The organism is Streptomyces sp. NPDC018000, assembly GCF_044328025.1.
In the GTDB taxonomy this organism is placed as follows: Bacteria; Actinomycetota; Actinomycetes; order Streptomycetales; family Streptomycetaceae; genus Streptomyces.
Map to the genome: position 1 here is coordinate 286,824 of NZ_JBIRGM010000005.1, position 97,899 is coordinate 384,722.

Below are 97,899 nucleotides of genomic sequence, written 5' to 3' on the forward strand. Positions count from 1 at the left end.
GCGGATCTGGCTGGACACCCGCGGCACCGCGGCCCACATGGGCGAGCTGCTGGATGTGCATCCGCAGACGGTCCGCTACCGGATGCGCAACCTCGAGTCCATCTTCGGCGAGCAACTGACGGACCCCGTGGGCCGGTTCTCCACCGAGGCCGTGCTGCGCGCGCTCCAGCTGCGGTCCCGGGGTGACAGATCCCCCCTGTGAGTCGGCTTTCAGCCGGATCACGGAGCTCACCGGGAGTCAACTTACTTATGGGTAAGGCGAAATAGCCGATCACTCTCAAACGGTTGCCACACGGAGACGTTCTCAACGAGAAACCCGGAAGTGCGTCCCGTACACATGGGGAAGTCGGCCGCCCGCCTGGCGGCCACACCGAGAACCACCTCCTGGCCAACCATCCGAGAGGGCCCCATGACCGCCTCACACCTCCTCGTCCCCGTGCCGATCCCGGACCGGGTCGCCGCGTTGATCGGATCCTGCATCCCTCCGCACATCGTGCAGGCGGAGTTCGATGCCGAATGCGCCGCGCGCGAGGTGCGCAGGTTCCGTGGCCCACGGCTCTGTGTCGAGGACCAGACCGACCGCGAGCAGGCGCTGGCCGAGCTGGCCCGTGCCAACAAGATCCTCGCCGCCCACCACCCCCGACTGCCGGTGCGCCCCGCGGGCTCCTGGTGACCCATCCACAATCCAGCGGCCGGTGATCGCGCGGGCGATCTCCGGACGCCGCATCCACTGATCACTCCCGGCACGGGGTTCCGGGCGCGGCCTGTTCGCGCGCGCCCGGCAACTTCGGCCCCACGCACCCCTTATATAACGCAGTCGGCCGGGGCATGATCAACCGGTGAGAGTGTGACCGGCGCACGGGGGCGCGTCGACCACGACATCATCCGCGAGCCCCTCAGGGAGCTTCCATGCGACGGACCACCTTCTCCTCGCTGACAGTCGCCGTGACACTCGCCGCGGCGCTGTTGACCGCCGCGCCCGCCTCCGCAGAGACCGCAGCGCCCGGAAGGACGGACTGGGTGCCCGCACCCACCCCGCCGACCGACCAGCCGGCCGGTGCCCGCTGCGACTTCCCCATCCACACCGAACCGATCGTCGACCAGGTCGTGCGGCAGGTGCTGGCGACCCATCCTGACGGAAAGCCCAAGGAGGTCGCGTACAAGGGTGATCTCGTCGTCCGGGTCACCAATACCGACACCGGCGCCTTCCACGACGTCGATGCCGGTGGCAGCACGATCATCGAAATCGGCACCGACGGTTCGCAGCTCTGGCACACGATCGGACCGGTTCTCGTCGGCGTCGGCGAGAACAACGGCAATCTGCCGCGCGGCGAGTACCGCATCGACGGCGTCTACACCCTCGCCATCAGCCCCACCGGGTACAGGACGCTGCGCATGGCCCACGGGTCCACGGACGACATCTGCAGGCGCATCGGCTGATCGTCGCCCCGGCCGGAGACCCGGGTGAACCGTACCGGCTACCGCCGCATCCGGGTCGCCGACCGTCCGGGTGGCGGAGCCTGTACGGGAGGCGTTCATGACCCGTATGAAGGCTTCCGCACGGGATCTGCCGGCCTGACGACACGTCCGGCCGTCCCCCACATGCGGGAGGCTGGGGCCGGTGTGAGGGTGCAGACGTGACTACTGCCAGCGAGACCACCCCCGCCGCGCAGAGTGCCGTCGCGCCGCCCGTACTCGATCCGCGCCGCCGGAACATCGTCTTCGCGACGATCGTGCTGGGGATTCTGCTGGCAGCCCTGGACCAGACGATCGTCGGCACCGCACTGCCGACGATCGTCTCGGATCTCGGCGGCGCCGCGCATATGTCCTGGGTGGTGACCGCGTATCTGCTCGCCGAGACGGTGGCAACGGTCCTGGCCGGCAAATTCGGCGACCTGTTCGGCCGGAAGATCATCTTCCAGCTGTCGGCGATCATCTTCATCACCGGTTCGTTCCTGTGCGGTCTCGCGACCAATATGACGCTCCTGATCGTCTGGCGCGGGGTGCAGGGCATCGGCGCGGGCGGGCTGATGGTCACCTCGATGGCGCTGATCGCCGATGTGATCCCGTTGCGCGAGCGGGGCAAGTACCAGGGTGCGATGGGTGCCGTCTTCGGAGTGTCGACGGTGATCGGGCCATTGCTCGGCGGGCTCTTCACCGACCATCTGAGCTGGCGCTGGGCGTTCTACGTCAATGTGCCGATCGCGATCGTGGTGGTCATCGCCGCCGCCCGGACGATCCCGTCGGTGAAGGCGGCCGGGCGGCCCGTGATCGACTATCTGGGCATCGCGATGGTCACGGTCGGCGCGAGCGCACTGATCCTTGCGACGAGCTGGGGCGGCAATGAGTACGCATGGGGTTCGCCCGTCATCATCGGTCTCTTCGCGGGCGGAGTCGTCGCGCTGGCGATCTTCTGCTTCGTGGAGTTCCGGGCGAAGGAACCGATGCTGCCGATGCGGCTGTTCCGGAATCCGGTGTTCACCGTCTGCTCGGTCCTGAGCTTCATCGTGGGCTTCGCGATGCTCGGCGCGATGACCTTCCTGCCGACGTATCTGCAGTACGTGGACGGGGACTCGGCGACCATTTCCGGGGTACGGACGCTGCCGATGGTCGTCGGGCTGCTCGGCGCCTCGATCTTCAGCGGCAACATGGTCTCCAGGACGGGCCGGTACCGGATCTACCCCATCATGGGCTCACTCATCATGGCGGTCGGGCTGTTTCTGCTCTCCCGGATGGGCCCGGACAGCGGGGTGTGGCGGGAGTCGCTGTACATGCTGGTGCTCGGCGTCGGCATCGGGCTGTCCATGCAGGTACTGACGATCGCCGTGCAGAACACGGTGGACTACTCGGATCTGGGTACGGCGACGTCGGGCGTGACGTTCTTCCGTACGCTCGGCAGCTCCTTCGGAACAGCGGTGTTCGGCACGATCTACGCCAATGCGCTGAAGCCGAATCTGACCGACGGCGTCGCCGCGGCGGCGCGGGCGGGCGGCGACCCCGCGGTGCTGACAAAGGCCGCACAGAGCCCGGAGAGGCTGCACCGTCTGCCCACCGCACAGTCCGCGCCACTGGCCCAGGCGTACGCCGACACGCTGCACACCGTGTTCCTCTGGACGGTGCCTGTCGCGGTCCTGGGGTTTGTCGTGGCGCTCTTCCTGAAGCAGATGAAGCTGCTGGACACGGCACGGGTCGGCTCGACGGACATGGGCGAGGGCTTCGCCCAGCCCAGCGACGGCGACTCGGCCAAGGTTCTGGCATTCACCGTGGCCAAGATCCTGCGCGGAGCGGGTCGGGACACGGCCCGGCGGATCGTCGCGGAATCGGACACCCGGCTGGACATGGCGGGGGCCTGGGCGGTGATGCAGGTCGAGCTGTTCACCCGGATGGTCGGCCATGCGGGTCTGAACCTGATCGCGGCCCGGCACCGGGTTCCGCCGGAGGTGCTGGTGCCCGTCTTCGACCGGATGATCGAGGAGGGCTATCTCACCGGTGACGGTCATCTGTTCACGCATACGGCCGCCGGGAGGCGGGAGGCCGCAGCGATCAACAACGCGTGGGCGCGGTGGCTCAATGAGCGCCTGGACGAACACGGGAAACGCCCGGACGACCAGCAGCTGCGCGCGGCGGTGGATCTGATCGCCAAGCGGTTGCTGGCGGAGGACCTCACGCAGGAGCTCTCACCGGAGATGTCGCAGGCGGCGGCCGCCATCTGAACGGGTCCGGTCATTGCGCGACCGGGTCAGTCGGCGAAGACCGCGGTCGAGTACACCCAGGCGCCCTCTGACCGGACGAAGCGGCTCTTCTCGTGGAGCGAGTCCGGCCGTCCGTTGTCCGTGTAGTGCGCGCGGAAGGTGACCGTACCCGTGGTGTGGAAGGCGCTGCCGTCCGTCGTGTCCAGGATCTCCAGCCGCACCCAGCGCATCCCGGGATCGAATTCGACGGCCGGCGGCCGGGTGTCGGGGTGCCAGGTGCGGAGCAGATACGTCTCGTCCCGGACGACGAATGCGGCATACCGGGACCGCATCAGCGCCTTGCAGGTCGGCGCGGCGACGGTCCCGGCGTGCAGGCGGCCGCAGCAGTCCGCGTAGGTGGCGGGCAGACCGCACGGGCACGGCGACTGCGCGGTGATCGCGGAAGGCCGCGCCCCTGCGGTGGCGGACCGCCTCGGTCGTGTGGTGCGTCGTGACATGCGTCCATTGTCACCCGTGGTCCGGCCGGCTCGGCGGGCCGGGGTGAAACGACGGCGGTATTCGCTGGGGGTCAGTCCGGTGCGGCGGCGCAACTGCGTCCGCAGATTGGTCGCCGTACCGAGTCCGCCGGCGCGGGCGACCACGTCGAGGCATTCCTCGCCTCGCTCCATCAGCCGGCGGGCGAGGGTGATGCGGCGTTCCGTCAGCGGGCTGCGGCGCTGCGGATTCGGGTGAAAAGGCGGCGGATTCAGGTGAGAAGGAAGTCCGCCTGGCCGGACTTGGCCCCCTGGATGAAGGCGGCTATCTCATGGTGGGAGTAGATCAGGGCGGGGCCGTCGGGATCGGCGGACTGGCGCACGGCGACTCTGCCGTCGGACAGCTTCATGGCTTCGACGCAATTGCCTCCGTTCCCGCCACTCCACGGCTTGTGCCAGCCCTCGGAGCCGAGTTCGGCGGCGGGCATGCCGTTGTATATGGGGTCCATCACAGCTCCTTGCGGAAGTCCCGGAGGATTTCCTTCGTGCGTTGTGCAGTTGCGGCTTGAGCCGCCATGCGGTCCATGACTTCGAGGTAGGAGGCCACCTCGGGGCGCGCGTCGAAGTAGACGGCTCCGGTCAGGTACTCGCTGTAAACCATGTCGGGGAGTTCTGGGACGCCGAAACGGAAGAGGACGAAGGGGCCGTAGGTGCCCGGATGGTGACCGGTCGAATATTCCGCGATCTGCAGCGTCACATGGGGCATCTCGGCCGCTTCGAGCAGCCGGTCGATCTGCCCGCGCATGGCGTCGGCGCTGCCGACGGGACGGCGCAGCACCGTCTCGTCCATCACCACCCACAGCTTTGGGGAGTCGGGTCTGGTCAGCAGGGACTGGCGCTCCATCCGCAGCGCCACATGGCGCTCGATGTCCTCGGGCCTGGTCTGGCCGACGGCTCCGGTGCGCAGCACCGAGCGTGCGTAGTCCTCGGTCTGCAGCAGTCCGGGGACGAAGTGCGGCTCGTACATGCGCAGGAGGCTCGCGGCGCCCTCCAGGCTGACGTACATGCTGAACCAGTCGGGCAGTACATCGTGGAAGCGCTGCCACCAGCCGGGTTTATTGGCCTCCTCGGCAAGCTCCACGAAGGCGTCGGCCTCGTCGTCGGCGATCCCGTACGCCTTCAGCAGCAGCTGGACATAGGGGATCTTGAGAGCGACCTCGGCAGTCTCCATCCTGCGTATCGTCGCAGGTGCGACGCGCAGCACCTTGGCGGACTGGTCACGGTTCAGACCGGCACGCTCCCGCAGTTCCTGCAGGCGCTTGCCGAGAACGACCTGACCCACGGTCGGGGCGGACCGCGGTTCGCTCACTTCAGACCTCCCGATGCGCTGTTTGCCAGCAGTGTGCCATGGGCGGGCCACCCAGAACACTGCCACTCTGAATTTTTCAGAGTGCCCCTTGCCAAGTGTTCTCGACAGGGGGAGAGTTGGTGAGTGAACCAGTTCACGTAGTCACGGCCGCCCTCATGTGCGTGGGATCGCGGAGTGTGACGCAGCCCCCACTGTGAGGAATCGGTTGTGGCACCTGGCAGTACGCTTATCCCCCGGCTCATGGATCTCAGCCCCGGGACGGAAGCGCTCCGGTACTGCTTCGCGCTGCCTGCGCATCCCAAGTCGGTGGCCGGTGCACGGCGACTGACGAGGGCTCGGCTCGACAAGTGGCGGCTGGACGAGGACACGCACGAGGCGGCGATCCTGATCGTCTCGGAACTGGTCACCAACGCGGTCATGCACACCGAGAGCGCTCGCGTCGTGTGCGAACTGCACTGCCTCGGCAGACGGCTGCGGATAGCCGTACAGGACCAGGGACACCAGCCCGGCGGGCCGCAGCTGTGCCGTACCGCCGATGACGAGCACGGACGCGGCCTGCTGCTCGTCGACGCGATGAGCAGCTCCTGGGGTTTCCGCGACGCGGGCAACGGCTCGGGCCGCATCGTCTGGGCAGAACTGCCGCAGGGCTCGGAGCGGTCATGTTGAAGAACGCAATCTCCCATTTGCTCGGAGTGCGCCGCTCCCGTGAGCCCCAGCGCGCCGCCGGCACGGGCACGGTGCAGCTGCCGCTGCCGCCCGCGCTGTCGGCGAACCTGGGCTGCGACGCGGTGGGGGTGCCGTCCCGGTACGGCTTCCGGCTGATGTCTCATCTGCCACGCACGGGCTGCGTCTTCGCGGATGCCGACCGCTGGTGGTGGATCGTTCCTGCGGGCTCCGACCTCGATCTGGACTGGCCCGCGCAGGCCGCCTATGTGAAAGGGGCCTGTGTTCCGGCCGTACGGCCACGGCTGATTCACCAGCCCGACAACCGCACGCCGTACACCCCGCCCATCCCGCTTTTCCTGATGGTGTGCCAGGTCACCGGTGTGACGCCGTCGTGGGCACCGTCCGGCGGCGCACGCGCCATCTCCGCTCCCTGACCCAGTCCGGCCGCCGAGCTGTCGACGCCGCATCCGGCGGGCTCGCCCGGCAGTGGGCTTTCGACGGTTGACGTGCTGCTTCACCCACCGGACACCCCGGTCACGCTGCGTTGTCAGTGGTCCGTTCTACTGTGGCACCACTGATCGAAAAGCCCGCGGCAGGCGGGCTGTCCGGGTGTGAAGGGGGCGGGATCGTGCGCCGCTGGGAGTACGTCGAGGGCAGTGCCTCGAAGTTCTGGGAGACCGAGGCCGAGGGTGCCGTGGTAACGGTGCGCTACGGGCGGTGCGGGAGCGACGGGCGTACGCAGACGAAGGAGTACGCATCGGCCGAGGCCGCGTCGGCGCAGGTCCGCAAGGCGATCGCGGAGAAGGAGAAGAAGGGGTACCGCGAAGTGGGGGTGTCGGCTTCGGGCGCCGCAACGGCCACGGAGGCTGCCGCGGCGACTGTGACCGCGCCGGGCGTGGTTCCCGAGGCGGCCACTGCTGCGCTTCTTGAAGCGGACACTCCCACTCTGCCCGACGAGGACACCTTCGTTCTTCCCGCCGGCTGGCGGCGGATGCTCCACCCCCGGCGCGGCGGGGTGAGCCGGGTGCCCGTCAAGGCGCGGCAGGAGGCACTCGACACGGTCGAGGAGCGGATCGCCGAAGAGGCCGCCTGGATCCAGCAGTTCGTGGACGCGCCGCGTTCGGATGCCGAGCTGGCGGACCATCTGCGGGCGCATGTCGCCGGAAACCCTTCGCCGGTCGGAGCGGCCGTTCTCGCCTCGGTCGTCAGGCTTCCCGTACCCGACTCCGTGTGGGCGGACCACTGGTCCGAGCGCTACGGTCTGCCGTTCGCCGCACGTGCCGCGGTCGAGCTGTTCTCGGTCGACGCCGACTGGCAGAACGACCGCCACCGGCGGAGCGAGCCGCGGCTGGAGGTGCTCGCAGGCCCGCGTCACGCGTACTGGGCGAGGGATCGCCGCTTGCCGATGGACCGGGTTCGTGCGCTGCTCGCAGCGGCCGACGAGGATACCTACCGGGCGACGGTCGAGGCCCTGGCCGGATCTCGCACCGGCGCCCTGCGCAAGATCATCGTCTCCTATCTGGTACCGAGTGAGACCGACTGGGTCGACGACCTCTGCACGGATTCCGGAGTGCGCGGGGAGCGGGACCGCACTCTGCGTGCCATGGTGTTCAGCTCGCTGAACTCTGCCGACCAGATGGCGCGGTTCCCCCACCGGGCGGACTTCACCGACGGCGTCGCGTTCATCGCGACGGTCGCCGAAGGCATCGGACCGGCGATCGCTCCTCTCCTGGCCGACTCCCTCAACGGCAACCACTACTACGCCGACGACGTGAAGCTCGTCGCCAACTCCCTGGTCGAGTTCCCCACCGACGAGGCCTTCCTCGCTCTTCTGGCCCATGCGGACTCGAAGCATGTCCGCTCGGCTCTTCTCGACGCCATGCGCCGTTATCCGGTGCGTGCGGTGCGGCTGCTGGCCGCCGAGGCACGCGGCAGCTCGGCCCCGCCGTCCAGCCGGACGCTGCTGCGCGGTCATATCGGCGCCCACCACGAACTGGTGTCGCTCGCTCTCGGGGACCTGGACGCCGAGGTCGTGGAGGTCGTCGAACCGCTGCTCAACCCGGCGGATCTGATCGCCGATGCATCCGTGGACGCCCTGCCGGGCGTGCTGACGGCGCCACCGTGGTCCCGGCCCCGCACCCGGGTCAAGGCCGCGGTCGTGACAGGGCTGAGCGCGGTGTCCGAGCCCTCGCTGAAGTGGCTGCCCGAGGAGCAGGCCGCATGGGCCGCCACCTCCTCCTGGTACACGACCAAGCGCGACAACAGTGACTGGGAGAAGGACACCGCCACCCTGCACCGCGACTTGAGCCTGGGCGACCTGCGGTCGGCATGGGTCTTCGTCCACGGTCCCGAGGAGCTGGTCACTCCGCTGCTCGCCACCTGGGATCCGACCGACCTGTGGGACGGCGTGGACACCCTCAAGCCGATCGCCGCCCGCTTCGGCCTCACGGCACTGCCGCTGCTGCTGCGCGCCGTGCCCCGGCAGCCCAGTGCGCTCGCCCCGCTTCTGCTCCCGTTCGTCGATGTGCAGGTCGCCCGGCACATGGCGGACTGGTCGGCGCGGCTCAAGTCCACTGCGGCGACCGCCCGTTCCTGGTTCGTCCGGCACGGCGTCGCGGCCGCCTCGCTCCTGGTGCCGGACGCCGTGGGCAAGCCGGGCACCGCGCGGCGCGCCGCCGAGCAGGCACTGATGCTGATCGCCACGGTGCACGGCGACACCGTGGTGCGCGATGCCGCCCGGGCATACGGCCCGGAGACGGTGGCCGTGGTGGAGGCGCTGCTGGCCACGGACCCGCTGGAGCGGGCACTGCCCGCCAAGATGCCCGTCCTGCCGGGCTGGGCGGAGCCCTCGCTGCTGCCCCAGATCGTGGTCCGGTCCGGCGGTGCGCTGCCGGTGCAGTCGGTGCGCCACGCCCTGACGATGCTGGCGCTGTCGAAGCCCGGCGAGGTGTACCCGGGGGTCCCTTCGCTCGTCGAGACGGCCGATGCCGCTTCGCTCGCCGACTTCGCCTGGGCCCTTTTCGAGCAGTGGCAGCTGGCCAATCTGCCCGCGAAGGAGTCGTGGGCGCTGCACGCGCTGGGACTGCTGGGCGACGACGAGACGGTCCGCCGACTCACACCGGTCATCAGGGCCTGGCCCGGTGACGGCGCGCACCACCGGGCGGTGGAGGGCCTTGATGTACTGGCGTCCATCGGCACCGACGTCGCCCTCCTGCATCTGCACGGCATCTCGCAGCGGGTGAAGTTCAAGGCGCTGAAGGCACGCGCCCAGGAGAAGATCGCCGAGGTCGCCGCGGGTCTGGGGCTGACCGGGGAACAGCTCTCCGACCGCCTGGTGCCGGACTTCGGTCTGGACGCGGACGGTTCGACGGTCGTCGACTACGGCACCCGTTCGTTCACGGTCGGCTTCGACGAGCAGTTGCGGCCCTACGTGCTGGACGGTGACGGCAAGCGTCGCAAGGATCTGCCGCAACCGGGCGCCCGGGACGACGCCGAGCTCGCCCCGGCGGAGCGCAAGCGGTTCATGGCGCTCAAGAAGGATGTCCGGACGATCGCCTCCGACCAGGTGCGCCGGCTGGAAGCCGCAATGGTGACCGGGCGTTCCTGGACGGCCCAGGAGTTCCAGGAACTGTTCGTCGGACATCCGCTGCTGTGGCATCTCGTACGCCGACTGGTGTGGCTGAGCGAGACGGACGACGGCGTGCGCACGGCGTTCCGGGTCGCGGAGGACCGTACGTTCGCCGACGCGGAGGACGATGTCTTCGCCCTGGCCGACGACGCGACCGTGCGGCTCGCGCACCCGCTGCATCTCGGGGCGGAACTGACCACCTGGTCCGAGGTGTTCGCCGACTACGAGATCCTTCAGCCGTTCGCGCAGCTCGGGCGTACCGTATACGGGCTGTCCGAGGAGGAGACGGCGGGTTACCGGCTCACCAGGTTCGAGGGCCTCAAGGTGCCGACCGGGAAGGTCCTGGGGCTGGAGCGGCGCGGCTGGGAGCGCGGTGTGCCGCAGGACGCCGGAGTGGAGCGCTGGATCTCCAAGCGGCTGACCGACGACTGCTATCTGGTGATCGCCCTGTACGAGGGCATCGCGGTCGGAGTGGTCGACATGTTCCCCGACCAGATCCTCGAAACGGTCTGGCTCGACAGCCGTCCCAATGATCACTGGGACAGCCGCAGCCACCCGTTCCGTTTCTCCGACCTCGATGCGGTGACCGTGTCCGAACTCCTCGGCGACCTGACGGAACTCACTGAGGGCGTCGCATCATGACCGTACGGAACGAGACGCGCGTCGAAACACCGGACGGCGGTCCGGCTGCGGTACAGCGGCCACCGGCCGAGGTGCGGTACGCCGAAGAGCTGGCCGCGCTGCGGGCCGACGACCGTGATCCGCGGCCGCCGGGCTGGGAGTTGAGCCTGCGCGCTGCGCGCCGCTTCATCATCGGTGACGCGGACGCGGGTGTCAGCCGGAAGTTCGTCGGCAATCCCTCGCTGGTGGACAGGGCACTGGTCACGCTGGCGACGAACCGTGGGCTGATGCTGGTGGGGGAACCGGGCACCGCCAAGTCGCTTTTGTCCGAACTGATCGCGGCAGCGGTCAGCGGGGACTCGACGCTGACGGTGCAGGGTGGCGCGGCCACCACCGAGGACCAGATCAAGTACGGCTGGAATTACGCACTGCTGGTCGCCGAGGGGCCCTCCACCCGCTCACTCGTCCCGGCTCCGATGCTGCGCGGCATGGCGGAGGGCAGGCTCGTGCGGTTCGAGGAGATCACCCGCTGTCCGCTGGAGGTGCAGGACTCGTTGCTGTCGCTGCTCTCCGAGCGGGTGGTGGCGATACCCGAACTGACCGGACCGGACGGCATGGTATTCGCCCGGCAGGGGTTCAATGTCATCGCGACGGCCAACACCCGGGATCGCGGCGTCAATGAGATGAGTGCGGCGCTCAAGCGGCGTTTCAACTTCGAGACGGTGTTCTCGATCCCGGACCTGGACACCGAACTGGCGCTCGTCGAGGCGGAGGTGACCACTCTGCTGCGGCGTTCGGGAGTGGAGCCGCCGCCGGACCGGGACGTGCTGGAGGTCCTGGTCGGTACGTTCCGGGAGCTGCGTGCGGGGGCCGGCGAGAAGCGCGGACCCGGTGGGGGCCCGGACCGTCCTTCGGCGGTGATGAGTACCGCGGAGGCCGTCTCGGTCGCCCATGCCGTGGGGGTGCGCGGCTGGTTCCTGCGCGGCGAGCCGGGCAGTGCCGCCGATGTGGTGGCGTGTCTGGCGGGGACGGCGGCGAAGGACAGCCCGGAGGACCTGGCCCGGCTGCGCCGCTATCTGGAGCAGCAGGTGCCGCGCCGTCGTAGCCCGGCGTGGCAGGCCCTGTACGACGCACGCCATCTGCTGGCCGACTGATGCCCGCGGTGTTCCTGGGGGTCCGTCACCACTCCCCCGCCTGCGCACGGCTCGTCGAGCGGACCATCGAGGAGCTCCGGCCCGCCCAGGTGCTGATCGAGGGGCCCGCCGAGATGAACGGACGGCTGGACGAGCTGCTGCTGGGGCACGAGCTGCCGGTCGCGGTGTTCAGCCACTACCGCGATGACCGGCGGTCCGCGACGTCCTGGGCGCCGCTCTGCGACTACTCGCCCGAATGGGTCGCTCTGCGGGCGGGGCGGGCGGCCGGTGCGGAGGTCCGTTTCATCGATCTGCCGGCCTGGCACCCGGCGTTCGCCGAGCGCACCAACCGTTATGCCGATGCGGAGGCCCGCTACGCGGAGGCGACCGAGCGGCTGTGCCGGCACTTCGCGGTGGACTCCTCGGACGCCCTGTGGGACCGGCTGTTCGAGGTCGAGCCCGACGACGGCCTCGCCGAACGGCTCGATGCGTACTTCGCGCTGGTCCGCGGTGATGCGGAGGCCGATGCGAGCGACCGGGCCCGCGAGACGTACATGGCGGCGTGGGTCCGGGCGGCGGTCGCCGTGGCCGGGGACCGGCCGGTGCTGGTGGTGACCGGCGGCTTCCACCAGCCCGCGCTGCGGGCGCTCACCGAGTCCGGTGGCGAGAGCGATGCGAGCAGTGACGGCTGGGAGCGGCGCATGGACGGCTGGCCGGAGGTGCCCGCCCCGCCGGGCGGGGCCATGGCCGGGAGCTTCCTCGTGCCTTACTCCTTCCGGCAGCTGGACGCCTTTGGCGGGTACCAGTCGGGGATGCCGTCTCCCGGCTACTACCAGCAGGTGTGGGAGGCGGGCCCCGAAGCCGCGGCGGACGGTCTGCTGCGCGTGGTCGTCGAACGGCTGCGGGCGCGTAAGTACCCGGTGTCCACCGCCGATCTGATCGCCGCGCGGAGTCTGGCCCAGGGGCTCACGGCGCTGCGCGGCCATCCGCGCCCCGCCAGGGTCGATGTGCTGGACGGTCTGGCGGGCGCCCTGATCACGGACGACCTGGACCGCCCGCTCCCATGGACGAGCCGGGGCACGCTGTCGACGGGTACGCATCCCGCGGTCGTCGAGATGGTGGCGGCCTGCAGCGGCGACCGTACCGGGCAACTCCATCCCGGCACTCCGGCGCCGCCCCTGGTTCACGATGTGGCGGCGCAGCTGGCCGGGCTGGCGCTCGACGGCGGCCCCGATGCCTCGTACCGCCTCGATCTCACGGACGCGGCCGATCTGGAGCGCAGCCGGGTGCTGCACCGGCTGCGGGTGCTGGGGATTCCCGGTCATGGGCGGACCGCCGGTCCCGAGCACGGAATCGACCCGGTCTTCACCGAACGCTGGGAGGCGCAGTCCTTCTCCGGGCGCGAGGCCGCGCTGGTGGAGGCGGGGGCGTACGGCGCGACCCTGACGGAGGCGGCAGCGGCCGCGCTCACCGAGCGCACGCGGGACGCCGCGGCCGAGGCCGATGACCTGGCCCGGACGCTGTTCGACGCCGTGCTGTGCGGGATGGACGGGTTCTCTGAGCAGCTGCTCGGCAAACTTTCCTCCCGTGCAGCCGAGTTGAAGAACGCCGGATCGCTCGGAGACATACTCTCCACAGCCCTCGGGCTGTGGCGGCACGACCGGGTGTTCGGGGTGGCGCACGGTCCGCTGCTTGCCGCTGTGATCGACGGAGCGACGGGTCGGTTGCTGTGGCTTCTCGAGGGGGTGCGCGGCGCGTCGGGGGTGGACTTCCCTCGTCTGCGGGCCGTGGTCGCGGTGCGGGACGCGCTGCTGCACGCGCCGGAGTTGCTCTCTGTCCCGCGGGAGACGGCGGCCGCGATCGCATGGCGGATCAGCGGCGATCCGGAAGCACCCGTCGATCTGCGCGGAGCCGCGTTCGGGCTGCACCGGGCCCTGGCGCAGGTTCCGGGCCCCTCCGGGGACCCGGCCGAAGCGGTGCGTGCGGTCGCGACGGCCGGCACGGATGCGCTCGGCGACTGGCTGGCCGGGCTGTTCTCTCTCGCCCGCGACGAGGTGACGGGCGCGGTGGGGAACGAGGGCGGGGACGAGGGTGGCGGTGGCGCGGAGTCACTGATCGATGTGCTGGACAGCCTGGTCTGCTCTCTGCCCGACGACGAGTTCCTGTCGGGTCTGCCCGCTCTGCGTCAGGCCTTCGCGTTCTTCCCGCCACACGAGCGCGGCCGGATCGCCGGTCGTCTGCTGGAACGGCGCGGGGTACGCGGCTCGTCGCGTTCCCTGCTGCGGACCACCCAGGACCCGCTGCTGATCGCCCGGGCCCGCTCTCTGGAGGAGTCCGTGTCCCGACTGCTGGCCCGCTATGCACTGGGAGCCACTCCATGACCACGCCCGAACACGTCCCCGGCAGGGCGCCCGCGCCCGGAGAAGGCGCCGACGCTGCTCCCGACGCGGGGCTGGAACGCTGGCGGCTGGTCCTCGGTTCCCCTGCCGAACGGCATACAGGACCGCTGGGAGCGGGCAACGCCGGCCGGGATGCCGCACTCGACTGGCTCTACGGCCGCGACCCCGACCTCGCCGGACGCGGTGTGCGCCGCTCCGGCGCCCCCCGCAAGGGAGGTGACGGCCCGTCCGCCGTGACCGCGGTCGACTGGCTCGACGACATCCACCGGCTCTTCCCGAAGGAGACCATCGAGCGCCTGGAGCGGGACGCCGTCGAGCGGTACGGCATCCAGGAGATCGTCACCGATCCCGCGGTGCTGGAGCGGGTCGAGCCGAGCCCGACGCTGCTGCGGGCCGTGCTGCGCACCAAGCACCTGATGAATCCGCAGGTGCTGCGACTGGCCCGGCGCATCGTCGAGTCGGTGGTGAAACAGCTCCTGGCCAAGCTCCAGCCGGAGATCCGCCGGGCCTTCCACGGAACCCGGTCCCGTAAGCCCAGCCGGGTGCCACTGGCCAGGGACTTCGACTTCCGGCAGACCGTACGGGCCAACCTCGCCCACTACCAGCCGGCCGAGCGTTGTCTTCTCATCGAGCGCGCCCACTTCCACTCCCGCAGCCAGCGCCATGTGACGCAGTGGCAACTGATCCTGTTGGTCGACCAGTCGGGTTCGATGGCCGGATCGGTGATCCACTCGGCGGTGACCGCCGCGTGTCTGTCGGGCCTGCCCGGTCTCAAGACGCACCTCGTCGCCTTCGACACCCAGGTGGTGGACCTGACCGCCGATGTGACCGACCCGGTGGAGTTGCTGATGGGGGTCCAGCTGGGCGGCGGCACCGACATCGCGCGGGCCGTGGAGTACGGCGCGGGTCTCGTGGAGAATCCGCGGCGCGCGATCGTCGCGCTGATCACCGATTTCTACGAGGGCGGCGACCCCTACCGGCTGCTGCGCACGGTGCGGGCGCTGGTGGAACAGGGCAGCACCGTGCTGGGGCTGGCCGCTCTCGACGAGGACGACAACCCCGAGTACGACCGTGAGCTGGCTGGGCGGCTCGCCGCGGCCGGGGCGCACATCGGGGCGATGACGCCGGGCCGCCTCGCCGAGTTCGTCGCCGAGAGGCTGGGCCGATGACCGACACGACGAACGGCGCCGTCGCCGCACGACCCGATCTGCTTGCCCTGACTCCGGACACGCTCGCGGCACTGGCCAACCGCGGCCTGGTCAAACGGGCCACGAAGGAGCTGGACGCGGGCACGGTGCCCGCTCCGACGACCGACCCGGACACCACGGTGCGAGCCCGCTTCGACGACGGCACCACCACGGCGCTGCCGCCCGGTACGGGTCTGGACGACGGCGACTGCAGCTGCGCCGCACCGGGAGTGTGCCGTCACCTCATCGCCCTGGTGCTGGCCTATCAGCGCCGGGCCGAGGCCGAGACGGACGGCGCCCCCGCCCCCGTCGTGGACTGGTCCCCCGGGAGCACCGACGACACAACCCTCACCGATGCCGTCGGCGCCCGTCCACTCGCCTCGGCCCGCCGCACCTTCGAGCGGGGTTACGCCGCCCTTGTGCACCGCCCGTCCCCCGACCACCCCGAGCCCTGGGTCGCACTCCCCACCTGCACGGTGCGGTTCCCGGTCCCCGGCGAGATCGCGTACGCCCTGACGGATGCGGCGGCCGCGCTGCGCGGCGAGGTGGTGGCGCTCGCGGTATGGGCGTTCCGGGCCGCCGACGCAACGGGGACCGACGAGCGGTCCGTCCCCGTCCAGGTCGGCGGACGCGCCACCGCCGCGACCACGGCCGGGCCCGCGCTCGACGCGGCCGTCGAGCTGGCCGAGGAGCTGCTGGCGGAGGGCGTGGCCCATGTCGGACCGGTCCATGGCGGAGCCCTGGCACGGGCAGGTGCCGGGCTGGCCGCAAAGTCGCTGCACTGGCCCGCTGGTGCGCTCGCCGAGTTGACGGACCAGCTCACGGCGTACGCCGACCGCAACGCCCACTACCGCCCGGAGCTGGTTGCCGCCCTGGTCACCGAGTTGTACGCCCGTCGACGGGCCGCCGCGCTCCCTGGCGTACTGGGTACCGGCGAAGCCGGGGACACCCCGCTGCGCCGGGTCCGGCTCACCTCGCTCGGCTGCCGTGTCCACGGCACGCCACACTCCCTGATCTCCGAGGTGTATTTCGCTCATCCCGGTGCGGGCACCGTCCTCGTCCTCCGCAAGACCTGGACAGCTGCCGAGGGCAAGGAGCTCACCGGCCACCGGCTGTCCACCCGCCGCGTCCTCGCCACGCCGCTGAGCTCACTGGCCACCGGAAGCGTGGTCAGCGAGAGCGTGCGGCGCACGCCGAGCCGCGCGCTGACGATCGCCCGGGGCCGGCTCGGCACGACGACCATCACGCCTGTCGGCACCGCCTGGACGGAGCTTCCGGAACCCTTGCTCGTGCGGGATCTGTCCGCGCTGGCGGCGGGCTGGGAGGGCCGGCCGCCCCGGCTGATCCGGCCGCGGGTCGAGGCTGAGGCGGTCCATGTCGTGGCGCTGTCACAGGTGGAGAGCGTCGGTTACGACCCCGCCGAGCAGCGCCTCGAAGCCGTCGTGCGCGATGCCTCGGGGACCCGTGCGCTGGTGACGTCGGACTACCGGCCTCAGTGCCCCGGTGCGTTGGACGCCCTGGCCGACGCGCTGAAGGGCGGCGCCACCCATGTCAGTGGTTCGGTGCACCGCTCCGGCAGCGGAATCCGGATCGATCCGGTCGCGGTGCTGACCCCGGCCGGGGTGGTCGTCCCCGATCTCGCCCCCGATGACGGTTCCGCAGCGTTGACAGCGGCGGTGCACCGTTCCTCCGATCCGCTGACGGCGGTTCTGGACGAGGCGGTATCCGCCATGTCGGCGGTGCCGCACAGCGGACTGCGCCATCTGAACAGTCCCGCCCGCTCCCGTATCGACGAGGCGGCGACGGCGCTGTCACGCACCGGTCTGGCCCGGGCCGCGACCCTCCTGCGCGCCTTCCTCGACGCTCTGGACGACGGGGCCGCGCCGAACCCGGAGGGCATCGCCGCCCGTTCCGACGCATGGCTGGAAGCCCAGCTCCACTTGCTGGTCAGCAGCGAACTCCGCTTCTGCCAACCGGGCTTCGCCGCCACGCCGGGATCGCCGAACGGCACCTGACACCGGCCGCCGAACGCGAGGACCTCGTCGTCGCTCGGTGTCGGCCATCCGGAGCTCATTACCAGGACCGCCCGCTATCCGACGGCACTCCAGCAGTACGAGACCGGACCGCGCGACACTCTCGCCCAGGTCAAGCTCACTGTCTGCACGTCGTGGCGTGGGGCGGGCCGGGTTTCTTCGCCGCCGGACGTTGAAGACCAGGCTACGCGCGGTTCAGATAGGCGAGTCGGGGATGGACCTTCGTGTACCCGTCGAGAAGGCGTCCGGCCACGGTCACCGAGTCGACCAGCGGGTGCAGCGCGAAGGCCTTCACGGCAGCGGCGCGTGAGCCGCTGTCCGCCGCGTCCAGTACCGCGCGCTCGACGGCCTTGACCGCGGTGACCAGACCGACGGCGTGGTACGGAAGCGGGTCGACGGCGACGGGACGGGCGCCGTTCGCGTCGACCATGCACGGCACCTCGATGACAGCGTCCGCGTCGAGCACGGAAAGCGTGGTGCGGTTGCGGACGTTGAGGATGAGCGAGGTCCGTTCGTTGCGGGCGACGGCCCGCATGAGGGCGAGCGCCACCTTCTCGTAGCCACCGGACTCCAGATCGCTCTCGTCCCGCTCGCCGACTCCGGCGGCCTCCCGGTTCTCCGCCATATAGGTGGCTTCGCGTTCGGCGCGGGTGCGGTCCCAGATCGCCAGTGCGGGGGCGGCCGGATCCTTCACCCGGGCGTAGAAGCTCTCCTGCTGCTCGCGGAGAAAGGCGCCGCGGGTCCGCTCGGCGTCCTGGTAGGCGCGTACGGCTTCCCGGTTGAAGTAGTAGTAGTGCAGATACTCGTTGGGGATGGCGCCCAGCGACTGCAGCCAGTCGACGCCGAAGAGTCTGCCTTCCTCGAAGGAACCGAGGAGTTCCGGGTCCGCCAGCAGCCGCGGGAGTTCGTCGCGGCCGTCGACATTCAGTCCGCGGACCCAGCCCAGATGGTTGAGGCCGACGTAGTCGATCCGGGCCCGGTCGGGGTCGGCGCCGAGCACCCGGGCGATACGTCGGCCGAGGCCGACCGGGGAGTCGCAGATGCCGATGACCCGGTCGCCCAGGTAACGGGACATGGCCTCGGTGACCAGGCCCGCCGGGTTGGTGAAGTTGATGACCCAGGCGTTCGGCGCGAGTCGCGCGATGCGCTGCGCAAGGTCGACGGCGACGGGCACGGTGCGCAGCCCGTACGCGATGCCGCCCGCCCCGACCGTCTCCTGGCCGAGTACGCCTTCGTCGAGGGCGACCCGTTCGTCGGCTGCCCGTCCTTCGAGGCCGCCGACGCGGATCGCCGAGAAGACGAAGTCGGTGCCGCGCAGCGCCTCGTCGAGCTCGGTGGTGGCGGTGACGGCGGGCGCGTCCGGGACGTTCGCGGCCTGTTCGCCGAGCACCCGGGCGATGGCGGTGAGCCGGTCCACGTCGGTGTCGTAGAGGGTGACTGCGGACACGCGGCCCTCGGCGTGATCGGCGAGCAGCGCCCCGTACACGAGTGGCACCCGGAATCCGCCGCCGCCCAGAATTGTCAGCTTCACGCTTCCGCATGGTACGTGGGCGGGCCCGGACGGGGCCCGAGCGACTTCGGGCTGCAGCTCTCCCCCGGCGCCGACAGCACCCGGCCCGGTGGCCGCGGGCCTGCGGATCCGCGGCCACCGGGCCGGTGATTCGTCGCGCCCGGGCCCCGGCGGACGGGTCGGGTCAGTCGCCGCTCCACCAGCGCGAAACGGCCCGCCACAGCCTCGCCGGTGCGGCTTCGCCGCGCTGCTGCGGGATCCGGCCGGCGGCGGACTGCCCGGCGGACGTGCCCCCGGACTCGCCGGAGACCGTCGCGGTGGACGTCACACCAGACGCACCAGACGCACGAGACGCACCAGACGCACCACCAGTCCCACCTGTCATACCCGTCGAGGCAGGCGCCGGTGCCGCACCGGGAGTGCGTCCGGGTGCGGTGGCGGTGCGCCGGACCGTGGGCTGCGCCTCCCAGTCCTGGCGCGGCGGGTTCGGCCTCCCCATGGACGGCGGTTCCTTGTCGTCCTGCGGCGTACGCGCGGCAAAGTCCGCCGGAAGCTGCACCAGGTGCCGGCTCATGATGTTCCCGATCCAGCTCAGCTCGCTCTCGTCGACGGCGAGTTCGAGGTCGGGGAGCCGCATCAGCAGGGCGTCGACACCGACGTCCGCGATGGCGCGTCCGATGTCCTGCCCGGGACATTCATGGGGGCCGCCGCTGAACGCGAGGTGGGCGCGGTTGCCGTCCATGTCGGCGCCCAGGTCGGGCCGTACCACCGGATCGGTGTTGGCCGGTGCGATGCCGACGATCAGGGCGTCGCCCGCTCTGATGTGCTTACCGCCCAGTTCGGTGTCGCCGACGGCCCAGCGGCCGAAGACCGCGGTGAACGGCGGTTCGTCCCACAGGGTCTGCTCGACCGCTTCGGGCACCGTCATATGGCCGCCGCTGAGCCTGGCGCGGAAGCGGGGGTCGGTGAGCACCATGCGCAGGACGTTGGCGATCAGGTTGGTGGTCGCCTCGTAGGAGGCGATGAGGATCAGCCGCAGATGCTCGCTGACCTCCCGGTCGTTCATTCCTGCCGGATGTTCGACGAGCCAGGTGGCGAAGTCGTCCGCGGGTTCGCGCCGGCGGCGTTGGACGAGCCGGGTCAGCGCCTCGAGGACGTAGGCGTTGCTCGCGATCGCGGTCGCCGTGCCGCGGGTCATGTCGCGGGCGGCCTGCACCATCCGGTCGTTGTACTCCTCGGGCATGCCGAGGATCGCGCACATCACCATCATCGGCAGCCGCTCGGCGAACTGGCTGACCAGGTCGACGCGGCCTTCCTGGCAGAAGTCGTTGACGAGCCGGTTGCTGTAGCGGTTGACATGGCGGCGCACCCCGCGGGTGTCGATGCGGCCGATGCTGTCGGTGACCGCGCCGCGCTGGCGTTCATGGGTGGCACCGTCGGCGAAGACACAGACCGGCTGCCACGTGAAGATCGGGGCCAGCGGGTGGTCCGGTGCGACGGTGCCGTCCTGCAGGGCCCGCCACCGCCGGGAGTCACGGGAGAACTGCGAGGGGGTACGGGTCATGTGCAGGTTCTCGCTGTGCCCGAGGACCAGCCAGGCGGGTACGTCTCCGTGCAGCAGTACGGGGGCCACGCTGCCGTGTTCGGCGCGCAGCTTGTCGTACAGCCCGTGTGGGTCCCGCTCGGCCTCCGGGCCGTAGAACCGGCGTAGTCCGCCTGGGCCGGTACCGAGGCCGTGTGCCGGGCACTCGGGGGGCGGAACCGGCCCCTGTGCCGCTCCGGGCTCGTAGTGGAATGGAGTTGTCACGATCGCTCCAGGGATCAGGTTTCCAAGGACCAGACGGATGGGACGCGCGGGGGTGTGCTGCGGTCAGGCGAGCGGGAGCGCCAGACTGTGCAGATAGCGCATCAGCGTCATCAGTACGTCGCGGCTGGAGGCGCGCAGCCGGGCGTCGCAGTCGATCACCGGTACCTCTTCGGGGAGGTCCAGGGCGGCACGCAGCGCCTCGACGGGGTGCTTCGGGGCATCGGGGAAGGTGTTGACCGCGACGACGAACGGCACGCCGCGCTCCTCCAGCCGCCCGATGACGTCGAAACTGACTTCGAGGCGGCGGGTGTCGATGAGGACCACCGCGCCGAGGGCGCCTTCGAACAGGCCGTTCCACAGGAACCAGAACCGTTCCTGGCCCGGGGTCCCGAACAGATAGAGGATCAGTTCCTCACTGATGGAGATCCGGCCGAAGTCCATGGCGACGGTGGTGGCGGTCTTGCTCTCCACCCCGAAGTTGTCGTCCACGCCGACTCCGGCCTGGCTCATGGTCTCTTCGGTGGTCAACGGCCGGATCTCGCTGACGGATCCGACCATGGTCGTCTTGCCGACCCCGAACCCTCCGACGATCACGACCTTCACCGCGGCTGCCGCCGTGGCGGGAAGGACGTCCTCGCGCCGGGGGCCGGTGATCGTGTCAGAGCTTCTGAAGTCCATGCATCACCGCTTCGAGAAGGGACCTGTCCGGGAGAGTGGCGCGGACGATGGGCGCGCGCGATTCGATGAGTTCGGCCGCGAGGAGTTCCGTGAGGAGCGAAGTCACCACGCTGAACGGCAGACCGAGGTACGCCGAGATCTCGGCGACGGACAACGGCGCCTGACAGAGCCGCAGGATCGCCGCCTGCTCGGGCTGGACCGTCGGCGTCGGCCGGGCCTTCGCGACGACCATCGTGACCAGGTCGAGCGATGCCCGCTCGCTGCCGTCGGGATCGCCGGTGATCACGTACAGCCGTTCCGGGTCGCTCAGTTCCGGATCGGTCTCTCGGCGTTCTCGTCGAGGAGAATTCATCCGGACTGCCCGTCATGGCGCGGCGGGCTCGTCAAGTGGGCACCGATCCTGACGACCATGTCGCGCATGCGCGAGCCGACGAGCCCCGCGTCGACCGTCTCGCCGGCAAGGACCGCGAGGTACGCTCCGGTTCCTGCAGCCATCAAGTAGAAGAATCCGCCGGTTACTTCGATGACGACGAGGCGCATGAGACCGTCGCTGTAAGGGATTTCGGAGGCGACAGCGGCAGCCAGGCTCTGCAGCCCTGCGCAGGCAGCTGCGAGGCGGTCGGCGACATCGGGGTCGCCGCCGTGCTGGGCGATGCGCAGACCGTCGGCGGAGAGCACCACGATCTGGTGGATGTCCGGCACGTCATCGGCCAGTTGCTTGAGCATCCAGTCCATATTCCCTCGCTGCTGGATCACTTCAGGTCTCCCTTGTCCCAGGCATCGTCAGAGTCTTCGTCGGTCTTCGGCTCCTGCGGCACGCCGTTGACGGCGTTGGTGAAGGCCTCCAGCCAGAGTCCGGGGGGCTGCGCCTTGCCGCTGTCGTTCCCCTGACCGTGACCGTTGGTATGGCCGCCGCGCTGTCCCGCGGCGGGGTCGACCGACTGTGCGGGAAGGTTGTGCGAGCCCAGGGGGGCGCGGCCGCGGCTGCGGCGTTGCGGGAGACCACCCGCGGTCCACTCGGTCACCACGGGGACGTCGTCCTCCATGGCGGCCGCGGGGACGACCGGCCGGGTGACGGGTGCGACCGGCCCGGTGGCCGGGCGCTGAGCCACCGGGGTGCGGGGCTTGCGGCGTGCCGGCACGACGTGCTTCATGGCCTCGTGGTCGATGTCACTGGTGGGCCTCGACGTGGCACCGATGCCGTGGGCGATGCCGGGAGCGGGTCCGGTGGTGATCATGGCGCGGGGCACGATGAGCACGGCGCGGACACCGCCGTACGCGGACTGCCGCAGCGAGACCTGGAGGTCGTACATCCGCGAGAGCCGTCCGACGACTGCCATGCCGAGTCGCGGGGATTCGCCGAGGTCGTTCATGCTGGAGCCGGCCTGCGCTCTGGCGAGCATGTTCTCGGCCCGCGCGCGGGCCTCCTCGCTGAGCGAGACGCCGCCGTCCTCGATCTCGATGGCGATGCCGGTCTGCACCTCGACGGCGGTGACGTGCACCCTGGTCTGCGGCGGCGAGTAGCGGGTGGCGTTGTCGAGGAGTTCGGCGCAGGCGTGGATGAGCGGTTCGACGGCCGTGCCGATGATGGCGACCTTGACGATCGAGTGCAGATCGACGCGCGGGTACTCCAGGATCCGCGACATGGCGCCGCGCAGCACACTGAACAGTGGTACGGGCTTGGGCCATTGGCGACTGGGACGGGCGCCGCCGAGTACCGCGATGGAGTCGGCGAGACGGCCGATCAGCGCCGTGCCGTGGTCGATGCGGAGCAGGTCGTCGAAGACGTCGGGGTTGCGCCCGTGGTGCTCCTCCATCTCCCGCAGTTCACTCGCCTGGCGGTGGACGATGGCCTGGACGCGCCGGGCGACGTTGACGAACGCGCGCTGCGCGGAGTCACGCATCGCCTCTTCGTTGTCGATGATGTTCAGCACCGTGTAGACGAGGGTGCGCTGGGCGTCGGGCAGATTGCGGTACAGCTCGTCCGCGTCGACGACGTCCCGGAGTACCTCTTCGGGCGAATTGCCCACGCGCAGCCGGTGGATGGCGGCCGGCAGGAGCTCCTTGCTGATCCGCACGGTCTCGTCGTCGTGTGTGGCGATGCGCCGCTCCAGGTCGACGAAGCGCCTTTCGTACACCGCGCGCTGGATACGCAGATCGCGCGCCCGGCGGGCGAGTCGAACGGTGAGTGCGGCAACCACGGCGGTGGCGAGCGCGCCGTAGCAGACGAGTGGTGTCCGCGCGGCCTCGGAAACCAGCGCCACCGCGGCGGCGGTCGCGCCGCCCATCAGGAGCACGGGCAGCAACAGGGCGCGAAAGAGTGGGGCTTCTCGTTCGATCGGCGGTGATTCAACACGAACCATCTAAAACCTCTGGCGGTTGATTCGGGAGGTATACGCGCTTGCAGGACACTCAGGAACAAGCGCTCGAATTCATATCAACTCGACTTCACTGCGCGTGAGTTTAGTCAGATCGAATCAGTGCTTCGGCACATTCACCCAACGCCCTGCGCGAGCACTCCCGCGGTAATACACTCACGAGATTTCGCACGTACCGCCTCCGAACATGCACAGAGAGTGACGGATCGGATGAATTCACGAGCCAGAGCATCTTCCGTACCGCACAGAGGGACATTTCCGAGGATTCACGGAAAGTCGACTCGAACACTCTTGCGTAAGTAGTACAGAAGATGAGGAAGCATCCGAACGACCCGATCCCAGGATCAAGCAATCCTGTTCCGCATTGAGGGGCAAGGGCACATGTGATCGAAGAGGATCAAAAGGAGTACGCACCGCGCCCATGCCGCCTCTGGCGGCCGGATGCCGCTCTCCCGGAGGACGACGGAACAGGTCTGCGCCCCCCCACTCGTTCAGGATTCCCAGAGGTCGGTGCTGTGGGCGTCCACCAGGGCGACGATGCGGGCGAGGGCGTCGTCGGCGGGCTGCGGTTCATGCCGGCGTCCGTCGCGCAGGCGCAGGGCAACATGGTCGTCGGCGGCTTCCCTGGCACCGATGACGGCTTGGTAGGGCACCAGGCGGCCTTCCCGGATGCGGGCCCCCAGGGTGCCGCGATCCGGTCCGGCGATCTCGGCCCGTAGCCCGAGGCCGGTGCACCGCCGGGCGAGCGCCTCGGCATTCGGCAGCTCGGCTTCGGAGACCGGGAGCGGCCGAGCTTGCGGTGGTCGTGCATGACGGTCTCCTCGCGGTCGTCGGACGAGTGACCGCAAGGCGAAGCCCCGGGGCACTCGCCCCGGGGCTTCGGACTGAACAGCTGTCAGCGCGCCGGGACACTCTCCGGCGTCGTCGTCATGGCAGCGCGCTTCATGCGGCGGACGTTAGCAGCAACGCACCGATGTCCGCGCGGATTTATTTCCGGTGCCGCCGGCCCTGCGGTGCGGCCGGTCCCCCGGTGCGGCCGGCCCCGACCGCGGACCAACCCGGTGGAGTCCCGGCCCCCGGTTCAGCGCCGGGCGCCGCCGATGCGTCCCTCCAGCTGCACCAGCAACTCGCTGAGCTGGGCGCTGAGCTGGGTACGGGACTGCTCGTCGAGACCGGACAGCACCATGCGTTCGTACGCCAACTGCCTGGGCAGCAACCGGTCGACCAGGTCGCGGCCCTCCTCGGTGAGGCGGACGTGGGCGACGCGGCGGTCGCGGGCGTCGCTGCGTCGGTCGACCAGCCCGCGCTCCTGAAGGACCCGCAGACGCTTGGTGACGGCGGCGCCGGAGGAGAACGTCTCCCTGGCCAGCTCGCCGGGGGTGAGTTCGCGGTCCGTCCGGCGTACGGCACCGAGCAGGTCGAACTCGGCGCGGGTCAGGCCGGCGGCGCGCAGCGGGGCGTCCTCCGCCTGCTGGAGCAGGGCCGCGCAGCGGTTGATACGACCGATGAGTTCCATCGGTCCGGTGTCCAGCTCCGGGTTGACGGCCTGCCACTGCCGCACAACCGAGGCGACGATGTCGTCGGTCACACCGCTCCGTTCTCCTGGGCAGGGGCGATCAGCCCCTGCCGTGTTGCTGTCGCCGCGAGCGTACGGTGTCCGGCCTGCTCGGCCGCGAGGACCTGTTCCCGGGGCAGAGCGCGCTGCCACCATTCGCCCGCTGCGGTGTCATCGGCCTCGCGCAGCTCGACGAGCGATCCGGTCAGCCTGCGACGGGCGGCGTCGAGGGCGGCGGGCGTGGGCTGCGGGGCGGCGAGCGTGTGCAGGGCGTGGGCGCGGGCCCGGTCGGTGGCGGCCAGGGCCTTTTCGAGGCGTCCGGCGGCCCGGCGGTTGGTCACCAGCATGGCGGCGAGGATGCCCACCCCGGCGCCGATCACGGTGTCCAGCAGCCGGTCGCCCATGAGCTCACCGGCCGGATAGGTGCCGTCGAACTCCAGGACCAGCAGGGCCATCGGCGTGACGGCGATGGAGCCGAGCCAGTAGTTGCGGGTGATCAGGGCCTCGGCCGCGAAGCCGAAGAACAGGCAGCAGCCGATGAGGGCCAGCGGTCCAGTGCGGCTGACCGGGAGGACGGCGGCGAAGACGAGGACACCGAGCAGATTGCCGAGGGTGCGCTGGAGGGCCCGGTTCCAGGACAACGTCACATTGGCCTGGTACAAGGAGGCGGCCGTGACGATCGCCCAGTAGGGCCGGCCGACGCCGGCCGCCTGGGAGACATATCCGGCCATGGCGCAGCCGATCAGTGCACGGGCGCCGATGGGGAGCAGCGGGGAACCCGGACCGAGGCTGCGCAGCAGTGCGCGACGGGCGTCGCGGCGGCTTCCGGTGCGCCGGGCGGCCCGTTCGGCGTCGATACCGAACAACTCATCGGAAGTGCCGGGGACGGGCGGCGGGGTGGGGACGGGGCCGCGGGCACGGGTCTGCCGGGCCCAGGCGCGGAGCCGTTCGGGGTCGGAGGCGGGATCGGGGGCATCGGCGGGAGCGATCGGCGAAGCGCCATGGGCGCCTGCGGCGAGGGCGGCCTCGGCGTGGACGACCAGACGTTCGAGAGCCCGGCGTACGGGGGTGGGGCTTCCGGCGTCGAGCAGCGCCTGCCAGGCCGCGTGCACGGCCGCGACCACGGCGCGCCGAGTGCGGTGGCCGGGGTCGGTGACGTATGCCGCGGCCGCGTCGAGTGCGCGGGCGGTCGCCCGGCGCTCAGGTCCCTCCCGGCGGATCAACGCGGGGCCGACCACGACCAGCCAGGAGAACATGCCCGCGGCCAGGGTCAGCGCGAGATGGCCGGGAACCTGGCCGAGGTGCTGCGGGGCAAAGAGTGCGGCCGAGGTGACGAACGTGAAGATCACCGGTCCGGGCGGGCCGATGCGGGTGGCGTCGCAGAGCATCTTCTGTCCGGCGGCGAGCAGTGCGGCCACCGCGATCAGCACGGAGACCGATCCGGTGAGCGAGGCCGCGACGAGGGATATCGCCATGCCCACGACCATGGAGACAACGACCCCCGCGACGGCTCGGGCGCGGCGGGCGTAGGGCAGGTTGTGGCCGTACAGCGCACAGAGCGAGCCTGCCATCGTGTACATCACGAGGTCGAGCCGGTCGATGGCGAGCAGCAGCAGATCCGGTACGGCGGTGGCGACGACCACGCTCAGCGCCGGCTTGAACCACATGTCCGAGGGCCGGGCGAGGCGCAGGGGGGCTGCCAGCGGGAGCCTTCGGACTGAGGGCTGCCGGGATCGGATGGTTGTATCACTCACTCAAATAATTTACCAGGTATTACACCTGTAAAACAATTTCTGCGGCGATGCCGGAACCGCGGCACCGATGGCCGCCCCCTCCACGAGCCCATAGCGTTCAACTGCACGAGGACAGACAGCCATAGGTCGATGCATTCCGAAGGAAACCGAATGAACCTCACCGAACCGGTGCCCGGCGGTCCCTGCTGGATCGAGCTGAGCACCCCCGACATCCCGGCCGCCAAGTCGTTCTACGCGGCACTCTTCGGCTGGCGCTCGGAGACCGACCCGCGTGAGGAGGCGGGGGGTTACACCATGGCGCACCTCGGAGATGCCCGAGTGGCCGCACTGAGTCCGGTCTACCAGCCGGGACAGCCGCCCGCCTGGACGGTCTCGTTCGCCAGCCAGGACACGGACGCCACGGTCGAGAAGGTGAGGTCGGCGGGAGGCTCGCTGCTGGTCGGTCCGATGGACGTGTTCGACCAGGGCCGGTTCGCGGTGGTGGCGGATCCGTCCGGTGCCGTGTTCTCGCTCTGGCAGGGCCGCGCCTTCGCCGGTGCCGAGCGGCTGAACGCGCCGGGAGCGCTCGGCTGGGTCGAACTCGTCACCCGTGAGGCCGATCCGGCGCTCGCTTTCTATCCCGCGGTCTTCGGATGGACGGTGAACACCGCTTCGGAGAGCTACACGCAGTGGGGCGTGGCCGGCGAGGACTTCGGCGGCATGCTGGTCATGGACGACAGGTTCCCCCCGGAGGCGCCACCCAGCTGGCTGCCGTACTTCGCCGTGACCGACGTCGACGTGACGGCGGCCACCGCTCAGGGGGCGGGCGGTGAACTGCTGATGCCGCCGACGAGCATTCCCGACGGGCCGCGGATCGCGGTGGTACGGGATCCGCAGGGAGCGGTGTTCGGTATTTACCGGGCGGGCGACCAGGGCTGAACCGGTTCTTGGAGCACAGCTGATGTACGAGAGCGATGCCGGACTGCTCGCCCCCGGACGGGCCGGCTCCCCCGCGGAGACGGCCACCGGCGACAGCGCCTTTCTGCAGGCGATGCTCGACGCCGAGGCCGCGCTCACCCGCGCCCAGTGCGACTGCGGGCTCGCTCCCGCCGAGGCGGGGCGGGCGGTGACCGCGGCGGCCGAGGCGAGCCGGTTCGATGTACGGGATGTGGCGCTGCGCGCACGTGCGAGCGGCAATCCGGTCACGCCGCTGGTCGTCGACCTGGTCGCCGCGGTGGAACAGGACGTCCGGCCGTATGTGCACCGCGGCGCCTCCAGCCAGGACATCCTCGACACGGCCGCCATGCTGGTCGCCGCGCGGGCCCTGGCGCCGATGCTCGACGATCTGGCGCGGGCCGCGGACGCGGTGGCACGGCTCGCCGTCGCACATCGCAACACCCCGATGGCCGGCCGCACGCTCACCCAGCACGCCGTGCCGACCACCTTCGGGCTGAAGGCCGCGGGGTGGCGTGTACTGATCCTCGACGCACGGGACCGGCTGTCGGCCGTACGGGAATCGCTTCCCGCGCAACTCGGCGGCGCGGCAGGAACATTGGCCGCCTTCAATATCTTCGCGCCCATCGATGAAGCCGATTTCGCCGACGGCGACGGCAGGGGGCTGACGGTGCTCCAGGCATTCGCGAACGAACTCGGTCTGGCCGAGCCGTTGTTGCCGTGGATCGGTCTTCGTACCCCGATCGCCGATCTGGCGGGTGCGCTCGCCTTCACCGCGGGTGCGCTCGGCAAGCTGGCGGCCGATGTGCTCACCCTGTCCCGTACCGAGATCGGCGAGGTCACCGAGGGAAGGGGCGGTGGTTCGTCCACCATGCCGCACAAGGCCAACCCGGTGCGCGCCACGCTGATCGCCGCGGCCGCGCGTCGCGCCCCGGGCCTGGCGGCGACGCTGTACGGCTCGCTCGCCGCCGACGACGAGCGGCCTGCCGGGCCCTGGCACGCCGAGTGGGAGCCGCTGCGCGAACTGCTGCGGCTCGTGGGCGGGGCCGCGCACGACGCCGCCGAACTCACCGACGGTCTGCGCGTCGTCCCGTACGCCATGCGGGAGAATCTGCAGCTCACCGACGGACTGATCGTCTCGGAGCGGCTGGCCGCCGTGTTCGCCGAACGGATCGGCCGCGAGCGCGCCCAGGAGGTCCTGGTGAGCGCCGCCGCCCGGGCCCGTGCGGAGGCCACGGATCTGGCCGACGTGCTCGCCGACGTACTGGAGGAGGAGCCCGAACTCGCCGGTCTCGACCTTACGGATCTGACCGAACCCGCCCGGTACACCGGCTGCGCGGGCCCCCTCACCGACCGTGCGCTGGACCGTGGATGACCGCGCTCACCGTCCTCGGCATCACGATCACGCGGGTGGCTGCGGACACGGCCCCCGCCCGATCGGAGATCAGCCGACAGGCTCTCAGCCGCCCGCCGGCCCCAAAGGCTCACCAGCTCACAGGACTGATCGCACAAGGGATCACATAGGCTCGGATCCCATATGAAGAGCAACCTCACACCGTTGGGGCCCAAGGCCGACAAGGACACCGTGCGCCGGAGCAACCTCAGTCTGGTGCTGCGGGCCGTCCGTGACGAGGGTGAGGCGACCAGGGCCGGGGTCGCCGCGCGGGTGGGGCTGACCCGGGCCGCGGTGTCCTCGCTCGTCGAGCAACTCATCGACATCGGGTTCCTCACCGAGTCCGGCAAGACCTTCAGCGGCCAGGCGGGTCGCCCCGGGACCGCGCTCAAAGTGGCGCGCACGGGGCCTTCCGGGCTCGGTGTGGAGGTCAACATCGACTACGTGTCGGTGTGTGTCGTCGATCTGGCGGGCACCGGCCGGGTACGGCTCACCGAGCACCTCGACAACCGCGGCGCACCGCCCGCGGAGGTGCTGGGGCGGGCCGCCGGGATCGCGGCACGCACCCTGGAGTCGGCGCGCGAGCAGGAACTGTTCCCGGTCGGGGTGGCGCTCGCCCTGCCCGGCCTGGTCTCCGGCGGTGCGGTGCACCAGGCGCCCAACCTGGGCTGGAACCAGGTTCCGGCCGGCGAACTCTTCGCCGCGGCGCTCGCCGCCGAACGGCCCTGTCGCGAGGCGCTGCCGGTGAGTTCGGAGAACGAGGCCAATCTGGCGGCGCTGGCCGAACTCTGGTTCGGCGGACTCGACACGGCCCGCAGTTTCCTCTATCTGACGGGCGAGATCGGCGTAGGTGGTGCCCTGGTCGTCGACGGTGAACTCCTGCGCGGGGCGCACGGGTTCGCCGGCGAGATCGGGCATGTGGCGGTGGACCCGGAGGGACCGCGATGCCGGTGCGGCTCGCGCGGCTGTCTGGAGCAGTACGCGGGACAGGCGGCGCTCCTGGGGGCCGCCGGGATCGAGCAGTCCGGCAGCGGCTCCGGGGTGGCGGAGCTGGAACGGCGCGCCCGGGCCGGGGACGAGCGGGCGGTGGCCGCTGTCGCGGAGGCCGGCCGGATGCTGGGGCGGGTGCTGTCCGGGACAGTGAATCTGCTCGACCCGGACGCGGTGGTGCTCGGCGGGATGTACCGGAACCTGATGCCGTGGCTGTCACCGCCCGCCGAGGAGGAGCTGAGCGGCCGGGTGGTGTCCGGGCTCTGGTCCCCCGGGAGCGGCCGTCTGCGCGCCTCGTCCGTCGCGGGTGACGCGGCTCGGGGCGCTGCGGCGCTGGTGATGACGGAGGTACTGGCCGACCCGGTGGCCTACGCGGACGGCCGGGAAGCCGGCTGATCCTCCCCGCTGCGAACGCGAGAGGGTGTGGGCCGAAGGACCTGGTGTCCGGTCCACACCCGTGGCCCCGCGTCACCGCGGGCCGAGATCAGCGGACCCCGAGCAGGTGGTCCATCGCCAGCTGGTCCAGGACCTCGAACGCCATGCCTCGCTCCGCCGCCGCGTTCACGTCGAACTCCTCGGACGCCGACCGGTCGGCCAGCAGCCCGGCCACGCCGTCCTCGGCGGTGGGTCGGGCCAGCTCGTCGAGCCGGGACGCGCGCAGCGCCTCCCGCACGGCGGGGTCGGCGCGGAAGGCGGCGGCGCGCTCCTTGAGGATCAGGTAGTTGCGCATGCAGCCCGCGGCCGAGGCCCAGACGCCGTCGTAGTCCTCGGTCCGCGGCGGCTTGAAGTCGAAGTGCCTCGGGCCCGCGTAACCGGCCGTCTCCAACAGGTCGACGAGCCAGAACGCCTGGCGCAGGTCACCGGCGCCGAAGCGCAGGTCCTGGTCGTACTTGATGCCGGACTGACCGTTCAGGTCGATGTGGAAGAGCTTGCCCGCCCACAGCGCCTGCGCGATGCCGTGCGGGAAGTTCAGCCCGGCCATCTGCTCGTGCCCGGTCTCCGGGTTGACGCCGACCAGCTCCGGGCGCTCCAGACGCTCGATGAAGGCGAGCGCGTGACCGATGGTCGGCAGCAGGATGTCGCCGCGCGGCTCGTTCGGCTTGGGCTCGATGGCGAACTTCAGGTCGTACCCCTGCTCGGTGACGTAGTCGCCGAGCAGGTCGAAGGCTTCCTTCATACGGTCGAGGGCGACCCGGATGTCCTTGGCGGCGCCGGACTCGGAGCCCTCGCGGCCGCCCCAGGCCACATAGGTGGTGGCGCCGAGCTCAACGGCAAGGTCGATGTTGCGCAGGGTCTTGCGCAGGGCGTAGCGGCGTACGTCCCGGTCGTTGGCGGTGAACGCGCCGTCCTTGAACACCGGGTGGGTGAAGAGGTTCGTCGTCGCCATGGGGACGACGAGTCCGGCTGCGTCCAGCGCCTGCCGGAACCGCTTCACGATCCCTTCGCGCTCGGTGTCCGTCGAGCCGAACGGGATCAGGTCGTCGTCGTGGAATGTCACACCGTATGCACCGAGCTCCGCGAGCCGCCGCACGGAGTCGACCGGGTCGATCGCCGTGCGGGTCGCATCGCCGAAGGGATCGCGCCCCTGCCAGCCCACCGTCCACAGCCCGAAGGTGAACTTGTCGTCGGGGGTGGGTGTGAAGCGTTCCGTCATTGCCTGGCCGCCTTCGGTGCTGTCGGGTTCCATGACCGGCCTAAGGGCTGTCCCCTATTTGTTTATGGTCATGACTAATCATGCACGGAGTGCGCCGGTCCCGTAACCCCTCATGGTCGGAAATCCGGAGAGATCGCTATACCCGGCGGACCCGATCGCGTAATTTGTTTTTCGTACGATCAAAACCCCGTGGCGGCATCCCAGCAGCCACGCCCTGGAGCGATGCGCGCCCCGCAGCCGTCTCCCTGCTTCCATCTCCCGCGCCGCAGGAACGAGGTCACCCATGCCGCCGCGTACCGTCGTCATCGGTGTGGACAGCTCCACCCAGTCCGCCAAAGCCGCCTTCGTCGACGCCGGGACCGGCCAACTGCTCGCCGCCGGCCGGGCACCGCATGCCGTCACCGGCGGGGCAGGGGCCCGCGAGAGCGATCCGGAGGTGTGGTGGCAGGCGTTGCGCGACGCCGTCGCCGCCGGACTGAAGGAGTCCGGCGTCGCCGCCTCCGCCGTGACCGGTATCGCGGTCGCCGGGCAGCAGCACGGGCTGGTCGTCCTCGACCGGGCGGGGCGTCCCCTGCGTCCCGCGATGCTGTGGAACGACACCCGCTCCGCCCCGCAGGCAGCCGCCCTCACCACGGCACTGGGCGGGCCCGAGGCCTGGACCGCTCGGACCGGATCCGTGCCGGTGGCCTCCATCACCGCGTCGAAGTGGCAGTGGCTGCGGGAGAAGGACCCGGAGATCGCCGCCGCGGCCGCGGCCGTCCGCCTCCCCCACGACTTCCTGACCGAACGCCTCGCGGGCACCGCCGTCACCGACCCCGGTGACGCCTCGGGCACCGGCTGGTACTCCACAGCGACCGGTGCGTACGACCCCGAACTGCTCGAACTCATCTGCTTGGACGCCGCGTTGCTGCCCGAGGTGGCCGAGACCGGCGCGGCCCGCATCGGCTCGCTGACCGCCGAAGCGGCCGACGCTCTCGGCCTGCCCGCCGGAATCGCCGTGGCCGCGGGCACCGGGGACAACATGAGCGCCGCCGTCGGCCTCGGCCTGGGCGGCGCCGGACTGCTGGACCACCCCGTCCTCAGCCTCGGCACCTCGGGAACGGTCTTCGCCGCCTCCCGTACACGGCCCGCGTCGACGGCACTCGCCGGCTTCGCCGCCGCGGACGGTACGTACCTCCCGCTGGCCTGCACCCTCAACTGCACGCTCGCCGTGGACAAGGTGGCCGCACTGCTCGGCCTGGAGCGCGACGACGCAGTCCCCGGCGGCGAGGCGGTGCTCCTCCCCTACCTCGACGGCGAACGCACCCCCGATCTGCCCACCGCCTCCGGCCTGCTCACCGGGCTGCGGCACGACACCACACCACAGCAGCTCCTCGGCGCCGCCTACGAGGGCGCGGTCTTCACCGTGCTGCGTGCCCTCGACGAGCTCCTGCGGGCCTGCGGTCTCGACCCGGCCGACCCCGAGGTGGCCGCCCGTCCGCTGCGCCTGATCGGTGGTGGCGCCCAGGGGCACACCTGGGTGGAGACGGTACGGCGGCTCTCCGGCCGGCCGCTGATCGTACCCGGGAGCGGCCAACTGGTGGCAATGGGCGCGGCCGCGCTGGCCGCCGCGGCGGCAACCGGCGAGGACCCGGTCGCGATCGCCGCCGGCTGGAACACCGACGAGGACACGCAACTTCCCGCCGTCCAGCGGGACTCGGCAACCTGGGAGCGGGTCGGCTCGGCGCTGGAGCGGGCCGCGGGCCCACTGCTGGGCGGGGCCTGACAGCCGTACACCCCACACACTCCGAACCTCTGCACAGCGCTCAACGCCATGCCGACCCCACACCGCGCAAGGGGCACTGACTGGCTGCCATCTCCCCTCGACCGGCCCGGGCGACGGGCCTCCGACTGCCTCCGGACCGGTTTGGGCAAGCGAAGCGATCTTCACTAGTATCCGGCGATGATCATAAGAAGAAGGCTGACGGTCGGGGTGGGCATCCTGCTCGCCACCCTGACCGCCGGACTCGGTTCGGCGCTTCCCGCCGCTGCCGGCGAAGCCCCCACCAAAGCCTCCCCCAAGGTCGAGTTGGTGCTCGACGTCAGTGGCTCCATGCGGACGCGTGACATCGATGGCCAGTCCCGGATGGCCGCGGCGAAGCAGGCGTTCAACGAGGTCCTGGACGCGGTGCCCGAGGAGGTGGAGCTCGGCATCCGGACGCTCGGCGCCGACTACCCGGGCGATGACCGGAAGGTCGGCTGCAAGGACACCAAGCAGCTCTACCCGGTCGGCCCGCTGGACCGCACCGAGGCGAAAACCGCAGTCGCCACCCTGGCCCCCACCGGCTGGACCCCGATCGGCCCGGCCCTGCTGGGCGCCGCCGACGACCTCGAAGGCGGCGACTCCACCCGCCGGATCGTGCTGATCACCGACGGCGAGGACACCTGTGGCCCGCTCGACCCGTGCGAGGTGGCACGTGACATCGCGGCCCGGGGCATCCACCTCGTCATCGACACACTGGGCCTGGTGCCGAATACGAAGATCCGCGAGCAGCTGACCTGTATCGCCGAGGCCACCGGCGGCACCTACACCGCCGTCCAGCACACCGATGAACTCTCAGGCCGAGTCAAGCAGTTGGTCGACCGGGCCGCCGAGCCCGTCGTCACACCGGTGGCGACCGAGGGCGCGGACCGCTGCTCCACGGCACCACAGCTCGAGGCCGGCCTGTACACCGACCGGGAGAAGATCGGCGAGCACCGCTGGTACCGGGTGGATGTGCCGCCCGGTCAGGAGTTGCGCGCCTCGGTGAGCGTCTTCGCGGACCGTGCCGTGAACAATGACTACGGCGTGCTGCTGCGGGCGGTGACCGTACACGGCCGCGAAATCGTCCGGGGTTCGGAGTCGGGCACCGGCCGCACCGATGCGATCTCCTCCGGCCTGCGTTACCCGAAGCCCGAGCAGGACGACACGGACAGCGGTGACAAGCCCGCCGCCGAGACCGTGTGCCTCCAGGTCAGCAACTCCTTCTCGGCCCCCGCCTCGGTGAAGACCACGCCGGGCATGCCCCTCGAGCTGACCGTGGACCTGGTGGACGCCCCGGACGACGCGGCCGATGTCGCCGCGTTCGGTCTCGGCCGCGGCTGGTGGCTGGTGGGCGTACTGGTTCTCACCGGACTGGTCGCGGGTCTGCTGACCGGCTGGCTCTCGCGCTGGCGCATCGCCGTCTGGAGGACCAACTGATGCGTACGACACGTGTACTCGCGGGTGCGCTGCTGTCCGGCCTCGCCCTGCTGACCTCGGCGGGCGTCGCCGCGGCCGACGCCCCGTCGGCGAGCCCGAGCCCGAGCGCCTCGGACGGCGGGTCCGGCCCCACCGAGGCCGGCACCACTTTCCGTACGGCCACTGCGATCCAGCAGAACCAGCGCGCCACCGCCGGGGCGTCCACGGGCGACTACCTGTACTGGGTGTTCCCCGCCGACGCGGGCCAGCGCGCCACCGTCAAGGCGAAGATCACCCTGCCGGAGAGCGCCACCCGGCACGGCGCGTCGACCTGGCAGGTCGATGTGTACGACGGGCTGCGGCGCCGTCAGGCCTGCATGTACGGCCGCCAGACCGGGAAGGCGGCGGCCGACGCGTCGGCGGTCGAGCTGACCTGTGTGCTGCGGACCGTCCGCGCCTGGTCCGAGCCGTGGGCCAACGACCCGCTGCCGGGCAGCTACTACGTACGCCTCACGGTCGTCGACCTGCCCTCGGCGGACCTCGGTCTTCCGGTGCAGACCGAGGTCGAGGTCACGACGGCCGACAAGGGCGGCGCCGCGGATGTGGACGGCACTCTCGCCGAGCCGCTGGTCCCCGGTGCCTCCTCCGTCGAGCAGGCCTCGGACACGAGTGGCGACGACCGGCCGGCCGAGGTCGCGCTCGGCAGCGAGCCGGAGGACGGCTGGGCCTCCGGCTGGTGGACCGATCGCTGGCTGTGGACGGTCGGCGGCGGAGTACTGGGGGCGCTCGCGGCCGTCTTCGGCTACTCCCTCACGCGCGGCAACGGCCGCCCGTCCCGGGTCCCGCCGGGCGTGTGACCCGCACGAGGTGGATCCGGGGTGGGGGCATGGGTACGTGCGCCCCCACCCCGGCCCGCTGGCTCAGCCTGCGATCAGGGCCGGATCGCTCGTACCCGCCTCGCCCGTCTCTACGTGTCCGGCAAAGCGGCGCAGGAACGTGGTATCCGTGTCGGAGACCACCGAGATGTCGTACCAGCGGCTGCTCCCCCGCAGGTCCACCGAGTGGTTCACGGTCGCGCCCGCCCGTACCGTGAACGTCTGCACAGAACCGCCGTAGGCGTCCCGCAGTGTCAAATGAACGTCTCCGGTACCGGTGTGAGTCATCGTCAGGTCAAGATGCCCATTGCCGGCGTTGTGACGGGCGGTCACCTCGGGCCCTGCTGCCTTGCCGGGCCCTTTGAAGGTACGAAGGAAGCCGTTCGGACCGTACACGCTGAGGTTGGTCACTCCGTTGGAGTAGGCCGTGTTCCACGCGTCGAAGATCGACTTGCCGGCCTCGGTGGTGTACGTCCACGGTCCGTCGGTACGGTTCGCTGACGTCACCAGGAACTGTGCCCCGGCCGCGGCGCCGCCGCTGAAGGTGAGACCGTACTTTCCGGTCGCCGGATTCGCCGAGCCGTCCACGTACGGCGCGTAGGGCAGCGGCCGGGTGGGCCGGGAACCCGGTTCCTGTTTGGGAACACTGCCGACGGCGGGCGGCACGGGCACATAGTCGGGATGCCGGTTGCGGTCCGGCGGCAGGTACCCGTCGGTGGAGGGGAGGGCGACGGGGGCGGTATCCGTACGGCGGAAGTCGAACGCGGAGGTGAGGTCACCGCAGATGGTGCGTCGCCAGGGCGAGATGTTCGGTTCCTTCACCCCGAAACGTCGCTCCATGAACCGGATGATCGAGGTGTGGTCGAAGACCTCGGAGCAGGAGAACCCTCCCGTGCTCCACGGCGAGACGACCAGCATCGGAACGCGCTGCCCCAGACCGTACGGGCCTGCAAGGTACCTGATGTTGCCCGCGAAGTAGTCGGCGGAGGTCGCCACGGTGGACAGCCCCTGCGCGGCCCCGGACGGCGGGTACGGCGGCACGATGTGGTCGAAGAATCCGTCGTTCTCGTCGTACGTGATGAACAGGGCGGTCCTGCCCCACACCTCCGGGTTGGACGTCAGCGCGTCCAGCACCTGCGCGATGTACCAGGCACCGTAATTCGCGGGCCAGTTGGGATGCTCGGTGAAGGCTTCCGGGGCGACGATCCAGGAGATCTTCGGAAGGGTCCCGGCCTTCACATCGGCCCTGAGCCTGTCGAAGAGCCCGTCGCCGTTCTTGGCGTCGGTGCCGGTGCGAGCCTTGTCGTAGAGCGGATCGCCGGGCTTGGCATTGCGGTAATTGTTGAAGTACAGCAGCGAGTTGTCGCCGTAGTTGCCCCGGTACGCGTCGTTGATCCATCCCCAGGACCCTGCGGCATCGAGCCCGTCGCCGATGTCCTGGTAGATCTTCCAGGAGACCCCGGCCTTCTCCAGCCGTTCGGGGTACGTCGTCCACCCGTAGCCGGCCTCGTCGTTCCCGAGCACGGGGCCGCCGCCGGTGCCGTCGTTACCGGTGTATCCCGTCCACATGTAGTAGCGGTTGGGATCCGTTGAGCCGATGAAGGAGCAGTGGTATGCGTCGCAGATGGTGAACGCGTCGGCGAGGGCGTAGTGGAACGGTATGTCCTCGCGGGTGAGGTAGGCCATCGTCGTCGCCGACTTGGCGGGCACCCACTTGTCGTACGCGCCCTTGTTGAACGCCCAGTGGCCGCCCGCCCAGTCGTGGTTGAGGTCCTGGATGAACTGGAGTCCGAGGTTGTCGGCCGTCGGCCGGAACGGCAGCACATCCTTGAAGCCGGACGACTGGTGCCACACCGGTTTGCCGCTGGGCAATGTCACCGGACGTGGGTCACCGAAGCCGCGTACGCCCTTCAGTGTGCCGAAGTAGTGGTCGAACGAGCGGTTCTCCTGCATCAGCACGACGATGTGCTCGACATCCTCGAGGGTGCCGGTGGCGCCTTTCGCCGGGAGGGAGGCAGCGCGAGCGATGCTGTTCGACAGCATGGTGAAGGCGGCTGCGCCTCCGGCGAGTTGCATGAAGCGACGTCGGTCGAGTTCGGCCATGGGTGAGGACCTCTGCGGGGTGAGGAGGGTGTGGGGCGAATGCGACTGGAGTGTTCCAGAGTTCGCATGGGCTGCGAAAGACCGTCGCTGTGTGGACACGGTGGTGATCCGCCGAACAGCAGTCGGCGGGGTGGTGCGCGACCGGCGCGGCGGGCGTGGCCGCGGTGGCCTGTCCGACCCTGCTCCTCGGACAGGCCGAGGGCCGCCCGAACGGTTCGGGCGGCCCTCGGCGTCACTTCGATATCCGTCGATGGGCGTCAGCGCCCGCGCCGGGTCACTCCTTGACGGCGATGCCACCGAAGGCATCGACATCGGCGGGAACGGTCGCGCTCTCGGTGTCGGGCCGCCACTCGCTGAGCCGGACGAAGCCGGGGTCGAGGATCCGCAGCCCGTCGAAGAGAGTGACGATCTCGCTCGGCTCACGGACGTAATAAGGCACTGCGCCGCTCTCGATGTATGCCTTCTCCGCGGCGATCATGCCCTCGCTGGTACGCGTGCCGTCGTACACCACGAGGTGGCTGCCGGACGGCAGGCCCGCCATCAACCGGCCCACCACCTCACGCGCGCGCGAGAAGTCGCCCGCGTGACCGAGTATGCCGAGCAGCATCAGGGCCACAGGGCGGTCGAAGTCGAGTGTCTTCGCGGCCTCGGCAAGGATGGCGTCCGGCTCGTAGAAGTCGGCGTCGATGTAGTCGGTGACTCCCTCGGGTGAGCTGGTGAGCAGGGCACGGGCGTGCGCGAGAACGAGCGGGTCGTTGTCCACGTACACGATGCGTGACTCGGGGGCGATGCCCTGGGCCACCTGGTGTGTGTTGTCCGCAGTGGGCAGGCCGGTCCCGATGTCCAGGAACTGCCGGACACCCCGGTCCTCCACCAGGTGACTCACCGAGCGGCGCAGGAACTGCCGTCCCGCTACCGCTACGTCAACAAGGCCCGGGAAGAGCGTCTTGATCTGATCGCCGATCTCACGGTCGACCTCGTAGTTGTCCTTGCCGCCGACGAAATAGTTCCAGAAGCGGGCGGAGTGCGGCCTGGTGGTGTCGATCCGTTCCGACACCGGTGTGGCACACCGACTGGCGGACGGCTGCTGCTGCTCACTCATGAAGACCTCCAAGCCCCACAAACGATCAAACGATGGCCACAACCTACCTGTACGTCCATCTTGTTGCGGCTGGTGCGGGACTTGACGCGAACGCGCCGCCGGCGTGATGCGGGAAACCCGGCCGCCCCTCAGGGTGCCTTGAACAGCTCCGGGAAGCGGGGAGCGAGCCAGGGCTTGCGACCCCAGGCGAGGACATGGCCGCGGGCCATGGCGCCCCATGGGCTGCAGCGGCCGAGCGCCATCAGGAGGAAGGTGACCGGCTCGACAAGGATCGTGCAGTCCGGGCGGGTTGGCGGCTGCGGGGTGACGGATACGACGCCGTCGGTGAAGGTGGCACCGAAGCGGGCGCCGCCACGGAGACGGATCGTGTAGCGGGCGGTCAGCCGGGCGATGGCAGTGGCGTCGGTCGCCCGGGGCATCACCGTGATCAGGAAGGGCAGCGACAGTTCGACCCGGGTGCGGTCGAGCATGTGGGGGCGGCCCAGCGCACGGGCGAGGTCGTAACCATGGCCGAGCATGTGTGTCAGCAGGTACGAGCCCAGCACCACCCGGCTCATCGGGCCCAACGGGGTGAACACGTTCCCGTCCGTCGTGCACCGGTCCATCGCCGTGAGGTACGCGTCCGCGTGCCTCACGATCATCTCGGCCAGCGGATCGGCGTCCCGCTCCTCGAAGCCGGCGAGCGCGCGCTCATTCGCCGTGGCCAGACTCTGCGGTGTTCCGTCGCCGTAGCTGCGTTCCTGCCCGGCCGCGATGTCGGCCATCAGCTCGTTGGCCTGCGCCAGATGCGCTGCTGCCTGCCCGACGGTCCACTCCGAGGCGGGCACCCGAACTCCCGTGTCGGCCGCCCCGCGCAGCACCTCGGCGATCTCCCCGGCGGTGGCGCGTATCGCCTCGCCGAGCCCTTCGGGCAGCGTGCCTCGTACCTCGTGTCCGGTCACTGATTCCACGTTTCCCTCCGCCTCGACCGCACCTGTACGCGGGATGCGCACAGCCCGGTCGCGGGTCTCGTTACTGATCACCACGGTGCCCGCGGTACACAGGACCAGGTGACGGGGCCTGCGACAAGTGCCGGCACCAGAACGGCAGCGGCCGGCAGCGGACATCTGCCGCCGCCACCGTGAGCGGCCCATGCCCGGGGCCGTATCGAGCTCGGGCCCTATCGAGCTCGTGCCGTACCGGCTCGGCGGCGCTTCACCGGTTCTGCCGCGCCGAGAACATCACATGGATCCGCCAGTCCCCCGTCCGCACCGAGAGTCCGTCCGTCAGGTCCTTGTCGCCGCCCCGCGCCGTGTCGGTGAGCCAGATGTTGACGGCCGCGCCGAGAACCACGGCGTCGAGCGGTGGTCGCCGTGTCCCCCATTCCCGTTCGGTGCGGGCCTCCAGCTCGCGGCCGCCGCGCAGGCGGATCAGACAGCGGGTCGCGTCGAGTGCCGCGACCAGGACATTCGCGTGCTCGGATCGCCGGCTCTCGCGGTCGATCCACTCCGCGGCCGGGAGCTCGGCTTCGATGCCGGTCCGGGCGACGACCTCAGCGGCCTGTCTCCACAGCAGATGGTTCTCTTCGTCCGTGACGGCGTAGAACCCTCTGGCCTCGGTGTGGTCCCCGGCGACCAGCGGCCAGCGCCGGACCTCGACGGTTCCCGTCCCGTCGTGGGCGCCGGTGATGTCATAGGCCGTGGGTGCGGTGCGGCGTGCCGGTTCGGGTGCCGGGACGGGGGCGGGGTGTGGTGCGTGCGGGGGCGTGCGTACGCCGCGCGGTGCCAGGAACGCGTACATCCGGTCCTGTGTCGTCGCACCCGAGGTATCGACGGAGGCGAGTTGACGGTCGACGACCGCTCTCAGGGTTTCGGGGTCGTAGTGGCTTTCCGCGTCCAGTAGTTGGGCGTACACATCGCCGTCGGGGTCGAGCCGGGGAGCCCGGTGGCCGAATGCGGCGGCAGGGGATGCGGGATCCAGTTCGTCGAGCCCGGTAGCGGCCAGCAGAATGACCCGGTCGGCGGCCGCCGAGTAGAAGGAGGTGGAACCGTGGTCGCCCACCACCCAGTCGCTGGCCACCACCGCCGCGCGCCAGCCCTCCTGCGGCGGGATGATCATGAGTCCGGCGTCCATCGCATCGCCCAGCCGGTCGAACACGCCGTCAGGGGTGTGGCGTGCCCAGACGTTGGGGTGGAAGACGGCCGCGACCGCGAACTCGTCGACGGGCAGTGAGGTGACGAGCCGCAGTGGCAGGCCCGGATGGCGGCCGAGGAGCGAGTGGCTGCTCCAGGTGGAGTGGATGACCACCAGCCGTCGTCCGTTGACGGCACCGAGTTGCGCACGGTAATGATCTCGACGGGACATGCTGGCCCTGATCCGCTGGAAGCACCAGTCGCCCACGGTCACGGCGTACGGGACCGCTTCCGGACAGGTCTCGGCGAGCCGGTCGATCTGGTCCTGGTGCGAGACCCCGATGGCCGCGGGAACCACCTTGCCGCGCCACATCAGTTCCCGCCGGGAGAGCCCGGCGGGCGTCTCGGTGTCCCCGGTGGACTCCGCCACCAGACGGTTGTAGCCGGCCCCGTGCGGCAGGACCATCAGCGGGGCGTCCAGCCGCCTCATCGTCGGATGCACCGAACAGGCGACGGCCAGATCGAACGAGCGCCGGGTGGCCTCCTCCCAGGTGAGCACCCGTACGCCCATGGCGGAGAGGTACTCGCCGAGCCCGTCACCGAACGCCGAGCCCGGGTTGACCGTGTAGTACTTCTCGATGCCGTCCTCGGCGCGCAGCAGCCGCATGATGTCGAGCACGCGCGTCGCGGAGGTGAGGGTGCGTGCCACACCGAGGACCGCGGCCTTCGGCGGCTCCCAGGTGTTCCAGCGGGACCGGTCGGGCCGGGTGGACCGGATGGCCCGGCGGCGCAGCTTCGACGGCACCAAGGTCAACAGTGGCTCCGGAACAGTGAAAGGGGTGGGCGGTGGCGGTCGTCGGTGTGGTTCACCCGGCCGGTGGTGTCATGCCCACCCGCCGACGGAGCTCCCGCAGCTTGTTGTCGCAGGCTTCGCGCAGCGGCATGTCGTCAGTCCGTTCCGCCAGCTCCGTGAGGAGTGAGAGTGCCTGGTCGAGCTTGGCGTACTGCTTGGACCGCGCGGCCTGATCGGCCGCCGCGGTGACGGCCTCGACGGCACGTTCCCATTTCTCCAGGCCGATCAGGGCCCGGGCCGTGACCAGGCCGATACGCGGCTGCATGGCCGCGTCGCGACTGTCCCGGGCGGTGGCTGCGGCGCCGTCCAGCACATCGAGGGCCTGCTGCCAGTGGCCTCCTGCGACCAGGGCCTGCCCGATGTTGTAGCTCTGCACGACGATGCCGTGCCGGTCACCGCACGCGGCGTTGGCGTGGAGCGCGCGCTCGAAGAGGTCGCGGGCGTCGTCGGAGCGTTCGAGGGAGAGCGCGATCAGTCCCCGGGTCTCCCACACCGCGCCGCTCAGGCGGGCGTCGTCCACCAGATCGATCAGAGCGGTTGCGGCCTCCAGTTGGCGCTCGGCCCGTTCGAACTCGCCGAGTTCGTACTCGGCCCGGGCCAGTTGGTTGCGCATGCGGATTTCGACGTCCGGCCGGCCTTCCCGTTGGGCGGCCTCTGTGCCGAGCCGGTGTGCCTCGATCCAGTCGGCGTGGTGCTTGCGGCTGTGGTAGAGCGCCCACAGTGATTCGCAGAGCCGCCACACGGCGTCGTACCACTGTTCCGCGGCGGCGAGGCGCAGTACGGACAGGAGATTGGCCCGCTCGGCGTCCAGCCAGTCCAGGGCATCGGCGCGGTCGGTGAAGAGGGGTGTGCGCGCGGAGAGATCACTCATCGAGCGCGCCGGAGGCTCCTGCAGCCGCATACGAGGGCCGAGAATCATGGTGTCCGCGTGCGCCGCGGCATCGACGTAGAAGTCGACGACCGCGCGCAGTGCGGCCCGGCGCTCCTCCTGGGGAACGGCCGCCGCCCGCATGCGGGCATGCGTACGGACGATGTCGTGCAGCCGGTAGCGGGGGACGCCGTCCTCCGCCTCCGCGGCAACGGCCAGATGCGCCATGAGAAGGTCCCCGAGGGCGTCGTCGACGTGCACGGCGCCGGCGGCCCGGAGCAGGGCACCTGTCACTGTCTTCACCGGAAGGAGCCCGAGCAGGCGGTACAGCTGCTGCGTATGGTCGCCCAGCCCGCCGACCACGGTGTCGAGCGCGGCCCCGACGCTTCCAGAACCCGTGCCGCCCGTCATCGCCCCGCCCATCCGTGCTTCGGTCACCGCCGTGTGCCCCGGCTCCTCCCCCGTGGTGCGTTCGTGCTCGGCGGCGAGATCGCGCACCACGTCGTCGAGCCGCAGCTGGGGTCGCCCGGCCAGCCACTCCCCCACGGCGCGCAGGGCGAGCGGCAGCCCACCGCACAGTCGTACCAGTTCGGCGGCGGCTTCCTGGGCAGCCGTGACGTGCCATCGGCGTACCAACTGCACACCCGCGCCCACGTCGAGGGGGTCCACGACGATCGACACCGCTCCGTCCATTTCCAGCGAGGGCAGGCGTCTGCGGCTGGTGACGACGAGGAGACCGCTGGGCGGCATCAGTGGCCGCGCCTCCGGGGCATGTTGCACATTGTCCGCGACCACCAGCACGGCGCGATCGGCCGTGATGCTCCTGAACAGCCCCGTCCGCTCGGCGAGTCCAGGGGGCACGTACTGCTCGTGCACCCCCAGGGCCCGCAGAAACCCGGCCAGCACCCCGGCGGTGTCCACGACCCCGTCCCGGCGGTGGTCGTCGAGGTCGACGTACAACTGACCGTCCGGGCAGCGCTCCTTCACATCCCGCCCGACCCACTGCGCCACCAGTTGTGTCTTGCCCACGCCGCCGAGCCCGGTCACCACCACGATGCCGGGCGACTGCCCCAGGGAGTACGAAGCGGCGACCGCGCGAAGGGCGGCGAACTCCGCGGTGCGGTTGACGAAGCAGCGGCTGGGTGGTGGCACCTGGCTCGGTGGCACGCCCGGCGCACCGGGCGGCAGCACGATCTGTTCCACGTGCCGGGCCATGACCAACGGTCCGGCCACCACCGCGTTCCCCGAAAGGGTGTTGTGCACGGCCCCCTCGTCCTCCGTACCGCAGCTGATCACCCGTACTCCCTCCCCGACCCGTATCCGCGGCGTCCAGACTAGTGCCGCGACCGTCATCGGGGGGCCGGCGAACAGTTCCATGGCTGGGCCCGGTGGTCCGGCGTCACGAGGAGTCTCCGTGAGCTCATCTACGATCATCCGCGTGTGCGCAAACGTCATAGTCGCCGAAGACGACGAGAAGCAGGCCGAACTCGTACGCCGCTATCTGGAACACGAAGGCCATGCGGTCAGGGTAGTCGGGGACGGCCTGGCGGCCCTCGCCGAGGTCCGGCACCGGGAGCCCGATCTGCTGGTGCTCGACGTGATGATGCCACGGGCCGACGGTCTGGACGTGGTACGTGTGCTGCGCGCCGAACACCGGGAACTGCCGGTGCTGATGCTGACGGCCCGCAGCACCGAGGACGATCTGCTGCTGGGTCTGGACCTCGGTGCGGACGACTACATGACGAAGCCGTACAGCCCGCGTGAGCTGATGGCGCGCGTACGGACCCTGCTGCGGCGCACCCGGCGGCTTGCGGCAGGTGCCGAGTCCGCTGCGGACCCGGTACTGACGGTGGGTGCGCTCATGGTCGACCCGATCCGGCACGAGGTGTCGGTCGAAGGCCGGTTCGTGGAGTGCACGCCCGGTGAGTTCCGGATTCTCGCCGCCATGGCGGCCGAGCCCGAGCGGGTCTTCGCACGGCAGCGGCTCCTGGAGGAGTTGCATGGCTTCGACCGGTACATCAGCTTTCGCACCGTCGATGTGCACATCATGAACCTGCGGAAGAAGATCGAGTCCGCACCGCGTCGGCCGGCCCGGCTGCTCACCGTTTTCGGCGTCGGCTACAAGCTGACGGATCCGGCGAAGAGGGCTTCGCGTGCGTCGTCGTAGCCGGTTGCGTGGCATTTCCCTTCGTCGTGGGAAGCCGGCGCGGCTGCCGCTCCGCAAGAGTCTGTTCGGCCGTCTGCTGGCGGTGTCGGCGCTGGTGGCGGCGTGTTCGGTGGCCGCCACGGCCTGGCTTGCCGTACAGACCACCTCCGGCGCCATCAAGCAGGAGCAGGGGCAGAATCTCACCGCCGACGCCCGGATCTACAACACCCTGCTCGGATATGCGGCGGCCCACCCCACCTGGGACGGCGTCGATCGCACCGTGCGTGAGCTGGCGCGGCAGTCCGGCCGGCGGATCGCGCTCACCACCGAGCAGCGCCGGCCTCTCGCCGATTCCGCCGGCCGGACGTCGCCGCCCGCTCTGCCGCCCCAGGCATCGGCGATCGTCGATCCGTTGTCCGTGGACACGGCCCTGTCCCAGACGTTGGGCCGGGCCGGTGTCACGGCCGACCGTGTCGACCCGCGCGCGGTCGGGCCGTTCCGGCTGCCCGCGGCTGAACGTACGGCGTTGCAACGTGCCGCCGAGCACAGTGTGGCGTGCCTGAGCCGGACCGGCGTCGCGGCGGATGTGGTCCAGGGGCCGAGTGGGCGCTCGCGCATAGAGGTCGTGGGCAACGATCCCGACCGGGTGCAGGCCATCAGGTGCGCGTCCGACAAGTTGGACGAACCGACAGCGACCGAGCGAAAGGCCCTCAAGGCGCTCAATCAGCTCGCCAATGCCTGCCTGAAACGTCAGGACCGCACGGGCGTACAGCTCAATCTGGACCTGTCCTGGGGCGACGGTTCCGAGACGGGGGCGGGCACCCGCGCCAACGCCCCGACAGCCGCACCCATACGCATCCCCGTCGCCGAACCGAGCGTCCGCACCAGCGACGACGACCGGGCCACCGCCTCCTGCGTGGACACGGCCCGCCGAGAGCAGCTCAGTTCCTATGTCGCCTCACCCGCACTGCTGTTCATCGGCGACGAGGGCGGCACGACCGTTCCCGGCTTCGACCTCTCCCCGGCGAACACTGCGAAGATCGCGGGCGCCGCGGCGCTCGTGCTGGCGCTCACCGTCGGAGCCACCATGCTGGCCGGGGCCCGGCTCGTACGTCCGCTGCACGCCCTCACCGGTGCGGCACAACGGATGCGGGACGGGGAGGACTCCGCGCCCGTGCTGGTCACCGACGACAACGAGATCGGGCGGCTCGCCGCGGCCTTCAACGATATGTCGGCCCACCGTGCCCGCCTCGAAGGACAGCGCAAGGACATGGTCAGTGACGTCGCCCATGAACTGCGTACCCCGCTGAGCAATATCCGCGGCTGGCTGGAGGCGGCACAGGACGGTCTGGCGGAGCCCGACCCGGCGTTCATCTCCTCGCTCCACACGGAGGCCGTTCAGCTGCAGCACATCATCGACGATCTCCAGGATCTGGCCGCGGCCGACGCGGGCGCGTTGCGGCTGCACCCCGAGCCGATACGCATCGAGGACGTCCTGGGCCAGGTCGCCGCGGCCCACCAGGCACGGGCGGAGACAGCGGGAGTCTCGTTGACCGTCGTCGAGAAGACGGCCGGCACTCCCCTTCCCGAGCTGACGGCCGACCCGGTCCGGCTGCGTCAGGCCATCGGCAACCTGGTCTCCAACGCGGTGCGTCACACCCCGGAGGATGGAAAGGTCACATTGCAGGCGTACGGCTCCGAGTGCGCGGCGGACGACGTGACGGCGGACGACATGGTGGCGGGCGACATGGTGGTGGGCGAAGTCGTCGTGGACGTCACCGATACCGGCAGCGGCATCTCGGCCGCTGATCTGCCGCATGTCTTCGACCGCTTCTGGCGCGCCGAGAAGTCCCGCAACCGCCGCACCGGCGGCAGCGGGCTGGGTCTGGCGATCGTACGGAAACTCGTCGAGGCGCACAGCGGCTCGGTGAGTGCGGTGAGCGTCGAGGGGCAGGGTTCGGTGTTCACGCTCCGGCTGCCTGCGGCCCCTGCTCGGACGGGGTCGGGTGAGCGGGGAGAGGCTGGTGGGTCGGACGAGTCCGGAGGGGCCTCGGCGGGCGTGCCGTGGAGCGCGTCAGGCGACTGCGGGAGCGTCGCGGGCGGGCCCGGGCGTGCCGCGGGCGACCGTGGGAGCGGTGCGGGCCAGACCTGACGCCATGACCACAGCGATCTGACATCTTCTTCATAACTTCACGCCAGCCTGTCGGCATGCCTTGTGCCCGGTGCGAACCGGCTACCGGGCACCACCGAGGCCGACCTGGAATGGAGCCATGCCCATGCCCCACCGCTTGTCCCTGCGTACCGCCGTCCTTGCCGCTGTCGCGGTCGGCGCGGTACTCGTCCCGTCCACCGCGGCCTTCGCCGACAGCACGCCCGCGCCTAAGGCGCCGTCCGTCGAACGGTCCGCCGCAGCCGGCCGGTCCGATTCCGCCACCCCGCCCACGCCGGGCGCGAAGCCGTCGGTTGTACCCATCGGCGTTGTCGCCGCGGGCGACGGTCCCGCCGGGGTCAAGGGCAAACGCCTGAACCTGGCCGAGCGTTCCGCTGCCGCCGCTCCGCGCGGTGGCGTGGCCGCGGGCGAGCGACCGGCCGGGACCTCGGGCGACAGCACCACCGCCCTTGCCGGGTCGGCCACAGCGGCCCTTCTGGTCGCGGGAGCGGGAACGTTCGTGCTGCGCCGCCGCTCCGCCGCACAGCAGGGCCGCTGAACTGTCGACGCGTCAGTCACGTCACGACAACTGACATGCACGGCAATTGACCGCGCACGGCGACTGACCGCGCACGGCTGTTGACCTTCCTTCGTGGCGCCGCCCCGTACCGGGCGGCGCCACTGCCCATCTCCGTCCCGTTCTGGAGCCCCCATGTCCCGTACGCCTCCGTCGCTCTGGCGCGCCGCACTTCCGGTGCTCGCCTGTCTGGCCCTCACCGGCTGCTCCTCCGACGCGTCACACACCGACGCGAGTTCATCCAGCGCCCCCGGCTCTCACAACTCACCGAAGGACACGGGGTCCAAGGGGACGGAGAAGCGCGAGACGTCCGGGAAACCGAAGTCCGCGGCGAGCCCCACCCATGTCAGCATCCCTTCGATCGGGGTGAACAGCTCGCTGATGCGGCTCGGTCTGAACGAGGACGGCACGGTGCAGGTCCCGCCCGCCGAGAAGGGCATGACGGCCGGCTGGTACACCGGTGGCGCCGTTCCCGGCGAGCGTGGCGCCGCGGTCCTCATCGGGCACAACGACACCCGCTTCGGAAGGGCCGTCTTCCATGATCTGAAGAAGATCGGCAAGGGCGCGGACATCGCGATCCGCAACGACCGTGGAGCGGAGCTCCACTTCAGGGTCACCGGCACGGAGACCGTCAGCAAGAAGGCCTTCCCGACCAAGAGGGTCTACGGCGCCACCAACGAGCGCGTCCTGCGGCTCATCACCTGCGACGGCTCCTTCGACGCGCAGGGCCACCCCGTGGACAACCTCATCGTGTACGCCGCCCGGAGCTGACGGCGACCGCGACCGCCTGGGATCAATTTCGTCGGCAAACCGCTGACCGAAGGTGCCTGGGTGGCTAGCATGAAACCTCAATTCGCCTGCGTGACAGGGGGGAACGCCTGTGTTCGAGCTCGATGCGCTGCTCAACCAGATCGTGCCGGCAGCCGAAGCGGCCGTGGCCGCCTACGGCGTGGGTGTGCTGACCAGTGCCCAGCGAGAGAGCGCAGAGGCGACCGTACGGCTGGGACAGCGGCTTCTCGCCAGGATCCTGAACCGCGGCGCCGACGCCGACCCCGTTCGAGCCACCGTCGTCGGCCTGGCGGACGTGGGCGCGGACCAGGACATGCGCGCCTTGCGGCAAGCGGAGTTGAGGATCGCGCTGCGGGATCTGCTCAGCAGCGCTCCGGGGCTTGCCGATGAGCTGTCGGCGCTGCTGCCGGAGCGTCCTGCCGTCCAGGCCGTCGGCGAGCGCGGCGTCGCCGTCGGCGGAAACAACTCCGGGATCATTTCCACCGGCGATGGCGCGAAGAACACCCTGCACCCGTGAGCTTTGTGCCCGGTCCGCGGGAGCCGGACCCCGCGGCGCACAAGCCCGGTCAGTCGGGCGGCGACCGTTCGGTGAACGTGGGCGGAAACAACTCCGGGATCATTTCCACCGGCGACAACACGACCAACGTGCTCAACGTTTCCGTAGCGCCCCCCGCCGAGAACACACTGGCAGGGAAGGCCAATCAGCTCGCGCTCAGGGTCAGCCGCATCCTGAAGTACGAGGAGGAGCAGCAGCGGCTATGGGATCCGCACCCGCTTCCTGTGCGTGTTCGGCCGGCGCCTTCGACGTTGACCGGTCACAAGGGCGGCATCCTCGGTGTCTCGGCCGAGGAGACGGACGTTCTCCCGCTGGACCTGACCGGTCAGCTGGATGAGATCGCGGCTTTCTACCAGGGCACAAAGCCCGGCATGCTGATGGTGCTGGGCCGGGCGGGTGCGGGAAAGAGCATCCTGATCCGACGTTTCGCACTGGCCCGGCTACAAGGACGCACTCCGTCCGGCGAAGCGCCGGTACCGGTGGTCTTCAGCCTCGGATCATGGAATCCCACTGCCACTCCACTGCGTGACTGGCTGATCGACCGGCTGGAGCGGGACCACCCCTTTCTGGCCGGGACCGGACCGGACGGATCGACGTGGGCCACCGGGCTGGTCGGTGCCGGCCACATCCTGCCGATCCTGGACGGATTCGACGAGGTCGCCAACGACCTGCGCAAAGCCGCGCTGAGATCGCTCAGGTCCGCCACCGTGCCGCTGCTGGTCACGAGTCGCCACGACGAACTGAGAGCCATCGTGACAGTGAACACGAGGCCCTCCACCGGTATCGAGCTGACCGACCTCACCCTCGGCGACGCCGTCAACTACCTACTGCCCGAGACCAGTATGTCCCTCTCCGGCGACATGGACACCACCACCCCGACTGGGTGGGAGTACGTTCTGGGGGAGTTGCGCCGCCATCCCGACGAACCGGCCTGCGCCCGTCTCGCCGCCGTGCTGACCACCCCCCTGATGCTCGCGCTGGCCCGCACCGTCTACGAAACCGACGGCGATCCGTCGGAGCTGCTCCTGGACATCAAGCGGTTCAGCACCCGAGGAGCTCTTGAAGACCATCTCCTGGACAACTTCATCCCCAGCGCCTACGACCGTTTCCTCCCCAACCCACCCGGCGCGAAACGACGGAGCTGGGACCCCGAACGCGCCCGGCACTGGCTCGGCTTCCTCGCCACGCACCTGAGAGAGCTCAGGACACATGACATCGAGTGGTGGAGGCTGGGAACCGCCATGAGTCTCTCTTCGCGCATGCTCGTGTCCGGCGTCACGATCGGGCTCGTGTCCGGGGTCACGACCGGGCTCGTGTCCGGGGTCGCGATCTGGCTCATGTCACGGACCACGCTCGGACACGTCTCCGGGGTCACGAGCCTGCCCGGGGAAACAGTCGTCAACGTGCTTCTGAACACGCTGGGGATCGGGCTGGCCTTCGGGCTCATGCACGGATTCGGGTCAGGAATCAAGGCAGGCGGCGCATTCGAACCGTCGCGCATGCACATCCGGATCCGCGGCGGGACGAAGAGAGTGAAGGAGAGTTTCCTCCCCAGGCTTTGGGGCGGAATCGCGGGCGGGCTGGTCTTCGGGGTCGTGTTCGGGATCGGAATGGTGGTCTATGCGGGTCTCCTGGGGTACCCCTGGACTGTGGGCGCCTTGGTGTTCGGGAACTGGCTCGTGGCCGGGGCCGCGCTCGGACTGGCGGTCGGGCTCATACTCGCGCTCACGGCCGGGCTCGAGGCTCTCATCGAGCCGGAATCCTCGGTCAGCCCGTCGGACCTGTTGCACACGAACCGCACGACCGTGCTCGCCCAAGTACTCGCGGTCGGGCTGGTGCTCGGACTCGGGTACGGGACCGTCGTCGCGCTCGTCAACGGGGTCGTGCTCGGGCTCATGAACGGCCTCATGGGCGGGCTCACGGTCGCGTTCGGGGTCGGCACGATGACCGCTTGGGGCCGGTGGGTGGTCCTGGTCCGCGTCTGGCTCCCCCTGACGGGGCGGCTGCCGTGGGCGGTGAACGCCTTCCTGGACGACGCCCACGAGCGAGGCGTGCTGCGTCAGGCCGGCGCGGTCTACCAGTTCCGCCACGCGCGGCTCCGGGATCGCCTGGCCGAGGTCTACGAACAACACGAACGGTCGACAGCAGGTGGTCGCTGACGGTCGCCGCTCTCTCAGCCTTCCTCGTCGTCCCCGCGCCGACGGAGCGCTCGCTCGGCAATCCCGCTGGAGAGCTTGCCCGCCGCCGATCTGGCCCGGTCGAGGTTCTCGTTACCGAGGCGCCGGGCGGCATCGACGCTCTCTGCCCCTGTCTTGAGCACCTTGTCCCTCACCTCCCCGGCCGCGTCCACCCATCGTCTCGCCTCCAATGACTGCCGACCGCGCTCGATCCCGAGCCGCCCGTGGAAGTCAACGACGGTGTTCTCGACATGGTTGCTCGAATGCACCACATCCCGGGACGCGGTCGGGTGCAACAGCACTTTCGTGTTGGCCGTGCCGGCAGCCGCATTCATGCGGGCCATCAGACGCTCGGTGCTCCGTGAGATGAGATCCAGCCGGTTCTGTCGGGCAGCCCGAAGCCCGAGGCGATGCCGGTCCAGCTCGTCCGGAGCCGTGTCCAGCACTCGGTCGAGTTCGAGCACGGCGATCGCGTCCTGCAGTTGGAAGCAACGAGCCAGAACAGCGAGCCACTCCTGAGCCTTGGACTCGGCTTCCTTGGACGTCTTGGCGAGATCACCGATCTTGGTCTTGCGCTCCACCTTCTCCGCGAGTGCGTCGAGTTGACGCAACGCGTACGCCTGGGTTCGCGCGAGCGTCACCGACGTGGCCTGCACCTTCGACCACGTGACCTCGGAGACCCGGCCCACCTGCTCTCGGATGGTCATGGCCTCCTCGATCACGAGGTCTACTCCGATCATGTCCGCCAACACAGCGTCCTTCTGGGCGCGGAGCACGTCGTCGACCTTCTCGTCGATCGTGGCGAGATAGTCGGTGATCTCGTCCATGGTCTGCTGCATCGCGAGCTGTGCCATGATCCCCGCGGCACCAGCCAGAAGCGCCGGGTTGGTCAGAAGCGATCCGGGCGCCTTCACGAATTCGACGAATCCCCTGATCTGGCCCTTGTTCCCCTTCAGCACACCTGAGCTGAGACCCGTCTTGGAACTTTCCCTCAGCCCGTACTTGTTGACAAGCTGCGCGGACTCCTTGGTCAGCTTCACCCAGCGACCTGAGTTGGCGGCAATCTCGGAACCTGCCTGTGCGACTCCAGCCGCGTTGCCGAGGGCGGCTCGGAGCCGTTGCAGTCCGAGGTCCTTCGACGGCAGTCCTTCAGAGATGAGGAAGCGTTCGACCGCCGTTGGATTCCCGATGACCGCCAGGCCATCGCCGTCACTGATCAGCTGAATCTCGTTGTCCATGGTCGGCTCCATACGTGGCTCTTCCCAAATGAGGGGTAGTTCGGGGCGTGACGCGGGCGGGCGTGACGGAGCACGTCAGCAGCGGACGTGGAATTCGTAGTCATCGGCGCAGCTCTCCCCCAGGTCCGAACTGTCGTACCGGGTTCACCACAGAGGGCCAACTCCTGGTGAACGTCCTGATATTAAGGCAGGTCATTCCCATATTCGCAGGGATAGCCGATCAGTTGCCGGCAGAAGAGAGGACTATGGCGGGGGGGCAGCACCCGGCGCCGGGTGTGATGGTCAGGGTCCGCAGCCCGGTGCCGGGCAGCAGCTCGTCGCTGAGCGCGGCGAGCGGTCCGGCGTGCCAGAAGGTGATCGGCGGGGTGGACCAACCCGCACCCAGCTCACCCTTCACGCCGTCCGCGATGTACTCGGCGTACGAGCCGACGTTCTTCCCCTTCTGCGTGGACTTCAGCGCCCGCTGCACCAGCGACCGCAGTTCGGCGTGGCGTCGTACGGCACCGGACGCGGCCTTGAGCGTCTTCGCGTCTTCCTCGCGGCGGGGCGACGGTACGAGCTGGACGAGCGTCGGCACGGACATGGTCCCGATCACGGCGTCCGCACGGAACGGCAAGACGGTGAGCTGGGTGCCCTCGACAACGGCGGTCGGCATGGTGATGCGCATGGCTGTTCCCCCCTGGGATCGATGAGTTGCCCGCCGAGCACGTCCACCCGGAAGCAACGCTAGATAAGCATCACCATGAAAGCACTGTCAAACACCTTGACGGATTTGACGTCCGGTGTAGGTTGTTAACAGCTCACTATCGAGAGGCCCAGGACTCCCGTCATGCCCCAGCCATCCGCACAGGTGACAGCCGCCGAGATCTCACGCATCGCGGGGGTCACGCGCGCCACCGTCAGCAACTGGCGCCGTCGGCACGACGACTTCCCGGCCCCGTCCGGGGGCAACGAGAGCAGCCCTCTGTACAACCTGCTGGATGTACGGGCCTGGCTGGACGCACGAGGCCACACGGCGGCGGTCAGCTCGCTGGAGGAGCTGCGCACCGCGTTGCGCCTGCGCCCGCAGGGCAGCCGCATGGCCGGCCGGCTCCTCCCTCTCGTCCTCGCCGCCGCCCGTCGCACGCCGCACGAGCTGACCGCGCTGGCCGAGCTGCCGGACGCCGATCTCGTCGCCCACGCGGACGACGCGGCTGCACATCTCGCGGACACGGCCCCGGCAACGGAGTCCATCCACGCCTCGGGCGGTGACGCCGCGACGCTGCGGGCGCTGGTCCTGTGCGTACGCGACGAGGGCGGCGAGGCCACGCTGAGCGTGCTGGCCGAACGGGAGCTGGAGGAGAGCGCTGCAAGTGGCACCTACCAGACCCCCGTCCCGCTCACGGATCTCGTGGCCCGGCTCGTCCCCGGCCCGATCACCCGCGTACTCGACCCGGCCTGCGGCAGCGGCACACTGCTCGCGGCGGCCGCTCGGCGCGGCGCGACGGAGTTGTACGGCCAGGACAGCGTTCCGGTGCAGGCCCAGCGGAGCGCGGTGAGCCTGATGCTGGCCGCACCGGATGCGGCGGTCGCGGTACGCACGGGCGACAGCCTGCGCTCCGACGCGTTCCCGCAGCTCGCCGCCGACGCCGTACTGTGCAATCCGCCCTACGGCGACCGGGACTGGGGCCACGACGAGCTGGCTTACGACCCGCGCTGGGCCTACGGTGTGCCGCCGCGCGCCGAGTCCGAGCTGGCCTGGGTCCAGCATGCGCTCGCACACCTGCTGCCGGGCGGCTACGCCGTCCTGATCCTTCCGCCGGCCACCGCATCGCGTGCCTCAGGGCGCCGCGTACGGATGGAGTTTGTACGCAGCGGGGCCCTGCGGGCAGTCATCGCCCTGCCGGCCGGGGCGGCGGCTCCGCTGCACGTGGGGCTCCAGATCTGGGTCCTGCAACGGCCCGAGCCGAGCGGCCCGGAGCGGAAGTCCGTGCTGTTCGTCGACACGTCCGAGGCGCCGGGGCCGGGGCGGCCCGGGAACACCGCCACAGCTGGTTCTCGCGGAGGCGGGCCCCGCTCGGGCACGCGGGGCGGCAGCCGCGCTTCCTTGGACTGGCCGGCGCTTACGGACCGGGTGCTCACCGCGTGGGCAGCCTTCGCGGACGCCCCGGACGAGTTCACCGCCGAGCCCGGCACCGCGCGCGCAGTCCCGGTGGTCGACCTCATCGGCGACGTTGTCGACCTCTCCCCCGCCCGGTACGTGCGCGTCTCCCGCACTGACATCGAACCCGCGGAGCTCGCACGGGAGGCGGACGACAGCCGCCGGCGTCTCATCGCCTCCGCCAAGTCCTTGGGCAGGGCGGCGGGCCACACCGACTGGCAGGCGGCTGGGTCGGCGGTACGCGAGTGGCGTACCGCAACGGCGTCCGACCTGGCACGGGGCGGCGCGCTCACGCTGCTGCGTACGGCGCCCGAGGCGAAGGAGCCGAAGGCCCCGCAAGGCGTGACCGCTGCGCCGATGGCCGCCGCCGTCCTGACGGGCGCGGACATCGCGCGCGGCACCGGCCCGACCGGTGACCCGTCCGAGCTGCGCGCGGACTCCGCCCCGGTGATCACTGCGGGCGATGTGCTCGTACGGTCGGTCGCGGGCGGCAGCGGGCCGATGGTCCGGGTGGCGGGCGAGCCGGACGAGGGGGCACTACTCGGCCCGCAAGTGCACCTCTTCCGGCCCGACCCCGCGCGGCTCGACCCGTGGTTCCTCGCGGGCTTCCTGGGCGCGGAGGAGAACATCGCCGGAGCGTCGACGGGCAGCACGGTCCTGCACGTCAGCCCGGGGCGGCTGCGCGTACCGCTGCTGCCGTTGGAGGAGCAGCGCCGTTACGGGGAGGCGTTCCGCCGCGTCCACGAGCTGAGGGCGGAGGCGCGGCGCGCGACGGAGCTGGCCGAGCAGACGGCGAGGCTACTGGCGGGCGGGCTGACGGGAGGCGGGCTGGTCCCGTCGTCGTCCGCTCATGCCTCTGTCGATTCGGCCTGAACGACACCACGGCCTTCACGCACCCATCACACTTGTCCGAACCCGCTCCGGTTGGGGTGGGCGGGTCCGAAAGAAATCCGGGGAATCCCTTGAACAGCAGCAAGCACACGGAGCTGGCGAACCACGCCTGGTCCGTCGCCGACCTTCTGCGCGGCGATTACAAGCAGTCGGATTACGGAAAGGTCATCCTTCCGTTCACGGTGCTGCGCCGCCTGGAGTGCGTCCTGGAGCCGACGCGCGAGAAGGTCGCCGAGACAGCGGCCCGGTTCGATGGCCAGGAGATCGACACGGACCACTTCCTGCGCCGGGCATCGGGCCACTCGTTCTACAACAAGAGCGACCTCACCCTGAAGAAGATCGTCGGCGACCCGCAGGGCGCGGCGGCGAACCTTCAGCGGTATGTCGGTTCCTTCTCGGACAACGCCCGCGAGGTCCTGGAGAAGTACGAGTTCAATCAGCAGGTCAGGAAGCTCGACAGCGCGAACCTGCTCTACCAGGTCATGGGCAAGTTCACCGACCTGGACCTGCGCCCCGAGGTCGTGCCCAACCACAACATGGGCTACATCTTCGAGGAGCTGATCCGTCGCTTCTCCGAGCAGTCGAACGAGACCGCGGGTGAGCACTTCACCCCGCGCGAAGTCATCAAGCTGATGGTGAACCTGCTGATCGCCCCGGACGGCGACGCGCTGAGCGTGCCTGGCGTCGTGCGTACGGTCATGGACCCGGCCTGCGGCACAGGTGGCATGCTCAGCGCGGCCGAGGAACACATCATGGCGCTGAACCCGGACGCCACGGTGAAGGTGTATGGGCAGGAGCTCAACCCGGAATCCTGGGCGATCTGCCGGTCCGACCTGATGATCAAGGAGCAGGACCCGGAGAACATCGCCTTCGGCAACTCCTTCTCGGACGACGGTCACGCGCGGGAGAAGTTCGACTACCTGCTGGCGAACCCGCCGTTCGGTGTGGAGTGGAAGAAGGTCAAGGAGGACGTCGAGTACGAGTACAAGAACCTCGGCGACTCCGGCCGCTTCGGCGCGGGCCTGCCCCGCATCAACGACGGCTCGCTCCTCTTCCTCCAGCACATGATCTCGAAGATGAAGCCGGTGGATGTGAATGGCGGGGGCGGCTCGCGTATCGCGATCGTCTTCAACGGTTCGCCGCTGTTCACGGGCGCGGCCGGCTCGGGTGAGTCGGAGATCCGCCGCTGGATCATGGAGAACGACTGGCTGGAGGCGATCGTCGCACTGCCGGACCAGCTCTTCTACAACACGGGTATCTCTACTTACTTCTGGATCCTGACCAACCGGAAGGATGCTCAGCACAAGGGCAAGGTCGTGTTGCTGGACGCGCGCGACCAGTGGGTGAAGATGCGCAAGTCGCTGGGCGACAAGCGCAAGGAGCTGGGCGACGGGACGGGTGGCAAGCCGAACCACATCGCCGACATCACCCGCTTGTACGGGGACGCGGTGGCGGCTGCGGCGGACGCGGAACACCCGCTGCACGGCAAGGTGAAGGTCTTCGACAACTCGGCGTTCGGCTACCAGCGGATCACCGTGGAGCGGCCGTTGAAGCTGCGCTTCGAGCTGACGGAGGAGACGCTGGGGGCTCTGATCGCTTCAAAGCCGGTGCAGAAGTGGGCGGAGGAGCGGTTCCTGCCGCGCGAGCCGGAGCTGGCTGCGAAGGCCAAGGCGCGTCGCAAGCTGACGGACGAGGAGGAATCGCAGTTCCGGGAGCTGGCGGCGATTGAGACGAAGCTGCTCGCGGACGCGCTGAGCCCGCTGACGGGAACGACTTGGGCGACCAAGTCCGAGGCGCAGGTGTCGGTGCGGGACGCGATGGCGGAAGCCGGCGTGCAGGGCCCGACTGGGGCACCGTTCACGAAGGCGCTGCGGGACACGGTGGGTGTGCGGGACCCGGAGGGCGAGGTCCAGACGATCAAGGGCGAGTCGGAGCCGGACACGGAGCTGCGGGACTACGAGAACGTGCCGCTGGGTGAGGACGTGGAGGAGTACCTGAAGCGGGAGGTGCACCCGCACGTGCCGGACACGTGGATCGACCACAGCAAGACGAAGGTGGGATACGAGGTCCCGTTCACGCGGCACTTCTATGTGTATGAGCCGCCGCGGCCGTTGGCGGAGATCGACGCGGAGTTGAAGGCGCTTGAGGCAGAGATTCAGGCGCTGCTGGGTGAGGTGACGGAATGACCTGGCCCATAATCGCTCTCCGACGCCTCGCCGTATGCCTTGACGGTCGGAGGGTTCCCCTCAATCGAGAGCAGCGATCGGTTATGCCCGGCGATGTACCCTACTGGGGTGCTGGCGGTGTTCTGGATTCTGTTGACTCCGCAATCTTCAACGAACCCCTCGTTCTTCTCGGTGAAGATGGGGCCCCGTTCTTCACGCCAGGCAAGGACGTTGCCTACTTCGTTGAAGGACCCACTTGGGTCAACAACCACATCCACGCGCTGCGCCCAACTGCAAGTAATGGGCAATTCTTGACCTACGCCCTCAATGCCGTCGACTACGCCAACTACATCACTGGAGCCACCAGGGATAAGTTGACGCAGGACGATCTCAAACAGATCGAAGTACCCTGCCCTCCGCTGGACGAGCAGCGCCGCATCGCCGACTTCCTCGATGCCGAGACTGCCCGCATCGACGAACTCAGTCGCCTGCGCACGCGCCAGCAAGAACTGCTCACAACCCGCAGATGGTCACACTTTCAGGCAGCGCTGGATGACACACAAGCCGATGCGACCCCACTGCGCAGAGTGATTGAATCTATTGTTGACGGCCCCTTCGGTAGTTCTTTTTCCAGTGAGGATTACGTCGATGATGGCGCCGCTGTAGTGCGACTAGGAAACATCGGTTTTTCCGAGTACCGCCAGAAAGATCAGGCGAGGATTCCAATGTCTCTCTACAGAAGATTTCGCCACCACAACGTGCAGCCAGGGGATGTGATCATTGCCGGGCTAGGTGATGCTCGAAACCATGCTGGACGCGCATGTGTGGCACCTGATCTAGGCCCCACCATCGTAAAAGGGAAATGTTTCCGGGCTCGCCTAGAAGCAAGCTCAGCTGACGCCGAGTTCATTTCCCTCTTGCTCTCTTCGCCACTCGGCGCTAGCGCGATCGAGGGTAGAGGGTCGACTCGATCGATGATCAATCTCGAAATCGTTAAGTCGGCGCTGCTTCCCATTCCGTCGCTGGCAAAGCAACGGCAAATAGCGAAAGAGCACCGCGAGAGTTGGCATCGCACGAAGGCTGCCATACATGCCTGTGACCGCCAGGTGGCCACTTTGGCCGAACGCCGCCAAGCCCTCATCACCGCCGCCGTAACCGGCCAATTCGACGTCTCCACCGCCAGCGGCCGCAACGTAACGGACGGAGTGCATCCATGAGCCCCATCCACAACGAGTCCGCCTTCGGGGACGCCATCGTCGCCGCGATGACCGAGCGCGGCTGGCGCGAAGCGCAGCCCGAGGACTACCAGGCCGACCTTGGGCTGGACACCAACGAGCTGTTCACCTTTCTCGGCAAGACTCAGATCAACGAGTGGAACGAACTGCTCGCCGTCTACGGCAAGGACGTCAACGCGGCCCAGCACGGCTTCGCCCGGCGCCTGGACAAGGCGATCAGCGAGGAAGGCCTGCTCAACATCCTCCGTAACGGAGTCAAGGACCGGGGCGTTCGCCTCCGCGTGGCCTACTTCAAGCCGAATCTGGTTGCCGACGACTCCGTCCTGGACGGCTACCGCGCCAATCGCCTCACCGTCGTACGCGAACTCCGTTACGCCACCAAGCAGGCCGACTGGGGCAACGAACTCGATCTGACCCTGTTCCTCAACGGAATCCCGGTCGCCACCGCCGAATTGAAGAACCCGCTCACCCGGCAGGGCGTCGAGCAGGCCAAGGAGCAGTACCGCACCAAGCGCGACGCCACCGAGCTGATCTTCACCCGCCGCGTCATCGCGAACTTTGCTGTGGACCCGGACCTCGTTTTCGTGGCGACCCAGCTCCGGGGCAAGAACACCCGTTTCCTCCCCTTCAACACCGGCTCCAACGGCGCCGGCCTGCCTGGCGGCGCGGGCAACCCCGCCCCAGCCGCGTACGGCACGTACGCCACCTCCTACCTGTGGGAACAGGTCTGGGCACGGGACAACTGGCTCGACCTGCTCCAGCGCTATGTGCACCAGCAGAAGTCGAAGACGCCCGGCGGTGGCACCACCAAGTCGACGATCTTCCCGCGCTTCCACCAGTGGGACGTCGTGAAGAAGCTGACCGCGCACGCTGCAACCTACGGCGTCGGCCAGAACTACCTCGTCATGGCATCGGCCGGTTCCGGGAAGTCGAACACGATCGGCTGGCTTGCCCACCGCCTCAGTGACCTCCACGCCGACACCGATCCGCGCGTACTCGACCCGGAAGCCGTGAAGAAGGGCCGTCTCAAGCCTGGCGCACCTGTCTTCGACAAGGTCATCGTCATCACCGACCGCCGCAATCTGGACGCCCAACTCCGGGAGACCGTCGGCAGTTTCTCGCAGACCGAGGGCCTGGTCGTGAAGGTCGACGAGAAGCACGGGGCGAAGAGCGAGCAGCTCGCCCGCGCGCTGTCACGCGACACCGGCAAGATCGTCACGGTCACCCTGCACTCGTTCCCGGCACTCATCGATTACATCGAGCGGAACCCGACGGAGATAAAGGGCACCAGCTTCGCGATCGTCATCGACGAGGCCCACTCCTCGCAGTCCGGCGACGCGTCCACCGCCGTGAAGGCCGCCCTGCGTGACCTCGGCCTGGACTCCGACTCCGAGGACCAGGGCGCGACCACCGCCACCGTCTACGAGAAGCTGAAGAAGAAGGCCGCGGAGCGCTCCCAGGCCGCAAACCTCTCCTACTTCGCCTTCACCGCCACTCCGAAGGCCAAGACGCTCGAACTCTTCGGCACGGAACACACCGTCGACGGCAAGGACGTCTACCGCCCCTTCCACACATACTCCATGCGTCAGGCCATCGAGGAAGGCTTCATCCTCGATCCGTTGCGCAACTACGTCACGTACAACACGTACTGGAAGCTGGTGAACCAGAATCCCGACGAGCGCGAGGTGGACCCGTCCAAGGCCAACAGCCTGCTCGCCCGGTACGCGCTGACTCACGAACACACCGTCTCCCAGCACGCAACGGTGATCGTCGAGCACTTCCTCGCGCACTCTCGCGGCCGGCTCGGCGGGCGCGCCAAGTCCATGGTGGTGACGGCCTCGCGTCACTCCGCCGTACAGATGGCACGGGCGATCAAGAGTTACATCAAGGACCGGGAGTACGACACCAAGTACCCGGACCTCGGCGTTCTGGTCGCCTTCTCCGGATCGCTCACCATCGACGACGAGGAGACCACGGAGCCCAAGGAGAACGGCGGGATCGCCGAGAGCGCGTTGCCGAAGGCGTTCGCGTACACCCGCGCCGACGACAAGGCCGTGGCGGCCGGTGGGCGCGGGCAGCAGGAGTACAAGATCCTTGTGGTCGCGGAGAAGTACCAGACCGGCTTCGACCAGCCGCTCCTGACGACCATGTACGTCAACAAGACGCTGACCGGCATCGCCGCCGTGCAGACACTCTCCCGGCTCAACCGCACCGCGGATCGCAAGTCCCAGGCCGACCTCGCGGTCCTCGACTTCGCCAACGACGCCCAGGACATACAGGACGCGTTCCGCCCGTACTTCGAGGAGGCGATGACACTCCCCTCCGACCCGAACCTGCTCTACACCGCGCAGAGCCGGGTCATGTCGGCGCCGATCATCTCCGAGTCGGAGATGGACGAGTTCGCCGCCGCGTACTTCGCCGCGAAGGAGAAGGCTGCCGGTTCGCAGGCCAAGTGGGAGAAGTTGCACGCCGAGCTGTACCGGTTGCTGTCCCCCGCCGTCGCCCGGTTCACGCCGCTTCTTGAGAGCGAGGAGGACGACGACGTGGAGACCGCCGAGGACTTCCGCGCCGACCTCAACGACTACGTTCGCAAGTACGGGTTCCTCGCGCAGATCGTGCCGTACCGGGACGCCGAGCTGGAACGGCTGCACCTCTACGGCCGCTACCTCCTCAACCGGCTTCCGCGTCGCGCCGACGGTGGCGTCGACATAGGTGAGATTGACCTCAGCCATCTGCGGGTGGAGAAGTCCGGTGAGCACGACAAGTCGCTCACCGCCGAAGGCCCGGCAGAACTCAAGGGTTTCGGGGAGGGCGCGGGCGGCGCTGCGGAGGCCGAGAAGTCACTGTTGTCGGAGCTGATCGAGCAGTTCAACGCCAAGTTCGGCACCGACTTCACCGAGGACGATGTCAGGCGGCCGTTCGATGAGGCCAAGGCCGACGGGAAGGTGCGCGCGGCGGCCGTCGTCAACGACGAGGACAACTTCGGCAAGGTCTTCGACAAGGTCTTCGCCGACAAGATGGCCGACCACATCGACACGATCGCCGGCATGGGACGGCAGTACTTCGGGCCCGATAAGGGGTTCAAGTCCAGCCTGGACCGCAGCGCGCGCCGGGCGGCGTGGCGGATGATCCGCCGCGAGGAGGGCGTGGACGAGTAGTCCCGTCACACACGGGAGGGTCCCGCCATTACGCCTGTGCGGCGCGGCGGGACCCTCCTGCTGGCTCAGGACCTCAGCCGGTGGCCCGGACCAGCTCTACCAGCCCTGCCCACGCCTCGGGTCGCACGGTCAGCGTGGGACCACTGACCTGCTTCGAGTCACGAATGTGCACATGAGTGGCTGCGGCAGCAACCTCTACGCAGTCGCCCCCCTCTGCACCGCTGTAGCTGCTCTTGCGCCAGGCGACCTCCACGCACTGGCCGCCTTCAGCCCCGCTGTAGCTGCTCTTGAACCAAGCCAGCTCCCGCATGGCAGGAGCGTCGGTGGTGTTCATAGATCTCCCAGCAACTTCTCGATGAATCCCAGAGTCTCTCGCGGAGTGAGAGCCTGACTCCGGATAATCCCATAGCGCGCTGCGGCCAGCCGTGTCTCGTCCCGATCAGTCAGCAGGTTGCTGCGCCCCTGGACCTCCATGTACACGAACTGTTCCCCGCCTTTGCGGGTGATCACGGTGTACGGCCCGTCCACGCCCGCGTTGTCCTCTCGGTCGAGCGGCATCACTTGGATCTCTACGTTGCGGTTCCGGCCGAGCAAAAGGAGTTGTTCAAGCTGCCCTCGTAGAACGTCCCTGCCTCCGAGCGGCCTTCGAAGGACTGACTCCTCCATCACAAAGCTCAGCAGAGGAGCAGGCCAGCGACTGAAGATCTCTTGCCTCGCCAGGCGTGCAGCCACTCGCAGTTCGATGGTTTCCTCGTCCAGCAGCGGGCGACGCATGGCGAGCACCGCCCGCATGTACTCCTCCGTCTGCAACAGGCCCTTGACCATGTGCGTGTCGTACGCGCACAGCTCCACCGCCTGCGCCTCCAACCGTGCTGCGCCCCGGAAGAACGGCGGATACTGTGCCCGCGCAACCTCCTTCTTCAACGCAATCAACAAGCCCCCGGCGTCCAGCACCGCGTCTGCGTTGTCGATGAACTCGGGCTGCGGGATCCTCCGCCCCTGCTCGAACGACGCGACGGACTGCGCCGCGTACCCCACCCGGTTCCCGAACTCCGTTCGGTCCAGCCCGGCCCGCATCCGTAGCAGCTTCAACTGCCGCCCGAACGCGGTCATCACGCCCGAACCCGGTTCGTCCTCCGGCCGCTGCCCGAACTCGGAGCCGCCATCCGTCCCCGTACCCGCACCTGTCTCGTCCTGCGTCATCGCCACCGCCTGTCCCACGTACGTACAAGCCGGACGCACGCCACGTACAGCCAGCCCGCGACGGCGCGTCACCCCTGGTCACGCTACGCCACCAAACGGCAACGTGGAGCCATGACCAGCAATCCGCCACTCCCCGTGCGCCCCACCCGCACCGCCCAACCCGGTTTCCCCTGGCAGCACTTCTCGATGCGGTTCAGCTCCACGCCGCGCGGCGCCCGTCTCGCCCGCCGCCTGGCCGGCGAACGGCTCGACGCCTGGGGCATCCCGTACGGCAGCGACGCACACCACACACTGACGCTGATCGTCGCGGAGCTGAGCGCGAACGCCGTGAGCCACGGCCGCGTGCCCGGCCGCGACTTCCGCCTGTGCCTGTCCGCCGAGGGAACGACCTTGCGCGTCGAGGTCACCGACACCCGGGGCGAGAAGGTCCCCACCCTCGTCGAACCGTCGGACGCCCTGGACGGAGACGGAGGCCGCGGCCTGCTCCTGGTCGCGGCGCTCACGGACCGCTGGGGCTGGTACCCCTGCGCGGACGGCCCCGGCAAGACGGTCTGGGCCGTGCTGGAAGTGGGAACGACGTAGGCCCGGCGCCGCAGCCGGCCGTTCACTCGGCTAAGCCCTCCCGAGCCCCGCCTGCGGCTGGCCACCGTCGACCGGGATGTGGGCGCCGTTCACGGCGCTAGAGGCCGGGGAGAGGAGGAAGGCGATGACCCGGGCGACTTCATCGGCATTCAGCAGGCGTCCGTTGGGGTTGCGTTCCGCGTAGGCCTCGTACGTCGCTGGGTCACGCCGACGCAGGCGGTCCCAGCTCTTGCCCGGAAGGAGGATCGAGCCGGGGCTGACTGTGTTGACCCGGACACCGTAGGGGGCGAGTTCCTGGCACAGGGCGCCGGCCAGGTAGATCTCGGACGCCTTGGCCGCCCCGTACTGGGCGGGAAAGCGGGGCTTCCAGCCGGAAATGGAGGCGACGATCACCACCGAGCTCCCGGGACACAGGCTGTCCAGCGCCGATCGTACGGTACGCACGGCGTGACCGCCGTTCAGCTCCCAGGTCGCCTGCCAGTCCTCGCGGGTCGAGTCGAGGAGCCCGCCGCCTCGCTTGCCGCCGATGTTGGCGACCAGGCCGTCCAGGCCGCCGAGTTCCCGTCCGGCATGCCGCGTGAAGTCCTCCAGCTCGTCCGGGGCCAGGACGTCCACAGCGCCCGTGACGACTTGGGCGTCGAATTCCCTGCGCAGTTCGCAGGAGGTCCGGGCAAGGGTGTCGGCATCACGGCCGCATATCGCGATGGACGCCCCCTCGGCTGCGAGGCGGCGGGTGACCGCGTACCCCAGTCCCCTGCTGCCGCCAGTCACCAGGAACGACTTGCCCCGCAGCCCGTACGTGACCGTCGGCGGCGTCGCCACCCGCTCTTCGGACTCTTCACGCTCTTTCATGGATGCCACTGTGCCAGCCTGTCGCCAACAGACCTTCAGCGCACCAGCTTGCGGATGACGATGCCTACGATGAGTGTGGTGAACAGCATTCCCGCGGCCGTGAACGAAACCGCCAGTGCAGACCATTCGGCCGTCTTGAGCTCCGATGGCATGCCGGTACCGACATTCAGCCACAGCGCGAGGGCCAGGACGAAGGACTTTCCCGCAGCGGTCACATCCAACAGCCCGCGACTCGGTTCGCGCACCGCGCCCGCCAGATGGAGCACGACGCCCGTCAGGAAAACCCCCGCCGCCAGTACACGCGCCGGGTTCCGCGCACGTACTCCCCAGCCGAGGATGCCGCCGAGGATGCCTCGGCCGATGGCACGCCGTAGAGGCGGCAGAGTGGTCGCCTCGCGCTGCCGCGCCAGGTAGTAGAGCTCGTCGACCTCCCTGTTCCGGTTCCTTCTGGCCAGTGCGGACCGTACGGACTCCAGTGCCACAGTGGTCACTTCGGTGAAGGAACGCTCCAGGAACGAGGTGATCTGGCGGCCGTTGCGGAAGACCTGGCCGGCGAGCTCCATGTCACCGACGCTGGAGGATTCGTCGAGGCTGTACCGGGAGCTGCCGGACGGAAGACCGAGTGTGCCTGTCACCGAGGAGCTGTGCAGGCTGATCACCGAGGAATCCTGAGACTCCGAACTCAGGGACGCTACATTGGTGTTGTGGAAGGTGAGACGGGCAGTCGGGTCGTTCTGCTCGCTGCGCGCGCTCTCGCACAGACCGAGGTTGCGTACCTCCACGGGCCCTCGGACTGTGCTGTTGCTGATCGTGCTGTCCCCGGAGGGAATCACCAGTCCGTTCACTCGCACCGTCTCGCTGCACCGCAGCCCGTTCGCTCGTAGCGGTTCATCCAGTCGCACGCGCCGCAGGGTGAGTTCGGGTGTCTCGACCTCGTCGAGATCGAGTGCGGACAGCCAGAGGTCGTCGAACGTCATGTCTTCACGGGCGCGCAGCCCCCGGACCACCAAGCGCGGTCGCCCCAGGCGACCGCCTGTGGCCTGGCTGCGGACCACAAGCGAGGACACGCGCGTGTTACTGATCTGGACCGGCCCACGCAGGGCGTTGATCTGTACGAGTTCCTCCACTCGAAGGCGCTCCAGCCGGGTGGTGGCGCACGAGTGCAGGGCGAGGAAGTCCAGCGAGGTGTCGATGATCGTGACCTCGCAGCCCATCGATGCGTTACGGATCGTCAGGCGGCCGATCCGGGAATTGACCACCAGGAGCGCGTCCGCTTCCACGTGGTCGACGACCAGTTCGTCGATGTGGCAGGACCGCACGGTCAGCGCCCCGTCGATGCTCACACGGTCGAACGAGACGCGGTCGGCCGAGACAGTGTCAAGGAGAAGGTCGGTGGTGACCTCGTCCTGGCGCAGGTGCACACTGCGGTCGCTGACCGTGCGCTGGCGACCGATTCTCGCCAGGTCCTCGAGTGTCCGTACAACTCCCACCGGCATCCCCCTGCTGCTTGTGGCCGTTGATGTTGCTGTGCGTGTGCGTCAAGGCACTCAAGCCCGGCGCGTGCTCGCGCTCCGGTGGGAGCCGTGGCCGCCCGGATCAAGTCCAAGAGCCGCGAGCAGGTCTTCTCTGCTGACGGCGTCCGGTGGCTCGACAAGCGAGTAGGCGATCTGCTTGGCCGCCGCCGCCGGATCTGTACGGTCCGTGCGTACCACCAGATCGAACAGATCACGTACATCGGAGCCGAGTACGTCCTGTGCTGTCTCGTCCCAGGCGGCGAGCCGCTTCGGCGTGTCGGTGTCTCCCCGTTCGCCGGACCGTTCCTCGCACACGTTCCTCGGCACCCAGAGGAGGACGCGCAGCCATGAGGTCGCCAGAGTCCGGTTCAGCAGGGTGCGCATGTCGGTGACGTTGCCGATGTGCGTGACCGGGACCAGGCCCTGCTCTTGCGGCTGGGTGAGGGAGAGGCGGTCGACGGCATAGATGTTGCCGTAGCGGGGGGTTTCCACGACGATTCTGTCCCTGCGGCGCAGGTCGTCGAGTTCCTCGGCGGTGACGAACCGGTATCCGGCTGAGCGGCCCGTGCCGTGCTTGAGCTTGGTGACCAACTGGAACCGTGGGTCGGCGGAGCAGAGGGCTGCCGTCACCGTGTCCTTGCCGGCGGTGGGCGGCCCGTACAGGACGACTGCGCTCACGAGCCCCCCACAAGCCGTTGCGCGATGGTCTCGACCTGCTCGGCCAGAGGACGTGAGGCGCCAATGCGGTTGTCGATCAGGTGGTGAGATGTCACCGGCCTCAGACCCACATCGATGCCGCTCGTGTACGTCGGCCAGTGCGTCAGCTTCCACGTGTCGCGTGAGGCATTCCGCGAGATCAGCCGGTCACGCATCGACTCCAGGTCGCTGTCCACCCACAGCGTCTCGAAGCGCGCCCCCGTCCTGCCGCAACGGCGTGCCACGCGTGACATCCACTGTGCGTCGGAAGCCTCGGCCAGGAAGGGCGCGACGGCGACCACCGACGTACCGCACTCGAGGTTCTCCCAGACGGCCTTCATCAGGCACGCGTACTCCAGCGGCCTGGCGTGCTCCAGGTAGACGGGGCTGTGGCGGTCGTCCGGGTCACCGCCCAGCGCCTGCAGCAGCCGCTCGGTCATCGGACGGCTGATGGTGTCCTTGTCGAGCATGGCCCACCCGGTCGCCGCCGCCAGCAGCTTGCCGGCCTCGGACTTGCCCGAACCGGCATACCCGGCGACGAGAGCAAGGGTGATGGTGCTCGTACCTAACGCAGTGGTCACTCTGTCCACCCCCGAGACGACTTTGAACAACTGGGCTCAGCTTAAAGGCGGATGGAGATTGTGGTGATCGAACCCCCCGCATATCGATGCCGCCACGCGCACGACGCCCTGACGCTGATCGTCGCCGACCTCAGCAGGCCGTCGCGAACATCGCAGGTTGCCGGGGCCGCCCCGGCAGTTGAGCTCCAGCCTCTTGCGGAAGGAGCGCAACCGTCGTGACCGGAAAGAGGTCCCCCGGACTCCTCCGCGCCGCCGCCGCTGGACTGAAGATCGCCCCACCAGAGACACTTGCCCTCCACCACGCCGAAAGCCGGTGCGACAGCGCGCCCCGGCCGGCGCACGCACACACGGGGGCAATGTGCCGCAGCAGCAGCCGATCGCCGGTCGGTACGAGCTTCTGGAGCCGCTCGACAACGGCGGCATGGGGGACGTGTGGCGCGGCTACGACGCCGTGCTCGACCGGCCCGTCGCCGTGAAGCTGATCCGGCAGCAGGCCGTCGTCGGATCGCCGCAGCTGGCGGAGGAGTTCGCCAAGCGGTTCCGCCGTGAGGCCCGTATCACCGCACGGATCCAGCACCCGGGCGTGCCGCAGGTGTACGACGCGGTGCTCGACGACACGTACGAGCGGCTGTTCCTGGTCATGGAGCTGGTGGACGGGGTGTCGCTGTCCGCGTACATCCACCCGGAGCGGCTGCTTCCGGTCAGTTGGGCGGTGGCAGTGGCGGCGCAGGTCGCCACCGTGCTGTCGTACGCGCACGAGGTGCCGGTGATCCACCGCGACCTCAAGCCCAGCAACGTCCTGGTCGCCCGGGACGGGACGGTGAAGGTCCTCGACTTCGGGATCGCGGCGATCCTGCGGACCGATGTCACCAAGCTGACCGCGACCGGCAGCCCCATAGGCACCTATCAGTACATGGCGCCCGAGCAGGTACGCGGCGGGCGGACCACCCCGCAGACCGACCTGTACGCGCTGGGCTGTGTGCTGCACGAACTGCTCAGCGGACGCCTGCTGTTCACGGCGGACAGCGAGTACATGGTGATGCACCAGCACGTGAACGCCGCCCCCACCCCGCTGCGGGTACTGCGCCCGGACGTGCCGAAGGAGCTGGAGGACCTCGTCCTGCATCTGCTGCTCAAGGCGCCGGAGGCGCGGCCCGCCGACGTGCAGGAGGTGTACGAGCGGCTGCGGCCGTTCCTGCCGCCGCCCGGCGTGAAGCCCGCGCCCGGGGAGGCGGGACCGTCGGGGGCGCCGGACCCGACGGGGATCTTCCGCCACCCGTACGCGCCGCGCGCCCGTGCGGGGGTGGCCCGGTCCGCTCCCGCGGCAGTCGATCCGAACGGCGGGCAGGCCGCGCCCGGTCCCGTACCCGTACCCGCGCAGTTGCGTGCGGAGATCGACGAGGCGTACGCGCACTCCGACGCGCTCCTGGACGAGGAGCGGTTCGCGCAGGCCGCCGAGGTACTCGCGGAGATCATCGAACCGGCCGCACGCGCGCTCGGCGCGGAGAGCCGGAAGGTCCTGGAGCTGCGGACCCGGCGGGCCGCGATCCAGTTGCTCGGCGGTGACTACCGGGCTGCGCTGCCCGAGTTCGACGCCCTGGCGGACGCGTACGCGCGCACCGGCGGCCCCACCGGCGAGTCGGCGCGCGCCTGCCGTGCCCAGGCCGCGCGGTGCCGCGCCGAGCTCGGCCAGGTCACCGACGCGCTCGCCGCGCTGCGTGGTCTCCTCGACGTCGTGCGGACCGTCGACAGCGACCTCAGCGAGGAAGCCGTCGAGCTGCGCCGCGACATCGGGATGCTGCTGCTCGCCCAGGGGCAGGCGGCCGAGGCCCATCGGATTCTTCGGCCACTGCACGACGACCTGTGTCTGGTCTTCGGGCCCGGCGACGAGATGACCACGGAGGTCGGCGAGGCGTTGGCGCTGATCGGCCTCGACCTCGACGGGCCGGCCACCTGACTCGTGGTCGGGCACGCCGAGCGAGTTCCTGGTGGAGGCCGGGGTGCATCAGGCCTCGTAGGCGGGTGGAGCGAAACCGGGGCGTTTCAGCGCCAGGGCCGCCAGCGCCGCCGGAGCGCCCTTCGGTCCGCGGATGCCCGGGAAGGCGTTGACGTCGACGACGACGGGCGCCCCCTCGCGGTCCAGCAGGTCGACACCGTAGACGTCCAGGCCGAAGACCTCGCCCGCGTGGAGGGCTGTTTCGGTCCAGGCCCGCGGCAGGTCACGGACCAGAGGCGCGGACCGGGCGCCGTCCGGCGGGGTGGCCACCGGTGCGGGGCGTACCCCCGCGAACACTTCTCCCGCGATCACCCACAGCTTGTGGTCCCAGCCGCTGTTCGCGACGAACTCCTGTATGACGACAGGCTCGTCGGGCCACTTCGCGGCAAGGTCCCGGAGCTCGGCCGGGCCGTCCACCCGGGCGACAAGGTCTGCGCGCCGGTTGTGGCGGCTCTTCACCATGAGTGGGTAGGCGTTCTCCGGCCGCTCCGCTCCGGGGAGGGCCTCGGACAGCGTGTCCAGGGTCCTGGTCCGGGGCATCGGCAGACCGGCGCCTTCGGCCACGGCGGCGATCCGGCTCCTGTCCTGGCACAGCTCCGTCGCAGCGGCGGAGTTCACCACCCGGGCACCTTGCGCTTCGAGGAGACGGGCAAGCTCCAGTGCCCGGGGGTTATGGGCCTTGAGGAGGTAGACGTCCGCGAGGTCGTCCGGGGCCACCAGTTCCGACGGGGATCCGGTCCCGGTGTCCGGGTTCAGGAACGTCACCTGGTGCTCCGCCTCGATCAGCGCGGAAGCAGCGGCGGCAAGCAGCGGATGATCCGGTTTGTCGGTCAGCAGACACACCCTCATATCTGGGCGACTCCCGGTGCGGCCGCCAGCATGTCCGCTTCGGGGTGCGGGCGAGGCCGACCGTCGGGGATCAGCGACTGGGACGGAATGTGCGGAGCCGGGGCGAGTACGCCCGTCCTGGCGCTGCCGCCCGCCCTGGCCAGGTCGAGGACGGCTCCTGCCAACCGGGATACGGCATCGGGAACCTGACGGAAGCTCGGGAAATCATTGATGTCGACGATCACGGGACCGTCGGGGCCGAGCACCACGTCGATACCGTACAGATCGAGACCGAAGACCGCTCCCACCTTCGCCGCCACTGCGGCCACCTCGGCGGGCACGGGGACGGCTCCCTCCTCGACCTGCCCGTCCGGGTGGATCGGGGAGCGTCGCAAGGTCGCGTGGAACTCGCCGGCGAGACAGTAGACCTTCAGGTCGGAACCGGGATTGGGCACGTAGGGCTGCGCGATCAGCTGGCCTTCCCCCGCCTGCTCCGTCTCCGCCAGGCGCCCGGGGTCCGGCACGAGCCGCACCCCGCGCCCCGAGCTGCCATCGGCGGGCTTGACCACCAGAGGGAAGAGCTCGTCGGGGACATCCGCGAACAGCGTGGCCCTGGGTGCCGAATAGGTCACCGGAACCGGTAGCCCGTGCTGGCGCGCGATGATCGATGTGAAGACCTTGTCGCGCACCGCGCGGATCGACCGCGCATCGTTGACCGTGGTCAGGCCCACGGCCGCCGCGGCCTCCAGAAGGGTGAGCCCGGGGCCGCCGGACACGGTCTTGAGTACCCAGGCGTCATGGGTCCCCGCCCGCACCTCTTCCGAAATCCGCAGCAGCGAGCCGCCGGGGCGCACCACGTCCACCTGGTGCCCCCACGACGACAGTCGTCGGGCCACGTCAAGCGGCATGCCGTCATTCCGGTACAGCTCTTCGACGAGGAAGCAGAGCTTCATCCCAATACCCCTCGGTGCCCCATCGCTGATGCGGGCACGACGATCCCTTGCGATGCTCTTCCGAACACCGCCAAAAGGGCAACGCTACGTCATGCTCGCCCCAAAGCAACGTCGGCCGGGTGTTACTGATGATGCGTTCTCTCATACAAACAGGTCTCCGTCGGGCGCGGCGGCGGAGTGGATGGCCTTGCACCGGCCGAGTCCGTCATGGGGGTCACGGAGTACGGGAGCACGGAAGTACGGGCCCGTCCCTGAGGCACTACGGCACGGACCCGTGCGTCAGAGCGCTGATGATCGTGATCCGCCGCGATGTGTACATGCCGTCCTGCCGGTCGGCCCGGCCGACCGCCCGGCAGGACGGCGCGCGCAGGCCCCGCAGTGACCGGCGTCTACGCTGCACCTTTGCATCAGGAAATTTCCTTTGCCTACCGACGCGTAACTTCTGACGTACCTCAAATTCGTCCCTGAGTGATGTGGAGCACTGCCAGAATCAAAAAAATCCCGGATGATGTGCATTTGAGCCGTGCCACGGTGACGACTCCCTGGCCGGCCACGGCCGGGACCGCCCACCTTCCCCTCACAAAGGCAAATCTCCTCCATGAGTGACCGCACCACTGCGGCCGATACGCTCGCCGCCGCCCCACCGGCGACGGGCTCCCTCCACCGGGACGCCGGCGATGCCGGTTACAGCAAGGACCTCAAGTCCCGTCACATCAACATGATCGCCATCGGCGGCGCAATCGGCACCGGCCTGTTCCTGGGCGCGGGCGGGCGACTGGCCGGAGCGGGTCCCTCACTCGCCGTTGCCTACGCGGTCTGCGGTGTCTTCGCCTTCTTCGTGGTCCGCGCGCTCGGCGAGCTGGTCCTGTATCGGCCGTCCTCCGGCGCCTTCGTCTCGTACGCCCGCGAGTTCATGGGCGAGAAGGGCGCCTTCGCGGCCGGCTGGCTGTACTTCCTGAACTGGTCGACCACCGCCGTCGCCGACATCACCGCGGCCGCCACCTACGCCCACTTCTGGTCGATGTTCAGCGACATTCCGCAGTGGATCCTCGCGCTGATCGCCCTCGCCGTCGTCCTCACCGCCAACCTCATCTCTGTGAAGTACTTCGGTGAGATGGAGTTCTGGTTCGCGATCATCAAGGTCTCCGCCCTGGTGGCCTTCATGCTCATCGGCATCTTCCTGGTGGTCACCCAGCACCCGGTGGACGGTCACACCCCGGGCATCTCCACCATCACCGACAACGGCGGCATCTTCCCCACCGGCATGCTCCCGATGCTGATGATGATCCAGGGTGTCGTGTTCGCGTACGCCTCCGTCGAGCTGTGCGGCGTCGCCGCGGGTGAGACGGAGAACCCCGAGAAGATCATGCCCAGGGCGATCAACTCGATCATGTGGCGCGTCGGCCTCTTCTACGTCGGTTCGGTGGTACTGCTGGCCCTCCTGCTGCCGTACACCTCGTACTCGGCGGACCAGAGCCCCTTCGTCACCGTCATGGACAAGCTCGGTGTTCCGGGCGCGGCGGGTGTGATGAACCTGGTCGTGCTGACCGCGGCGCTGTCCAGCCTGAACTCCGGTCTGTACTCCACCGGGCGCATCCTGCGCTCCATGGCGCTGGCGGGCTCCGCGCCCAGGTTCACCGGCCGGATGAACAAGGGCCAGGTGCCCTACGGCGGCATCCTGCTGACCGCAGGTTTCGGTGTACTCGGCGTCGTGCTCAATTACGTCATGCCGGGCCAGGCGTTCGAGATCGTCCTCAACTTCGCGTCGATCGGCATCCTCGGCACCTGGGGCATGATCATGCTCTGCTCGCTGCTGTTCTGGCGCCGCTCACAGGACGGCAGGGTCACCCGCCCCTCGTACCGGCTGCCCTGGGCCCCGTACACGCAGATCGTCACCCTGGCGTTCCTCGCCGGTGTCGTGTTCCTGATGTGGTGGGGCGGCGGAGTGGGCCGTACGACCGTGCTGTGCCTGCCGCTGATCGCGGCGGCGCTGGTGGGTGGCTGGTTCGTCGTCCGTGGACGGGTGAACGATCTTGCGCGGGAGCGCCAGGATGCCTGACCTCGCTCGTTGACGTGCTCCCTGGCCTAAAGTCCAGGGATTCCGGCCTGGGTCGTTCGACCCCTCCGGGGGCTTCCTGCTTCAACGCGCTGTGCCGGGACTTTCGTCCCGGTCGGGTGGTTGCGCGGCGCGGCCCTGGACCGGTCCCGGACGCCTCGGCCGATGCCTGGCGTCATTCCTCGACCATGCGGGCGCCTACCGCTGACGCAGCGCGGCCAGTACCTCCCGCGCCGCACGCTCCCCGCTCTCGACGCCGCCGTTGAGGTAGCCCTGGCTGTGGGTGCTGGTGTGCTCGCCGGCGAAGTGGAGGGCACCTTCCGCAATCCCGGAACAGCCCCAGTACTTGGTGTACTGGCCGGGTGCGAAGGAGGCGTACGAGCCGTGCGTCCACGGGTCGTCCACCCACGAGTCCAGCCAGGAACGCCCGTTGTATGCGCCGGCCATGCCCGGCACCAGCCGGTCGATGAACTCCAGCGCCTCCTTGACCACGTACGCCGGTGCAGTGCCATGGGCCTGCGCCGCCGGGTAGCTCGCCCCGGCGTGGCCGCCGTTGAAGATGGTCAGCAGCCCTTCCGGGCCACCCTGGGTCGCGGAGCTGTCCCAGCTGCCCCGCTGCGGGACATCGCACTGGAGGGAGCCGCTCCAGCCGTGCCGGGCGAACCGCTCGCGGAACTGCAGCAGCAGCTTGGCGTTGGTGCCCATGCCGTGGTGCTCGATCGCGTCCCGCTTGCGTGTGCTGAGCCCGGACGCGGTCAGGTCGGTGCGGCGCAGCGCGGTGAACGGCAGGGCGAACACCACACGGTCGGCGACGACGGGCTTGGGGGTACCGGAGAACTTCAGCTCATACACCGTGCCGCGCTTTCGGACGGCCAGCAGCGGGGCGTCGAAGCGCACTGTGCCCTTCGGCAGCCGGGCCGCGAGCTGGTTGGGGATCAGGTCGTTTCCTCCCCGGGTGTGGTACCGGTCGTCGGCGCCGGGGTCGGGGGCAACGTACTGCTCGATGAGGTTGATGGCGCTGAGGTCTTCGGGGTCGCTGCCGAAGAAGCCCGCCGCGCTCATACCGATGGCGGAGGCGAGCAGGGAGGAGGATCCGCCGGGCACGTTGGCGTCCAGCCAGTCGCGCATGGACATCTCGTCGAACGCCCGGGCTGCCCGGGAAGCCTGGGCGGCGGTATAGCTCCCGATCCGCTTGGCATCGGCCTCGATCCGTCGCTGCACCACGGGCATGTCGCGGTAGACGTCCCGCACCGCCCGCACACCCTGCAGGTAGAGCACCCCGTCGCCGTCCGGTTCGGCGGCCTCGCGGTCATCGAGGGAGAGGCCGAGTTCGGTGGCGAGCTTGCGGATGTGCACGTGCCTGGTGTCGATGAACTCACCGCCGTGCTCCGCGACCTGGCCGCTTGCGAAGCCGCGCGCCGACCAGCACCGGCCGCCCACCCGCCCGTCGCGGGCCTCGAACAGCCGGACCCTGACGCCCTGTTGGGCGAGCCGGTAGGCGCAGGTCAGCCCGGCGAGGCCGGCGCCGACCACGACGATCCGTGCATCGTGGGGGGTCTGCCGCCCCATCGCCTCGGCGCTCGCCGGGAGCATGGCGGTAGCGGCCAGTGCGCCGCCTGCGGCAAGCGCGCCGCGCAGCACTCCCCGACGGGTCGGGGAGTCGGCCGGGGCGACAGGCACCGCCTCCTGAGCTTCGGCGCGCAGGGCGCGTACTGTCCGCATCCATGGTGTGCCGCCAGTAGGCATGGAGACTCCCGGGGATCGAGGAACGTTGGGTGAGCCACATCGTTCGCGGTAAACATGTTCACCACAACGGCGGTGATCCGACGGAATCCGATGCCGCACCCGTCCCCGGACACGAATTTCGGAGATCGTCACGGAGGGATTGGTTTCCCCACAGCCGGTTCCTGTCCCCCGAGACATGACACGCGTACGAATTGTCGATGTGGCACGGGCGGCCGAAGTATCCCCCCAGTGCTTACCGGCAGCAGAAGGCGGCACCACCGATTCGCATGGTGGCGCCGCCTTCCGGTGCTTCCGGGCATCTGCCTGAGGCCGAGCTGATCCCGCTGCCCCGGCGTCGACAGTGTCATGCCGGGGCAGCCGCAGCCGTCAGGTTCCGTCTTCCGCCGCCACTGGCTTGGGGATCAGGAAGGACGCCACGGTGGCGAGGCCCAGCAGGACCACGCCCGCGATCATGCCGGCGACATAGCCGTCGGTCGATGCCGGGTCGGAGGGCTGGAAGGCCGTCTGGACCGCGTAGAGCGCCGCGAAACTGAGCCCGGCCCCGAGGTTGAACGCACCGGCGTTCAGCCCGGGCAGGAATCCGGGGTTCTCGCGCGGGGACAGCACGATGCCAAGGCCGTTGAGCACGATGTTGCCCACGCCCGCGTAGGTGATGCCGACCAGTAGCGAGGCCACGAGCAGCAGGGCACGCGACTGCTCGCCCAGGGTGAGGATCATCAGGACGACCGAGGCGGCCGCGCCGATCAGGCCCAGACGCAGGATACGGCGGTAACCGAAGCCGGCGGCGAGCCGGCCGGCGATGGGACCCATGGCAAGCCCGGCCAACGCGTACGGCGTGAGCGTCCACCAAGCGGACTCTTCTGCGGACATGCCGAGCCCGGCGTGTGCGTCCTGGGCGAACGCCGGGATCAGCCCGTTCATGACGGCGAACACGCCGGTCATGGTGAGCACGGTGGTCAGCAGCGTCGCCCAGGTCGCGCGCTGTCGCAGGTGCCGGGTGGCGACCAGCGGGTGCCCGCTCCTGCCCTCGGTCCGCCAGAACAGGGCGAAGGCGATCGCGGCCACGACGGCAAGGACGGCGACGAGCGGCCAGTTCGCGGCGTCAAGCTTTCCGGCCTCGTTCAGCGCGATCAGCAGTGCTCCGACGGAGATGACCAGCAGTGTGACGCCGGGCCAGTCCATCCGGGACGCGGTGTCCGCCTTGGACTCCGGCGTCATGACGGCGACCAGGACCGCGGCGAGCGCCGCCACCACGGCCATGACCCAGAACACCGAGGCGAAGCCGTGCTTGTCGGCGAGGAACCCGCCGACGAGGGAGTCGACCCCGGCGATACCACCGTTGACGGCGGTGATCACGCCCAGCAGGGTGCCGTACTTCTTCGGCTCGGTGACCTCGACCCGCAGCATGATCAGGCACAGCGGCACCGTGGGCCCGGACACGCCCTGGATGATGCGGCCGACGAGCAGCATCGGCACGTTCTGTGCCAGCGCGGAGACCACGCAGCCGATCGCCATGAGCACCATCATCGCGACCAGCACCCGGCGGCGGCCGATGATGTCGCCCAGCCTCGGCAGGAACAGCGAGAACAGGGCCGCGGAGGTGAAGAACGCGGTCTGGGTGAGCCCGATCTCGGCCGAAGTGGCGCCCAGGCTGTCCTCCATGCTCTTCAGGGCCGGGCTGAGCATGCTGGCGTTCAGCTGGAAGGCGAAGCACGCCATGAGGAGCGCGGCGAGCAGCACGCCCACTCGGACCGGACGCCGGTCGGTGACCGGCGTCGGCCCGTCCGGGACGGATTTGGTACTGGTGGAGACGTTCATTCGGCGACGTCACCGATCCGCGTCAGGGCGTCCACGACGAGGTCCCAGAAGCGCTCGTGGTCGAGCTTGACGGCGACCTGGGTGTGGCAGTCGGGCGGGGCGGGCGCCCGGAAGTCGGTCACGGTCATGCCGAGGGTCAGCCCGCCGGTGAGCTCGATGTCCACCGGGGCCTTGCGCACCGTCATGACGCTCGGGTCGATGACGTAGGCGACGGCGCACGGGTCATGCACCGGAGGGTGCTCGAAGCCCTGTGCTTCGAGGTAGGTGGCGCCGAAGAAGTCGAGCAGCTCGCCCACGAACGCGGCGGGCTTGGTGCCGACCGCGGCAATCTTCTTGCGCACCTCCGGGGTCGCGAGCGCCTGGTGGGTCAGGTCGAGACCCACCATGGTGACCGGCCAGCTCTCGTTGAAGACGATGTGCGCGGCCTCCGGGTCGATGATGATGTTGAACTCGGCGACCGGGCTCCAGTTGCCCTCGTGGTAACCGCCGCCCATCAGCACGACCTCGCGGACGCGGGAGGCGATGCGCGGCTCCTTGCGTACGGCGAGCGCGATGTTGGTCAGGCCGGCCGTGGGGACGATGGTGATCTCGCCCGGCTCGTGGGACATCACCGTGTCGATGATGAGGTCCACGGCGTGGCGGCGGTCCAGCTCGAGGGTCGGTTCGGGCAGCACCGGGCCGTCGAGTCCCGACTCGCCGTGGATGTCCGGCGCCGTCTCGATGGTCCGCACCAGCGGCCGCGGGCTTCCCGCGGCGAAAGGAATCCCGGTGATACCGGCGATACGCGCCACGGACAACGCGTTGCGCGTCACCTTCTCCAGCGTCTGGTTGCCGACCACGGTGGTCACGGCGACCAGATCCACGTCCGGATTCCCGTACGCGAGGAGCATGGCAATCGCGTCATCATGCCCGGGATCGCAGTCCAGGATGATCTTTCTGGCCATCAAAAGAGCCCCTTTGCTCAGCTGAACGGTTCGCGATGGATCTCGGCCAGCGCCGCAACAGGGCTACTGCACAGAGTGCGCCGGTACGGTCCCCCGACCGCCCGTGGGTCCACGCCGGTATGCGGCGCCGACCCACGGGCGGGCAGCGAAACAGACAGGTACCGCGCACTCTTCCTTGATCACGCGGTAGGAAAACATTGGGAGAACGATCTGGGAAATCGTTCTCCGAGAACTTTGCGCACCGACGCCCGCGATGTCAATGGGTGAAGTCTTATCTCACGTTGTGACCTGTTTGGGACAGTGGATCGCCGCCTAGGCACGGGGGATGGCCGGTGATAACGTTTGCCAACTCCCCACAGGCATCCGCCCGCTTCACGCGGCCGGACCAGAAGAACAGGGCAGGCGATCCGAAGTGGCGGAAGTAACACTGCGAGATGTGGCTCGACTTTCGGGCTGTTCCGTCGCCACGGTGTCCCGGGTGCTCGCCGGCAGCCGCCCGGTCGGCGCGGAAACCGCCCGGCGGGTACGTGCGGCCGTCGACAGTCTCGGCTACCGGCCCAACCACGTGGCCCGCGCGTTGCGCAGCCGCTCGACAGGCACCATCGGCCTCGTCCTGCCCCAGATCACCAACCCGTTCTACCCCACTCTGGTACGGGAACTGACGCGCGCGCTGCACACCCACGACCGTGCCGTGATCCTCGCCGACTGCGACGACGACCCGATGACCGAAGCGGCCCGGATCGACGCCCTGCTGGCCCGGCAGGTCGACGCCCTGCTTGTCGTCCCGGTCGACGAGCAACGCAGCGTGGCCGCGGTGACCGCCGCAGCGGCCCGGGTACCGCTGGTACTGCTGGACCGAGGCTGCGGCCCCGGCGTCGCCGACTCCGTGGTCGTCGACAACGCCGCCGGCATACAGCTCGTGCTGGACCATCTCGCGGCCGCGGGGCGTCGCCGTCCGTGCTTCATCGGGGCTGCGGGCACCGCATCGGCGGCGGTCGAACGCCGCGCCGCGTACGAGTCCGGCGTCGGCGCACTGGACCCGCAGGCGCGCGGACGTGTCGAACTCGGTGAATTCTCCGTCGAGTGGGGACGGGCCGCGGTAAACCGGGTGCGCGCACACCGCCCGGACGCCATCGTCTGCGCCAACGACCTCATCGCCATCGGTGCACTGCAACGACTGCGACAGCTGGGAGTGGACGTCCCGGGCGAGGTCGCCGTCACCGGCTTCGACGACATCCCCATGGCGAGCCTCACCGACCCTGGCGTGACCACCGTCCGCCAACCCGTTGCCGAACTGGCCGCGGAGGCCGCCCGGTTGCTGGACCGGCGGCTGGCCGGAGAGAAGGCAGGCCCGAGCCGCACGGTACGACTCGGTCCGGAACTCTTGGTCCGCGGCTCCAGCACGACGGACTGCAGCGGTCCGGCCGACGCCGCGCCCGGCGCCGACGCGGCGTGGGCCCGGGAACCTGCCGGAAACCCGGCGTCATGACCGTGGTCGGCGTCCGGGGCTGACCGGCTGTCGGCCAGGCGCCCCGAACCCGCATCCACGCACTAGGGCGTGTTTCGAAAGTCCCGTCTGGCCGGGGGCGTCTGGCACGCACGTTCGCCGCGTTGTCGGTCGTCGGCGCAGCCCGCTGCGCTCTCCTCCCTCCGCCTTGCGATCGCACGCACCGGACGCCCCCGGCCCCGCCCTGCGGGCGGACGACGCTACTTTCGAAACACGCCCTAGTGCCGGTCGCGGCACTGGGCACGCCACACCGTGTGTCATCCCGTCAACGCCGCGGCGGGATGACGGCTGAGCATTCCCGTTTTCTTCACAGCACGGAGACTTCCTCCGCGCTCGGGAAGGACTCCTGCGCGCCCTGTCGGGTGACGGCCACCGCACCGACCCTGACGGCGAACGCGGCGGCCTCGGCCAGTTGCTCTCCCAGGCCGAGCCGCCAGGCCAGGGCTGCGGTGAACGCATCGCCCGCCCCCGTCGTGTCCACAGCCTCGACCTTGGGGCTCGGTACGAGTACGACATCCCCCGTACGGCCGTCGGCGACGAGCGCGCCCGCCGCACCCAGCGTGACCACGACCGACCGCGGGCCGAGCTTCAGCAGTGCCCGCGCCCACTCCTGAGGTGTGGCGCCGGCGCCTTCCCCCAGCATGTAGCGCGCCTCGTGCTCGTTGACGACCAAGGGGTCGCAGGCGGCCAGCACGTGATCGGGCAGGGGTGCGGGCGGGGACGGGTTCAGAACCAGCCGGGTATCGGGGGACATGGCACCGGCCACCTCGGCAACCGTCTCCAGCGGAATCTCCAGCTGAACGGACACGACCCGCGCCGCCTCGAAGAGGGGTCCGGCCGCCCGGATGTCCTCCGGGGTCAGCCGACCATTGGCACCCGGCGACACCACGATGCTGTTGTCGCCGGAGGGGTCCACGGTGATCAGCGCGACTCCGGTCGGCGCCCCGCCCACGAGGACGCCCTCGGTGTCCACTCCGGCGGCCCGCTGCGACTCGAGCAGCAGGCGGCCGTGGGCGTCGTCGCCGACCCGTGCCAGCAGCGCAGTGACGGCCCCGAGGCGGGCGGCGGCCACCGCCTGGTTCCCTCCCTTGCCGCCCGGGTGGACGGCAAGATCTGAACCGAGCACGGTCTCACCGGGCGCTGGCCGGCGTTCGACACCGATGACCAGGTCGGCGTTGGCCGAGCCCACAACCAGCAGGTCGTACTGGTGGTGGTCGTTGACGTGCATTGTTCCTGCTTTCCGAGGTCGGACGCTGCTCAGGCGCTGTTCGGGAGAAGTCGGCAACATTCTTCTCGGTGACTACTTTGAACTGGCACCTTCACCATGCCATAGACCTTCTTTCCCTCCGCGGCTCGCACCGCGTCCGCCCAGTTCCTTCGGCCGCGACTCCGGCCGCCTTCACCTCCGCCCGGGCACACGCCTCCGCCTGCATGAGGAAAGGTTTTTTGAACGGCGAACCCCACCATCTCCCTTCCGGCGGCGTTCAGTTCGGGCGTGGTGGTCTTTCGTACGCCTTCGATGCGCGGCAACTCGCCCTGGGTGCTCATGGGTTGTTCCTCCGGCTCGACGTGGGTTCGCCGCACGAGCTGCGTACGACAAGGCGGGCAGGAAGGGTGACGGACTGCGGGGGGCGTCCCTCGATGACGTCGACCAGGGCGCGCACGGCAGCGCGACCGAGTTCGCCGGTCGGCTGGGAGATCGCCGTGATCGGCGGATCGGTATGCAGGAACCACGGGATGTCGTCGAAAGCCGCCAGCCCGATGTCCTGCGGGACGCCCAGTCCGCGCGCCCGGATCGCGTCCAGCGCGCCGAGTGCCATCAGGTTGTCGGCGGCGAACACGACCTCGGGCGGTTCGGGAAGCGTCAGGAAGCGCTCGGTGACGCGGCGTCCGCTGTCCGCCCGGAAATCGCCCTGGCCGATGTAGCTGTCGGGCAGCGCGAGTCCGTGCTCGCGCATCGCCTCGCGGAAGGCCTCGACGCGTTCGTCGCCCGTGGTGGCCGGGCCCGCGATGATCGCCAGCCTGCGGTGGCCGAGGCGGTGCAGGTGGGCGACGAGGTCCCGGACGGCGGCGCGGCCGTCGGCACGCACCACGGGCACGTCCACGCCCTGGATCCAGCGGTCGACGAACACCATCGGTGTGCCGCCCGCCGCCGCACCGGGCATGAACGGAGCACTGCCGTCGGCCGGGGAGACGAGGAGCCCGTCGATCCGACGGTCGAGGAGCGTACGGATGTGATGTTCCTGCAGGTCGGGGCGTTCGTCGGCGTTTCCGATGATGACGCTGTAGCCGAGCGCGCGGGCCTCCTCCTCGACGAAGCGAGCCAGTTCGGTGAAGTACGGGTTGAGTACGTCACTGATGACCAGGCCGAGGGTGCGTGTCTGATCGGTGCGCAGCGAACGGGCGACGGCGTTGGGCCGGTAGCCGAGGGCCTCGACGGCGGCGAGGACACGTGTGCGCGCGTCGGGGCTGACGGAGGGATGGCTGTTGAGGACGCGGGAGACCGTGGCGACGGACACTCCCGCCTCGGCCGCGACATCCTTGATGCTCGCCATCTTCCGGACCACCTCCTTGCGGTTCCCGTGGCCTCGAAACCAGCAGCTCACCGAAATGTAATCGATTACACGGAAGATTGGAATCGATTACATGACCGAAAGCAAGACCCCACCCGGCGACCGAGACCAGATCGTGACAAAGGCTTTCGGCCCGCGCGGGGGCGAGGGCGCTTCGCAGGCCGCACCCGCGGCACCGGCCACGGCTGCGATTTTACCGAAGCCTTGATCATGTGATCGAGTCAACTCCGGGCGCTCGAACTCCATTTGCTATCTTTACGGTGGTCGGGGGGATATAGACGTGCTCGGGGGGCGGCATGGAAACACGGCCAACGGTTCGGCTCATCGACCGTGAGCGTGAACTGGCCACGCTGACTGCCCTGCTCAGGGACGCCGCGGGGGGACGAAGCAGCATCGCGCTCGTCAGCGGACCGACTGGCAGCGGCAAAACGCAATTGATACAAACTTTCTGCAAACAGGCGGAGGCATCTCACGCGACGGTATTGACCGCGGTCGCCTCCCCGGCAGAACGCGAAATTCCGCTTGGCGTGATGGACCAGCTCTTCAGGAGCGAGGCACTGCCGCTGGAGTTCCGGGACCGGGTCAGCGAGCTGCTGACGGAGGAGCTGTCCGCCGGCCGGGGCAGCGATCCCATCCTGGCGAGCCAGCCGAGCATCACGGTGGCCCACGGGCTGCGGTCGATCCTGCTGGAACTAGGCAGGCGGGGGCCTGTCGTCATGAGCTTCGACGACCTCCAGTTCGCGGACGGCCCGTCCCTCCAGATGCTGCTGTTCCTGCAACGCAGGACGAAGGCGTCGCGGACGCTGCTGCTGCTCGCCGAGGAGTCCACGATCCGTTCGCCGCACCCGGTGTTCCACGCGGAGCTGTTCCGGCAGCCGAACTGCCGCAAGATCCGCCTGGAGATGCTCTCCCGGGTCAGCACCCACGCCATGATCGGGGCAAGGCTCGGCCCGGCCAGGGCGATGGAGCTGACCGACTCCTACTACGAGGCGTCGGGCGGCAGCCCGCTCTTTCTGTCCGCGCTGCTCGATGACTACGAGGCGGCCCACCGCACCAATACCGGAAGCCACAAGCGCGAACCGGCCATCCCTGACGAGGCGTTCCGCAACGCGCTCACGGGCTGCCTGTTCCTGGCGGGCCCCGCGGTGCTCGAAGTCGCGCGCACGGTGGCCGCGATGGACGCCGTCATGCCCTCGGTATCCATCGCCCACATTCTCGGCAGGAACACCGCCACCGTCGAGCACGCGATCGCCACGCTCACCGCCAAGGGCTTACTGAACTCCGGCAGGTTCCGCCATCCCGCGGCGCGCACAGCCATCCTGGAGCAGGTGCCCCCGGACCGGCGGCACGAACTGCACCTGCGGGTCGCGACCGTGCTCCAGAACGAGGGCGCGCCGCCCGTGGCGGTCGCCAAGCAGCTCATCGCGGCGAGCAAGGCGCCCGAGGGGTGGATGATCAACGTCCTGAGGGACGCGGCCCACGCCGAACTGGCCGCGGGCAGGGCGGAGATGGCGGGCGAGTACCTCAAGCTCGCGCTGACGTACGGCACGAACAGCCGCCAGCTCGGCGCGCTCATCGCGGACCGTATGCGCATCGACTGGCGGAAATCCCCCCTGCGCGCGATGCGCCACACCGCGTGGCTCAAGGATTCACTGCGCCGCGGGCATTTAACGGGACAGGACTCCAGCCTGCTGATCCGCAACCTGTTGTGGCACGGCCGGTACGACGAGGCGCGCGATTCGCTGGCGCTGTGGGAGGAGGACGAGGCGGAGGGCCACGGCTTCCCCTCGGAGGAGCTGTCGGCCTTCAACTGCTGGGTCGCGTACACACATCCCTCGCTGACCGCCGCTCCCGGGGGCTCCTTGGGGCCCGAGGAAGCGCCGGGCTCGGCGGGGGCTGCGGGCGACAAGCAGGCGAGCGGGGCGCCGGTCGCGGATCTGCGGTTCGGTGTCGCGCCGGTGCGCCCGTTCGGGCGCGAAGCGATCTCCGAGCTGGCCCGGCTGCTCGGCCAGGGTGCCAACGACGACACGGTGACGACCGCGGAGGGTGTCCTGCACAGCGTCAGCCTGGGCGACGACACCCTGGACTCGCTGCACGCGGCACTGCTCACGCTGCTCTGCGCGGACCGTCCCGACAAGGCGGCGGCCTGGTCGGAGGAGCTGCTCAAGGTCGCGGTGGAGCACGGCTCGGCGTCCTGGCAGGCGGCGTTCGCGGCGATCCGCGCGGAGGCGGCGATCCGCCAGGGAGACATGGCGACGGCCGTGCGGCACGGGGAGGCCGCGCTGGCGCAGCTCTCCCCCACCGGCTGGGGTGTGGCGCTCGGCAGCCCGCTGGCGAGCCTGATCCTGGCGAACACGTTCATGGGGCAGTACGAGCTGGCGGTGAAGTACGTACGACTGCCGGTGCCGGACACACTCTTCGACGCCCGGTACGGGCTGCACTACCTCAACGCGCGCGGGCAGTTCCACCTGTCTCGGAACAGGCCAGCCGCCGCGCTGGCCGACTTCGAGAGCTGCGGGCGTCTGATGGACGCCTGGGGTCTCGATCTGCCGTCGTTCATCTCGTGGCGCAGCGGCGCGGCGGAGGCGGCGTTGGCCCTCGGGCAGCGCAGAAGAGCACGGCTCCTCATGGAGGAACAGCTGAATCGTCCCGGGACGCATCTGCCGCGCACCCGGGGCGTCTCGCTGCGGGTGCTGGCCGCGACGTCGGATCTGGAGGACCGCCCGGCGCTGCTCCACCAGGCGATCCAGCTGCTCCATCCGGACCTCGGGCGTTTCGAGCTCGCCCGCGCGCTGTCCGATCTCAGCGACGCCTACCGGCAGTTGGGCGATGCCGTCCAGGCCAAGGGGATGGCGGACAAAGCAGCGGAGATGCTGCGGTCATGCCAGGTCGCCATGGAATGGGACCGGCCGTCGCCGACGTCGGCACCGGCGCGCCCGCCCCTGCCCGACGTGGCGACCAGATACCCGGAGTCGAGACCTGACGGCGCCGAGCTGCTGACGGAGGCGGAGCGGCGGGTCGCAGAACTCGCCGCTCTGGGCGCCACCAACCGGGCTATAGGGCGCAAGCTGTACATCACGACCAGTACCGTGGAACAGCATCTGACGCGAGTCTACCGCAAGCTGAACGTCAGCCGGAGGGGGGGTCTGGCGGCGCGGCTCAACATCGTCCGGGCGGGTGACGCCGAGTCGGCCTGAGCCCGGTGCCCGTCGGGGCGGGGGTCTATGGCTCATAGCTCCACTCCAGGTAGTGCTCGATCTCGTCAGCGGCGCGCCGCGCGCCTCCCGCGCGGCGCGCCTGCCGCTGGAACTCCCGTACGGACCGGGTGACGTCGAGGTCGTCGACGAGGGCGGCGACGGCGTCGGCGAATGTGGCGAGTTCGGCGTCCTCGAGGGACACCCGTACTCCGAGGCCGAGTTCGGTGAGTCGGTCGGCCACCGCGCGCTGCCGATGCGACGTCGGCACGGCGACGAGGGGTGTATTGAAGTACAGAGATTCTATTACGCTGTTCAGGTCCGAGTGGCAGACGAATGCGGCCGCCCGGCGCAGCACCGCGGCCCGTGGAACATTGTCGTGGATCTCGACATTGTGGGGCTTTTCGCCGGCCGGGAAGAGGGTTCCCGGGTCGCCGTCCGCCGCGATCACCAGGTGGAGTGGTTTCTCGGCGAGGGCGGCGACACAGGCGCGGAGGAAATCGGGTGCGCCGTCGAAAAGTTCGGGGTCGAGGGAGAGGAGCACCACAGGGAGCCCCGTAGACGGCGGCATCCACCGTTCGTCCATCGTGCGCTCGGGTATGCAGGGTCCGACGAAAGCGACATGGCCATCGAAGAGGTCGCCTTCGGCCTGGAACTCCCTGGGCAGCAGCGCTATCGACAGGGGCTCGGGCTTCGTACAGAAGTTGCTCGGCGAGATGCCGGCCTTTGCCCCCGGGGAGAGGAACTGGAAAAGGCGCTCTCTGATTCGGGTGGGCAGTTCTCTGATGCAGGCGTTGCTGTCAGCGTCGGACTCGATCTGGGGTGCCTCGTCGCCGACGACCGTGTCGCCGTGGGCGAACGACGGGAGTATCTGTACGGCGGGCCGGTTCCAGCGGCATGTCAGGAGGCGGGCGGTGACCCGCGCCGATGTCTCGTAGAGCACCAGGTCGGGTATGTCGTCGACGAATTCGGCATTGATCTCCTCGGCGCAGTCGAGGGTGTCCGCGACGAGGACGGGATCGGCCGGGCCGCTGCATTCCCAGGTGTCCACCTCCAGGCCGTAGGTGGGGCAGGACTCGTGGACGAGGACGTCGACGCCGGTGGCGACGGCGCGTTGGGCGAAGTCCCGGGTAGTCACACAGGTGATCCGATGGCCCCGGCGTTGCAGTTCCTGGGCTATCAGCAGCATCGAGCGGATCTGCGGCTCGGCGGGAGCGTTCAGGACGACGATGCTGTAGCGCGGCGCGGGGAACTCGTCGGTCATGAAGACAATCTCCCCTGCCGCTGCCGCCGAAGCGCGAAATTTCGCCTCTGCTTGCGCACAAGCAGGAATTCACGGGGAGCCTGATGGGTCAACAGCTCATGCAATATGAGATCGCATCCTGTGGTCGGGCGCCGGGGCGTACCACGCACAAGGCGCTGTGCGAATACGGTCGGCCGAATCCTCAGGGGCCAAACCCGAGGGGCCCGACTGGCCCGAAGCCGCCGAATGTTCGGTACGAGTCTGTACTTCCGGGAGAGCTACGCGACCGGCGGTGCGAGGTTGCACGGAACAGAGAATGCGCTGGACCGCAAAACGAGAGACACTCTCACAACCGGCTGCATTCACTGTAAACGATCGCCACCGGCACAAAAAAGCCCCTGAACCCCCTAAGGGGTCGGTATTGATGAATTCACGCCACTCATATCGGCGTGCTTGGCCGACTCGCAACGGGTATGTGCGAGACCCCGGTGCGCTGTACGCGGCACCGGGGCCTTTCTTCCGGGACAGCCCTTAGTTGTCCTGAAGAGATCGCAGCCAGATCTCGATGGCCTCGGCGGTGGCCTGGGCCGAATTCTCCAGCAGGGTGAAGTGGTTGCCCTGGATCTCACGCAGGGTGTGCGGGGCCGACCAGGAGGAGCGCCAGCTCTCGTCGTCGGCTTCGGTGGCGGCCGCGGCTTCGCCGGCTTCCTCGGCCTCGTTGACGAACGACTCCGTCGGCCGTACGAACAGGACGGGTGCCGTGACCTCTTCGGGAGCGCACTGCCTGATGAGGGTGCTGTAGCGGCCCATTGCCGACAGCCTGGCGGTGGAGAACATCCCGAAGTGGTCCTCGCGCGCCATCATTCCGTCGAGCATGCGTGCCCACAGCCCGTCGTCGGCGTCGTCGGCGCCGGTGGACCGCTGGTCGTCGCCGTCGAGGGGGAGGTAGGTGTCGAGCAGCACGACCGCGGCGGGTGTCACCCCGTCGCGCTCCAGGCGGCTGGCGGTGGCGTGCGCGAACTGGCCGCCGGAGGAGTAGCCGACGAGGGCGAACGGCGTGTCCCCCGCCAACTCCCTTACGCTCCGGGCCAAGTGGTCGACGGCCGCGTCCACCGAGGCGGGCAGCGGTTCGCCGTCCACGAAGCCGGGCGGGGTGACGACGTGCACGTCGCGCACGTCCCGGAAGCCCGCGGCGAGCCGGGCGTACTGCTGGGCCCCGGCGAGCGCCATCGGGGACGGGAAGCAGATGAGCATGGGACCTTCGGGGCCCTTGGCCAGCCGCACCGGCGGGCTCACTGCGCCGAGTTGAGCGGCGGTCGTGAAGGCGGGGCGCAGCTCCGCCACGGCGCCCAGCAAGGCCGTTCCCTCGGCCATCTTGCCGTCGCGGACGGCGGCGCGGAACAGTTCGCTGACGGCCTCCGGCATGCGGGTCGGATCGGCGGCGGTGGCCGGCACGGTGGTGCCGGGGGCCTCTGCCGGTGGTGCGGATCGCAGTTCGGTGGCGAGGTGCGCGGCGAGGCGGGCTGGGGTGCCGAGGTCGAAGACGGCGGCGGCGGGGACTTCGAGGCCGGTGGCCCGCTGGAGGTTCTTGCGCAGTTCCATCGCGGACAGCGAGTCAACGCCCACTTCGAGGAAGCCGCGTTCCGGGTCGAGTTCTCCGGCGGAGTCATGGCCGAGCACCGCTGCCACGTGTTCCACGACGACTTCGGTCAGCACTTTCTCCCGTTCGGGCTCGGGGAGTTCGTCGAGCCGGGCGCGGAGCCTGCCGGCCGCGAGAGCGTCGGGGGGCTCGCTGACGGCCGCTGGTTCGAGCCCGTCCGTCACGGCCCCGCCGAAGAGCGCGGGCGAGGCGGTCCAGTAGCGGCGGTGCTGGAAGGCGTAGGTGGGCAGGTCCACCGCCCGTGCGCCGCTGTCCTCGTACAGCGTCTGCCAGTCCAGCCCGGCCCCGGCGGCGTGCAGCAGTCCCACTCCGGCGAGGAGGGTGCCGGTCTCGGCGCGGTTTCTGCGCATCAGGGGCACTACGGTGGCCCGCTCGGCGTCCTCGGGGTCCAGGCTGGGCTGGACGAGGCCGGAAAGCACCGCGTCGGGGCCGATCTCGACGAAGCGGGTGATGCCTCGTGCCCCGGCGGCGCGCACTCCGTCGGCGAAGCGGACCGCTTCTCGTACGTGCCTGACCCAGTACCGGGGCGAGGTGAGGCCGGCGGGGGTGGCGAGTTGCCCGGTGACGTTGGAGACGACGGGCAGCGTGGGCTCGTGGAAGGTGAGGCCGTTCACCACGCGTTCGAACTCGTCGAGCATGGGGTCCATGAGGGGTGAGTGGAAGGCGTGGGAGACCTTGAGGCGGGAGGTCTTGCCGCCCTTGGTCTTCACGGCCTCCACCACCGCTTCCACCGAGGCGGCGGTGCCGGAAACGACCACGGAGCGGGGGCCGTTGACGGCGGCGATCGCCGCGTCGTCCACCCCGTCCAGCAGTTCGCGTACGTCGTCCTCCGTGGCCTGGACGGCGGCCATCACACCACCGGCCGGGAGGGCCTGCATCAGCCGTCCCCGGGCCGCCACCAGCGCCGCCGCGTCCGCGAGGGAGAACACGCCGGCCACGCAGGCGGCACTGATCTCGCCGATGGAGTGTCCGGCCAGCACGTCCGGGCGCACGCCCCACGAGGCGACGAGCCGGAACAGAGCCACCTCGATGGCGAACAGGGCAGGCTGCGCGTACTCGGTACGGTCCAGCAGAGCGGCCTCGTCCGAGCCCTCCGCCGCGAACACCACGTCCCTCAGCGGCCGCGGGAGCAACGGGTCGAGGTGCGAACACACCTCGTCCAGGGCCTGGGCGAACACGGGGAAGGCTCCGGCGAGTTCACGCCCCATACCGACGCGCTGGGCGCCCTGCCCAGTGAAGAGGAAGGCAGTCTTGCCGCCCGTGTGGGCAGTGGCACGGGCGAGGTTGGGAGCGGGGGTGTCGTCGGTGAGGGCGGTGAGGGCGGTGGTGAGCTCGACCGCGTCGGAGGCGGTGACGGCGGCGCGGTGGTCGAGGTGGGCGCGGGTGGTGGCGAGGGAGTAGCCGATGTCGGTGAGGGAGGGGGCCCCGGGGTCTTCGAGGAGGTGGAGCAGGGCCGCGGCCTGGTCGCGCAGGGCGTGGGCGTTGGCGCCGGATATCGGCCAGAGCACCGGTGTGCGGATACCCTCCCGCGCAGGGTCGTCCTCCTGGGCGGCCACGGCGCTCGGGGCCTGTTCGAGGATCACATGGGCGTTGGTGCCGCTGATGCCGAAGGAGGAGACGGCGGCGCGCCGCGGCCTGGTGGTCTCCCAGGGCCTGGCCTCGGTCAGCAGCTCGACCCGGCCCGCGGACCAGTCCACCTTGGACGACGGCTGGTCCACGTGCAGGGTCCTTGGCAGGATGCCGTGGCGCATGGCCATGACCATCTTGATGATTCCGGCAACGCCCGCGGCGGCCTGGGTGTGTCCGAGGTTCGACTTGATGGAGCCGAGCCACAGGGGCTGGTCGTCGGGGCGGTTCCTGCCGTAGGTCGCCAGCAGTGCCTGGGCTTCGATGGGGTCGCCGAGGACGGTGCCTGTACCGTGCGCCTCCACCGCGTCGACCTGGTCGGCCGAGAGCCGGGCGTTCGCCAACGCGGCCCGGATGACGCGCTGTTGGGCCGGCCCGTTCGGAGCGGTGAGTCCGTTGCTCGCGCCGTCCTGGTTCACGGCGCTGCCACGCACCAGGGCGAGCACCCGGTGCCCGTTGCGCCGAGCGTCGGAGAGCCGCTCAAGAGCCAGCACGCCGACGCCCTCGGAGAAGCCGGTGCCGTCGGCGGCCTCGGCGAAGGACTTGCACCGGCCGTCGCCGGCGAGCCCGCGCTGCCTGCTGAAGTCGACGAACGTCCCCGGCGTGGACATCACGGTGACGCCCGCGGCGAGCGCGAGCGAGCACTCGCCGTTACGCAGCGCCTGGGCTGCCAGGTGCAGCGCCACCAGCGACGAGGAGCACGCCGTGTCCACAGTGACCGCGGGGCCCTCGAAACCGAAGGTGTAGGAGACCCGTCCGGGGACGACGCTGCCGCTGCCGTAGCTGTTGATGTAGTCGTGGTACATCACCCCGGCGAAGACGCCGGTGCGGCTGCCGCGCAGCGCCCCCGGCACCAGCCGGGCGTTCTCCAGCGCCTCCCAGGCGACCTCGAGCAGCAGCCGCTGCTGGGGGTCGATCGCGCGGGCCTCGCGCGGCGCCACGCTGAAGAAGGCGGGGTCGAAGTCCCCCGCGTCGTGGAGGAACCCGCCGTGCCGGGAGTACGAGGTGCCGTCGTGCTCCGGGTCGGGGTCGTAGAGGGCGTCGAGGTCCCAGCCCCGGTCGGCGGGGAACTCGGTGATGGCGTCGGCCCCTTCGGAGACCAGCCGCCACAGGTCCTCGGGCGAGCGGACCCCGCCGGGGTAGCGGCACGCCATCCCGACGATGGCGAGGGGTTCCCGCGCGGCGGCGGTCAGCTTGCGGTTCTGCTCGCGCAGCCGCTCGGTCTCCTTGACAGACGCCCGCAGCGCGTCGACGAGCTTCGCGCGGGACCCATCGGGCCCGGGGGGCTGAGCGGCCCGGCCTGGACGACTGGTCTCAGTCATGGCGGTGTCACTTCTCCCACGTCGTGTCGTTGACGTCGAACTCGTCCTGGTCGTATCCGTAGTGGTCACCCGCGTCGCCGTCCCCTTCGGTGTCGCCGGGGCCGGAGTCCGCGAGGGCCATGCTGATCAGGGCGTCGGCGTCCATGACGTCAATGGAGTCAGTGGCGTCCGCGTCCTCGGCGGCCACGGCGTCCGCCTCGATCCCCGCGAGTTCGAGCAGGCTGTCCATAAGGCCCGCCTCCCGCAGCCGGGACAGCGGGATGGCCGCGAGGGCACTGCGGACGCGTGCCTCGGCCGAGACGCCGTCCGTGCCGTCTGCGCCGTCCCCGGTCCGGGGAGCGAGTTCCTCCCACAGGTGGCCCGCCACGGCCCTGGTGCTCGGGTAGTCGAAGATGAGCGCGGCCGGGAGGCGGAGCCCGGTGGCCGCGCCCAGGCGGTTGCGGAACTCCACGGCGGTCAGCGAGTCGAAGCCCAGGTCGCTGAAGGACCGGTCGGCGTCGACGGCCTCGGCGCCGGCGTGGCCGAGCAGTGCCACGACGTGCCCGCGCACCACCTCGATGAGCAGTTCCTTCCGCTCTGCCGCCGGTGCCTCGGCGAGGCGGGCGCGCAGGCGCTGGGAGTCGGCGGGCGCCGCCGCGACGGCCTGGGAGGCGCGGCGCCCGGGCGCCCGGACCAGGCCGCGGAAGAGCGGCGGCAGTTCCTCTTCGCCGCCCTGCGCCATGGCCCGTACGTCCAGCACGACCGGGACGAGGAGCGCGTCGGCGGGGGCGCCGGTGCGCTCCGTGCCGAGGACAGCCGTGTCGAGGAGGGCGAGGCCTTGCTCGGGGGTGAGCGCGCCCGCACTGGAGCGTGCCATGCGGTGGGCGCCGGTGACGCTCATCCCACCGGCCATGCCGCCGTCGTCCGCCCACAGGCCCCAGGCCAGCGAGGTGGCCGCCAGGTTCTGGGAGCGGCGACGCTGGGCCAGGGCGTCGAGGAAGGAGTTGGCGGCGGCGTAGTTGCCCTGTCCCGGAACCCCGAGCGCGCCGGCGATGGAGGAGAAGAGCACGAACGCCGACAGGTCGAGGTCGCGGGTCAGCTCGTGCAGGTTCCAGGCGGCGTCGACCTTGGGCCTGAGGACCGTGTCCATGCGCTCAGGGGTCAGCGAGCCTATGACGCCGTCGTCGAGCACTCCCGCGACGTGCACGACCGCGGTGAGCGGGTGCTCGGCAGGGACCGCCGCCAGCAGGCCGGCCAGTTGGGACCGGTCGGCGGCGTCGCAGGCGGCGAGCGTAACGCTCACGCCGCGCTCGGCCAGTTCCGCGCGCAACTCGGAGGCGCCCGGCGCGTCCTGGCCCCGCCGGCTGGTCAGCAGCAGGTGGCCGACACCGTGCTCGGCGACCAGGTGGCGTACGACCAGGGCGCCCAGGGCGCCGGTGGCGCCGGTCACCAGGACGGTGCCCTCGGCGTCCCAGGCCTTCTCCGGCTGGGCGGGGGCGACGGGGACGCGCGCCAGCCTCGGGGCCGCCAACACACCTTTTCGGATCGATAGTTGGGGCTCCTGGACGCGTACCGCTCCGGGCAGGGCGGTCAGCGAGGCTTCGGTGCCGTCCACGTCGACCAGCACGATCCGGCCGGGGTTCTCCATCTGTGCGGACCGTACGAGCCCGCTCACGGTGGCGGCCGCGAGGTCGGCGATGTCGCCGTCTGCGGTGGGCACCGCGCCCTGGGTCACGACCACCAGCGTCGAGGCGGCGAACCGGTCGTCCGCCAGCCAGGTCTGGAGGTCGGCGAGCGTCCGGTGTGTCAGCTCGCGTACGGACCCGGCGGTGTCGGTGGTGTCGGTGGCGCCGAGGACCGGCAGCACAACAATGCCCGCGTCTCCCGCGTCCCCGAGCTCCGGCACCACCGCGGTGCTGCCTACCACCGTGGCCAGTGTCTCCGACCACGCGGCGGCGCCGGTGCCGACCACCGCCCATTTTCCGGTGCCGGTGCCGGAGGGGACGGCGGGCAGCGCGGCCCAGTCCACGCGGTACAGGGAATCGATGAACTCGGTGCGAGCCTGTGCCAGTTGCTCTTCGGAGATCGGCCGTACGTCCAGCCGCTCCACCGAGGCCACTGCCTGCCCGGCAGCATCCGCCACCGCGAGCGACACCGCCCCGGCACCGGACTCCGCGCCCGAGCCCAGCGGGCGCACCCGCACCCGCAACGCGGTGGCGCCCGTAGCGAACAGCTCGACGCCCGACCAGGCGAACGGCAGCCCGGCCCGCTCCCCCACGGCGCTCAGCCCCACGGCGTGCAGCGCCGCGTCCAGCACCGCCGGGTGCACTCCGAACCCGTCCACGGCCACGCCGTCCGGCAGCGCGACCTCGGCGAACACGTCGTCGCCGAGCCGCCAGGCGCTCCGCAGGCCGCGGAACGCGGGGCCGTACGACAGACCGCCCTCGGTGAACCGCTCGTACACGCCCTCAACCGGCACCGGCACCGCACCCACCGGAGGCCAGACGGCGAACTCCGTGCCGTCCGCGACGGTGGGCGCCGCGGCGACGAGCACACCCGAGGCGTGCCGCACCCACGGCACCTCGTCCACGGCGCCCTCACCACGCGAGTGGATGGTGAAGGTGCGGCGGCCCGAGTCGTCGGGGGCGTGCACCACGAGCTGGGTGTGGACGGCACCGCGCTCCGGGAGCACCAGCGGCATCTCCAGCGTCATCTCCGCGAGCACCGGGCAGCCTGCCTGGTCACCGGCGGCGATGGCCATCTCCACGAAGCCGGTGCCGGGGAACAGCACGGTGTCGCCGATGGCGTGGTCGACCAGCCAGGGCTGGATCCGGGTGGAGAGCTGCCCGCTGAAGAGCAGGCTGTCGGCCTCGGCGAGCACGACGGCCGCGCCGAGCAGCGGGTGATCGCCGCCACCTGAGGCCGCGCCGAACGGGGAGTAACCGTCGATCCAGTAGCGCCGGCGTTGGAAGGGGTAGGTGGGCAGGTCGACCGGGCGGGCCTGGCCGTCGGTGTGGAGGGTGGTCCAGTCGATGGTGTGCCCGTGGGCCCAGAGCCGGGCCAGGGCGGTCAGTGCCTCGGGCTCCTCCGGCCTGTTCCGGCGCTGGAGGGGGATGGTCTGGGCGTCGGTGTCCTCGGGGAGGGCGTCGGTGGCCATGGCGGTGAGGACGGCGTCGGGGCCGATCTCCAGGAAGGTGGTGACCCCGTCCTCGGTCAGGGCCCGTATCCCGTCGGCGAAGCGGACCGCTTCCCGTACGTGCCTGACCCAGTACCGGGGCGAGGTGAGGTCGGCGGGGGTGGCGAGTTGCCCGGTGACGTTGGAGACGACGGGCAGCGTGGGCTCGTGGAAGGTGAGGCCGTTCACCACGCGTTCGAACTCGTCGAGCATGGGGTCCATCAGGGGTGAGTGGAAGGCGTGGGAGACCTTGAGGCGGGAGGTCTTGCCGCCCTTGGCCTTCACGGCCTCCACCACCGCGTCCACGGAAGCGGCGGTGCCGGAAACGACCACGGAGCGGGGGCCGTTGACGGCGGCGATCGCCGCGTCGTCCACCCCGTCCAGCAGTTCGCGTACGTCGTCCTCCGTGGCCTGGACGGCGGCCATCACGCCACCGGCCGGGAGGGCCTGCATCAGCCGTCCCCGGGCCGCCACCAGCGCCGCCGCGTCCGCGAGGGAGAACACGCCGGCCACGCAGGCGGCACTGATCTCGCCGATGGAGTGTCCGGCCAGCACGTCCGGGCGCACGCCCCACGAGGCGACGAGCCGGAACAGAGCCACCTCGACGGCGAACAGGGCAGGCTGCGCATACTCGGTGCGATCCAGCAGAGCGGCCTCGTCCGAGCCCTCCGCCGCGAACACCACGTCCCTCAGCGGCCGCGGGAGCAACGGGTCGAGGTGCGAACACACCTCATCCAAAGCATCCGCGAACACGGGGAAGGCTCCGGCGAGTTCACGCCCCATACCGATGCGCTGGGCGCCCTGACCGGTGAACAGGAACGCCAACCGGCCCTTGACCGCGGTCCCTTCGACCAGGCTCGTCGTGGTCTCACCGGCCGCCAGGGCCCGCAGGCCCGCGATCGCATCGTCGCGGCCGGTGCCGAGGACGACCGCGCGGCGCTCAAGCTGCGCACGCTTGGTCGTGAGCGCCACGGCCACGTCCACCGGGTGGGGGGCGTTCTCGCCGTCCAGCAGCTCGGCCAGGGCCTGCGCCTTGGCACGGAGCGCCGCCGGGCTCGCGGCGGACACCGGGAGCAGGAGTGAGCCGGGGACGTCGTCCTGTCGCGGGAAGTCGGGCCCCGGCTTGGTGGGCTCGGGGGCCTGCTCGATGATGACGTGGGCGTTGGTGCCGCTGATCCCGAAGGAGGAGATGGCGGCGCGCCTCGGCCTGGTGACCTTCCAGGGCCTGGACTCCGTCAGCAGCTCGACCCGCCCGGCCGTCCAGTCCACCTTCGACGACGGCTCGTCCACGTGCAGGGTCTTCGGGAGCACCCCTTGGCGCATGGCCATGACCATCTTGATGATTCCGGCGACGCCGGCGGCGGCCTGGGTGTGGCCCAGGTTCGACTTGATGGAGCCGAGCCACAGCGGCTGCTCCGCCGTGCGGTCGCGGCCGTAGGTGGCGATGAGGGCCTGCGCCTCGATGGGGTCGCCCAGGACGGTGCCGGTGCCGTGCGCCTCCACGGTGTCGATCTCGTCGGTCGACAGCCGGGCTTCCGCCAACGCGGCGCGGATCACCCGCTGTTGGGACGGGCCGTTGGGGGCGGTGAGGCCGTTGCTGGCGCCGTCCTGGTTGACGGCGGAGCCGCGAACCACCGCGAGCACCTGGTGCCCGTTGCGCTGGGCGTCGGAGAGCCGCTCGACGACCAGCACGCCGACGCCCTCGGACCATCCGGTGCCGTCCGCCGCCTCGGCGAAGGACTTGCACCGGCCGTTCCTGGCGAGGCCACGCTGCCTGCTGAACTCCAGGAAGGTGGCGGGCGTGGACATCACCGTCACGCCGCCGACCAGCGCGAGTGAGCACTCGCCGTTGCGGAGCGCCTGGCCGGCGAGGTGCAGCGCCACCAGCGAGGAGGAGCACGCCGTGTCCACGGTGACCGCGGGGCCTTCGAGGCCGTAGGTGTAGGCGATGCGGCCGGAGACGATGCTGCCCGCGCTGTGGCTGGTCGGGTAGTCGTGGTACATCAGGCCCGCGAAGACACCGGTGGCGCTGCCCTTGAGTGTGGCCGGGTCGATGCCCGCGCGCTCGAACGCCTCCCAGGACGCTTCCAGGAGCAGGCGCTGCTGGGGGTCCGTGCTCAGCGCCTCGTTGGGGCTGATGCGGAAAAAGGCGGCGTCGAAGTCGGCGGCGTCGTGGAGGAATCCGCCCTTGTTGACGTAGGTGGTGTCCGGGCGCTCGCCCTTCGGGTCGAAGATCGCGTGGGTGTCCCAGCCTCGGTCCTCCGGGAACTCGGAGACGGCGTCCCTGCCGTCGAAGACCAGGTTCCACAGATCTTCCGGCGACTCGATGCCTCCGGGGTAGCGGCAGGACATGCCGACGATGACGATCGGATCGTCGCTCACGGGGCCCCTGTGCTTCACCGCCGTGGCGGTGGGGGCGTCGAGGGTGCCGAGCAGTTCGTCATGGAGGAAGTCGGCGAGGTCGCCCGCGGTCGGATAGTCGAAGACGAGCGTGGCGGGCAGCCGCAGGCCCGTCGCCGCGTTCAGTCCGTTGCGCAGTTCGACCGAGGTGAGGGAGTCGAAGCCGAGGTCGCTGAAGGCACGGTCGGGGGCGATGGACGCGGGGTTGGCGTGGCCCAGGACGTCGGCGATCTGGCCCCGTACCACGTTGAGCAGTGCCCGCTCCCGCTCGGCCGGGGTGAGCGCGGAGAGCTGCTGGTGCAGGGAGTCGGCGGTGGTTCCGTCGCTGACGGCGGCAGTACGGCGCACGGTGGGGACGAGGTGGTGGTAGAGGGGCGAGAGCTCCGTGCCCTGCGCCCGTAGCGCGTCGACATCGAGCCGTACCGGCACGAGGGCCGAACCCGCACGCACACCCACATCGAACAACCGCAGACCCTCCGCCACCGTCAACGGCAGCACACCACCCCGCGCCATCCGCAACCGATCACCCTCCGACAACCCACCACCCATACCCCCCACACCCTCATCCCCCCACACACCCCACGCCAACGACACACCCGACAAACCACCCGCAACCCGCGACTCCACCAACCCATCCAAAAACGCATTCCCCGCCGCATAATTCCCCTGCCCCGGCGCACCCAACACACCAGCCGCAGAAGAAAACACCGCAAACAGACCCAACCCCAGACCACTCGTCAACTCATGCAGATTCCACCCACCCAACATCTTCGGCCGCAACACACCAGCCAACCGCTCCACCGACAACGAACCCACCAAACCGTCATCCAACACACCCGCCGCATGCACCACACCCACCAACGGAAACTCCCCAGGAATCCCCGCCAACACCCCAGCCAACGCCTCCCGATCCGCCACATCACACGCCACCACCTCAACCGACTCCGCACCCAACCCCACCAACGACTCCACCAACCCACCCGAACCCACACCACCACTCCGACTCACCAACACCAACCGCCGCACTCCACACACCGACACCAAATGCCGCACCAACACCACACCCAAACCACCCGTACCACCCGTCACCAACACCGTCCCACCACTCAAATCCACACCCTCAGCACCCTCAGCACCCTTGACCACCGCAGGCACACCCGCCCGCACCAACCGCGGCACCAGCACAACACCATCCACCACCACAACCTGCGGCTCACCCACACCCACCGCACGCAACAGCATCTCCGGCGACAACTCACCCCCCGC

At 69.8% G+C, this 97,899-nt stretch carries 66 protein-coding genes and 2 pseudogenes (1 of these 68 cut by a window edge); 32 read left to right on the forward strand and 36 right to left on the reverse strand.

Annotation, left to right across the window (positions count from 1 at the left end; all coding sequences use genetic code 11):
* The 4 genes from ACH4EW_RS15680 to ACH4EW_RS15695 form a co-directional block, all read left to right on the forward strand.
* Nucleotides 1-202: the 3' end of a helix-turn-helix domain-containing protein gene (locus ACH4EW_RS15680; RefSeq protein WP_398256685.1), read on the forward strand. The gene continues 1,031 nt to the left of window position 1, outside the view; 202 of the gene's 1,233 nt are visible here — the last part of the coding sequence; its start codon lies off the left edge, out of view; the stop codon is at nt 200-202.
* Nucleotides 203-409: 207 nt separating this feature from the next.
* The gene (locus ACH4EW_RS15685; protein WP_398256688.1) at nt 410-673 is read left to right on the forward strand and encodes a hypothetical protein; all 264 of its coding nucleotides are present in this window, start codon (nt 410-412) and stop codon (nt 671-673) included.
* A gap of 236 nt (nt 674-909) precedes the next feature.
* Nucleotides 910-1,440 (forward strand): hypothetical protein, encoded by a 531-nt coding sequence (locus ACH4EW_RS15690; RefSeq protein ID WP_398256691.1) that lies wholly within the window; start codon nt 910-912, stop codon nt 1,438-1,440.
* Between the two features lie 197 nt (nt 1,441-1,637).
* Complete coding sequence (locus ACH4EW_RS15695; RefSeq protein ID WP_398256694.1) at nt 1,638-3,713, forward strand: MDR family MFS transporter; 2,076 nt, start codon at nt 1,638-1,640, stop codon at nt 3,711-3,713.
* 26 nt (nt 3,714-3,739) lie between these two features.
* Here ACH4EW_RS15695 and ACH4EW_RS15700 read toward each other — a convergent pair whose 3' ends face one another.
* From ACH4EW_RS15700 to ACH4EW_RS15710, 3 genes are all read right to left on the reverse strand, one after another.
* A complete protein-coding gene (locus ACH4EW_RS15700; RefSeq protein WP_398256873.1) occupies nt 3,740-4,189 on the reverse strand; it encodes a YchJ family protein in 450 nt (149 codons plus the stop codon).
* 248 nt (nt 4,190-4,437) lie between these two features.
* Entirely contained in the window at nt 4,438-4,674 is a 237-nt protein-coding gene (locus ACH4EW_RS15705) for a DUF397 domain-containing protein (RefSeq protein WP_398256696.1), read from the reverse strand.
* Complete coding sequence (locus ACH4EW_RS15710; protein WP_398256699.1) at nt 4,674-5,534, reverse strand: helix-turn-helix domain-containing protein; 861 nt, start codon at nt 5,532-5,534, stop codon at nt 4,674-4,676. Before ACH4EW_RS15710 ends, ACH4EW_RS15705 begins: the two co-directional genes overlap by 1 nt.
* Nucleotides 5,535-5,741: 207 nt before the next feature.
* Here ACH4EW_RS15710 and ACH4EW_RS15715 point away from each other — a divergent pair, with 207 nt between their 5' ends.
* The 7 genes from ACH4EW_RS15715 to ACH4EW_RS15745 all read left to right on the forward strand — a co-directional run bounded on the left by ACH4EW_RS15715 (nt 5,742) and on the right by ACH4EW_RS15745 (nt 17,183).
* Complete coding sequence (locus ACH4EW_RS15715) at nt 5,742-6,200, forward strand: ATP-binding protein (RefSeq protein WP_398256701.1); 459 nt, start codon at nt 5,742-5,744, stop codon at nt 6,198-6,200.
* Complete coding sequence (locus tag ACH4EW_RS15720; RefSeq protein WP_398256704.1) at nt 6,194-6,634, forward strand: hypothetical protein; 441 nt, start codon at nt 6,194-6,196, stop codon at nt 6,632-6,634. Before ACH4EW_RS15715 ends, ACH4EW_RS15720 begins: the two co-directional genes overlap by 7 nt.
* Before the next feature lie 194 nt (nt 6,635-6,828).
* Nucleotides 6,829-10,470 (forward strand): WGR and DUF4132 domain-containing protein, encoded by a 3,642-nt coding sequence (locus ACH4EW_RS15725; RefSeq protein ID WP_398256707.1) that lies wholly within the window; start codon nt 6,829-6,831, stop codon nt 10,468-10,470.
* Nucleotides 10,467-11,603: an AAA family ATPase gene (locus ACH4EW_RS15730; RefSeq protein WP_398256710.1), complete on the forward strand. Its 1,137-nt coding sequence runs from the start codon at nt 10,467-10,469 to the stop codon at nt 11,601-11,603. The genes ACH4EW_RS15725 and ACH4EW_RS15730 overlap by 4 nt, the downstream gene beginning before the upstream one ends.
* A complete protein-coding gene (locus ACH4EW_RS15735) occupies nt 11,603-13,963 on the forward strand; it encodes a DUF5682 family protein (protein ID WP_398256712.1) in 2,361 nt (786 codons plus the stop codon). The genes ACH4EW_RS15730 and ACH4EW_RS15735 overlap by 1 nt, the downstream gene beginning before the upstream one ends.
* Nucleotides 13,960-15,150, forward strand: coding sequence for a VWA domain-containing protein (locus tag ACH4EW_RS15740; protein WP_398256715.1), 1,191 nt, complete (start codon nt 13,960-13,962; stop codon nt 15,148-15,150). Before ACH4EW_RS15735 ends, ACH4EW_RS15740 begins: the two co-directional genes overlap by 4 nt.
* Nucleotides 15,147-17,183 carry a hypothetical protein gene (locus ACH4EW_RS15745; protein ID WP_398256717.1) on the forward strand — a complete coding sequence of 679 codons (2,037 nt, stop codon included), beginning with the start codon at nt 15,147-15,149 and terminating at the stop codon, nt 17,181-17,183. Before ACH4EW_RS15740 ends, ACH4EW_RS15745 begins: the two co-directional genes overlap by 4 nt.
* A 202-nt stretch (nt 17,184-17,385) precedes the next feature.
* Here ACH4EW_RS15745 and ACH4EW_RS15750 read toward each other — a convergent pair whose 3' ends face one another.
* From ACH4EW_RS15750 to ACH4EW_RS15790, 9 genes and pseudogenes are all read right to left on the reverse strand, one after another.
* Nucleotides 17,386-18,732 carry a 6-phospho-beta-glucosidase gene (locus tag ACH4EW_RS15750; protein WP_398256720.1) on the reverse strand — a complete coding sequence of 449 codons (1,347 nt, stop codon included), beginning with the start codon at nt 18,730-18,732 and terminating at the stop codon, nt 17,386-17,388.
* A 163-nt stretch (nt 18,733-18,895) separates the two neighbouring features.
* Nucleotides 18,896-20,518 carry a cytochrome P450 gene (locus ACH4EW_RS15755; RefSeq protein ID WP_398256722.1) on the reverse strand — a complete coding sequence of 541 codons (1,623 nt, stop codon included), beginning with the start codon at nt 20,516-20,518 and terminating at the stop codon, nt 18,896-18,898.
* Nucleotides 20,519-20,581: 63 nt separating this feature from the next.
* Nucleotides 20,582-21,196 (reverse strand): GTP-binding protein, encoded by a 615-nt coding sequence (locus ACH4EW_RS15760; protein WP_398256725.1) that lies wholly within the window; start codon nt 21,194-21,196, stop codon nt 20,582-20,584.
* Nucleotides 21,177-21,548 (reverse strand): DUF742 domain-containing protein, encoded by a 372-nt coding sequence (locus ACH4EW_RS15765; protein WP_398256728.1) that lies wholly within the window; start codon nt 21,546-21,548, stop codon nt 21,177-21,179. Before ACH4EW_RS15765 ends, ACH4EW_RS15760 begins: the two co-directional genes overlap by 20 nt.
* Nucleotides 21,545-21,952 (reverse strand): roadblock/LC7 domain-containing protein, encoded by a 408-nt coding sequence (locus ACH4EW_RS15770; RefSeq protein WP_398256730.1) that lies wholly within the window; start codon nt 21,950-21,952, stop codon nt 21,545-21,547. Before ACH4EW_RS15770 ends, ACH4EW_RS15765 begins: the two co-directional genes overlap by 4 nt.
* Nucleotides 21,949-23,559 carry a sensor histidine kinase gene (locus ACH4EW_RS15775; protein WP_398256733.1) on the reverse strand — a complete coding sequence of 537 codons (1,611 nt, stop codon included), beginning with the start codon at nt 23,557-23,559 and terminating at the stop codon, nt 21,949-21,951. Before ACH4EW_RS15775 ends, ACH4EW_RS15770 begins: the two co-directional genes overlap by 4 nt.
* Before the next feature lie 506 nt (nt 23,560-24,065).
* Nucleotides 24,066-24,377 (reverse strand): annotated as a pseudogene (locus tag ACH4EW_RS15780) (His/Gly/Thr/Pro-type tRNA ligase C-terminal domain-containing protein); the annotation flags it as partial.
* A 278-nt stretch (nt 24,378-24,655) separates the two neighbouring features.
* Nucleotides 24,656-25,162 carry a MarR family winged helix-turn-helix transcriptional regulator gene (locus ACH4EW_RS15785; RefSeq protein ID WP_398256736.1) on the reverse strand — a complete coding sequence of 169 codons (507 nt, stop codon included), beginning with the start codon at nt 25,160-25,162 and terminating at the stop codon, nt 24,656-24,658.
* Nucleotides 25,159-26,883 (reverse strand): FUSC family protein, encoded by a 1,725-nt coding sequence (locus ACH4EW_RS15790; protein ID WP_398256738.1) that lies wholly within the window; start codon nt 26,881-26,883, stop codon nt 25,159-25,161. Before ACH4EW_RS15790 ends, ACH4EW_RS15785 begins: the two co-directional genes overlap by 4 nt.
* Before the next feature lie 150 nt (nt 26,884-27,033).
* On the opposite strand from ACH4EW_RS15790, the gene ACH4EW_RS15795 reads away from it, so the two are divergent.
* From ACH4EW_RS15795 to ACH4EW_RS15805, 3 genes are all read left to right on the forward strand, one after another.
* Nucleotides 27,034-27,801, forward strand: coding sequence for a VOC family protein (locus tag ACH4EW_RS15795; RefSeq protein ID WP_398256741.1), 768 nt, complete (start codon nt 27,034-27,036; stop codon nt 27,799-27,801).
* 22 nt (nt 27,802-27,823) lie between these two features.
* Complete coding sequence (pcaB, locus tag ACH4EW_RS15800) at nt 27,824-29,191, forward strand: 3-carboxy-cis,cis-muconate cycloisomerase (RefSeq protein ID WP_398256743.1); 1,368 nt, start codon at nt 27,824-27,826, stop codon at nt 29,189-29,191.
* A 162-nt stretch (nt 29,192-29,353) separates the two neighbouring features.
* A complete protein-coding gene (locus ACH4EW_RS15805; protein WP_398256745.1) occupies nt 29,354-30,595 on the forward strand; it encodes an ROK family protein in 1,242 nt (413 codons plus the stop codon).
* An 88-nt stretch (nt 30,596-30,683) separates the two neighbouring features.
* Here ACH4EW_RS15805 and xylA read toward each other — a convergent pair whose 3' ends face one another.
* A complete protein-coding gene (gene xylA, locus ACH4EW_RS15810) occupies nt 30,684-31,853 on the reverse strand; it encodes a xylose isomerase (protein WP_398256747.1) in 1,170 nt (389 codons plus the stop codon).
* Between the two features lie 283 nt (nt 31,854-32,136).
* Between xylA and xylB the strand changes: the two genes are divergently transcribed.
* The 3 genes from xylB to ACH4EW_RS15825 all read left to right on the forward strand — a co-directional run bounded on the left by xylB (nt 32,137) and on the right by ACH4EW_RS15825 (nt 35,909).
* Nucleotides 32,137-33,618: a xylulokinase gene (xylB, locus tag ACH4EW_RS15815; protein WP_398256749.1), complete on the forward strand. Its 1,482-nt coding sequence runs from the start codon at nt 32,137-32,139 to the stop codon at nt 33,616-33,618.
* Nucleotides 33,619-33,795: 177 nt separating this feature from the next.
* Nucleotides 33,796-35,073: a VWA domain-containing protein gene (locus tag ACH4EW_RS15820; RefSeq protein ID WP_398256751.1), complete on the forward strand. Its 1,278-nt coding sequence runs from the start codon at nt 33,796-33,798 to the stop codon at nt 35,071-35,073.
* Nucleotides 35,073-35,909, forward strand: a complete 837-nt coding sequence (locus tag ACH4EW_RS15825) for a hypothetical protein (RefSeq protein WP_398256753.1) — start codon at nt 35,073-35,075, stop codon at nt 35,907-35,909. The genes ACH4EW_RS15820 and ACH4EW_RS15825 overlap by 1 nt, the downstream gene beginning before the upstream one ends.
* Nucleotides 35,910-35,972: 63 nt before the next feature.
* Here the strand turns inward: ACH4EW_RS15825 and ACH4EW_RS15830 are convergent, their stop codons facing one another.
* The 5 genes from ACH4EW_RS15830 to ACH4EW_RS15850 all read right to left on the reverse strand — a co-directional run bounded on the left by ACH4EW_RS15830 (nt 35,973) and on the right by ACH4EW_RS15850 (nt 44,260).
* The gene (locus tag ACH4EW_RS15830; protein WP_398256755.1) at nt 35,973-38,030 is read right to left on the reverse strand and encodes a phosphocholine-specific phospholipase C; all 2,058 of its coding nucleotides are present in this window, start codon (nt 38,028-38,030) and stop codon (nt 35,973-35,975) included.
* A gap of 274 nt (nt 38,031-38,304) precedes the next feature.
* Nucleotides 38,305-39,132 (reverse strand): SAM-dependent methyltransferase, encoded by an 828-nt coding sequence (locus ACH4EW_RS15835; RefSeq protein ID WP_398256757.1) that lies wholly within the window; start codon nt 39,130-39,132, stop codon nt 38,305-38,307.
* A 128-nt stretch (nt 39,133-39,260) separates the two neighbouring features.
* A complete protein-coding gene (locus ACH4EW_RS15840; RefSeq protein WP_398256874.1) occupies nt 39,261-40,082 on the reverse strand; it encodes a maleylpyruvate isomerase family mycothiol-dependent enzyme in 822 nt (273 codons plus the stop codon).
* 244 nt (nt 40,083-40,326) lie between these two features.
* On the reverse strand, nt 40,327-42,057 hold the full coding sequence (locus tag ACH4EW_RS15845) for a hypothetical protein (protein ID WP_398256760.1): 1,731 nt from the start codon (nt 42,055-42,057) through the stop codon (nt 40,327-40,329).
* A gap of 52 nt (nt 42,058-42,109) precedes the next feature.
* Nucleotides 42,110-44,260 carry a regulator gene (locus ACH4EW_RS15850; RefSeq protein WP_398256762.1) on the reverse strand — a complete coding sequence of 717 codons (2,151 nt, stop codon included), beginning with the start codon at nt 44,258-44,260 and terminating at the stop codon, nt 42,110-42,112.
* A gap of 142 nt (nt 44,261-44,402) precedes the next feature.
* On the opposite strand from ACH4EW_RS15850, the gene ACH4EW_RS15855 reads away from it, so the two are divergent.
* From ACH4EW_RS15855 to ACH4EW_RS15880, 6 genes are all read left to right on the forward strand, one after another.
* Nucleotides 44,403-45,131 carry a response regulator transcription factor gene (locus ACH4EW_RS15855; RefSeq protein ID WP_398256765.1) on the forward strand — a complete coding sequence of 243 codons (729 nt, stop codon included), beginning with the start codon at nt 44,403-44,405 and terminating at the stop codon, nt 45,129-45,131.
* The gene (locus ACH4EW_RS15860) at nt 45,118-47,262 is read left to right on the forward strand and encodes a sensor histidine kinase (protein ID WP_398256767.1); all 2,145 of its coding nucleotides are present in this window, start codon (nt 45,118-45,120) and stop codon (nt 47,260-47,262) included. The genes ACH4EW_RS15855 and ACH4EW_RS15860 overlap by 14 nt, the downstream gene beginning before the upstream one ends.
* Before the next feature lie 124 nt (nt 47,263-47,386).
* The gene (locus ACH4EW_RS15865) at nt 47,387-47,818 is read left to right on the forward strand and encodes a hypothetical protein (RefSeq protein ID WP_398256770.1); all 432 of its coding nucleotides are present in this window, start codon (nt 47,387-47,389) and stop codon (nt 47,816-47,818) included.
* Between the two features lie 153 nt (nt 47,819-47,971).
* Entirely contained in the window at nt 47,972-48,607 is a 636-nt protein-coding gene (locus ACH4EW_RS15870) for a class F sortase (protein ID WP_398256772.1), read from the forward strand.
* A gap of 109 nt (nt 48,608-48,716) precedes the next feature.
* Complete coding sequence (locus ACH4EW_RS15875) at nt 48,717-49,142, forward strand: hypothetical protein (protein WP_398256775.1); 426 nt, start codon at nt 48,717-48,719, stop codon at nt 49,140-49,142.
* A complete protein-coding gene (locus ACH4EW_RS15880) occupies nt 49,139-51,340 on the forward strand; it encodes an NACHT domain-containing protein (RefSeq protein ID WP_398256777.1) in 2,202 nt (733 codons plus the stop codon). Before ACH4EW_RS15875 ends, ACH4EW_RS15880 begins: the two co-directional genes overlap by 4 nt.
* Nucleotides 51,341-51,354: 14 nt before the next feature.
* Here the strand turns inward: ACH4EW_RS15880 and ACH4EW_RS15885 are convergent, their stop codons facing one another.
* Both ACH4EW_RS15885 and ACH4EW_RS15890 read right to left on the reverse strand, forming a co-directional pair.
* Nucleotides 51,355-52,596, reverse strand: coding sequence for a hypothetical protein (locus ACH4EW_RS15885; RefSeq protein ID WP_398256780.1), 1,242 nt, complete (start codon nt 52,594-52,596; stop codon nt 51,355-51,357).
* A gap of 220 nt (nt 52,597-52,816) precedes the next feature.
* Complete coding sequence (locus ACH4EW_RS15890; RefSeq protein ID WP_398256782.1) at nt 52,817-53,263, reverse strand: hypothetical protein; 447 nt, start codon at nt 53,261-53,263, stop codon at nt 52,817-52,819.
* A gap of 411 nt (nt 53,264-53,674) precedes the next feature.
* Here ACH4EW_RS15890 and ACH4EW_RS15895 point away from each other — a divergent pair.
* The 4 genes and pseudogenes from ACH4EW_RS15895 to ACH4EW_RS15910 form a co-directional block, all read left to right on the forward strand.
* A pseudogene (locus ACH4EW_RS15895) lies at nt 53,675-54,577 on the forward strand (class I SAM-dependent DNA methyltransferase); the annotation flags it as partial.
* A 1,121-nt stretch (nt 54,578-55,698) separates the two neighbouring features.
* A complete protein-coding gene (locus tag ACH4EW_RS15900) occupies nt 55,699-57,813 on the forward strand; it encodes an N-6 DNA methylase (RefSeq protein ID WP_398256785.1) in 2,115 nt (704 codons plus the stop codon).
* 83 nt (nt 57,814-57,896) lie between these two features.
* On the forward strand, nt 57,897-59,009 hold the full coding sequence (locus ACH4EW_RS15905) for a restriction endonuclease subunit S (RefSeq protein ID WP_398256788.1): 1,113 nt from the start codon (nt 57,897-57,899) through the stop codon (nt 59,007-59,009).
* The gene (locus ACH4EW_RS15910) at nt 59,006-62,185 is read left to right on the forward strand and encodes a type I restriction endonuclease subunit R (RefSeq protein ID WP_398256790.1); all 3,180 of its coding nucleotides are present in this window, start codon (nt 59,006-59,008) and stop codon (nt 62,183-62,185) included. The genes ACH4EW_RS15905 and ACH4EW_RS15910 overlap by 4 nt, the downstream gene beginning before the upstream one ends.
* 73 nt (nt 62,186-62,258) lie before the next feature.
* Here the strand turns inward: ACH4EW_RS15910 and ACH4EW_RS15915 are convergent, their stop codons facing one another.
* Both ACH4EW_RS15915 and ACH4EW_RS15920 read right to left on the reverse strand, forming a co-directional pair.
* Nucleotides 62,259-62,519: a DUF397 domain-containing protein gene (locus tag ACH4EW_RS15915; protein WP_398256792.1), complete on the reverse strand. Its 261-nt coding sequence runs from the start codon at nt 62,517-62,519 to the stop codon at nt 62,259-62,261.
* On the reverse strand, nt 62,516-63,388 hold the full coding sequence (locus tag ACH4EW_RS15920) for a helix-turn-helix domain-containing protein (protein WP_398256795.1): 873 nt from the start codon (nt 63,386-63,388) through the stop codon (nt 62,516-62,518). Before ACH4EW_RS15920 ends, ACH4EW_RS15915 begins: the two co-directional genes overlap by 4 nt.
* Nucleotides 63,389-63,499: 111 nt before the next feature.
* Here ACH4EW_RS15920 and ACH4EW_RS15925 point away from each other — a divergent pair, with 111 nt between their 5' ends.
* Complete coding sequence (locus ACH4EW_RS15925) at nt 63,500-63,970, forward strand: ATP-binding protein (RefSeq protein WP_398256797.1); 471 nt, start codon at nt 63,500-63,502, stop codon at nt 63,968-63,970.
* A 30-nt stretch (nt 63,971-64,000) separates the two neighbouring features.
* Here ACH4EW_RS15925 and ACH4EW_RS15930 read toward each other — a convergent pair whose 3' ends face one another.
* The 4 genes from ACH4EW_RS15930 to ACH4EW_RS15945 are packed head-to-tail and all read right to left on the reverse strand — an operon-like array spanning nt 64,001 to nt 67,613.
* Complete coding sequence (locus tag ACH4EW_RS15930; protein WP_398256800.1) at nt 64,001-64,822, reverse strand: SDR family NAD(P)-dependent oxidoreductase; 822 nt, start codon at nt 64,820-64,822, stop codon at nt 64,001-64,003.
* A gap of 35 nt (nt 64,823-64,857) precedes the next feature.
* Complete coding sequence (locus tag ACH4EW_RS15935; protein ID WP_398256804.1) at nt 64,858-66,318, reverse strand: hypothetical protein; 1,461 nt, start codon at nt 66,316-66,318, stop codon at nt 64,858-64,860.
* 51 nt (nt 66,319-66,369) lie between these two features.
* Nucleotides 66,370-67,014 (reverse strand): guanylate kinase, encoded by a 645-nt coding sequence (locus ACH4EW_RS15940; protein ID WP_398256807.1) that lies wholly within the window; start codon nt 67,012-67,014, stop codon nt 66,370-66,372.
* Nucleotides 67,011-67,613 carry an AAA family ATPase gene (locus tag ACH4EW_RS15945; protein ID WP_398256810.1) on the reverse strand — a complete coding sequence of 201 codons (603 nt, stop codon included), beginning with the start codon at nt 67,611-67,613 and terminating at the stop codon, nt 67,011-67,013. The genes ACH4EW_RS15940 and ACH4EW_RS15945 overlap by 4 nt, the downstream gene beginning before the upstream one ends.
* 358 nt (nt 67,614-67,971) lie before the next feature.
* On the opposite strand from ACH4EW_RS15945, the gene ACH4EW_RS15950 reads away from it, so the two are divergent.
* Nucleotides 67,972-69,570, forward strand: a complete 1,599-nt coding sequence (locus tag ACH4EW_RS15950; protein WP_398256812.1) for a protein kinase — start codon at nt 67,972-67,974, stop codon at nt 69,568-69,570.
* Nucleotides 69,571-69,618: 48 nt separating this feature from the next.
* On the opposite strand, the gene ACH4EW_RS15955 is transcribed toward ACH4EW_RS15950, so the two are convergent.
* Both ACH4EW_RS15955 and ACH4EW_RS15960 read right to left on the reverse strand, forming a co-directional pair.
* The gene (locus tag ACH4EW_RS15955) at nt 69,619-70,458 is read right to left on the reverse strand and encodes a RimK family alpha-L-glutamate ligase (RefSeq protein WP_398256814.1); all 840 of its coding nucleotides are present in this window, start codon (nt 70,456-70,458) and stop codon (nt 69,619-69,621) included.
* Nucleotides 70,455-71,390, reverse strand: a complete 936-nt coding sequence (locus tag ACH4EW_RS15960) for a RimK family alpha-L-glutamate ligase (RefSeq protein WP_398256816.1) — start codon at nt 71,388-71,390, stop codon at nt 70,455-70,457. Before ACH4EW_RS15960 ends, ACH4EW_RS15955 begins: the two co-directional genes overlap by 4 nt.
* A 598-nt stretch (nt 71,391-71,988) precedes the next feature.
* Here ACH4EW_RS15960 and ACH4EW_RS15965 point away from each other — a divergent pair.
* A complete protein-coding gene (locus ACH4EW_RS15965) occupies nt 71,989-73,449 on the forward strand; it encodes an amino acid permease (RefSeq protein WP_398256819.1) in 1,461 nt (486 codons plus the stop codon).
* Between the two features lie 195 nt (nt 73,450-73,644).
* Here ACH4EW_RS15965 and ACH4EW_RS15970 read toward each other — a convergent pair whose 3' ends face one another.
* The 3 genes from ACH4EW_RS15970 to ACH4EW_RS15980 form a co-directional block, all read right to left on the reverse strand.
* The gene (locus tag ACH4EW_RS15970; RefSeq protein ID WP_398256821.1) at nt 73,645-75,192 is read right to left on the reverse strand and encodes a flavin monoamine oxidase family protein; all 1,548 of its coding nucleotides are present in this window, start codon (nt 75,190-75,192) and stop codon (nt 73,645-73,647) included.
* Between the two features lie 366 nt (nt 75,193-75,558).
* Nucleotides 75,559-77,010, reverse strand: a complete 1,452-nt coding sequence (locus tag ACH4EW_RS15975) for an MFS transporter (RefSeq protein WP_398256823.1) — start codon at nt 77,008-77,010, stop codon at nt 75,559-75,561.
* Nucleotides 77,007-77,954, reverse strand: a complete 948-nt coding sequence (locus ACH4EW_RS15980) for a nucleoside hydrolase (protein ID WP_398256826.1) — start codon at nt 77,952-77,954, stop codon at nt 77,007-77,009. Before ACH4EW_RS15980 ends, ACH4EW_RS15975 begins: the two co-directional genes overlap by 4 nt.
* A 436-nt stretch (nt 77,955-78,390) precedes the next feature.
* On the opposite strand from ACH4EW_RS15980, the gene ACH4EW_RS15985 reads away from it, so the two are divergent.
* Nucleotides 78,391-79,443, forward strand: coding sequence for a LacI family DNA-binding transcriptional regulator (locus tag ACH4EW_RS15985; RefSeq protein WP_398256828.1), 1,053 nt, complete (start codon nt 78,391-78,393; stop codon nt 79,441-79,443).
* A gap of 325 nt (nt 79,444-79,768) precedes the next feature.
* On the opposite strand, the gene ACH4EW_RS15990 is transcribed toward ACH4EW_RS15985, so the two are convergent.
* Both ACH4EW_RS15990 and ACH4EW_RS15995 read right to left on the reverse strand, forming a co-directional pair.
* Nucleotides 79,769-80,689 (reverse strand): ribokinase, encoded by a 921-nt coding sequence (locus tag ACH4EW_RS15990; protein WP_398256831.1) that lies wholly within the window; start codon nt 80,687-80,689, stop codon nt 79,769-79,771.
* Nucleotides 80,690-81,005: 316 nt separating this feature from the next.
* Nucleotides 81,006-82,016 (reverse strand): LacI family DNA-binding transcriptional regulator, encoded by a 1,011-nt coding sequence (locus tag ACH4EW_RS15995; protein WP_398256833.1) that lies wholly within the window; start codon nt 82,014-82,016, stop codon nt 81,006-81,008.
* Between the two features lie 314 nt (nt 82,017-82,330).
* On the opposite strand from ACH4EW_RS15995, the gene ACH4EW_RS16000 reads away from it, so the two are divergent.
* Nucleotides 82,331-85,231, forward strand: coding sequence for an AAA family ATPase (locus ACH4EW_RS16000; RefSeq protein WP_398256836.1), 2,901 nt, complete (start codon nt 82,331-82,333; stop codon nt 85,229-85,231).
* A gap of 25 nt (nt 85,232-85,256) precedes the next feature.
* On the opposite strand, the gene ACH4EW_RS16005 is transcribed toward ACH4EW_RS16000, so the two are convergent.
* From ACH4EW_RS16005 to ACH4EW_RS16015, 3 genes are all read right to left on the reverse strand, one after another.
* Nucleotides 85,257-86,492 (reverse strand): hypothetical protein, encoded by a 1,236-nt coding sequence (locus ACH4EW_RS16005; RefSeq protein WP_398256839.1) that lies wholly within the window; start codon nt 86,490-86,492, stop codon nt 85,257-85,259.
* A gap of 510 nt (nt 86,493-87,002) precedes the next feature.
* Nucleotides 87,003-91,079, reverse strand: coding sequence for a type I polyketide synthase (locus ACH4EW_RS16010; protein WP_398256841.1), 4,077 nt, complete (start codon nt 91,077-91,079; stop codon nt 87,003-87,005).
* A 7-nt stretch (nt 91,080-91,086) separates the two neighbouring features.
* Nucleotides 91,087-97,899, reverse strand: a 6,813-nt coding sequence (locus ACH4EW_RS16015; protein WP_398256844.1) for an SDR family NAD(P)-dependent oxidoreductase, incomplete at its 5' end; no start/stop codon positions are given.

Bases quoted from the DNA above. Each gene is read 5' to 3' on its own strand.
- ACH4EW_RS15700 (WP_398256873.1), bottom strand. From the start codon at position 4,189: ATGTCACGACGCACCACACGACCGAGGCGGTCCGCCACCGCAGGGGCG.
- ACH4EW_RS15835 (WP_398256757.1), bottom strand. From the start codon at position 39,132: ATGAGTGAGCAGCAGCAGCCGTCCGCCAGTCGGTGTGCCACACCGGTG.
- ACH4EW_RS15980 (WP_398256826.1), bottom strand. From the start codon at position 77,954: ATGGCCAGAAAGATCATCCTGGACTGCGATCCCGGGCATGATGACGCG.
- ACH4EW_RS15990 (WP_398256831.1), bottom strand. From the start codon at position 80,689: ATGCACGTCAACGACCACCACCAGTACGACCTGCTGGTTGTGGGCTCG.
- xylA (WP_398256747.1), bottom strand. From the start codon at position 31,853: ATGACGGAACGCTTCACACCCACCCCCGACGACAAGTTCACCTTCGGG.
- ACH4EW_RS16005 (WP_398256839.1), bottom strand. From the start codon at position 86,492: ATGACCGACGAGTTCCCCGCGCCGCGCTACAGCATCGTCGTCCTGAAC.
- ACH4EW_RS15765 (WP_398256728.1), bottom strand. From the start codon at position 21,548: ATGAATTCTCCTCGACGAGAACGCCGAGAGACCGATCCGGAACTGAGC.
- ACH4EW_RS15760 (WP_398256725.1), bottom strand. From the start codon at position 21,196: ATGGACTTCAGAAGCTCTGACACGATCACCGGCCCCCGGCGCGAGGAC.
- xylB (WP_398256749.1), top strand. From the start codon at position 32,137: ATGCCGCCGCGTACCGTCGTCATCGGTGTGGACAGCTCCACCCAGTCC.
- ACH4EW_RS15865 (WP_398256770.1), top strand. From the start codon at position 47,387: ATGCCCCACCGCTTGTCCCTGCGTACCGCCGTCCTTGCCGCTGTCGCG.
- ACH4EW_RS15740 (WP_398256715.1), top strand. From the start codon at position 13,960: ATGACCACGCCCGAACACGTCCCCGGCAGGGCGCCCGCGCCCGGAGAA.
- ACH4EW_RS15975 (WP_398256823.1), bottom strand. From the start codon at position 77,010: ATGAACGTCTCCACCAGTACCAAATCCGTCCCGGACGGGCCGACGCCG.
- ACH4EW_RS15690 (WP_398256691.1), top strand. From the start codon at position 910: ATGCGACGGACCACCTTCTCCTCGCTGACAGTCGCCGTGACACTCGCC.
- ACH4EW_RS15825 (WP_398256753.1), top strand. From the start codon at position 35,073: ATGCGTACGACACGTGTACTCGCGGGTGCGCTGCTGTCCGGCCTCGCC.
- ACH4EW_RS15905 (WP_398256788.1), top strand. From the start codon at position 57,897: ATGCCCGGCGATGTACCCTACTGGGGTGCTGGCGGTGTTCTGGATTCT.
- ACH4EW_RS15915 (WP_398256792.1), bottom strand. From the start codon at position 62,519: ATGAACACCACCGACGCTCCTGCCATGCGGGAGCTGGCTTGGTTCAAG.
- ACH4EW_RS15720 (WP_398256704.1), top strand. From the start codon at position 6,194: ATGTTGAAGAACGCAATCTCCCATTTGCTCGGAGTGCGCCGCTCCCGT.
- ACH4EW_RS15995 (WP_398256833.1), bottom strand. From the start codon at position 82,016: ATGGCGAGCATCAAGGATGTCGCGGCCGAGGCGGGAGTGTCCGTCGCC.
- ACH4EW_RS15920 (WP_398256795.1), bottom strand. From the start codon at position 63,388: ATGACGCAGGACGAGACAGGTGCGGGTACGGGGACGGATGGCGGCTCC.
- ACH4EW_RS15805 (WP_398256745.1), top strand. From the start codon at position 29,354: ATGAAGAGCAACCTCACACCGTTGGGGCCCAAGGCCGACAAGGACACC.
- ACH4EW_RS16010 (WP_398256841.1), bottom strand. From the start codon at position 91,079: ATGACTGAGACCAGTCGTCCAGGCCGGGCCGCTCAGCCCCCCGGGCCC.
- ACH4EW_RS15705 (WP_398256696.1), bottom strand. From the start codon at position 4,674: ATGGACCCCATATACAACGGCATGCCCGCCGCCGAACTCGGCTCCGAG.
- ACH4EW_RS15830 (WP_398256755.1), bottom strand. From the start codon at position 38,030: ATGGCCGAACTCGACCGACGTCGCTTCATGCAACTCGCCGGAGGCGCA.
- ACH4EW_RS15955 (WP_398256814.1), bottom strand. From the start codon at position 70,458: ATGAGGGTGTGTCTGCTGACCGACAAACCGGATCATCCGCTGCTTGCC.
- ACH4EW_RS15965 (WP_398256819.1), top strand. From the start codon at position 71,989: ATGAGTGACCGCACCACTGCGGCCGATACGCTCGCCGCCGCCCCACCG.
- ACH4EW_RS15935 (WP_398256804.1), bottom strand. From the start codon at position 66,318: ATGCCGGTGGGAGTTGTACGGACACTCGAGGACCTGGCGAGAATCGGT.
- pcaB (WP_398256743.1), top strand. From the start codon at position 27,824: ATGTACGAGAGCGATGCCGGACTGCTCGCCCCCGGACGGGCCGGCTCC.
- ACH4EW_RS15820 (WP_398256751.1), top strand. From the start codon at position 33,796: ATGATCATAAGAAGAAGGCTGACGGTCGGGGTGGGCATCCTGCTCGCC.
- ACH4EW_RS15870 (WP_398256772.1), top strand. From the start codon at position 47,972: ATGTCCCGTACGCCTCCGTCGCTCTGGCGCGCCGCACTTCCGGTGCTC.
- ACH4EW_RS15730 (WP_398256710.1), top strand. From the start codon at position 10,467: ATGACCGTACGGAACGAGACGCGCGTCGAAACACCGGACGGCGGTCCG.
- ACH4EW_RS15685 (WP_398256688.1), top strand. From the start codon at position 410: ATGACCGCCTCACACCTCCTCGTCCCCGTGCCGATCCCGGACCGGGTC.
- ACH4EW_RS15775 (WP_398256733.1), bottom strand. From the start codon at position 23,559: ATGGTTCGTGTTGAATCACCGCCGATCGAACGAGAAGCCCCACTCTTT.
- ACH4EW_RS15970 (WP_398256821.1), bottom strand. From the start codon at position 75,192: ATGCCTACTGGCGGCACACCATGGATGCGGACAGTACGCGCCCTGCGC.
- ACH4EW_RS15735 (WP_398256712.1), top strand. From the start codon at position 11,603: ATGCCCGCGGTGTTCCTGGGGGTCCGTCACCACTCCCCCGCCTGCGCA.
- ACH4EW_RS15910 (WP_398256790.1), top strand. From the start codon at position 59,006: ATGAGCCCCATCCACAACGAGTCCGCCTTCGGGGACGCCATCGTCGCC.
- ACH4EW_RS15890 (WP_398256782.1), bottom strand. From the start codon at position 53,263: ATGCGCATCACCATGCCGACCGCCGTTGTCGAGGGCACCCAGCTCACC.
- ACH4EW_RS15745 (WP_398256717.1), top strand. From the start codon at position 15,147: ATGACCGACACGACGAACGGCGCCGTCGCCGCACGACCCGATCTGCTT.
- ACH4EW_RS15960 (WP_398256816.1), bottom strand. From the start codon at position 71,390: ATGAAGCTCTGCTTCCTCGTCGAAGAGCTGTACCGGAATGACGGCATG.
- ACH4EW_RS15930 (WP_398256800.1), bottom strand. From the start codon at position 64,822: ATGAAAGAGCGTGAAGAGTCCGAAGAGCGGGTGGCGACGCCGCCGACG.
- ACH4EW_RS16000 (WP_398256836.1), top strand. From the start codon at position 82,331: ATGGAAACACGGCCAACGGTTCGGCTCATCGACCGTGAGCGTGAACTG.
- ACH4EW_RS15925 (WP_398256797.1), top strand. From the start codon at position 63,500: ATGACCAGCAATCCGCCACTCCCCGTGCGCCCCACCCGCACCGCCCAA.
- ACH4EW_RS15885 (WP_398256780.1), bottom strand. From the start codon at position 52,596: ATGGACAACGAGATTCAGCTGATCAGTGACGGCGATGGCCTGGCGGTC.
- ACH4EW_RS15795 (WP_398256741.1), top strand. From the start codon at position 27,034: ATGAACCTCACCGAACCGGTGCCCGGCGGTCCCTGCTGGATCGAGCTG.